Origin of the sequence: Streptomyces sp. 4N124 (genome assembly GCF_052245395.1) — a bacterium.
In the GTDB taxonomy this organism is placed as follows: domain Bacteria; phylum Actinomycetota; class Actinomycetes; order Streptomycetales; family Streptomycetaceae; genus Streptomyces.
This window is the reverse complement of record NZ_JBQQBS010000008.1, coordinates 170,520-255,434: the sequence shown is the minus strand read 5'-3', so window position 1 is coordinate 255,434 and position 84,915 is coordinate 170,520. Positions and strand designations below refer to the sequence as shown.

Annotated in this window: 75 protein-coding genes and 2 pseudogenes (1 of these 77 cut by a window edge); 33 read left to right on the top strand and 44 right to left on the bottom strand. The window is 70.4% G+C overall.

Features of this window, described 5'->3' with window-relative positions; translation table 11 throughout:
* Positions 1 to 148 precede the first annotated feature (148 nt).
* The 12 genes from ACTWQO_RS11415 to ACTWQO_RS11360 form a co-directional block, all read right to left on the bottom strand.
* Complete coding sequence (locus ACTWQO_RS11415) at positions 149 to 871, bottom strand: gamma-glutamyl-gamma-aminobutyrate hydrolase family protein (protein ID WP_443237103.1); 723 nt, start codon at positions 869 to 871, stop codon at positions 149 to 151.
* Complete coding sequence (locus ACTWQO_RS11410) at positions 868 to 2,358, bottom strand: aldehyde dehydrogenase (RefSeq protein ID WP_443237102.1); 1,491 nt, start codon at positions 2,356 to 2,358, stop codon at positions 868 to 870. The genes ACTWQO_RS11415 and ACTWQO_RS11410 overlap by 4 nt, the downstream gene beginning before the upstream one ends.
* A 118-nt stretch (positions 2,359 to 2,476) precedes the next feature.
* The gene (locus ACTWQO_RS11405) at positions 2,477 to 3,934 is read right to left on the bottom strand and encodes an APC family permease (protein WP_443237101.1); all 1,458 of its coding nucleotides are present in this window, start codon (positions 3,932 to 3,934) and stop codon (positions 2,477 to 2,479) included.
* A 121-nt stretch (positions 3,935 to 4,055) separates the two neighbouring features.
* Positions 4,056 to 4,979: a TIGR03619 family F420-dependent LLM class oxidoreductase gene (locus ACTWQO_RS11400; RefSeq protein ID WP_443237121.1), complete on the bottom strand. Its 924-nt coding sequence runs from the start codon at positions 4,977 to 4,979 to the stop codon at positions 4,056 to 4,058.
* Between the two features lie 136 nt (positions 4,980 to 5,115).
* Positions 5,116 to 6,312, bottom strand: coding sequence for a cytochrome P450 (locus ACTWQO_RS11395; RefSeq protein ID WP_443237100.1), 1,197 nt, complete (start codon positions 6,310 to 6,312; stop codon positions 5,116 to 5,118).
* Between the two features lie 230 nt (positions 6,313 to 6,542).
* Positions 6,543 to 7,145, bottom strand: a complete 603-nt coding sequence (locus ACTWQO_RS11390; RefSeq protein WP_443237099.1) for a TetR/AcrR family transcriptional regulator — start codon at positions 7,143 to 7,145, stop codon at positions 6,543 to 6,545.
* Between the two features lie 48 nt (positions 7,146 to 7,193).
* A complete protein-coding gene (locus ACTWQO_RS11385; RefSeq protein ID WP_443237098.1) occupies positions 7,194 to 8,039 on the bottom strand; it encodes a fumarylacetoacetate hydrolase family protein in 846 nt (281 codons plus the stop codon).
* Positions 8,032 to 8,952, bottom strand: a complete 921-nt coding sequence (locus ACTWQO_RS11380) for a 3,4-dihydroxyphenylacetate 2,3-dioxygenase (protein WP_443237097.1) — start codon at positions 8,950 to 8,952, stop codon at positions 8,032 to 8,034. The genes ACTWQO_RS11385 and ACTWQO_RS11380 overlap by 8 nt, the downstream gene beginning before the upstream one ends.
* Positions 8,945 to 10,408, bottom strand: a complete 1,464-nt coding sequence (locus ACTWQO_RS11375; protein ID WP_443237096.1) for an aldehyde dehydrogenase — start codon at positions 10,406 to 10,408, stop codon at positions 8,945 to 8,947. Before ACTWQO_RS11375 ends, ACTWQO_RS11380 begins: the two co-directional genes overlap by 8 nt.
* A gap of 35 nt (positions 10,409 to 10,443) precedes the next feature.
* Positions 10,444 to 11,250 carry an acetoacetate decarboxylase family protein gene (locus tag ACTWQO_RS11370; RefSeq protein ID WP_443237095.1) on the bottom strand — a complete coding sequence of 269 codons (807 nt, stop codon included), beginning with the start codon at positions 11,248 to 11,250 and terminating at the stop codon, positions 10,444 to 10,446.
* Positions 11,251 to 11,252: 2 nt separating this feature from the next.
* Positions 11,253 to 12,482: an NAD(P)/FAD-dependent oxidoreductase gene (locus ACTWQO_RS11365; protein WP_443237094.1), complete on the bottom strand. Its 1,230-nt coding sequence runs from the start codon at positions 12,480 to 12,482 to the stop codon at positions 11,253 to 11,255.
* 2 nt (positions 12,483 to 12,484) lie between these two features.
* Positions 12,485 to 12,673, bottom strand: coding sequence for a ferredoxin (locus ACTWQO_RS11360; protein ID WP_443237093.1), 189 nt, complete (start codon positions 12,671 to 12,673; stop codon positions 12,485 to 12,487).
* Positions 12,674 to 13,019: 346 nt separating this feature from the next.
* Here ACTWQO_RS11360 and ACTWQO_RS11355 point away from each other — a divergent pair, with 346 nt between their 5' ends.
* The 3 genes from ACTWQO_RS11355 to ACTWQO_RS11345 all read left to right on the top strand — a co-directional run bounded on the left by ACTWQO_RS11355 (position 13,020) and on the right by ACTWQO_RS11345 (position 16,391).
* Positions 13,020 to 14,348, top strand: coding sequence for a glutamine synthetase family protein (locus ACTWQO_RS11355; protein WP_443237120.1), 1,329 nt, complete (start codon positions 13,020 to 13,022; stop codon positions 14,346 to 14,348).
* Between the two features lie 17 nt (positions 14,349 to 14,365).
* Positions 14,366 to 15,652: a cytochrome P450 gene (locus ACTWQO_RS11350; protein WP_443237092.1), complete on the top strand. Its 1,287-nt coding sequence runs from the start codon at positions 14,366 to 14,368 to the stop codon at positions 15,650 to 15,652.
* A 154-nt stretch (positions 15,653 to 15,806) separates the two neighbouring features.
* Positions 15,807 to 16,391: a GNAT family N-acetyltransferase gene (locus ACTWQO_RS11345; protein WP_443237091.1), complete on the top strand. Its 585-nt coding sequence runs from the start codon at positions 15,807 to 15,809 to the stop codon at positions 16,389 to 16,391.
* An 89-nt stretch (positions 16,392 to 16,480) separates the two neighbouring features.
* Here the strand turns inward: ACTWQO_RS11345 and ACTWQO_RS11340 are convergent, their stop codons facing one another.
* Positions 16,481 to 16,876, bottom strand: coding sequence for a DUF6223 family protein (locus tag ACTWQO_RS11340; protein ID WP_443237090.1), 396 nt, complete (start codon positions 16,874 to 16,876; stop codon positions 16,481 to 16,483).
* Positions 16,877 to 17,140: 264 nt separating this feature from the next.
* On the opposite strand from ACTWQO_RS11340, the gene ACTWQO_RS11335 reads away from it, so the two are divergent.
* Together ACTWQO_RS11335 and ACTWQO_RS11330 are read left to right on the top strand one after the other, a co-directional pair.
* Complete coding sequence (locus tag ACTWQO_RS11335) at positions 17,141 to 18,268, top strand: sensor histidine kinase (protein ID WP_443237089.1); 1,128 nt, start codon at positions 17,141 to 17,143, stop codon at positions 18,266 to 18,268.
* Positions 18,265 to 18,924 (top strand): response regulator, encoded by a 660-nt coding sequence (locus tag ACTWQO_RS11330; protein ID WP_443237088.1) that lies wholly within the window; start codon positions 18,265 to 18,267, stop codon positions 18,922 to 18,924. The genes ACTWQO_RS11335 and ACTWQO_RS11330 overlap by 4 nt, the downstream gene beginning before the upstream one ends.
* Positions 18,925 to 18,980: 56 nt before the next feature.
* Here the strand turns inward: ACTWQO_RS11330 and ACTWQO_RS11325 are convergent, their stop codons facing one another.
* Both ACTWQO_RS11325 and ACTWQO_RS11320 read right to left on the bottom strand, forming a co-directional pair.
* Entirely contained in the window at positions 18,981 to 19,871 is an 891-nt protein-coding gene (locus ACTWQO_RS11325; RefSeq protein WP_443237087.1) for a glycoside hydrolase family 19 protein, read from the bottom strand.
* 271 nt (positions 19,872 to 20,142) lie between these two features.
* On the bottom strand, positions 20,143 to 20,583 hold the full coding sequence (locus tag ACTWQO_RS11320) for a MarR family winged helix-turn-helix transcriptional regulator (RefSeq protein ID WP_443237086.1): 441 nt from the start codon (positions 20,581 to 20,583) through the stop codon (positions 20,143 to 20,145).
* Positions 20,584 to 20,666: 83 nt separating this feature from the next.
* Here ACTWQO_RS11320 and ACTWQO_RS11315 point away from each other — a divergent pair, with 83 nt between their 5' ends.
* From ACTWQO_RS11315 to urtE, 6 genes are all read left to right on the top strand, one after another.
* The gene (locus ACTWQO_RS11315) at positions 20,667 to 21,779 is read left to right on the top strand and encodes a substrate-binding domain-containing protein (RefSeq protein ID WP_443237085.1); all 1,113 of its coding nucleotides are present in this window, start codon (positions 20,667 to 20,669) and stop codon (positions 21,777 to 21,779) included.
* Between the two features lie 211 nt (positions 21,780 to 21,990).
* Complete coding sequence (gene urtA, locus ACTWQO_RS11310; protein ID WP_443237084.1) at positions 21,991 to 23,247, top strand: urea ABC transporter substrate-binding protein; 1,257 nt, start codon at positions 21,991 to 21,993, stop codon at positions 23,245 to 23,247.
* A 61-nt stretch (positions 23,248 to 23,308) separates the two neighbouring features.
* Entirely contained in the window at positions 23,309 to 24,205 is an 897-nt protein-coding gene (urtB, locus tag ACTWQO_RS11305) for an urea ABC transporter permease subunit UrtB (RefSeq protein WP_443237083.1), read from the top strand.
* Positions 24,202 to 25,284, top strand: a complete 1,083-nt coding sequence (gene urtC, locus ACTWQO_RS11300) for an urea ABC transporter permease subunit UrtC (protein WP_443237082.1) — start codon at positions 24,202 to 24,204, stop codon at positions 25,282 to 25,284. Before urtB ends, urtC begins: the two co-directional genes overlap by 4 nt.
* Positions 25,281 to 26,051, top strand: a complete 771-nt coding sequence (gene urtD / locus ACTWQO_RS11295; protein ID WP_443237081.1) for an urea ABC transporter ATP-binding protein UrtD — start codon at positions 25,281 to 25,283, stop codon at positions 26,049 to 26,051. The genes urtC and urtD overlap by 4 nt, the downstream gene beginning before the upstream one ends.
* Positions 26,051 to 26,743, top strand: a complete 693-nt coding sequence (gene urtE / locus ACTWQO_RS11290) for an urea ABC transporter ATP-binding subunit UrtE (protein ID WP_443237080.1) — start codon at positions 26,051 to 26,053, stop codon at positions 26,741 to 26,743. The genes urtD and urtE overlap by 1 nt, the downstream gene beginning before the upstream one ends.
* On the opposite strand, the gene ACTWQO_RS11285 is transcribed toward urtE, so the two are convergent.
* Positions 26,744 to 27,925 (bottom strand): RNA polymerase sigma factor, encoded by a 1,182-nt coding sequence (locus ACTWQO_RS11285; protein WP_443237079.1) that lies wholly within the window; start codon positions 27,923 to 27,925, stop codon positions 26,744 to 26,746.
* Positions 27,925 to 28,278 (bottom strand): YciI family protein, encoded by a 354-nt coding sequence (locus tag ACTWQO_RS11280; RefSeq protein ID WP_443237119.1) that lies wholly within the window; start codon positions 28,276 to 28,278, stop codon positions 27,925 to 27,927. The genes ACTWQO_RS11285 and ACTWQO_RS11280 overlap by 1 nt, the downstream gene beginning before the upstream one ends.
* Positions 28,279 to 28,376: 98 nt before the next feature.
* Here ACTWQO_RS11280 and ACTWQO_RS11275 point away from each other — a divergent pair, with 98 nt between their 5' ends.
* On the top strand, positions 28,377 to 29,423 hold the full coding sequence (locus ACTWQO_RS11275; protein ID WP_443237078.1) for an acyl-CoA dehydrogenase family protein: 1,047 nt from the start codon (positions 28,377 to 28,379) through the stop codon (positions 29,421 to 29,423).
* A gap of 19 nt (positions 29,424 to 29,442) precedes the next feature.
* On the opposite strand, the gene ACTWQO_RS11270 is transcribed toward ACTWQO_RS11275, so the two are convergent.
* The gene (locus ACTWQO_RS11270; RefSeq protein ID WP_443237077.1) at positions 29,443 to 30,585 is read right to left on the bottom strand and encodes an LLM class flavin-dependent oxidoreductase; all 1,143 of its coding nucleotides are present in this window, start codon (positions 30,583 to 30,585) and stop codon (positions 29,443 to 29,445) included.
* A gap of 172 nt (positions 30,586 to 30,757) precedes the next feature.
* On the bottom strand, positions 30,758 to 30,835 hold the full coding sequence (locus tag ACTWQO_RS11265) for a putative leader peptide (protein ID WP_350786652.1): 78 nt from the start codon (positions 30,833 to 30,835) through the stop codon (positions 30,758 to 30,760).
* 199 nt (positions 30,836 to 31,034) lie between these two features.
* Between ACTWQO_RS11265 and ACTWQO_RS11260 the strand changes: the two genes are divergently transcribed.
* Positions 31,035 to 31,475, top strand: coding sequence for an SPW repeat protein (locus tag ACTWQO_RS11260; protein ID WP_443237076.1), 441 nt, complete (start codon positions 31,035 to 31,037; stop codon positions 31,473 to 31,475).
* Between the two features lie 66 nt (positions 31,476 to 31,541).
* Here ACTWQO_RS11260 and ACTWQO_RS11255 read toward each other — a convergent pair whose 3' ends face one another.
* A complete protein-coding gene (locus tag ACTWQO_RS11255; protein WP_443237075.1) occupies positions 31,542 to 32,312 on the bottom strand; it encodes an ArsR/SmtB family transcription factor in 771 nt (256 codons plus the stop codon).
* A gap of 260 nt (positions 32,313 to 32,572) precedes the next feature.
* On the opposite strand from ACTWQO_RS11255, the gene ACTWQO_RS11250 reads away from it, so the two are divergent.
* Together ACTWQO_RS11250 and ACTWQO_RS11245 are read left to right on the top strand one after the other, a co-directional pair.
* Positions 32,573 to 33,238, top strand: a complete 666-nt coding sequence (locus tag ACTWQO_RS11250) for a hypothetical protein (protein ID WP_443237074.1) — start codon at positions 32,573 to 32,575, stop codon at positions 33,236 to 33,238.
* A 73-nt stretch (positions 33,239 to 33,311) separates the two neighbouring features.
* On the top strand, positions 33,312 to 33,575 hold the full coding sequence (locus tag ACTWQO_RS11245; RefSeq protein WP_443237073.1) for a GlsB/YeaQ/YmgE family stress response membrane protein: 264 nt from the start codon (positions 33,312 to 33,314) through the stop codon (positions 33,573 to 33,575).
* 134 nt (positions 33,576 to 33,709) lie between these two features.
* On the opposite strand, the gene ACTWQO_RS11240 is transcribed toward ACTWQO_RS11245, so the two are convergent.
* Positions 33,710 to 34,666, bottom strand: coding sequence for an NAD-dependent epimerase/dehydratase family protein (locus ACTWQO_RS11240; RefSeq protein WP_443237072.1), 957 nt, complete (start codon positions 34,664 to 34,666; stop codon positions 33,710 to 33,712).
* Between the two features lie 131 nt (positions 34,667 to 34,797).
* Between ACTWQO_RS11240 and ACTWQO_RS11235 the strand changes: the two genes are divergently transcribed.
* Positions 34,798 to 35,505, top strand: a complete 708-nt coding sequence (locus ACTWQO_RS11235) for a TetR/AcrR family transcriptional regulator (RefSeq protein ID WP_443237071.1) — start codon at positions 34,798 to 34,800, stop codon at positions 35,503 to 35,505.
* Positions 35,506 to 35,531: 26 nt separating this feature from the next.
* Here ACTWQO_RS11235 and ACTWQO_RS11230 read toward each other — a convergent pair whose 3' ends face one another.
* Together ACTWQO_RS11230 and ACTWQO_RS11225 are read right to left on the bottom strand one after the other, a co-directional pair.
* Complete coding sequence (locus tag ACTWQO_RS11230; RefSeq protein WP_443237070.1) at positions 35,532 to 36,308, bottom strand: GNAT family N-acetyltransferase; 777 nt, start codon at positions 36,306 to 36,308, stop codon at positions 35,532 to 35,534.
* 40 nt (positions 36,309 to 36,348) lie between these two features.
* The gene (locus tag ACTWQO_RS11225) at positions 36,349 to 36,732 is read right to left on the bottom strand and encodes a MerR family transcriptional regulator (RefSeq protein ID WP_443237069.1); all 384 of its coding nucleotides are present in this window, start codon (positions 36,730 to 36,732) and stop codon (positions 36,349 to 36,351) included.
* 60 nt (positions 36,733 to 36,792) lie between these two features.
* Here ACTWQO_RS11225 and ACTWQO_RS11220 point away from each other — a divergent pair, with 60 nt between their 5' ends.
* Both ACTWQO_RS11220 and ACTWQO_RS11215 read left to right on the top strand, forming a co-directional pair.
* Positions 36,793 to 37,992, top strand: a complete 1,200-nt coding sequence (locus ACTWQO_RS11220; RefSeq protein WP_443237068.1) for an MFS transporter — start codon at positions 36,793 to 36,795, stop codon at positions 37,990 to 37,992.
* Between the two features lie 39 nt (positions 37,993 to 38,031).
* The gene (locus tag ACTWQO_RS11215; RefSeq protein WP_443237118.1) at positions 38,032 to 38,517 is read left to right on the top strand and encodes a nucleoside deaminase; all 486 of its coding nucleotides are present in this window, start codon (positions 38,032 to 38,034) and stop codon (positions 38,515 to 38,517) included.
* 57 nt (positions 38,518 to 38,574) lie between these two features.
* Here ACTWQO_RS11215 and ACTWQO_RS11210 read toward each other — a convergent pair whose 3' ends face one another.
* Positions 38,575 to 39,219, bottom strand: coding sequence for a chaplin (locus ACTWQO_RS11210; protein ID WP_443237067.1), 645 nt, complete (start codon positions 39,217 to 39,219; stop codon positions 38,575 to 38,577).
* 269 nt (positions 39,220 to 39,488) lie between these two features.
* Between ACTWQO_RS11210 and ACTWQO_RS11205 the strand changes: the two genes are divergently transcribed.
* The 3 genes from ACTWQO_RS11205 (at position 39,489) to ACTWQO_RS11195 (ending at position 43,330) form a co-directional block, all read left to right on the top strand.
* On the top strand, positions 39,489 to 41,060 hold the full coding sequence (locus tag ACTWQO_RS11205) for an alpha/beta hydrolase (RefSeq protein ID WP_443237066.1): 1,572 nt from the start codon (positions 39,489 to 39,491) through the stop codon (positions 41,058 to 41,060).
* A gap of 93 nt (positions 41,061 to 41,153) precedes the next feature.
* The gene (locus ACTWQO_RS11200; RefSeq protein WP_443237065.1) at positions 41,154 to 42,248 is read left to right on the top strand and encodes a baeRF3 domain-containing protein; all 1,095 of its coding nucleotides are present in this window, start codon (positions 41,154 to 41,156) and stop codon (positions 42,246 to 42,248) included.
* Between the two features lie 62 nt (positions 42,249 to 42,310).
* On the top strand, positions 42,311 to 43,330 hold the full coding sequence (locus ACTWQO_RS11195; protein ID WP_443237064.1) for a Gfo/Idh/MocA family protein: 1,020 nt from the start codon (positions 42,311 to 42,313) through the stop codon (positions 43,328 to 43,330).
* A 5-nt stretch (positions 43,331 to 43,335) separates the two neighbouring features.
* Here ACTWQO_RS11195 and ACTWQO_RS11190 read toward each other — a convergent pair whose 3' ends face one another.
* Complete coding sequence (locus tag ACTWQO_RS11190) at positions 43,336 to 43,749, bottom strand: SsgA family sporulation/cell division regulator (protein ID WP_443237063.1); 414 nt, start codon at positions 43,747 to 43,749, stop codon at positions 43,336 to 43,338.
* Between the two features lie 403 nt (positions 43,750 to 44,152).
* Between ACTWQO_RS11190 and ACTWQO_RS11185 the strand changes: the two genes are divergently transcribed.
* Positions 44,153 to 45,583 carry a PP2C family protein-serine/threonine phosphatase gene (locus ACTWQO_RS11185; protein ID WP_443237062.1) on the top strand — a complete coding sequence of 477 codons (1,431 nt, stop codon included), beginning with the start codon at positions 44,153 to 44,155 and terminating at the stop codon, positions 45,581 to 45,583.
* A 39-nt stretch (positions 45,584 to 45,622) separates the two neighbouring features.
* Here the strand turns inward: ACTWQO_RS11185 and ACTWQO_RS11180 are convergent, their stop codons facing one another.
* Positions 45,623 to 47,110, bottom strand: coding sequence for a DNA-binding protein NsdB (locus ACTWQO_RS11180; RefSeq protein WP_443237061.1), 1,488 nt, complete (start codon positions 47,108 to 47,110; stop codon positions 45,623 to 45,625).
* Positions 47,111 to 47,343: 233 nt separating this feature from the next.
* Here ACTWQO_RS11180 and ACTWQO_RS11175 point away from each other — a divergent pair, with 233 nt between their 5' ends.
* Both ACTWQO_RS11175 and ACTWQO_RS11170 read left to right on the top strand, forming a co-directional pair.
* Positions 47,344 to 48,483 carry an aminoglycoside phosphotransferase family protein gene (locus tag ACTWQO_RS11175; protein ID WP_301977499.1) on the top strand — a complete coding sequence of 380 codons (1,140 nt, stop codon included), beginning with the start codon at positions 47,344 to 47,346 and terminating at the stop codon, positions 48,481 to 48,483.
* A 244-nt stretch (positions 48,484 to 48,727) separates the two neighbouring features.
* Positions 48,728 to 50,677 carry an N-acetylmuramoyl-L-alanine amidase gene (locus ACTWQO_RS11170; protein WP_443237060.1) on the top strand — a complete coding sequence of 650 codons (1,950 nt, stop codon included), beginning with the start codon at positions 48,728 to 48,730 and terminating at the stop codon, positions 50,675 to 50,677.
* Positions 50,678 to 50,681: 4 nt separating this feature from the next.
* Here the strand turns inward: ACTWQO_RS11170 and ACTWQO_RS11165 are convergent, their stop codons facing one another.
* The 9 genes and pseudogenes from ACTWQO_RS11165 to ACTWQO_RS11125 all read right to left on the bottom strand — a co-directional run bounded on the left by ACTWQO_RS11165 (position 50,682) and on the right by ACTWQO_RS11125 (position 57,340).
* Positions 50,682 to 51,179: a hypothetical protein gene (locus ACTWQO_RS11165; RefSeq protein WP_301977501.1), complete on the bottom strand. Its 498-nt coding sequence runs from the start codon at positions 51,177 to 51,179 to the stop codon at positions 50,682 to 50,684.
* Positions 51,180 to 51,450: 271 nt separating this feature from the next.
* Positions 51,451 to 51,651 (bottom strand): CGNR zinc finger domain-containing protein, encoded by a 201-nt coding sequence (locus ACTWQO_RS11160; protein ID WP_443237117.1) that lies wholly within the window; start codon positions 51,649 to 51,651, stop codon positions 51,451 to 51,453.
* Positions 51,628 to 51,792: pseudogene (locus ACTWQO_RS11155) on the bottom strand (hypothetical protein); the annotation flags it as partial. The gene ACTWQO_RS11160 and the pseudogene ACTWQO_RS11155, both read right to left, overlap by 24 nt.
* Before the next feature lie 120 nt (positions 51,793 to 51,912).
* Positions 51,913 to 52,806: a universal stress protein gene (locus ACTWQO_RS11150; RefSeq protein WP_443237059.1), complete on the bottom strand. Its 894-nt coding sequence runs from the start codon at positions 52,804 to 52,806 to the stop codon at positions 51,913 to 51,915.
* Between the two features lie 136 nt (positions 52,807 to 52,942).
* The gene (locus ACTWQO_RS11145) at positions 52,943 to 53,185 is read right to left on the bottom strand and encodes a DUF397 domain-containing protein (RefSeq protein ID WP_155059979.1); all 243 of its coding nucleotides are present in this window, start codon (positions 53,183 to 53,185) and stop codon (positions 52,943 to 52,945) included.
* An 83-nt stretch (positions 53,186 to 53,268) separates the two neighbouring features.
* Positions 53,269 to 54,435, bottom strand: a complete 1,167-nt coding sequence (locus ACTWQO_RS11140; protein WP_443237058.1) for a thiolase domain-containing protein — start codon at positions 54,433 to 54,435, stop codon at positions 53,269 to 53,271.
* Entirely contained in the window at positions 54,432 to 55,478 is a 1,047-nt protein-coding gene (locus ACTWQO_RS11135; RefSeq protein ID WP_443237057.1) for a thiolase domain-containing protein, read from the bottom strand. The genes ACTWQO_RS11140 and ACTWQO_RS11135 overlap by 4 nt, the downstream gene beginning before the upstream one ends.
* Positions 55,478 to 56,422, bottom strand: a complete 945-nt coding sequence (locus ACTWQO_RS11130) for a Zn-ribbon domain-containing OB-fold protein (protein ID WP_443237056.1) — start codon at positions 56,420 to 56,422, stop codon at positions 55,478 to 55,480. The genes ACTWQO_RS11135 and ACTWQO_RS11130 overlap by 1 nt, the downstream gene beginning before the upstream one ends.
* Before the next feature lie 117 nt (positions 56,423 to 56,539).
* On the bottom strand, positions 56,540 to 57,340 hold the full coding sequence (locus tag ACTWQO_RS11125; RefSeq protein WP_443237055.1) for a crotonase/enoyl-CoA hydratase family protein: 801 nt from the start codon (positions 57,338 to 57,340) through the stop codon (positions 56,540 to 56,542).
* Positions 57,341 to 57,506: 166 nt separating this feature from the next.
* On the opposite strand from ACTWQO_RS11125, the gene ACTWQO_RS11120 reads away from it, so the two are divergent.
* Positions 57,507 to 59,111 (top strand): acyl-CoA synthetase, encoded by a 1,605-nt coding sequence (locus tag ACTWQO_RS11120; protein ID WP_443237054.1) that lies wholly within the window; start codon positions 57,507 to 57,509, stop codon positions 59,109 to 59,111.
* A 143-nt stretch (positions 59,112 to 59,254) separates the two neighbouring features.
* Complete coding sequence (locus ACTWQO_RS11115) at positions 59,255 to 61,036, top strand: sulfatase (RefSeq protein WP_443237053.1); 1,782 nt, start codon at positions 59,255 to 59,257, stop codon at positions 61,034 to 61,036.
* Here ACTWQO_RS11115 and ACTWQO_RS11110 read toward each other — a convergent pair.
* On the bottom strand, positions 61,002 to 61,751 hold the full coding sequence (locus ACTWQO_RS11110) for an alpha/beta fold hydrolase (protein WP_443237052.1): 750 nt from the start codon (positions 61,749 to 61,751) through the stop codon (positions 61,002 to 61,004). The two genes, ACTWQO_RS11115 and ACTWQO_RS11110, sit on opposite strands and share 35 nt — an antisense overlap.
* 197 nt (positions 61,752 to 61,948) lie before the next feature.
* Between ACTWQO_RS11110 and paaK the strand changes: the two genes are divergently transcribed.
* The 4 genes and pseudogenes from paaK to ACTWQO_RS11090 form a co-directional block, all read left to right on the top strand.
* A complete protein-coding gene (gene paaK / locus ACTWQO_RS11105) occupies positions 61,949 to 63,247 on the top strand; it encodes a phenylacetate--CoA ligase PaaK (RefSeq protein WP_443237051.1) in 1,299 nt (432 codons plus the stop codon).
* Between the two features lie 140 nt (positions 63,248 to 63,387).
* Positions 63,388 to 64,881, top strand: coding sequence for a glycoside hydrolase family 76 protein (locus ACTWQO_RS11100; protein ID WP_443237050.1), 1,494 nt, complete (start codon positions 63,388 to 63,390; stop codon positions 64,879 to 64,881).
* Positions 64,882 to 65,031: 150 nt separating this feature from the next.
* Positions 65,032 to 67,311, top strand: coding sequence for an AbfB domain-containing protein (locus tag ACTWQO_RS11095; protein WP_443237116.1), 2,280 nt, complete (start codon positions 65,032 to 65,034; stop codon positions 67,309 to 67,311).
* Between the two features lie 23 nt (positions 67,312 to 67,334).
* Positions 67,335 to 69,173 (top strand): annotated as a pseudogene (locus tag ACTWQO_RS11090) (glycoside hydrolase family 76 protein); the annotation flags it as partial.
* Positions 69,174 to 69,187: 14 nt separating this feature from the next.
* Here ACTWQO_RS11090 and ACTWQO_RS11085 read toward each other — a convergent pair.
* A complete protein-coding gene (locus tag ACTWQO_RS11085; RefSeq protein WP_443237049.1) occupies positions 69,188 to 70,693 on the bottom strand; it encodes an acyl-CoA synthetase in 1,506 nt (501 codons plus the stop codon).
* 95 nt (positions 70,694 to 70,788) lie between these two features.
* On the opposite strand from ACTWQO_RS11085, the gene ACTWQO_RS11080 reads away from it, so the two are divergent.
* Entirely contained in the window at positions 70,789 to 73,203 is a 2,415-nt protein-coding gene (locus ACTWQO_RS11080; RefSeq protein ID WP_443237048.1) for a penicillin acylase family protein, read from the top strand.
* A gap of 90 nt (positions 73,204 to 73,293) precedes the next feature.
* On the opposite strand, the gene ACTWQO_RS11075 is transcribed toward ACTWQO_RS11080, so the two are convergent.
* Both ACTWQO_RS11075 and ACTWQO_RS11070 read right to left on the bottom strand, forming a co-directional pair.
* Positions 73,294 to 74,835 (bottom strand): acyl-CoA synthetase, encoded by a 1,542-nt coding sequence (locus tag ACTWQO_RS11075; protein WP_443237047.1) that lies wholly within the window; start codon positions 74,833 to 74,835, stop codon positions 73,294 to 73,296.
* Entirely contained in the window at positions 74,832 to 75,944 is a 1,113-nt protein-coding gene (locus ACTWQO_RS11070; RefSeq protein ID WP_443237046.1) for an NAD(P)H-dependent flavin oxidoreductase, read from the bottom strand. Before ACTWQO_RS11070 ends, ACTWQO_RS11075 begins: the two co-directional genes overlap by 4 nt.
* Positions 75,945 to 76,113: 169 nt before the next feature.
* Here ACTWQO_RS11070 and ACTWQO_RS11065 point away from each other — a divergent pair, with 169 nt between their 5' ends.
* Positions 76,114 to 77,901: a serine hydrolase gene (locus tag ACTWQO_RS11065; protein WP_443237045.1), complete on the top strand. Its 1,788-nt coding sequence runs from the start codon at positions 76,114 to 76,116 to the stop codon at positions 77,899 to 77,901.
* Between the two features lie 6 nt (positions 77,902 to 77,907).
* On the opposite strand, the gene ACTWQO_RS11060 is transcribed toward ACTWQO_RS11065, so the two are convergent.
* Positions 77,908 to 78,759 carry a helix-turn-helix transcriptional regulator gene (locus ACTWQO_RS11060; RefSeq protein ID WP_443237044.1) on the bottom strand — a complete coding sequence of 284 codons (852 nt, stop codon included), beginning with the start codon at positions 78,757 to 78,759 and terminating at the stop codon, positions 77,908 to 77,910.
* Between the two features lie 87 nt (positions 78,760 to 78,846).
* Here ACTWQO_RS11060 and ACTWQO_RS11055 point away from each other — a divergent pair, with 87 nt between their 5' ends.
* Positions 78,847 to 79,641 (top strand): SDR family NAD(P)-dependent oxidoreductase, encoded by a 795-nt coding sequence (locus tag ACTWQO_RS11055; RefSeq protein ID WP_443237043.1) that lies wholly within the window; start codon positions 78,847 to 78,849, stop codon positions 79,639 to 79,641.
* 4 nt (positions 79,642 to 79,645) lie between these two features.
* Here the strand turns inward: ACTWQO_RS11055 and ACTWQO_RS11050 are convergent, their stop codons facing one another.
* From ACTWQO_RS11050 to ACTWQO_RS11035, 4 genes are all read right to left on the bottom strand, one after another.
* Complete coding sequence (locus tag ACTWQO_RS11050) at positions 79,646 to 81,199, bottom strand: phytoene desaturase family protein (RefSeq protein WP_443237042.1); 1,554 nt, start codon at positions 81,197 to 81,199, stop codon at positions 79,646 to 79,648.
* Positions 81,200 to 81,253: 54 nt separating this feature from the next.
* On the bottom strand, positions 81,254 to 83,497 hold the full coding sequence (locus ACTWQO_RS11045) for a tetratricopeptide repeat protein (RefSeq protein ID WP_443237041.1): 2,244 nt from the start codon (positions 83,495 to 83,497) through the stop codon (positions 81,254 to 81,256).
* A 113-nt stretch (positions 83,498 to 83,610) separates the two neighbouring features.
* On the bottom strand, positions 83,611 to 84,456 hold the full coding sequence (locus ACTWQO_RS11040) for an oxygenase MpaB family protein (RefSeq protein ID WP_443237040.1): 846 nt from the start codon (positions 84,454 to 84,456) through the stop codon (positions 83,611 to 83,613).
* A 9-nt stretch (positions 84,457 to 84,465) separates the two neighbouring features.
* Positions 84,466 to 84,915: the end of an acyl-CoA dehydrogenase family protein gene (locus ACTWQO_RS11035; RefSeq protein ID WP_443237039.1), read on the bottom strand. It continues 729 nt past the right edge of the window; 450 of the gene's 1,179 nt are visible here — the last part of the coding sequence; its start codon lies off the right edge, out of view; it ends in the stop codon at positions 84,466 to 84,468.

Sequence of the window (84,915 nt, the reverse complement as noted above, 5' to 3'; positions counted from 1 at the left end):
CCGCCCCACCTGGGCGATGGCGAGGTCCTGCGGTCCGGGGCCGCGGGCGGCGGCGATGCCTCTCAGTACCCGGCCCAGCGGAACGTCGTCGAGTTCGGGGGCGAGGCGGGGAGCCTGCCGCTTGCGGCCGAAGAGAGCCATGCCTGTGTCAGCGTCTGTTGTGGGCGGCCTGGACCAGCGCGTCGAACAGACCCTGCTGGGCCGGGTCCTGGTCCGCGGTGTCCTCGGGGTGCCACTGCACCGCCGTGAACCACCCCGCGTGTCCGGGCAGTTCGAGCCCCTCCACCGTGCCGTCGGCGGCCCGCGCGGTGACCGTGAGCCCGACACCGATCCGGTCGACTCGCTGATGGTGGTAGCAGGAAGCCTCCGTCTTCTCGGCGCCGGTGGCCTGTTCGAGCAGGGTGCCGCGCTGGATCGCGACCGGGTGCACGACGTGCCGGTGTTCGCGGTCCGCGCCGCCCATGTCCTGTTCCAGGCTGCCGCCGAGGGCGACGTTCGCCGCCTGCAGCCCACGGCAGATCGCCAGCAGGGGCAGTCCCAAGTCCAGTGTCTGGCAGGCGACTTCGAGGTCGAACTCGTCCTGGAGGTCGTCGACGTCATAGACGCTGTCATGGGTGTCGGCGGCTCCGTAGCGATGCGGGGCCAAGTCTCCGCCGCCCGGGAGCAACACGCCGTCGAAGCGGGCGAGCCGCTCGGCCACGTCGGCTCCGGCCGGGTCTGCGGGGTGGATGCTCACCGGCTCGCCCCCGGCCCGCCACACGGCCTCGACCAGTGCGCGGGCGCTGACCTCGGCGGCGTAGCGGAGCGCGGACGTGGTGGCGGCGAACCGGGCCGGAATCGCGATCAGGGGTCGCGGGTGCGTACGGGTCACAGCTGGATCCAGGTGGTCTTCAGTTCGGTGTACTTCTCGATGGCGTGGGCGGACTTGTCGCGGCCGTTGCCCGATTGCTTCATGCCGCCGAAGGGGACGGTCAGGTCGCCCTCCTCGTAGCAGTTGACCCAGACCGTCCCTGCCTTCAGTGCGCGCGAGACCTTGTGTGCGGTGGACAGATCGGAGGTCCACAGGCCGGCGGCGAGACCGTACTCGGTGGCATTGGCCAGCCGTACCGCCTCGTCCAGGTCGTCGAAGGAAACGACGGACAGGACGGGGCCGAAGATCTCCTCTCGGGCCAGCCGCATGCCGGGGTCGACCCGGTCGAACACGGTGGGCCGCAGGTAGCTGCCGCCGGTCTCGGCCAGGGCCCGGTCCCCGCCCACGCGCAGCCGGGCGCCCTCGTCCAGGCCGGACGCGACATGCTCCAGGACCCGGCCGAGGTGGCTGTCGCCGACCAGTGCGCCCATCTCGGTGGCCGGATCGAGCGGGTCGCCCACTCGCAGCTCGCGCGCACGCGCCACGACTGCTTCCGTGACCTGTTCGGCGATGGACGAGTGGACCAGCAGCCGGGAGGGTGCGGTGCACATCTCACCCTGGTTGAAGAAGATGCCCCAGGCCGCGGTCGCCGCCGCCTTCTCCAGGTCCGGGGCGTCGGGCAGCACGATGTTCGGTGACTTGCCGCCGAGTTCGAGCCAGACGCGCTTGAGGTTGGAGTCGGCGGCGTAGCGCAGGAAGTGGCGGCCGACGGCGGTGGATCCGGTGAAGGCCAGGACGTCGACGTCGGGGTGGAGACCGAGCGCCCGGCCGGCCACCGGCCCGTCACCGGTGACGACGTTGAGGACGCCCGGCGGTAGTCCGGCGTCGGTGGCGACGCGGCCGAGCAGGAGGGCGGACAGCGGTGAGGACTCCGACGGCTTCAGGACGACGGTGCAGCCGGCGGCGAGGGCGGGAGCGACTTTCCAACTCGCCAACGTGAGCGGGAAGTTCCACGGCACGACGGCGCCGACGACACCTGTCGGCTCCCGGGTGACCAGGGCCAGCGAGTCCGGTGCGGTGTGGGGAGACTCGTCGGTGAGTTTGTCGGCGAGCTGCCCGTACCAGCGGAAGGTGTTGATCGCGGCGCGCAGCTCGATGGCGTACGCGTCCGTGATCGGTTTGCCCATCTCCAGGCTCACGGTCAGCGCCAGTTCCTCGCGCCGCTCCTCCAGCAACTCGGCGATCCGCAGCAGGACCCGGCCGCGCTCGGCGGGCGCCAGGTGCGGCCACGGCCCTGTGTCGAAGGCGCGGCGCGCCGCCGCGACGGCGAGATCGACCTCCTCCTCCCGCGCGTCGGCGACCTGGACCAGGGTCTGACCGTCGCGAGGGGAGATCACGGCGAACGATCCAGCGTCACCGGCTTCGTCCTTGCCGTCGATGTGGTGCTGCGTGGGCAGGTCGAGTCCCTTGGCGCGGCGCAGCAGTTCCTCGTGGGTGGCGTTCAGCACGCGCTCTCCATCTCCGTTTCATCCGTTTCGTTCGGTCACAAACGACTCACGCCGTTCGACAAAGGCCCGATACGGCCGGGGCGCGGGCTCCGGCCGTATCGGTGAGGGATCGCGGTGTTCAGCCGGTGGTCTCTGCCCTGGACCGCGTCAGCCGGGCGGCGACGACGCCGAGGATCAGCACCACCGGAACGGTGGCCTGGAGCCATAGGGCCGTGGTCCGGTCGCCGCCGATGAGCGTCGTGAAGTTGGCGATGATGAGCCAGATGGCACCGGCGATACCGAGCGCGCCCAGGACGGGGGCGATCAGGGTGTTCCAGGGGCGGGTGTCGGCGCCGGAGCGGCGGAAGAACACGATGACCGAGACCGAGGTCAGGAAGTACAGCAGCATGATGCCGAGGACGGCGACCCCGCTGAACCAGGAGAAGAGGGTCAGCACCGGGTCCTTGCCCAGGACCGCGAAGGGCACTACGAGCAGCACCGCGATCGCGGTCTGCACGGTGCCCGCCACCCAGGGCGAGTGACGCCGGTTGAGGGCGGTCAGTCCGTGCGGCAGGAGCCCTTCGCGGCCGAGAGAGAACAGGTAGCGGTTGGCGGAGTTGTGGAAAGCCAGGAGGCCGGCGAAGAGGGAGGTGGCCAGCAGGATCGGCAGCACGTCGTTGACCCAGCCGCCGAACTGGGTGGCGATAGGCGCGAAGACGAAGGCCGTGGCGTCGCCGCTCTCCAAGGCCTTGCCCGCCTCGGCCGTGGCCTGGGACGCACCGTGCGCGGAGACCAGCATCCAGGTGGCGAAGGCGAAGAAGCCGGTGATCACCGCGACGGACAGGTAGGTGGCCCGGGGAACGGTCTTGCGGGGTTCACGGGCCTCCTCGCCGTAGATGGCGGTGGCTTCGAAGCCGAACATCGACGCTACGGCGAACATCAGCGCCACGCCGGGAGCGCCCTGGAGCGCGGCGGACGGCGAGAAGCTGTCCGTGAGGCCGAGTCCCTCGGGTCCGCCGCCCTTGAAGAGGGTCACGAGGGCGAAGACGATCAGGATGCTGAACTCGGCCAGCACGAAGACGGCGAGGATCTTGGCGCCCATCTCGATGCCGGAGGCGCCGAGAATCTGCACGATCACCATGGTGACCAACGCCCAGACCCACCACGCGACATGGGCACCGGTGTGGTGCTCGACAAGGCCGCTCATGATACTTCCGTACAGCCCGTACATACACGCTTGGACGGCGCAGTAGGCGAAGAGCGCGACGGCGGCGCTGCCGGAGCCGGTCGAGCGGCCGAGCCCTTTGCCGATGTACGTGTAGAAGGCGCCGGCGTCCACGACGTGGCGGCCCATGGCGACGAAGCCAACCGAGAACAGCAGGATGATGACTCCGGCCGCGAGATAGGTGGCCGGAGCGCCGGCTCCGTTGCCGATGGCGATGGCGATCGGCACGGCCCCGGCGATGCCGGTCAGCGGTGCCTGGGCGGAGAGAACGAAGAAGAGGATGCCGAGGACACCGAGAGAGTTGGGCTTGAGCCTGCCTGCCATGGATGCGTCATGAGCGGTCTGTGTGGCGACCGCGGTCTGACTGTCCACTCGAATCACCTGCCGGGGACGGGAAGGGGCGGAGTTTGTTTTAGGCCAAACGAGTTGCCCCATGGTGGGCCGGAACTATCCGTTTGACAAGGGGCTGCGGGGAGATCCTTTGTGCGGCGGGCTACGCGGTCATCGTCTCCACGCGCCGCATGACGTCCCGGCAGAAGGGTCCGATGCCGTTGGGGTCGTCGATGAACTGGTTCGGCTTGATGCAGAAGGTGGTGAAGCCGAGCTCCATCTGCTCGGGAATGGAGGCAAGGGCGGCGCCGAGGTCGGCCGGTGAGTGGTCGTCGGGGAACACGGCCTGGGTGCCGCCGATCATCTCCAGGTCGGCGATGTCGCGTCCGGCTCCGGCCATGGCGTCCCCGAGCTCCCGCATGTCTTCGGGTGCGGGCCGTCCGAGCGGGTGGAAGCCGTGGCCGCACCGCACGAGCCGCCGCAGCAGCGGGCCGTGTACGCCCTGTCCGCCGAACCACAGCCGCGGGCCGTCAGGGCGGTACGCCTTGGGCTCGAAGTAGACGTCACGGAAGGGGTAGTGCTCGCCGTCGTGGGAGATCGGGGACGGTCCCCATGCCTTCGCCCAGACCTGAAGGTGCTCGTCCAGCAGCCGCCCGCGCCTGCCGAACGGCACGCCCAGAGCCGCGTACTCGTCCCTGCTCCAGCTCACCGTGGGCTGCACCACGAGGCGGCCCTCGCTGAGCAGGTCCAGGGTGCCGAGTTCGCGGGCGAGCAGCAGGGGGTGGCGCAGCGGTGCGACGACGGCCGCTGCGGCCAGCCGGAGGCGAGAGGTGACGGAGGCGATGGCGGCGAGCAGCAGCAGGGAGTTCGGCCAGGGAGTGTACGGGTCCTGGTTGCCCGGGAGGGCGTAGTCGCGGGGGTTTCCCATGACACCGGCGGCCCCGGCATCCGGTCCGAGCACGATGTGTTCGCTGACCATGATCGCGTCGAAGCCGGCGTCCTCGGCCTCGCGGGCCCACCGTACGGCGGTGGGCAGGTCCGCCCGGTCACCGGTCAGCGTCCAGTTCTCGCTCAGGACGAGCAGCATGCGGGGAGGGGTGGGTGCGGGCACGGGTGGGTGTCCTTCACTCGTGGGGATTGGGTCGAGGGCTGTGCCGCGTTTCCCTGTCGTCCAGCGCGAGCTGGTCGGGGGCGGCGTAGGCGCACTGGCCGTGGTGGGGAAATCAGAGGAAACGGACGGGGAGATGGGTGATCGTGCGCAGGAACTCGGTGTGCGCATAGGCGGGTTCGCCCGCCGGCTCGACACCGGAGAACCGGTTGACGATCGAGCTGAAGACGATGTCGGCCTCGGCGCGGGCCAGGACCTGGCCGGCGCAGCCGTGCATGCCGGAGCCGAAGGCGAGGTGCTGGCCGGCGGCGACCGGGCGGGTGTGGTCGAAGGTGTCGGGGTCGGCGAACACCTCGGGGTCGCGGTTGGCGGAGGCGATGAGCAGGGCCAGCGCCTCACCGGCCGGTACCGTGGTGTCGCCGATGACCGTGTCCTGCGTGGTCAGGCGCACCACCATCGACTCGGGCGTATCGATCCGCAGGATCTCGTTGATGATGCCCGGCCGTGCCTCCGGCTCGTCCCGGTAGGCGGCGAACAGCTCGGGCTGCTGCGTCATCAGCCAGATGCCGTGGTTGATCAGGTGCTTGACGTCGAGGTGGCCCACGGCGAAGAACAGGAAGATGGTGTAGACGACTTCTTCCTCGGTCATCCTGCCCTCGCCCTGCGCGGCGATGAAGGCGTCGATCAGGCCCTCGCCGGGATGGGCGCGCTTGTCGGCCACCAGCCGCCGGATGTGCTCGGCGAACCAGGCGAACGCCTCCCTGGTGGCGCGGGCCTCCTCGTCGTTGCCGCCGGGGCCGAGGCTCAGCCCGATCTCGTAGGTCTTGCGCTGGATGGTGTCCATCTCGGTCGGCTCGATGCCGAAGATGTGACAGGTCGTGTCGAAGGTGCACTTCAGGGCGAGGCCGTCGGCCGCGTCCAGGAAACCGTCGCCCTTCTCGACCTCGTCGAGCACGGCCTCCACGCCGGCACGCATCACCTTGGACCACTCCTCGACCGCCTTGGGTGTGAACCAGCGGTTGGTGATCCGCCGCAGCCTCGTGTGGTCGGGGGCGTCCCTGCCGAGCATGGTGTGGTGGATCGGGGTGGCCGGCCCGAAGTCGAGCTGCTGCACGCTCAGGGTGGGGTTGCGGATCAGCCGGGCGACGTCCTCGTAGCGGGAGACGACGTACAGGCCGACCGGATGCCTGTAGACAGGGTGCGCCTGCCGCAGCCGCGCGTAGTACGGGTACGGGTCCGCACGGAAGCCGGGGTCACGGAAGGGCAGCAGATCCTCGGTGCCGGACGCGGGTCCGGCGGTGGTGACGGTCATGTCGTGACACTCCTCGTATCGGGCGCGAGGCGGCGGGGAGCTGGGGAGTGGCAGAGGGAGGGCGGCCATTGGCCCTACATCGCCGAGAATTATCCACCCGGATAATTTCGTCAACACTTCGAGCGCAGGTAATCGACTCTTTACGCCGCGGGAAACCGGCGAGTCCCCGTCGCTGGGCGACGGGGACTCGTCCTGACCTGCCGTTACGACAGCGACTACCACATGGCCGACTACTCAGCGCCTCCACGCTGCCGCGTCAGCAGTGACCGCAGTTCCTTCAGCGCGGCCTCGGTGACGTCCGGCTCGTCGAGGACCAGCTGGTGCAGTACGAGGCCCTCCAGAGCGGCGAAGACGAGCCGGGTCAGGGCAGGGCTGGTGCCTTCGGGCAGGCTGCGGGACAACTCCCGCTCCGTGGCCTCGAAGTACTCGTCGTACAGCGCGCGGATCTGCGGCAACAGCTCGGGCCTGCGCCGGGACTCGAGCATGAGCTCGTACTGGAACGTCTGCATGGCCGGGTCGCGGGTGACCATGTCCGCCAGTCCCGCCGCGAAGTCCGCGATGTCGCCCGTACCGGGTTCGAGGGAACTCGTACTCGCGCTGGTGCGTACCGCGTGTTCGAGCGCTGCCTCGATCAGCGCGTCCCGCGAACCGAAGTGGTGCACCACGAGCCCGTGCGTGACACCCGCCTCCTCCGCGACGGAGCGATAGGTGAGCTTCCGCAGCCCTCCCCGGGCCACGACGCGCACAGCGGCCTTGAGCAGGGCCTCGCGGCCGGTCCCGTAGTCCACGCGCTTGCGAGGCCTGGCGGGGGGCTTCTGGGAGGAATCGCTCATGAGCGCGACCCTACCCGCACCTCCGGACCGGCCGACCGCCGCAGGGCGTCAGCGCTTCGGCGGACGGATGCCGCGGAACTCCCAGTCGCCGCCGAGCGCGGTGGACAGCACCTCCTCCGACTCGGTGGGCTGGGCGCCGACGTCGGTGCGGATGGAGGCGGGGCCGGTGACGATGTGGTTGGTCAGCCGGCCGAGGCCCTCGACCTCGACCTCGACGATGTCGCCCGGCTGGACGGGGCGGGAGTTGGCGGGGGTGCCGGACAGGAGGACGTCTCCGGGGTAGAGGGTGATGGTGCGGGCGATGTCGGCGACGAGGTAGTGCATGTCCCACTTCATCTCGTCGGTCGTACCGTCCTGGACCACCTTTCCATTGACGTAGGTGCGCAGGCTCTTGCGGTGGAAGTCCCAGTCGGTGACCAGGCCGGGGCCGAGCGGGCAGAGGGTGTCGGAGCCCTTGACCCGGAGCATGGAGCCGGCGTCGGTGTCGCGGAAGTCGTGGAGGCCGTAGTCGTTGGCGATCGTGTAGCCGGCGATGTACTCGCCCGCTTCGGCCGGGGAGATGTTGCGCGCGGTCTTCCCGATGACGATGGCCACCTCGCCCTCGTAGTTGAGCCACTTGCAGCCCTCGGGGCGGACGATGGCGCCCTGGTGGGAGTTGAGGGCCGAGGTCGGCTTGTGGAAGTAGGTGGGAGTGTCAGGGAGGTCGATCCCGAACTCGTCGACACGGCTGCGGTGGTTGAGGTGGACCGCGATGACCTTGGAGGGCACGACCGGGGGGAGGTGCTGGGCGTCCTCGGTCTTGACGCGGCGGCCGTCCCCGGCGACGAGTTCGTCCCCGTCGACGGTGACCTGGATGGCGGCGCCGTCCAAGAGGATGCGGCGGTAGTCAGGCATGGGCGGACTCCTGTACGGGGGTGTGGGATGCGGTCCAGCCGTCGGCGGGCCGGTCGAACCAGAGGTGCACCTGGCCGGTGCCGATCGAGTTCTCGTACTCGCCGTACTGGCGGGCCTTCGCCACGCAGGCCTGTTCGCCGAGGGCGCCGGCCATCATCAGGTAGTGGAAGAACTTCGCCTCCGGCTTGTGCTTCCAGAATTCGTCCATGGTGTCGAGGACCTTGTCGTGGCGGCCTTCCTTGAACCAGGCGATGCGCTCGTGGTCGGCGGCACGGGCCTCGGGCGTGAAGATGTGCACCGGGTCGCTGGCCTCGTGGTCGCGCAGCTCGCGCAACGGCCAGAAGGTGTGCGAGAGGGCGCCGGAGGCGATCAGCAGGACCCGCCGCCCCGGGGTGGCGGCGATGCCGTCGGCCAGGGCGCGGCCCAGGCGCAGATGGTCCTCCATGTCCCCGGTCTGGCACACGCCGATGGTCACCCACCGCTTGTCCGGCAGGCCCTCGCCGAGGAACTTCCAGAGGTTGATGGTGGCGTAGTAGATCGGCAGGTACTCGTCGTCGATCGCGGTGATCCAGGTGCCGTGCTTATCGGCGAACTTCTCGATGTTGTGGGCGAGTTCGGGATCCCCGGGGAAGTCGTACGGCATCCGGCACATGCCGCGCGGTAGTTCCTCGGAGGTGAACAGCCCGGCCCGGCGTTGCTGGGCGGTGACGACGAACTCGACGGTGGTGGCCCAGTGGGAGTCGAGGACGACGACGGTGTCGTAGTCGTCGCGCGCGAAGACATCCTCGCGGAGCTGGTTCAGGCCGGTGACGAGGGTGATCTCCTTGCCCTCGTTGAGCTCCAGCCGGTCCTCCTCGGGCAGCACGATGGTGGGGACGTGGGCGAGGAGGCCCGCCCCGACGATCTCACCCATGGTTTGTCCATCCGTTCGGTGCGGTCACGGTGTTCTTGAGGTCGCAGTAGAAGTCGAAGCTCCAGGTGCCGCCCTCCCGGCCGACGCCGGAGAGCCGGGAGCCGCCGAAGGGCGCCTGAAGGTCGCGGACGAAGAAGCAGTTGACCCAGACCGTGCCCGCGACGAGCTGCCCGGTGACGCGTTCCGCACGCTCGGGGTCGCCGGTGGCGAGGGTGGCGGCCAGCCCGAAGCGGGTGCCGTTGGCGAGGCGTACGGCCTCGTCCTCGGCGGCGAAGGTCTGCAGCGTCAGGACCGGACCGAAGACCTCCTCCTGCACGATCTCCGAGTCCTGGGCGACATCGGTGAGCAGGGTGGGCGCGTAGTACTGCCCGTCGTTGCGGTGGCCGCCGATGACCGCGCGGGCCCCGGCCGCCACGGCCCGCTGCACGATGCCGTCGATCTTCTCCAGCTGGCGGGGGTGGATGTTGGGCCCGATGTCGGTGGCCTCGTCGCGCGGATCACCCTGCTTCAGCACGCTCGCCTTCTCGACGAACCGGCGCGTGAACTCCTCGGCGACCGACTCCTCGACCAGCAGCCGGGTGCCCGCCAGGCACACCTGGCCGGCGTTGTCGTACTGCTCCACCGCCAGGTCGACAGCAAGGTCCAGGTCCGCGTCGGCGAACACCAACAGCGGTGACTTGCCCCCCAGTTCGAGACTCAGGGGCGTGAGGTTCGCGGCCGCCGATGCTGCGATGCGCTGGGCCGTGGGCACCGAGCCGGTGAAGCTGATCCGGCGCACGTCGGGATGTGAGGTCAGCGCGTCGCCGATCTCGGAGCCGTAACCCTGGACGATGTTGAGGACACCTGCCGGGAGCCCGGCCTCGGCGGCGATGTCGGCCAGCAGGGAAGCGGTCAGCGGCGACCACTCGGCGGGCTTGAGGACGACGGTGTTGCCCGCGGCGAGGGCCGGCGCGACCTTCCAGGTGGCCAGCATGAGCGGGGCGTTCCACGGGGTGATCAGCACACAGGGGCCCGCCGGGTCCCAGCTGACGTGGTTGGTGTGGCCACGAGTGTCGAAGTCCTCGTGCTCCAGCTGCAGCAGCCAGTCGGCGAAGAAGCGGAAGTTGTGCGCCACGCGCGGCATCACTCCGCGGCGGTGGGAGCGCAGCAGGGCTCCGTTGTCGGTGGTCTCGACGATGGCGAGCTCTTCGATCCGCTTGTCGACCCCGTCGGCGATGGCGTGCAGGATGCGGGCGCGTTCCGCGCGGGACGTGGCGGCCCAGGCGGGGAACGCGGCCTTCGCGGCGGCCACGGCGGCGGCTGCCTCCGTGGCCGTACCTCGGGAGATGCCGCCGATCGTGCTGCCGTCGATGGGCGAGATGTCAGGGAACGTGTGTGTCGAGGCGACGCGCTCGCCGCCGATCCAGTGCCGGGTGTCGACGGCGACCCCGGCAACGGTGATGGTGTGTTCGCTCATGCTCTGCTCCTGGCGGTCTCACGGGGTGGCGGGGTCTACTCGGCGCCGGAGGTGCCGGATTCCAGCAGTCGGCCGCCGTCCCAGACGACGCCGACCTGGCGGTAGTAGGCGGCGATCGGCTCGCGGATCTCCAGGCGGGCCAGTTCTTCGGTGGGCGCCTCGAACAGCTCCAGCTCGGCGTCGCCGCGCCAGGCCTGTCCCGCCTCGAAGGATGCGGCGCCCGATTCGATCAGCTCGTCCAGAGCGAGTCCCTTGCCCTTCTCGATGGACGGCAGCCAGCGGTGGTGGGCCATCGGGTGGGCGTTGACGAAGCCATTCGTCTCCGACGGCTCGCGCAGGGTGACCACGGTGTGGGCCAGGCGCCGGTCGGCGGCGGCGAGCGTGGCGCCGAAACGGGCCCCCGCCTCGATGCGCGGCGCGGGGCCGTACGGGTGCGGGCGGGTCTGGTGGATCGAGCCGAGCTTCTTCGGGTAGCCCTGGTGCAGCCCGCGCGCGATGGCGAAGTCCTTGTCGACCCAGATGTAGACGCATCGCGAGTAGGTCTGTCCCCGGTACTGGCAGCGGACGACCGCGAAGGCCTCCTTGTACTGGGAGAGCACGGGATCGAGCAACTCCTCGCCGGACGCCGAACAGGACTGCCAGTCGGCCCAGATCAGCGCCACCGCGCCCGGATCCTCGTCGGCCAACTCCAATGGCTCGGGCAGCAGTTCACGCACTCGTGAGGGGTCTGTGCGGTACTCGACGGTGAGCAGGTCACCGGAGTACCGCCAGGGCGGTGAGGGGATCAGCGACGAGGCTCCGCTCGCCGTCTTGGGGAAGAAGAATCCACGGACGGTGGTCATGGTCAGCAAAGTCCTTGGGCGGTGAGGGCGGGCTGCTTGAGCAGTTCGGCGCGGTAGCGGGAGGCGGCGGCCGTCGCGGCCTGACCGCCGAGGGCGACGACACCGGCCAGCCGGCCGCCGGCGTGGTAGCCGACGACGACGTCACCGTCGAGGTCGCCTTCGAGTACGCGCACGTCCTCCTTGCCGAGTACCGGTGCGCCGAAGGACTGCAGGCGGAAGTCGTGCTGGTCGCTCCAGAAGGTGGGCAGCGGCGCGAACGGGGACAGGTCGTGGCCGGTGCCGGTCAACTGGGCGACGAGGGTCTTCGCGGCATGCTTGGCGGTGTCCGTGGGGATGCACCAGTGCTCCACACGGCGCGGTACGCCGTCGTAGCGGGCGTTGGGGAAGCGGGCGACGTCGCCGACGGCCACCACGTCGGGCCGTCCGCCGACGCGCAGGTGCTCGTCGGTGAGCACGCCGTCGCTCAGGTCGAGGCCGTTGCCGTCCAGCCACTCGGTGTTGGCGACCGAGCCGACCGACTCGACCACCACGTCGGCGGGCAGGACCGTGCCGTCGCCGAGGGCGACGCCGGTGACGTGGTCGTCGCCGGTGAAGCCGGTCACGCCCGCGCCGAGGGCGAAACGCACGCCGCGCTCTTCGTGGCGCTTCAGCAGGCCCCTGGCGAGGAGTTCCCCCAGGAGGCCGACCATCGGCAGGGGCAGCGGGTCGACGACGGTCACCTCGCGGGCCCCCAGAGCGACGGCGGTGGCAGCAACCTCGCAGCCGATGAAGCCGCCCCCGACGACGACCACGCGGGTTCCGGGCCTGGTCAAGGCCTGCCGCAGGCCCTGCGCGTCGTCGATGGTGCGGACCGTGTGCCGGCCCGCGAACGGGCCGGGGCAGCGCAGGCGCCGGGGCCGCATTCCGGTGGCGACGACCAGTCCGTCGTACGAGAGTGCCTCGCCGTCGTCGAACTCGACGATGTTCTCCGCGAGCCGCGCGGCGACGACCTTGGTGCCCAGCCGCCATTCCGCGTCGGCCACGCTCGCCCGTGGGCGGAAGGAGAGCGACTCGAAGGCGGCCTTGCCGGCCAGGACCTCCTTGGACAGGGGCGGCCGGTTGTAAGGCATGTGCGGCTCGTCACCGACGAGCGTGATGGCTCCGGTCCAGCCGGCGGCCCGCAGTTGCTCGGCCGCGCGCAGGCCGGCCATGGAGGCGCCGGCCACGACGATGCGTGCACTCCTCGACGTCATGGTCAGGCCTCGATATGGATGGCCTGGAGCGGACACACGTCGGCGGCTTCCTCGACCTCGTCGCGCAGCGCGTCGTCGGGGTCGGGGACGTAGGCCAGGTGGCCGTTGTCGTCCATGGAGAAGACATCGGGCGCTGCGAAGACGCACTGGCCGTGGTCCTGGCACTTGTTCATGTCGACGACGACCTTCATGGCCGGTCCTCCTGAAAGTGAGGTCGGGGGGTCGAGGGGAGGAAGAGGGGCCCGACCGCCGTCGAATCGCCGTCGGCCGGGCCCCGGCCAAGGGCCCGGTAACTGACCGGGCCCTTACTCATTTGGCTTCAAACAACATAGGAAGCTGCCTACCCCTGGTCAATACCTATCCATGCGGATAATTTTTTTCCACTCCCTCTTGCGGGGCGCTCGCAGCCCTCTTACCGTTTGGCATCAAACAATCCGGTCCCACCTGCACCGGCCCTCTGACTCCCCGCCACCCACATTCCCAGCGCCCGAGGAGACATCGGTGAGCGCAGACCCAACACCCAGCCTCCGTCAGCACATGCAGCGGCTCGCCGCCGAGGGCATCGACGTGGTGCGCGTGACCTATCCCGATCTCATCGGCACCGACCGCGCACGCGACATCCTGCTGGACCACCTGCCGTCGGCCTGCGACCACGGCCTGGCCTTCTGCCGGGCCGTCTACCACACCAGCCCTCAGGGCGACGTGGTCCCCGTCTCCGGCGGTCTCGACGCCGGCCTGCCCGACATCACCGTGCGACCGGACCTGGACACCCTGGTCTCCCTCCCCTGGGAACCCGGCGTCGCCTCCTGCCTCGCCGACGTCACCGACCCGGCCACCGGCCTGTCCGCGCCCGAGTCACCCCGCGATCTGCTGCGTACCGTCCTCGACCGGTGTGCCGAACACGGCCTGCGTCCGGTGGTCGGCCCCGAACTCGAGTACTTCCTCTGCGACGAGGACCCGGCCTCCCCGAGCGGCTGGAAGCGTTACTCGGGCGCCACCGGTGTCGTCTACACCGCCGGTCTGCGCGCCGACGGCGACAACCACCTGCTCCGCACGCTGCGCCTGCTGCGGGACATGGACATCGGCGTCACCAGCGGAAACCACGAGTTCGACGGCGGCCAGTTCGAGATCAACCTCACCCACTCCGACGCCCTGTCCGCCGCGGACCGCGCCTTCCGCTTCAAGTCCGCGATCAAGGAACTGGCCCGGAAGGAGGGGAAACTCGCCACCTTCATGGCCAAGCCGTTCAACGACGCCGGAGGCTCCGGTTTCCACCTCCATCTGTCATGCGACAGCTCCGACGAGGAAGGCTCCGGTAACGCCTTCGACGATCCCGCCGGGCCGTACGGGCTGTCCGCCACCGCACGCCACGCCGTCGCCGGCGTCCTCGCCCACGCCCCGGCCCTGACCGCACTGGCCAACCCGACCGTGAACTCCTACAAGCGTTTCGGCCCGGACACCCTCGCCCCCTGGCTGATCGACTGGGGTCTGGACAACCGCAGCGCCATGGTCCGCATCCCGCCCGAGCGCGGCTCCGGCGCCCGATTCGAACTGCGCCTGGGTGACGCCAGCGCCAACCCGCACCTGCTGATCGCGGCCACGATCGCCGCCGCGCTGCTCGGGGTTCTGACCGGCGAGGAGCCCCCCGCCCCACTGGAGGGGTACGGCTACGACACCGCCAGGGCGGCCGTGCTGCCCATGAGCCTGCCGGCCGCGCTGGACGCCCTGGAAGCGGACACGGAGCTGGCCGACGTCCTCGGCAAGGACTTCACCGCCTCCTTCCTCTCCTACAAGCGCAACGAGATCGAACGCTTCCAACGGCACGTCACCGACTGGGAGTTCACCGAGTACGCCTACCACCTGTGACGACTGGGAGCCATGCGATGACGACCGAGACCCCGACCGCCGCCGTGAACGAACCGATGCCACTGGCGGACGTCAACCTCGCCGACCTGGACAACTTCACCGACGGCAGCACCCCATGGCGCATGTTCCACACCCTGCGCCACCAGGACCCGGTGCACTGGCAGCCCGAGGAGGCCCCCAACTCCGGCTTCTGGGCCGTGACCCGCCACGCCGACATCGCCCGCGTCGACCGTGACGCCGAGACCTTCACCTCCACGAAGTTCGTCAACCTCGAAGAAGTCGACGACGACCAGATCAAGACCCGCGCCTCCATCCTGGAGCTGGACGGTGTCCGTCACCGGGCGCTGCGCAGTCTGCTCCAGCGCCAGTTCGGCGCGAGCGTCATCAACAGCTACACCGACTTCCTGCGCGGCCTGACCGCCACCACGCTGGACGCGGCGCTGGCTAAGGGGACCTTCGACTTCGTCAAGGAAGTCTCCGCCGACTTCCCCATCAACGTCCTCGCCCGCCTCCTCGACGTTCCGCCGGAGGACAACCAGCAGCTCATCGACTGGGGCAACCGCATCATCGGCAACACCGACCCCGACTACGCCGATGTCCTGCTGGACAGCGCGGAGAGCGAGCAGTACCGACACCTGCCCTTCCGCTCGCCCGCCTCGCTGGAGGTCTTCGAATACGGCCGTGAGCTGGCCCGGCAGCGGCGCGGCGGCCACGGCACCGACCTGGTGTCGAGGCTGGTGAACACCACCCCGAAGGACGGTGTGCCGCTCTCGCCACAGGACTTCGACAACTACTTCCTGCTCCTCGTCGTGGCCGGCAACGAGACCACCCGCCACACCATCACCCACTCCATGCTGGCCCTCCTCCAGCACCCCGACCAACTGGCCCGCCTCAAGGACGACCCGTCCCTGATCCCCGTCGCGGTGGAGGAGTTCCTGCGCTGGGCCTCCCCCGTCTACCACTTCCGCCGCACCGCCACCCGGGACGTCGAACTCGGCGGCAAGCGGATCAAGGAGGGCGACAAGGTCGTCATGTGGTACGCCTCCGGCAACCGCGACGAGGCGGCCTTCGGCAACCCGTACGACTTCGACGTCACCCGCGCCGACAACGACCACGTCACCTTCGGCAAGGGCAGCCCTCACCTCTGCCTGGGCAACCTGCTCGCCCGCACCGAGATCCGCATCATGTTCGAGGAGCTGATCCCCCGCCTCGCCGACATCCGCCTCGCCGGCGATGTCCCACGCGTCCGCTCCAACTTCGTCAACGGCATCAAGAAACTGCCGGTCGAGGTGACCCTCGCCTGAACAACACCCGGGGCGGGCCCGGGCGGCGCGGCACCGGTGCCCCGGCAGAAGAACTCCTATCCGTTCTCTCGCATCGCAGGGAGTTCCGGCGTGCCTTGCAGTCGAACCCGGCGCATGGTTGACGTGCGCGGTCGGTGTCGGGCGATCATGATTCATGACTCGCGCTCTGTCGACACCGCCCGTCATCGCCTCCGGCTTGCTCGCCAATTCTCCCCAACCCGTGCTCCCCGCCATCGGAGGATTACAGCTGCGCCCCTGGGAGAAATCCGACGCACCCGCTTTCCTGTCTGCCTACCAAGACGGTGAGATCCGCCGCTGGCACACGCGTCGCCCCTCTTCCCAGGCCCAGGTGCGGCAATGGTTCGACGCGTACCGCCAGGACTGGAAACGGGAGAAGGGCGGCCACTGGGCGATCACCCGTGACAGCGGCGAGGTGCTCGGCCGGATCGCGCTGCGGGGCCTGGACTTCGACGACGGCATCGCAGGCGTGGCCTACTGGGTGCTCCCGGCCGCCCGCGGCGCCGGTGTGGCCTCGCATGCCCTGGTGGCGCTCACCGCCTGGGCACTGAACGAGATCGGCTTCCACCGGCTGGAACTGGACCACTCGACCCGCAACCATCCCTCATGCAGGGTCGCCATCAAGTCCGGCTACCTCCTGGAAGGCACCAAACGCAGCGCCGCCGTGCACGACGACGGCCGGCACGACATGCATCTGCATGCACGGGTCCGCGGCGACTGAGCCTGCCCCATCAGCCAGGAGGTTGCCGACCTGGACCCTCGTCTGCTTGGCGACGCTGCGCCGCCCGTCGGCCGAGTAGGCGGTACTCATCAGGCGGACCCGAACTCCCGCTCGTGTTCGAAGCGGTCGGCGGTCTGCTCCGCGCGTCGGGAGCGGGTGAGGGCGCGTCGGCCGAGGGCCAGGGCGATCAGTCCCAGTGGGATGGCCCCGATGGCTCCCACCATCCCGTTGCCGGTGCCGGGACCGCCGCTGGAGGTGGCCAGATGCAGCACCGCGAGCGCGGTGCCGACCAGCCCCACCGCCATGGCCGACACGGCGCCGGTGCGTGCGTTGCCGGTGCTGATACGGCCGGCGACGCGGCCGAGGGACAGCCAGCCGAGGGCCACGCCGATCAGGCCCACCCCGAGGGCCAGGTTGGCCCCGGTCCGTCCGTCGCCGATGACTCCGCCCTCGGCGGCCACCATCAGGGCATCTGCTGCGCTCATGCCGCTCTCCTCCTTCTTGCGTGCCTGCTGAGTGCTTCCTGCGCGCTTCTTGCGTGGCGAAGTGCGAGGTTTCGCTGTGACCTGAGCGTGCCTGCAGACCTGGCCGCCGGTCGTCCGGCAGGTGCGGTCTCTTCGGACTGCCGTCGACGTGGCAGTCGCCTGCCGCGGATGCGGCAGGCGGCGGGCGGATACCGCGGGTGCGGTAACCGACCGCTCGTCCGCGGGCTGGACTCGCTCGCTGCGGCGTCCGGCTAGGGTGCGCGCATGGACACAGGGCGTTTTCGTGTCCCGGCCGGTGCCATGGACTGGGCGATCGCCGTCAGCGTGGCGGCACTGCTGCTGGGCACCGGGTTGTCCGGGCAGCACCCGACCGGGGACCGCGAGCTGCTCGGCTCCGTGCTGCTGGCGGCCGGTGGTCTGGCGCTGGCCGCGCGTCGCAGGGCTCCGATTGCCGTGCTGGCTGTCACCGGCCTGTGCGCGGTGGGCTACGAGGCGGCGGGCTTTGAGGTGCTGGCTGTCTCTTACCTGGTCGCGGTGTACGGCGCCGTACGGGCCGGGCACCGGGCCCTGACGCTGGCGACATCCGTGGCCCTGCTCGTCGTCCTCCCCCTCACGGCCCTGGTCTTCCGCGACGGACCCGCGCGCGAGGCGTTCTCACAGGCCCGGAACGTACTCGAAATCGCCTGGCTCATCGCCGCCTTTGCCGCCGGTGAGGCGCTGCGGCAGGCCGAGCGGCGGGCGGACGAAGCCGAGCGCACCCGGGAGGAGACCGCACGGCGCCGCGCCGACGAGGAGCGGCTGCACATCGCGCGGGAACTGCACGATTCGCTCACCCACCAGATCTCGATCATCAAGGTGCAGTCCGAGGTCGCCGTCCACGTGGCCCGCAGACGGGGCGAAGAAGTGCCGGAGACCCTGCTGGCGATCCAGGCGGCCGGCCGTGAGGCGACCCGGGAACTGCGCGCGACTCTGGAGGCCCTGCGCGACGACGACACCACCCCGCCGCAGGGCCTCGACCACGTACCGGAACTGGTGGAGCGCGCCCGTTCGATGGGCCTCGACGCGACGCTGACGATCGAAGGTCAGCGGCACGACGTGCCGGCCGCGGTGGGCCGTACCGCCTACCGCATCGTCCAGGAGGCGCTGACCAACACCGCCCGGCACGCCAGTGCGACGACCGCGGCGGTCCGGATCGCATATCGGCCCGACGCCCTTGCCGTCCAGGTGGACGACGACGGCAAGGCCACCCCCGATGACGCCCCGGCCCCGGGCCTCGGACTGCTCGGCATGCGCGAACGCGTCAACGCCCTCGGGGGCCGGCTGCGCGCCGAACCACTCACCGAGCACGGCTTCACCGTCCAGGCCGAACTCCCCGTGGAACGAGGATCATGATCCGTGTCCTGCTGGTCGACGACCAGCCGCTCATCCGCAGCGGTTTCCGCGCACTGCTCGACCTCGAGGACGACATCGAGGTGGTGGCCGAGGCCGCCGACGGCACGGAGGGCTTGGCACTCGTCAGGGAGCAGTTGCCCGATGTCGCGCTCATCGACATCCAGATGCCGGTCATGGACGGCATCGAGGCGACCCGACGCATCGCCGCGGACCCCGCCCTGGCCGGTGTGCACGTCGTCATGCTGACCAACTACGGCATGGACGAGTACGTCTTCGAAGCGCTGCGCGCCGGCGCCGCCGGGTTCCTGGTCAAGGACATCGTGCCGGAGGACCTTCTGCACGCCGTACGGGTCGCCGCCCGCGGCGACGCCCTGCTCGCCCCGTCCATCACCCGCAAGCTGATCCACCGGTACGTCACCCAGCCCCTCCCCACCACCGGCGCCGCACTCACGGAGCTGACCGGCCGGGAACGCGAAGCGGTCGCCCTGGTCGCACAGGGCCTGTCCAATGACCAGATCGCCGACCGCATGGTGATCAGCCCGATGACCGCGAAGACCCACATCAACCGGGCGATGACCAAACTCCACACCCGCGACCGTGCCCAACTCGTCGTCCTCGCCTACGAGTCCGGCCTGGTCACCCCGCGCAACCACTGACCTCCGCGCACGTCCCAGTACCTGGACCCTCCAAAAAAGAGGGTCCAGGCGTGGCGTCAGCAGTAGAGGTTGCCGCCGGGTGAGACGCCGAGGATCGAGGTGAAGCGGTTGTAGTTGTCGACGCGGCTCTGCACCTGGGCCGGGTTCTTGCCGTCACACTCCAGGGAGCCGTTGATGGAGCGGATGGTCTGGCCGAAGCCGGCCTGGTTGACCATGGCGTTGTGCGGGGTCATGGTGCCGGGACCGGACTGGGTGTTCCAGTACCACAGGCCCGTCTTCCAGGCCACGGCCGCGTCGTTCTGCACCAGCCAGGGGTTGCCCAGCAGATCGAGGCCGAGCGCGTCGCCCGCTGCCTTGTAGTTGAAGTTCCAGGACAGCTGGATCGGGCCGCGCCCGTAGTAGGCGGCCTGGCCCGCCGGGCAGCCGTAGGGCTGGCTCCAGTCGCAGTAGTGCGGGTAGTTGGCCTGGTTCTGCTCGACGATGTGGACCAGCCCGCCGGTCTCGTGGCTGACGTTGGCGAGGAAGGCGGCGGCCTCCTGCTTCTTCACCGTGTCGCCGCCGGTGTTGGCGAAGCCGGGGTAGGCGCTCAGCGCGGCGGTCAGGCCGCTGTACGTGTAGAACGAATTCCGGTTCGGGAACATCTGCTTGAACTGCGCCTCGCTCACCACGAAGGTGGCGGCGGGCGTGTCGGAGCCGCTGTCGCAGGCGTACGGCTCCCAGTACCAGGTGCTGATGATCGGGTCGTAGCCCGGGTTGGCGTGTTCGGCGATGTACGCCTTGCCGTCGGTGTAGCGGACGATGTCTCCGGCGTTGTACGACCGTCCGGCCGTCCAACTCGGGTAGCTGGAGCAGGCGGCAGCGGACGCCTCGGCGGCCGGGAGGAACACCGGCACGCTGCCGGCAAGGGCGAGAGCGGTCAGTACGGCGGAGATGCGGCGCCTCGACACAGGATCAACTCCTTTGCGAAGCACGGCCGACCCCGACAAGGCAGGGCGAAGCAGAGCCTTGTGCGCACGCGCCGGCGGGGCCGGCCACAGCGTGGGGGGCGGCCGTGGTGGGGGGTGTGGAGGCACACTCAATCGCATTGGTCTGTACCAGTCAAGGGTGTAGACCAGTCAAGGCTGAACGTCTCGATGGAGTAGTGGCCGTGGCAGTTGCCCATGCCCTCTCCCCCACGCCGCCGAACGGCAGGTCAGAAGACAACTGGAGAGGGTCCCGTCACACGTGGGCGGAGGCGTCGAGCGTCGCCGCCAGTCGCTCCAGCAGCGCCCGCAGCAGCTCGCCGTCCCCCTCGTCGAGGAGGGCCGGCCAGTCGGCGCGGACCGCCCGGTCGACGCGCCGCCAGTACTCCAGACCGCGCGGGGTGAGGTGGGCGAGGATGCGCCGGCGGTCGAGCGGGTCGACCCGCCGGTGGACGAGGTTCTGGTCGACGAGCTGGTCGACCAGCTTGGTCAGCGTCGGCGGCGGCAGGAACGCGGCCTCCGCGAGCGCCGTCATGTGATGCCCCTGCCCGTCCGCGAGCAGCGCCAGCACCCGCCAGCCGTCCAGCGAGCAGCCCTCCTTCTCCAGGACGGTCTGCAGCCGCCGCGCGGCCAGCCGCTCGGCCCGCGTCAGCAGCTGCATCAGGTCATGAGGCTGACGTGCAGCAGAGGTAGGCATCGTGCTCCTAGGGCCTGTCACGGGGTGCGTACATCGTATGAGACGGACTGGAGTTCACCAGGGCGACCCGGAATCATGACGCCATGTTCCGGCACGATCCCCCAGCGCCCGACTGGTTCACCGCCGACGACTCCACACTCGGCGTGGCCCTGGTCTTTCCGTTGCAGGGGCCGGCCGGGATGTTCGGGCCGACGTGTGAGCTGTGCGCGCAGCTGGCCGCGGAGGAGGTCAACCGGGCGGGCGGGGTGCTCGGCAGGGAGCTCAAGTTGCTGCCGGTCGACGGGGGCGCGGCGCCGCGCGAGATCGCCGACCACCTCGAAGCACTGGTGGACCTGGGCGTCGTACAGGGCGTCACGGGCTGGCACATCTCCTCGGTGCGGCAGGCGCTGGCGCCGAGAATCGCCCATCGGGTGCCGTACGTCTACACCGCGCTCTACGAGGGCGGCGAGCACACCTCCGGTGTCTTCTTGACGAGTGAGACGCCGCGCGACCAACTGCGGCCCGCGATGGGCCTGTTGGCGCACGAGCGGCGGGTGCGGCGCTGGTTCGTCGTCGGCAACGACTACGTGTGGCCCAGGCGTACGGCACGGGCGGCCCGTGCGTATGCGCGGGACTGCGGCTCAAGCGTCGACGGTGAGGTCTATCTCCCGCTCGGCACCCACGACTTCGAGCCGGTGCTGCGCCGCATCGAGCGCTCGGATGCGGACGGCGTCCTGATGCTGCTGGTCGGCAGCGACGCGGTGCGCTTCAACCGGGCGTTCGCGGCCTACGGTCTCGACGCCCGCTGTCTGCGGCTGAGCACGCTGATGGACGAGAACATGCTGATGGCGAGCGGCCCTTCGGCCACCGCCGACCTCTACAGCACGGCCGGGTTCTTCGCCTCGCTGGCCAACCAGGACACGCTCGACTTCCACGGGCGGTACGCGGGCCGGTACGGCGTCGAGGCGCCCACGCTCGGCAGTCTCGGCGAATCCTGTTACGAGGGCGTGCTGTTGCTCGCCGCGCTGCTCAAGCAGGCCGGGACACTGGACGTGTCCGCGATCGGAGCGGCCGCCGACTCCGTGTCGTACGAGGGCCCGCGCGGGCTGCTGCATCTGCGCGGCAGCCATGTGCGGCAGCGGATCTACCTGGCGCGGGCGGACGGGCTCGACTTCGACGTACTCACGGAGCTGGATCTTCACGGTTCCCGCCCTTGACATGTCCGCACCCCGCCAAGATACTTCCCACGGAAACTAATTAGAATGCCTCGGGCGAATTGTGAATTCGGTTTCTCAATGCCGGTCACGTCCCCTCGGGGCGTTTTTTGTTGCCTCGGGGAAAGTCCGGCGAAACACCTTGGAAACAGGGTGACTTGAGGCTGTGGACCGCTTCGGGAGGTTGCCTCCCGCCATCCCCGAGGGGGTTCATTTGTCCACGGTTTCACTTGTTCTCCGACGTCGTCTCATCGCCGGCGGCGCCGCGCTCGCGGCGGTCGTGACGCTTTCCGCGTGCGGTGCGAAGACCGACGCGGCCGGTTCCTCCGACGAGGCCGCGAAGGCCGACGTCAGCGGTGACACGGTCAAGGTCGGTCTGCTCAACTCGCTCTCCGGCACCATGGCGATCAGCGAGGTGACCGTACGCGACTCGCTGAAGCTGGCGATCGACGAGATCAACGCCTCCGGCGGTGTGCTCGGCAAGAAGGTCCAGCCGATCAGCGAGGACGGCGCCTCCGACTGGCCCACCTTCGCCGAGAAGGCGCAGAAGCTGATCAGGGAGGACCGGGTCGCCGCCACCTTCGGCTGCTGGACCTCCGCCAGCCGCAAGGCGGTCAAGCCGGTCTTCGAGAAGAACAAGTCCCTGCTGTTCTACCCGGTGCAGTACGAGGGCCTTGAGGAGTCCCCGTACATCTTCTACACGGGCGCGACCACCAACCAGCAGATCGTGCCGGGGCTCGACTACTTGAAGAGCAAGGGCCTCAAGAAGATCTACCTGGTCGGCAGCGACTACGTCTTCCCGCGCACCGCCAACAAGGAGATCACGGCGTACGCGAAGGCCAACGGCATGACGATTCTCGGCGAGGACTACGCGCCGCTGGGCTCCACGGAGTTCAGCACGATCGCCAACAAGGTGAAGGCGTCGAAGGCCGACGCGGTCTTCAACACCCTGAACGGCGACTCGAACGTGGCCTTCTTCAAGGAGTACAAGTCGGCCGGTCTGACCGCGAAATCCATGCCGGTCGTGTCGGTGTCGATCGCCGAGGAAGAGGTCAAGTCGATCGGCGCCCAGTACCTGGCGGGCCAGCTGACGGCGTGGAACTACTACCAGACCACCGCCGGCGCGGCGAACACGAAGTTCGTGAAGGCGTACAAGGCCAAGTACGGCCAGGACAAGCCGACCAGCGACCCGATGGAGGCCGCGTACACCTCGGTCTATCTGTGGAAGGCGATGGTCGAGAAGGCGAAGTCCTTCGACCCGGAGAAGGTGAAGGCCGCCTCCGACGGCATCACCTTCGACGCGCCCGAGGGCAAGGTCACCGTCGACGGCGCCAGCCAGCACATCTACAAGACCGCCCGCATCGGCGAGATCGGCACCGACGGACTGATCAAGGAGGTGTGGAACTCCGGCAAGCCCATCAAGCCGGACCCGTACCTCAAGGGCTACTCCTGGGCCTCCGGCCTGTCCTGACCGTCCGTCACCGTCCGTGGGCCCTCCGGGGCCCACGGCCGCCGTCTCCCGGAGCCGCCGTATGACCGTGATCCTCGGTCAGACCTTCACCGGCATCAGCATCGGTGCCGTCCTGCTGCTCATCGCGCTCGGCCTGTCGCTCACCTTCGGCCAGATGAACGTCATCAACATGGCCCACGGCGAGTTCATCATGGCGGGCGCCTACACCACGTATGTCCTGCAGAAGTCCATTTCCAGTGCGGGTATTTCGCTGCTGGTCGCGCTGCCCGTCGCATTTCTCGTCTCGGGAGCGCTCGGTGCCCTGCTGGAATGGCTGCTGATACGCCGCCTGTATCTGCGGCCACTTGACACGCTTCTCGTCACCTGGGGTGTCTCGCTGATGCTTCAGCAGCTCGCCCGTGACATTTTCGGCGCGCCGAATGTGCAGACCCGTGCGCCGGACTGGCTGACCGGCAACATCACGGTCATCGGCGGCGACGATCCGCTCACCTTCGCCAACAGCCGCCTGTTCATTCTGGCGTTGGCGATCGCGGCGGTGGTCGCGCTGTCGCTGACGTTGCGGCTGACGCCGCTGGGCCGCCGGATCAGGGCCGTCGTGCAGAACCGGGACCTCGCGGAGGTGTCCGGCATCTCGACGTCCCGCGTCGACCGCACGGCCTTCTTCATCGGCTCCGGGCTCGCGGGTGTCGCCGGGGTGGCGCTGACGCTGGTCGGTCCGATCGGGCCGACGATGGGCACCAACATCATCATCGACGCCTTCCTGGTGATCGTGGTCGGCGGCATCGGACAGCTCAAGGGCAGCGTGATCGTCGCCTTCGTGCTGGGCGCGCTGCAGTCGGCGCTGGAGTACTCCACCACCGTGAGCGTCGCCAAGGTGCTGGTGCTCGTCGCCATCGTCGCGTTCCTCCAGTGGCGGCCCCAGGGGCTGTACACACTGCGGACGAGGAGTCTCGTATGACCGTTCTCAACGGGCGCGCCCGTACATGGGCCGGATTCGCGGGCGCGGCCCTGCTGCTCTTCGCCGTCGCCCCGCTCGCCCTCTCCGACTTCCGGCTCGACCTGCTCGCCAAATACCTGTGCACGGCGATGGTCGCCGTCGGCATCTGCCTGGCCTGGGGCCGCGGCGGCCTGCTCACGCTCGGCCAGGGTGTCTTCTTCGGACTCGGCGGCTACGCCATGGCGATGCATCTGAAGATCGCCGACGCCGGGCCGGGCAACCTGCCCGACTTCATGGCGCTGTACGGCACCGCGACCGAACTGCCCTGGTGGTGGCAGCCGTTCGCGAACCCCGTCTTCGCGCTCGCCGCGACCGTGCTGCTGCCGATGGCCGTCGCGGCGATCCTGGGCCTGTTCATCTTCCGCCGCCGGGTGAAGGGCGCCTACTTCGCGATCCTCAGCCAGGCCCTCGCCGCCGCCTTCGCCATCTGGCTGATCGGCCAGCAGGCCACGACCGGCGGCACCAACGGACTCACCGACATCCAGGGCTTCTTCGGCTACGACCTCGACGACCCGCTCAACCAGCGGACCGTGTACTTCATCATCGCCGCCTGTCTGCTCGCCCTGATCGCGATCGCCCGCCAGCTGATCCACAGCCGGTACGGCGAACTCCTCGTCGCCGTACGCGACTCGGAGGAGCGGGTGCGCTTCCTCGGGTACAACCCGGCGAACGTGAAGCTCGTCGCGTACGTCGTCGCGGCCGGAATGGCGGGCCTCGCGGGCGCCCTGTTCGTCCCAGCCGTCGGCATCATCTCGCCCGCGATGATCGGCATCGTCCCGTCCATCGAGTTCGTGATCGGCGCGGCGGTGGGCGGCCGGGCCAGTCTGGTCGGCGCGGTGCTCGGCGCGGTCGGTGTGGCCTGGGCCAAGACGGCGCTGTCGGAGGAGTTCCCGGCGGCCTGGACCTACTTCCAGGGGCTGCTGTTCATCGTGGCGCTGGCGTTCCTGCCGGGCGGTCTCGCCTCACTGGCGGGCATCGTGCGACGGCGCCGCAGAGCTGTCCAGCAGACGCCCGCCCTTCCTGTGGGAGAAACAGCATGAGCGAGCTGTCAGGACTTGAGATACGTCAACTGCGGGTGTCCTTCGACGGGTTCACCGCCGTGGACGGCGTGGACCTGGACGTGCGGCCGGGCGATCTGCGGTTTCTCATCGGGCCGAACGGCGCGGGCAAGACGACACTCGTCGACGCCGTCACCGGACTGGTGAGGGCAGAGGGCTCGGTGCTCTTCGGCGGCCAGGAACTGCTGGGACGGAGCGTGCACAGGATCGCCCGGTCGGGCATCGGCCGTACGTTTCAGACGGCCACCGTCTTCGAGGAGTTGACGGTGCTGCAGAACCTGGACATCGCGGCGGGCGCGGGCCGCAGCGTGTGGACCATGCTGCGCCGCCGCAAGGACGTACCGGAGTCCGTCGCGCGGGCACTGGAGACGGTCGGGCTCGCCGACCTCGCGGACTCCCCCGCCGGGACGCTCGCACACGGGCAGAAGCAGTGGCTGGAGATCGGCATGCTGCTCGTGCAGAACGTACGCCTACTGCTGCTGGACGAGCCGGTCGCCGGGATGAGTCACGACGAACGGCAGGCCACCGGCGAGCTGTTGGAGCAGATCAGCGAGGAGCGGACCGTCGTCGTCATCGAGCACGACATGGACTTCATGCGGTCCTTCGCGCGCAGCGTGAGCGTGCTGCACGCCGGCAAGGTGCTCAGCGAGGGCACGGTGGCCGAAGTGCAGGCCGATCCCAAGGTGCAGGAGGTGTACCTCGGGCACAAGGCGACCGAGGACGCCGCCGCCGTCGTACAGGAGGCGTGATGCTCGAGATCGACGACGTCCGCGTCGGCTACCACCGCAGCACCGTCCTGCACGGCGTCTCCGTGCAGGTCCCGAAGGACGGTGTGGCCGCCGTGCTCGGGCACAACGGCGCGGGCAAGAGCACGCTGCTGCGTACGGCGGTCGGACTGCTGACCCCCGTCAGCGGCACGGTCCGGCTCGACGGCGAGGACATCACGCGCCGCAAGCCGCACGAGCGGGTCGCGCGCGGGATGGCGTACGTCCCGCAGGGCCAGCAGGCGTTCCCGCATCTGACGACCGCGGAGAACCTCCAGTTGGTCGCGGACGGACGCAAGCGCGGGAAGGCAGCGGTTGCCGAGGCGCTGGATCTGTTCCCGGCACTGCGCACCCTGTCGAACCGTCGCGCGGGTCTGCTGTCGGGCGGTCAGCGGCAGCAACTGGCCATCGCTCGCGCCCTGGTGACGGAGCCTCGGATCCTGCTCCTCGACGAGCCGACCGAGGGCATCCAGCCGTCGGTGGTCGCGGAGATCGAGGAGACGATCCTGGCGCTGGCTGCTCGGGGCGGGCTGTCGGTGCTGCTGGTCGAGCAGCACGTCGGCTTCGCGATGCGGGCGGCGCAGCGGTACTACGTCCTGGAGGCGGGGCGTGTCACCTCGTCCGGCGAGGGCGGCAAGGAGGCGGAGGCGTCGGTGCGGGAGGCGTTGAGCGTGTGATCACAGGGCCCGCCGGACGCGTTCCAGGTAGGCGCGTTCGGCCGGGTTCTCGCTGAGCGCGATCGCCGCTTCGTACGCGGCGAGCGCTTCGGCGGTGCGGTCCAGGCGGCGCAGCAGGTCGGCGCGTACGGCGTGGAAGACGCGGTAGCGCTCCAGGTCAAGGGTGTCGACGAGGGCGAGTGCCGCCGCGGGGCCGGTCACCTCGGCGACCGCGACGGCTCGGTTGAGGGCCACGACCGGGCTGGGGGCCAGCGCCATCAGCTGGTCGTAGAGCTGCAGGATCTGGCTCCAGTCGGTGCCGTCGGCGGTGGGCGCGTCGCTGTGCACGGCCTGGATGGCGGCCTGGATCTGGTAAGGACCCGGCTGGTTCCGGCGCAGACAGCGGCGGACAAGTGCCTGTCCCTCCGTGATCAGGTCACGGTCCCAGCGTGTGTGGTCCTGCTCGGGCAGCGGCACCAGCGCACCGGCTTCGTCCTGCCGGGCGGCCCGGCGCGACTCGATCAGCAGCATCAGGGCGAGCAGGCCGGTGACCTCGGGCTCGTCCGGCATCAGCTCGGTCAGCAGCCGGCCCAGACGTACGGCCTCGGCGCACAGCTCGGGTGAACCCTCGTAGCCCTCGTTGAAGATCAGGTAGACGACGGCCAGAACGCCCTTCAGGCGATCGGGAAGGTCGGCGTCGCGGGGCACTCGGTACGGGATCCGGGCGTCCCGGATCTTCGCCTTGGCGCGGACCAGGCGCTGGGCCATGGTCGGCTCGGGGACGAGGAAGGCGCGGGCGATCCGGTCGGTGCTGAGCCCACCGAGCAGCCGGAGCGTGAGGGCGACCTGCGCCGGGAGCGCCAGCGCCGGGTGGCAGCAGGTGAAGATGAGGCGGAGCCGGTCATCGCGCACGGGTCCCTCCTCGGCCGGTGTGTCGGGGGCATGCAGCAGGGCGGCCTCGGCGTGGCGGACATCCCTGGAGGACTCGCGGCGCAGCCGGTCGATCGCCCGGTTGCGGGCGGTGGTGATGATCCACCCGGCGGGGCTGGGCGGGACGCCCGCCTCCGGCCAGCGCTGTACGGCCGTGGTGAACGCGTCCTGGACCGCTTCCTCGGCGAGGTCGATGTCGCCGAGGAAGCGGACGAGGACGGAGACCGCGCGGCCGTACTCCGCGCGGAAGACGGCCTCTACGTCAGGAGCCATCAGGCCTCGGCTTCGTGCATGAAGGGGCGCACCTCGATCGGCAGCGTGGTCGCCAGCGCCGCCTTGCGCCCCCATTCCAGCGCCACATCCAGGTCGGGCGCCTTGATCAGACAGATGCCGCCGAGCATCTCCTTGCCCTCGGCGTACGGCCCGTCGGTGACCAGGACGTCGCCGTCGCGGGGCCGCAGCACGGTGGAGGACTCCGGGCCGTGCAGTCCCCCGGCGAACACCCAGGCGCCCGCCTCGTGCAGCTCCTGGTGGAAGACATCGAGCCTCTTGCCGATCTCGGCGAGGATCTCCGGGGCGGGCGGCTCCCCGACGGGCTGCATCACGCTGAGCAGGTAGTACTTCATGACGGCCTCCCAGGCGTCGTCGCGTTCTCTCACCTCCTACACGAACGGAAGCGCCCCCGATCGACACCCCGCGCCACGACACCGGAAGAATCTTGTCCATGACCACCACACCCCACCCGCTCGTCGCCCGTGCCCGACAGCTCGCCGCCGAGGTCCTGGCGCCTCAGGCGGAGCGCGTCGACCGGGAGGGCGTGCCGGTGAGCCACATCGAGGCGGTCAGGCGGTCCGGGCTGCTCGGGGTGAGCGCGCCCGAGCAGTACGGCGGCTCGGCCGCGCCCGCCGCGGTGGCCCGGGAGACCGCGGAGATCCTGGCCGGGGCGTGCTGCTCGACCTGGTTCGTGCAGACCCAGCACTACACGCCGGTGAAGCTCCTGGCCGACTCCCGACTGCCCGTCCGGGAGCGGCTGCTCAGCCCACTGGCGACCGGTGAGCTGCTCGCCGGGATCGCCTACGCGCACGTCCGCGCCTTCCCGCGGATCCCGGTACGGGCGACCGCCGAGCGCGGCGGCTGGCGCTTCGACGGCACCGTGCCCTGGTACACCGGTTGGGGTCTCAACGACGTGATGCTGCTCGCCGGTGTCACGGACGCGGGCGACGTGGTGTTCGCGTTCACCGAGGCACGCGAGCAGCCGGGGCTGCGCCCGTCGGAGCCGATGCGGCTCGCGGCACTCACCGCCGCCCGCACCGTGTCGTTGCGGCTGACCGGGCTGTGGCTGCCCGACGAGGCGGTGGTACTGCGCACGCCGCACGAGAAGTTCGCGCGGATCGACCTGCCCCGCGCCACCAACACCAACCCGGCCGTCTTCGGAATCGCGTACGCGGCGCTCGCCCTGCTCGACGCGGATACGGAGGCGAAGGAGACGGCGTCATCCCTGCGCGCCCACCTCGACGAGGTCCGTGCCCAGGCGTACGCCCTCGCCGACCACCCCGTGCCCCACGAGCACATCGAGGAACGGCTGGCCCTCAAGACACGGGCGTACGACCTGATGCGCGCCGCGACGACCGCCGCGATCGTCGCCGGAGGCGGACGCGCCATGGACCTGCGCAGCCCGGCCCAACGGCTCGCGCGCGAGGGGATGTTCCTGCTGGTGCAGGGGCAGACGGCCGGGGTGCGCAGAGCGCACCTCGACCGGCTGTCCGGCTGAGATTCGGCCCGGCTGAGGTTCAGCTCGCGAACGGAACCTGCGCCGAGGAGTCCGCCTGCTCTCCGTACGGATGCCGCCACAGCCCCCGCCCGGCGAGCCGGGGCAGGACGCCCTCGCCGAACCAGTACGCCTCCTCCAGGTGCGGATAGCCGGAGAGGACGAACTCGTCGATGCCGAGGGCGTGGTACTCCTCGATGCGCGCGGCGACCTCGTCGTGGCTGCCGACCAAGGCGGTACCCGCGCCGCCGCGCACGAGCCCGATCCCGGCCCACAGGTTGGGGTGGATCTCCAGACCGTCCCGGCTGCCGCCGTGCAGGGCGAGCATCCGCTGCTGCCCTTCGGACTCGCTGCGGCCCAGCCCGGCCTGGACGGCCCGTACGGTGTCCGCGTCGAAGCCCTCCAAAAGCCGGTTCGCCTCCGCCCACGCCTGCGTGGAGGTGTCACGGGTGATGACGTGCAGCCGGATACCGAAGCGCAGTGTGCGTCCCTGCTCGGCGGCCAGTCCCCTGATCCAGGCGATCTTCTCGGCGACCTGGGCGGGCGGCTCGCCCCAGGTGAGGTACACGTCGGCGTGCCGGGCCGCGATCTCGCCGGCGATGGGTGAGGAGCCGCCGAAGTACACCTCGGGAACGGGATCCGGCACGCGAGCCAGCGTGGCGTCCTCGACCCGAAGGAACTCGCCGTTCAGGTCGACGGTCTTGCCGTCCCACAACTCCCGTACGATCTGCAGGAATTCACCCGTACGGCGATAACGGGCGTCCTTGTCGAGGAAGTCGCCGTAGGCCCGCTGCTCCTGACTCTCGCCGCCGGTGACGACGTTGAGGAGCAGCCGTCCGCCGCTCTGCCGCTGGAAGGTGGACGCCATCTGCGCGGCGAGCGTGGGCGAGACGAAGCCGGGCCGGAAGGCCACCAGGAATTTCAGGCGCTCGGTGTTCTGGCTGACCATCGCGGTGGTCAGCCAGGCGTCCTCGCACCAGGCGCCGGTCGGCGTGAGCGCACCCACGAAGCCCAAGTCCTCGGCGGCGCGGGCGATCTGGCTCAGATAGCCGACGGTCGGCGGCCGGTCCCGTCCGGATGCGGTGGCGGGAGAGCCGTGGCCGCCGCCGACGACATGCCGGCTGTCGCCGTTGGTGGGCAGGAACCAGTGGAAGGTGAGGGGCACCGGGGATCTCCGATCAGCGGTGAAAATTGAGGGAGTTGGGGGCGGAACCAGGTTCCGGCGACGGGGAACTCCGGTTGCGGAATGCTTTCGGGCACACCTAATTCAATGAGTGCACGGAAACGGAGAATTCAGGCGAGAAAGGGAGAAAGCGCGGCGGATCGCGGAGAGCTGATCAGGCGGCGGCGCAACAGGAGGCGCTGGAGACGCGCGCGAGGTCGACATGGCGCCGCCGCGTGAGGTCCAGTCGCATCATCATGCCCTCGATCGTGGCAGCCGCTCGTCGACGTCGTCAAGGTAAGCCCGACGGGTCTCGTATCGCGGACCATGGACGCGGCCACAGCCCGGACCACTACACATAAAGAAGAAATAAGCGCAGAATGGATGCACGCGACGCTTACCGCACACCGCACCAGACGCGGTCAGGCCTGCGAAGTCAAAGGAGACGAGTCATGGCCAACGTCTCGCCCACCAGAGGTGACATAACCAGCCACCCTGATGCATCCGAAATGCGGGATCGCTACGCCCGTATGCTCGGCGGTCGCGATGTGGCGCTCGTGGACGGACCGGTGTTCCTGCTCGGTCTGTACTGCGCTGTATCCCCCTGGATAGTCCACTACACGAACAGCCAGCCCGATCTCGTGCCCCACAACCTCGTCATCGGCATCGCGATCGGCCTGCTGGCCCTCGGATTCACCCGCGCTCCGGAGCGCATGTACGGCCTGAGCTGGGCCTTCTGCGCGCTCGGCGCGTGGATGATCATCTCACCGTGGATCGTCGGCGACAGCCCCGATGCCGGCGTCGTGTGGAACAACATCATCATCGGCGCCCTGGCCGTGATCCTAGGGCTGATGTGCGCCGGTACGGCGGCGAGGAGCGCCCCAAGGCCGTAGACACCGCAAGGAAGGAACGAGTATCCGGCCGGTCCGCGTCACGCGGACCGGCCCTCCGCTGCCCTTTCAGCGACCGCCGGGCACCGACCAGGGCTCCTGCGGCAGCGGGCTGCCGGTCTCCAGGAGCGACTTGAGGTTGGACAGGACCGCCGGCCAGCCGGAGGACACGTCGGCCAGCTCGCCCTCGTCGGCGAGGTCCTCGTGGGTGACGGTGAGCTTGACGATGTCCGCGTGCGGCTGGATGTCGAAGGTGACCCGGGAGTAGGTGTCCTCCTGCCCCTCCTTCTCGGGATCGCCCCAGCTGGTGATCAGGCGGCGCGGGCGGTCGCTCTCGACGACCTTGCCGACGACGTCGGCGATGCCCGAGCCATCGGTGCGGACATGGGCCCAGCGGGAGCCGGGCTGCCAGTCGGACTCGTTACGGTGGCCCCAGTAGGCGCCGGTCAGGTCGGCGTCGGTGAGGGCGTCCCAGACCTTCTCGGGCGTGCTTTCGATGTAGATGACGTACACATAGCTGGGCTTGTCGGTCATGGCTTCCTCGGCTCGTCGCTTCAGGGCGCCCAGCGCACGCAGGCGCGGGCGCTCGAACTTGTCGATCCACCGCTCCTGGATCTCATGGAGCGGGACCGGATTGAGGTAGTGCAGCTTCTCCCGCCCCCGCCGCACCGTGCTGATCAGGTTCGCGGCCTCCAGGACGGCCAGATGCTGGGTCACCGACTGACGCCGCATGTCGATGCGCTCGCACAGTTCGCCGAGCGTGAGCCCGTTGTCCTCGTGCAGCCGGTCCAGCAGCCGCCTGCGCGTGTCGTCGGCCAGCGCCTTGAAAACCCGGTCCATCGCGGGGTCGCTCTCTGATCGCACACTCAAAGTTATGCAGCCAAGTGCCTGCATGTCAACGGTCGGCCGAACAGCGGGCTGAATCTTGCGGCCAGTGGACCGTTGAGCAGCAAATTATCCGGCATTTCTCCCGTTGTACGCCGGATGACTGTTACACGACGTATGGGGTGCCTTGATGCACGGTCCGTAACGTCGAACAGGTCGTCGCCCCCATGCGGCGCCACTTCCCGGATGACCGACCACCGAAGGACAGCTCTCTGATGCGTGCTCCCCGCACCCCGCGCACCGCCCTCATCGCCGCCGGCGTCACCGCCGCACTGGGCCTCCCGGCCGCGGGCGCCGTCGCCCTCCCCGCGTCACCGACCGGGAACATCGCGTCCTCCGCGCATGCGACCGACCACGGCAGGACGAAGCGCGTCCCGGTGAAGACGGTGAAGCTCGCGGACAAGGTCTCCCGGGCGAAGGTCTTCACCACCGGCAAGCACCGCTACGAAGCGGAGATCTGGGCCAAGGGCGTCAAGTACGGAACTCTGTACACCAACGGCAAGGCCGCCCCGCCCGCCCACGCCCAGCACAACGGCCTGCACGTCACGCTCCACCCGAACGGCAAGGTCACCTCCTGGGTCGAGCGGGCCGAACCGAATCCCAAGCCGGTCGTCAAGCGCGTCCTGGTCGCCAACGCGACGCTGGCGGACGGGACTTCCACGGCGAAGGTCTACCAGCTCTCGCCCGGCCACTACGAGGCCGAGATATTCGCCGACGGCACGAAGATCGACACCCTCGTCACCAAGGGACGCGCCGCGTACGGCCAGAACAACGGCCTGTATGTCGCTCTGCAGCCGGACGGTCAGCTGACGTCGTGGGTCGACCAGACCCCGGCACCGGACCCGACGCCGACCCCGGACACCACGCCCCAGGCTTCGTGACGCCAACCCGGACTGTCTCCGCCTCCAGCGGGCACTTGGTCAGCAACGGGGGTCCCGACAAAGAGGGGCGGAAATGGAGATCTCGGGCATCATCAGTGCCATTGTCATCGGCATCATCATTGGTGTCCTGGGGCGGCTGGTCGTCCCGGGTCGCCAGCGCATAGGAATCCTGTGGACGATCCTCGTCGGCATCGCGGCCGCACTGATCGGTTCGGCGATCGCGAACGCGTTCGACGTGGCCGACACGGACGGCGTCGACTGGATCGAGTGGCTCATCCAGATCGGTCTGGCAGCGGTCGGCGTGGCCGCCCTGGACCGGTCGAAGGTCCGCCGCTGAGGGCCGGACCCGGGCAGGGAGAACAGTGTCGGGACGCGGCTGCTTCTTGAGGCTGCCGTAGCCGCGTCCCACGCAACGACGCGCTCTTGTACGTCCGCGGCGGAGGACGAACACGGCCGTCGGCGACTCGCGTCTCACTGGCTCGCGAGCCACTCCCGGTACCAGGTCACCGTGGCATCCACCGTCTCCTCGATCGGCGCAGGAGCCGCACCGAAGGCCTGCTCGAAGGCGGAGGAGTCCATGATCTGGGGCTCGGTGTGCTGGTAGAACATCTCCGCGTACTCGGCCATGAACTCCTCGTCGAACGGGCCGAAGGGTCGGGGCTCGTCGACCGTCACGATGTTCAGCGGGTGGCCCACCCGCTGCTCGATCATGGTGAGGATCTCGCGGGTGCTGACGGCGGGCGCCGTGGGCAGATGCCAGGCACGGCCGTCTCCCTCGGGGTGCTCGCCCAGGGTCGCGAGGCCCGCGGCGACGTCGGCGATGCTCGTGTAACTGTGCGGCAAGTCGATGTCCCCGAGCCCGGGAACCTCACCGCCGTTGAGCGCCGCGGGGAACACCGCTCCACCGAGGGAGGAGCCGATCACACCAGGTCCGACGAAGTCGGCGGATCGCCCGAGAACCACCCTGGCCCGGCCCTCGCGGTGCGCGGCGAGGTACTTCTCGTCGAGTTCGGCACGCATCCGGCCCTTACGGGTCGTCGCCTTCCACGGGGTGTCCTCGGTCATCACCGCTCCCCCGGTCTCGCCGTACGGATACAGCGTGTCGAGTACGACCAGCCGCGCACCGGAGGCTTCGACGGCACCGAGGACGGCGTCCTGGACGCGGGGCATGACCTCGACCTGGAGGTGGTAGCCGACATTGACGCAGTGGTACACGACAGCGGCACCGGCGATCGCCTCGCGCGCTCCGTCGGCCGTGCTGACGTCGGCGGCGTACCGCTCGACCCCTTCGATCGCGGGTCCGTCGCCCTTGCGGTCGACGAGACGCACGGAGTGGCCGCGGCGTACCAGCTCGCGGGCGAGCGCGGTTCCGGCGGGGCCGGAGCCGAGGACTGCGTGCAGGGTGCGGGACTCCTGAGTACCGGACATGATTGACCTCTTCTCTTCGTAACTCACCATCACTTCTGTTAGAGACTATAACTCTTACGAGAGTCCATCACAAGCGTGGGACACTCGGCCCTTCGTTAAGGTGTGTCGCGACATCGAGAAGGGAGTCGGCCATGGCCGGGAGCACACAGAGCCCGAGGGCGCGTTATCGCGAGCAGACGCGGGCGGAGATCAAGGAGATCGCGCTCCGGCAGCTGGCCGACGGCGGTACGGGGGCCGTTGCGCTGACGCGGATCGCCAAGGAGGTGGGGCTGTCGGGACCGGCCCTCTACCGCTACTTCGACAGCCGGGACGCGCTGCTCACCGACCTGATCCGGGACGCGTACGCCGATCTGGCCGCCGCCGTCACCGAGGCCGCGGACGCACTGCCCGCGACCACCTCAGCGCGGGCGCGGCTACGGGCTCTCGCGACCGCATGCCGGAACTGGGCGGTCGCGCAGCCGCACCGCTATCTGCTGATCCAGGGCACGCCCGTCCCTGGATACACCGCGCCCCCGGAGACGCTCGACAGCGCGCGGGCGGTGCTCGGGCCGTTCCTGCCCGCCTTCGACGGGGCCGAACCGTCGTCGGCCGTACGACCCGTGGTGACGCAGATGAAAGCCTGGGCCGACAGGGACACACCGGTTTCGGAATGGGTACGCCTGAATGCGCCCGCCGTCGACCAGGGGACCGCGCTGGCCGGTGCCATGCTCGCCTGGTCGCACATGCACGGGGTGGTCGGCCTGGAGGTGTCAGGTCAGTTCGACGGCATGGGGCACGACGGAGGCACCCTGCTCACGGCCCAAATGGACTCGCTGGCGGACACGTTCGGCCTGACCTGACCGCCTGACGTGACCCACGAGGCGCGCTACGGCACGTAGACGTACGGCGTCGTGGTGCTCAGCGGCTGGAAGCCCAGCCGTTCGAGGATCGGGCGGCTCTGACTCATGGCGTCGACCTGGAGATACCGGTAGCCACGCTCCACGGCGGCCCGCGCCCGGTGCGCGACCAGCGCGCGGTAGATGCCACGGCCGCGCCACTCCTCGACGGTGCCGCCGCCCCACAGCCCGGCGAACCGGTTGCCCGGCACCATCTCCATCCGGGCCGCGCTCACCGGCGTGTCACCGGCGAGGGCGACCACGGCGACGACCGAATCGGGGTCGTCGGTGAGCCGGGCGAGCAACTGGTGCCGCATCCGGGAGCCGTCCGTGCCGAAGGCCTTCTCATGCACGTCCGCCACGAGGTCGACGCCGGCCCGGTCGGTCACGGGAAGGATGCGGATGCCCTCGGGCGGTTCGGCGTCGAGGGTCAGATCGGCGACCTCGCCGATCATGAGTGTCTCCTCCGGCTGGGCCGTGAACCCGGCGTCCCTGAGCCGCTGTCCGAGGTCGACGGGCAGGTCGTGGCCGTAGAGCTTCCACTCGAACTCGCGGCCGAGGCCGGAGAAGTAGGCGATCTGGTCGGCGATCGCCGCGTCCGCGCTCGCCTCGTCCAGGTCGGACCACACGACGCCGTTCCAGCCCTGCGGCGAGGACACCTGGCGCACCACGCGTCCGGCGCGCTCGATCCGGGCGTCGGGAGTGTCCGGCTGGGCACCTTCACGCATGTCCCGGTCGAACAGGGCGAGCACACCAACATGATCCATGTGTTCACTCCAGCACCGGGGTGCCCTCGTGGCAACAGCTTTAGCGCTTCGATACGGCCGACATCCCGTTCACCGCGTCCAGATACGCGCTCAGCCGGTCACGGTTGCGGGCCAGGCAGTCGATCCGGGCCTGGATGCGGTCGATGTGGCCGCGCAGCAGCGCGGCGGTCTCGGGGGTGAGACAGGCGGAGGGCAGCAGGATCTCGTCGGGTCCGGAGAGGTACGGCAGGATCGCGCGGATCATCTCCGTGGTCAGGCCTGAGTCCAGCAGCCCGCGGATCTGCTGGACGTCCTGGACGGCCGGTTCGCCGTAGTCGCGGTAACCGTTCTCGGTGCGCTCGGGGTGCAGGAGGTCTTGTTCCTCGTAGTACCGCAGCAGTCGGGTGGGGACGCCGGTGCGGCGGGACAGCTCTCCGATCCTCATTGGCTCTCTCCAGAGACCGCCCTTGCCTTCACACTGATGTGAAGGTCCGAGCATGGTCGCATGTCCACCGCATCCCTGGTCAAGGGCACAGCCGTGCCCGCGTCCCTGCCCTGGTCCGGGCTGCTCGCCCTGTCCACGGCCGCCTTCACCGCCGTCCTGACCGAACTGCTCCCGGCGGGGCTGCTCCCCCGTATGGCACCGGCGCTGGGAGTCACCGAGGCACGCGTCGGATACCTCGTCACCGCCTACGCGCTCGCCTCCTTCGCCGCCGCCATCCCACTCACCACGCTGTTGCGCGGGCTCCCGCGACGGCCGGTGCTCATGGGCGCGCTCCTCGGCTTCGCGTGCGGCAACGCCGTGGTGGCGCTGTCGTCGTCGTACGCCCTTACGTTCGCGGCACGGCTCGTGGCCGGGGTGATGGGCGGCACCCTGTGGGCGATGCTCGTCGGGTACGCGGCCCGGATGGTGCCGGCCGAGCGGCGTGGGCGGGCGATCGCGATCGTGCTCGCCGGGATCACGCTCGCGCTGTCGCTCGGCGTCCCCGCCGGGACGGCGATGGCCGAGGCGCTCGGCTGGCGCACGGCGTTCGGAGCGCTGGCCGGGATCGCGCTGCTGCTGGCGGGGTGGGTGCGGTGGCGGGTGCCCGACTTCCCGGGTGAGGCGCCGGGCACCCGGCTGCCGCTCGGGCGGGTAGCGGTGCTGCCGGGCATTCCGGCGATCTTGACTGTGACCTTGTGCCTGCTGCTGGGGCACCAGGTGATGTACACGTACGTCGCCCCGTTCGCGGCGTACGCCGGGTTCGGCCGGACCGGGCTGGTGCTGCTGGTGTTCGGGGCGGCCACGGTCGCCGGGATCTATGTCACCGGGCTGCTCGTCGACCGGCATCTGCGGCCCACGCTGCTGGGCGCGCTCGCCCTGTGCGCGGCCGTGATGCTCGCGCTGGGTCTGGCGGCCGGCGCCCCTGCCGTGCTGCTGGTTACCGTCACCTTGTGGGGTGCCGCGTTCGGCGGGGCGCCGACGCTGATCCAGACCGCGCTGGTCGACGCCTCGGGTCCGGCCCGGGCTGACGTGGCGACCGCACTGCAGACGACGGTCTACAACGCGGGCATCGCGGCGGGTTCGCTCACCGGCGGTGTCGTCCTGGAGAACGCGGGCGCCCGGTCCCTGCCCTGGACCGCGCTGCCGCTGATGGTGGCCGCCCTCGCCACGGTGGCGCTCGGCCGACGGCACTCCTTCCCGGCCGCGCGCCGCCAAACATAGGCTTCGGTGAAGATCACGTCACGGGAGAGGTCGTACACCATGGTCGTGAAGGACACCGAGCTGCTGTATCTGCGCCGTTGTGTGGAGTTGGCGGCCGAGGCACTGGAGGCCGGCGACGAGCCGTTCGGCTCGGTCCTGGTGGACGCGGGCGGTGCGGTGCTCGCTGAGGACCACAACCGGGTGGCCTCCGGCGACCGCACACGGCACCCCGAGTTCGAGCTGGCGCGCTGGTCCGCGGCGCACATGAGCCCTCAGGAGCGGGCCGCCGCCACCGTGTACACCTCCGGCGAGCACTGCCCGATGTGCGCGGCCGCGCACGCCTGGGTGGGCCTCGGCCGCATCGTGTACGTCGCCTCGTCCGAGCAACTCGCCTCATGGCTGGCCGAGTTGGACGTCCCCGCGCCCCCGGTGCGGACGCTGCCGGTCAACGAGGTGGCGCCCGGCGTGGCGGTGGCCGGCCCCGTCCCCGAACTGGCCGAGGAGGTACGGGAGTTGCACCGGCGGTTCCACCGCGGGCGTGGCTGACACGGGGCCCCACCGATCACGGGCCCGGTGGGGCCGTCCGTCACCGGGACGTCCCGGTCAGTGAGCCGCCTTGGCGCGGAAACGCCGGTACAGGACGGCTCCGCCCAGCATCAGTGCGGCGCTGCCCGCGACCGCGGGGAGCATCCCGTCGGATCCCGTGTCGGCGAGGGCCGCCACGGGGGCCCGTGGAGCGGGCGGGACCGCCTTGGGTGGGGTGTCCGGCACGGCCGGCCTGGGAGCCGGGCGCGTCGAGGGGCGGTCGGGCCGGCCGCCGGAGGTGTTCACGGACTCGTTGCCGGTGGCCGAGTTGCCGGCGCCGACCACGCTCACGGTGTTGCCGCTGACGTTCACCGGCACGTGCACCGGGAGCTGCACACCGTTGCCGGACAGCACACCCGGCGAATCCTTTCCGCGGCTCTCCGCGACCGCTCCGCCGGGCTTGCCGCCCCGCTTCCCGCCCCCGCTCTCGTTGGCGCACTCGTTGCCCGCCGCCGGATTGAGGAGCCCCACCACGTTCACGGTGTTCCCGCACACGTTCACCGGCACGTGCACCGGGAGCTGGATGGTGTTGCCGGAGATCAACCCGGGTGAACCGGCCGCGGCACCGTCGGCCGCGGAGTCGGCGTACGCGGGCACTGTCACTGCCATCGCGCCGGACGCGGCGGCGACGGCGATCACACCGTTTCGGGTAACCCGTCTCATAGGTTCCCTGCCTTCCAGACATGGTCGCGGGCACTCGCCCGCACCGGATAAAACGCAGGCGAACCATCCGAGTTATGGCTTATCGGCCTTTCACCCCATCGAGCGGCCCTCTTATCGAACTTGCGGCAAAGCCGCACTATGCGTCGAGAGCCGCCCAGGGTAGGGCACTCCATACGATCCCGCTCGCCCGGAGGCGTCGGTTCCGGGGGCCGCCTATCGTGAGCGGAGGCGCCAATTCCGGTCCCCGGCGAGCGCTTCTGGAGGCATGGATGCTGGCCAAGCTGACGACGCGCCTCAAACTCCGGCGCTCCACGCTCACCGGCGCGGTCGGGCTGGCCGTGCTGGCGGCGGGGCTGCCGGCGGTGGCCGTACGCGACAGCGAGTCCGACCTGACGCGGTTCTACCGGCAGAAGGTCGTGTGGACGAAGTGCGCGAGCAAGTCGATGCCGAAGGACCTCCAGTGCGGCAAGGTCACCGTCCCCCTCGACTATGCGAAGCCGAAGTCGGGCACGCTCGACCTGGCTCTCGCCCGCTACCGGGCCACCGGCAAGCCGCGCGGCTCGGTGGTGCTGAACTTCGGCGGCCCCGGCGGCCCCGGGGTCCCCGAACTCGCCTTCGGCGGCGACGACTTCATGGAGCTGACCGACGGCTACGACGTGGTCTCCTTCGACCCGCGCGGCGTCGGCAGATCCTCCCCGGTCAGCTGCGGCGACGGCTCCGACGAGGCCTCGGAGGCGATGGGCACGGGCACGGATCTCACCGACGATCCGCGGGCCGTCCTCAGGCAGTTGAGGCAGGCGGCCGCCCAGTGCGCGAAGCACTCCGGCCCCGTGCTCCCCCACATAGGAACGGTGAACGCCTCCCGCGACCTGGACGTCATACGCCAGGCCGTCGGCGACAAGAAGCTCAACTACCTCGGCTTCTCGTACGGCACACGGCTCGGCGCCGTGTACGCGGCGCAGTTCCCGGACAAGGTCGGCCGGCTGGTGCTCGACGGCGTGGACACGCTCACGGAGCCGCTGACCGAGCAGGCGATCGTGGGCGCGGAGGGGCAGCAGACCGCCCTGGACGCCTTCGTCGCATGGTGCGCCGAGGACGACGTCGCCTGTCCGCTCGGGACCGACTCCCGCACGGCCCGGGAACACGTCGTGACCCTCGTCGAGTCGCTCGACGAGGATCCGGTGCCGACCGACTTCGGCGACTCCTTCACCGGGCAGGACCTCGTCGCCGCCCTCAGCCAGGCCCTCTACAGCAGGGACATGTGGCCCACGCTGGAACGTGCCATCGCCTCGCTCGTCGAGGACGGCGACGCCCGGGGCCTCCTCGCCCTCACGGGCGGCGGCATGGCCCGGGACGGCGACGGCGGCCTCGCGGACGAGGAGGACGTCCCCTTCGACAACCTGCCGGCCGCGTTGATGGCGATCAACTGCGCCGACGATCCCGACCGCCCGACGGCCGACTGGATCACGAAGAACCTCGACCGGCTGCGCACCGAGTACGAGGAGGCTTCTCCCGTCTTCGGCGAGTACCGCCTCACGGAGGTACTCATGTGTTACGGCCGCCCCAAGGGCACCGACTACATCCGCAAGAAGGTGCGGGACGTCGACACCCCGAAGATGCTCCTGGTGGGCACCCGCGGCGACCCGGCGACGCCGTACCGCTGGACCACGGAGACGGCGAAACGGCTGGGCTCCTCTGCCGTGGTGCTCGACAACAGGGGCGAGGGCCACACCGGATACGCCTCCTCCAAGTGCGTGCACAAGAAGGTCGACGACTTCCTGCTCTACGGCTCCCTGCCCGCGAGCGGCAGCTCCTGCGGCTCGGATGACGACGACGGCTGAAGCCGACTCAGAGCGCCAACGGCGAATCAACCCCTGATGTCCGGCTGAGTTACCCCAAGTGCCCAATCGGTGAATCGGGCCTATCGTGCTGATATGGAGCACGCACTCAGCCCCGCGACCCTCACCGAGCTGCGCCGTCCGCGCCCTTATCCGGCAGTGTCCGTGCTGACGCCGACGCACCGCCGTGAGCCGGAGAAGGCCCAGGACCCGGTACGGCTGCGCAATGTCGTGGCCGCGGCCAAGAAGCAGCTGGAGTCCGATCCCGCGGTCAGCCGGGACCGGCGTACCGACGTCGAACGACAGCTCGACCAGGCCCTCGCCGAGGTCGACCTCACGCATGCCGAGGACGGACTGGTGATCTTCGCCGCGCCGGGTGAGCACCAGGTGTGGTCGCTCGCCCGTCCGGTGCCCGAGCGGGTGGTGCTGTCCGACACCTTCCTGACCCGGAACCTCGTCTCGGCGCAGGCGGCCGAGCGGCCGTTCTGGGTGCTGTCGGTCTCCGCCGACCGCGTCACGTTGTGGAGCGGCGGCACGGACCGGGTCACCGAGGTCCGCGCCGGCGGTTTCCCGCTGACCCGGTCCTTCGACAACTTCGACGCCGAGCGGCAGGAGCGGATCGGCGATCTGCCGAGCACCTTCCGCGACGAGGGCACCCGCCACTTCCTGCGCGACGCCGACACCGCGATGAACGCGGTCCTCAAGGACGACGCCCGCCCGCTGTACATCACCGGCGAGCAGGCAGCACTGTCCGCGCTGGACGAGATCGGAACGGTCACCAAGGACGCGGTGCACATCCCGCACGGCGGCCTCGCACACGGCACGCACGAAGCCGTCTGGCAGGCGGTCCGGCCGATCGTCGCCGCCCAGGACCGCAAGAGCACCGACGAAGTCGCGCGGGAACTCGAATCGGCGCGCGGGCGGCGGGCGTTCGCGGCCGGCCTCGACGAGGTCTGGCAGAACGCCCGCGAGGCACGGGTGAGGCTGCTCGCCGTCGAGGAGAACTACCGGGCGACGGTCCGCGACGACGGCGATCACCTGATCCCGGCCGAGAGCGGCGACCTCGACGCCCGCGAGGACATCGTGGACGAGATCGTCGAGCAGTGCCTGGAGACCGGCGCCGAGGTCCGCTTCGTACCGGACGGCACGCTGCGGGACGCCCACGGGATCGCGGGCGTACTGCGCTACTGACGCTCCGGCGCCTCCCGCGTCTACCCTTCGCCGGGGACAGTCGGCGACAAGGGAGTACGCACGTGGGTGACCTGTTGGGCGTGGCGGTACTGGGTGCCGGGCACATGGGGGCCGACCACATACGTCGGCTCGAGTACGTGGTGAGCGGCGCGCGTGTCGCCGCCGTGGCCGACCCCGACACCTCGCGGGCCAAGGAGGCGGTGGCCGGGATCGACGGGGTCGCGGTGCATGCCGAGACGGCGGCCGCGCTCGATGCGCCCGGCGTCGACGCCGTACTGATCGCCTCGCCGGGCCCGGCGCACGAGGAGGCGCTGCTCGCGGCGTTCGCGCGCGGCCTTCCGGTGCTGTGCGAGAAGCCCATGGTGCCGGACTCCAGGGGTGCGCTCCGTGTCGTGGAGGCGGAGGCGCGACTCGGGCGGCGGCTGGCACAGATCGGGTTCATGCGGCGGTACGACACCGAGTACCGGCAGCTCAAGTCGCTGCTGGACGGCGGGCGGTTGGGGCGTCCACTGATGCTGCACTGCACCCACCGCAACGTGTCCTCCCCGCCCGGCTTCACCTCCGCGATGCTGATCAACAGCTCTGTCTCGCACGAGATAGACGCCGCCCGCTGGCTGCTCGGCCAGGAGCTGACCGCGGTGACCGCGCTGCGTCCGCGGTCTTCCGCGGACGCCCCCGAGGGGCTGCTGGATCCGCAGTTCGTGCTCTTCGAGACCGAGCACGGCGCCCTCGTCGACGTGGAGGTCTTCGTCAACTGCGGCTTCGGCTACCAGGTGCGCTGCGAGGCCGTCTGCGAGCGGGGCAGTGCCCGGATCGGCGAGGGGCACACCATGCTCGTCACCGCCGACGGCGGGGCCCGCGAAGAGGTCCCGCAGGACTACCTCGTACGGTTCGCCGACGCCTATGACCGCGAAGTGCAGACCTGGGTCGACGCCACCCGGCAGGGCCGGGTCACCGGTCCCGCCGCCTGGGACGGCTACGCGGCCTCGGTGGTCGCCGAGGCCGGGGTCCGGTCCCTGGAGACCGGCGACCGGGCGACCGTGGCTCTCGCCCCACGTCCGGACCTGTACGCCGGCCATTGAGGCTGTCAGACACTCCCGAACAGCGCGCTCAGTCCGCGGTCCACGGCCGCGCCGACGTCCTCCTGCCCCGACGGGACCACGGCGTACGTCCGCAGCAGGAAGCGACGCAGGGCGGGCGTGCGGAACTGGAGCAGCGCCAGTCCGTGCGGCGAGTGGAACTCCATGATCGTCCGGTCCCGGCCGCACGGCCAGATGTGCACGTCGCCGCTGCCCGCCGGGCCACGCAGACCGGCCTCCAGCAGGGCCCGCCCGAAGGTCCAGGTGACGCCCTCACCGTCGAGTGCGGCCTCGGGCGGGAAGTCGATATGCACGGCCAGCGGGTCCGCGGCGGTGTAGCGAAGCGTGGCGGCGACAGGAAGTTCCTCCTCCTCGGCGGTGATCAGGAGGGCGCGTGCGGGCTGCGCGAGGCTGATGTCCATGGTCGGTCTCCACTGCGGGTGAGAGGGCGGCCCGTTGTGCCGGTGTCTCTTACGACCCCGCAGACGCCGTTTGCATTACGGGAAATCCGGAATCAATGGTGTGACCTGCGTCACGTCCACATGATCGGCCTCATCCATAGAACAAACGCACGTCGAACACGTAGCTGAACGTCGACCGGAACCCGCCGGCGATCGGTCAAGTCACGTACGTCGTCTACGACTTGCACCCTTCGGCGATGTACTCCATTCGCACCGCACACGCAGGCCGTGAAGACTGTGGCATATGCCAGGAGCACCACCGTATCGTGTGTTGCCAAATCCCTTACAGCGCGTCGCGGCCTGTGCAACAGTCGTAACGGTCCCTCCGTCCGCCTTGGTCGTACCGTCCCCCTCGGAGTGCCTGATGCCGTCCCATCTCTCCGCGGACCGCCCAGCCGCCCAGCCGCCCGGACGCGGCTCGGTCGACGCGCTCATATCGCAGACGCGACGGCTCAAGGGCGACGTGGACGCCGTACGGCGGGACGCGCAGAGCGAGGGATCGGATCCGCAGGACCGTTGGCAGCGCGCTCTGTACGACCTGGCACTGCATCAACTCAACGACCTGGACGCCCACTTGGCGCAGCTGCGGGAAGGCCCGCCGCCCGTGCCGATGGCGCCGGAACCGGTGTCCGCAGTCCGTGCCGTGCCGCCCCCTCCTCGGCGCGGCTCACTGCTCAGCCGGGTCGGCAGCGCCGAGTGGAACCTGCTGACGGACGAGGCCAGTTGGTCCGGTGAGCTCTTCCAGATCCTGGGCCGCGACCCCGCCGCTCCCCCGCTCACCCTCGACGAGCTCCCGTCCCTGGTGTTCGACGAGGACCGGCCGAAGCTGACGGCGATGGTCACCGACTGCCTCGTCGACGCGAAGCCGATCGACGGGGAGTTCCGCGTCGTACGCCCGGACGGCGACGTACGGACCGTGCACATGATGGGCGAGCCCGTGCTCGATGCCGACGGCAGCACCGCCTCGATGTGGGCCGTGCTGCGTGACGTCAGCGAACTGCGGCGCAGCCAGCGGGCGGTGAGCGAGACCCGTGACTCGCTGCAACGCCACCGGCAGCATGCGCAGACCGAGCACCGGCTGGCGGTCGAGTTGCAGGAGGCCGTGCTGCCGCCGTGGCGCGGTTCCCTGCGACTCCCGCACCAGGGCGCCGAGAGCCTGGACCTCGCGGCGCACTACCTCCCCTCGTCGACGAGCGCGCTGATCGGCGGCGACTGGTACGACGCGATCCAACTGGCCGACGGCGACACGCTGTTGAGCGTGGGCGACCTGACGGGACACGGCGTCGCCGTGACGTCCGGCATGGCGATGCTGCTCGGCGCGCTGCGCGGGATGGCGATGGCGGGCACCGAGCCCGGCCGGCTGATGTCCTTGCTCAACCAGTTGCTCGACGCCACCGTGCAGCCGGCCCTGGGCAGCGCCGTCTGCTGCCGCTACCGTCCCGCGACCCGCACGCTGTCGTGGGCGCAGGCAGGACACCCCGCCCCGCTGCTGTTCCGCAACGGGACGGGGCGCTCACTGGACGCACCGGACGGCGTCCTGCTCGGTGCGACCTCGGGCGCCGCCTACGAGCAGGCCGAAGTGACCCTCGAGGCGGACGACCTGCTGGTGCTGTACACCGACGGGCTGGTGCCCAGGCGCAGCCGCGAGGAGGCGGTGCATCGGCTCCTCGACCTGGCTCCCCGCTTCCGCGAGGCGCGCACCGCACAGGACTGCGTACGGACGGTCGTGGAGGAACTGGGCGAGTTCGAGCGAGAGGACGACGCCTGCGTGCTCATCGCCCGGGTGGCCGACTGAAGCCGAACGCCGACTGAACCGAACAGCGGCACGGACCCCCTATGCCCGTGCGCTGTTGCCGCCCTTCGGCTTCGGCAGCGCGAGCTTGATCTCCTCTCGCAGTTCGCTGATCCTCGGATAGCTGGAGTACTCGGCGGTGAGCCGGTACATCTGGCGCAGCCGGTCCCAGGTGCGATGGGAGGAGTTGGTGCCCATCGACATCAGGGCCAACCGCGCGTACCTGTCGGCCTGTTCGGGGTCGTCGGAGATGAAGCAGGCGGAGGCCATGGACAGATAGTCGAAGATCTTCGACCGCTGCCGCCCGTCGACCCGCAGGGCCAGGGCCTTCTCCGCATAGTGCTGCGCGTGCACGGCCGCGCCCGGCTCGTGCTCGGCCAGCGTGCGGTAGGCCAGGGCCTGCATGCCGTACAGGTCCTCCTCCTTGAACATCTGCATCCAACTCGGCGGCGGCACGTCGCCCCGGTCGGAGACGAAGAGATCCTCCGCCTGTCCGAGGGTGCGGCGCATCGCCTGCCCCTTGCCCATCGACGCCTGTGCCCAGGCCTCGATGGTGTGCAGCATCGCCCGGGTGCGCGGCAGCACCTCTTCGCCGGAGCCGGACTGGGCGAGCTTCATCAGGTCGAGTGCGTCGTCGGGCCGGCCCAGGTGCACCATCTGGCGAGCCGCTCGGGAGAGCGCCTCCCCGGCGCGGGGCCGGTCGCCGCCCTCACGGGCCGCATGGGCGGCGATGACGAAGTACTTCTGGGCCGTGGGCTCCAGGCCGACGTCGTGCGACATCCAGCCCGCGAGAACGGCGAGGTTGGCGGCGACGCCCCACAGGCGCCGCTGGAGGTGATCGGGGTGACGGTAGGCGAGCATGCCGCCCACCTCGTTGAGTTGACCCACGACGGCCTTGCGTTGCAGCCCGCCGCCGCGGGCCGCGTCCCAGGCTCGGAACACCTCGACCGAGCGCTCCAGTTCCTCGATCTCCTGCGACCCGATGGGGGCGGCCTCATAGCGGTCGAACCCAGCAGGGTCGGCGTGCAGGGGATTGTCGAGGTCGGGAGCGTCGGCCGAGAGGGTCGGATCGGTGTGCAGCCAGTCGTGCATGGCGCTGCTGAGTGCTGATCCCGCGGCGAGCGCGGCACCCGCGCCCACCAAGCCGCGTCGGTTGAGCATGAGGTCCATTCCCGTGAATTCGGTGAGGACCGCGGCAGTCCGTTCGGGCGCCCACGGCACACCGTCGGGATGTTCCACACTCCCGCCGCTCTGCCGTTTCCCCGTACGCCCGTGCCGGACCAGACCGAGGTCCTCGATGGTCACGACACGGCCGAGACGCTCTGTGAACAGGGCCGCCAACACCCGCGGCACGGGATCGCGCGGGATCTCTCCCATGTCGATCCACCGCCGCACCCGGGAGGTGTCGGTCGACAGCTGGGGGTGGCCCATGGCCGCCGCCTGCCGGTTGACCAGCCTCGCGAGTTCACCTTTGGACCAGCCGGCCAGGCCGAACAGGTCCGACAGTCGGGTGTTGGGTTCTCCGCTCACGTCAAGCCCCCAGGTTCTCGGCTGAGTTGACAGTAGCCCGGTGAGAGTTGCCGGGCGACTATTCGCCAGGGTTCGCCAGGGTGCGCCAGATGGTGTGCCACTGGGCGACGGGTGTCAGGTAGGAACGCGCCACCCCGACCCGGTTGCCGAGGGGCATTCCCCAGGGTGCACCCGAGGGGCCGGGCCGGGTAGCGCATTGTCGTCGCAGGCACACGAAGGGATCTGTTTCGCCCATGTACGCAGCATCGTCCTCCGTGTCCGCCCCGCCCCGGTCGCTGCGCCCCCGCCCTGCGGGCAGCGGCCCCTACCTCGACCCCGCGCGTCCCGCGCCTCCCCGGCTCGGAGCGGGCCGGCCGCCGCGCGCCGCGGGGGTCGGCACCCAACCGCTCAGCGGGAGACTCGACTTGTCCGGCCCTCAGGGCACGCAGCTGCGTACGGCGGTCGCGTCGGTGCATCGCATCTGCCCGGAGTTCGCTCCGGTCCAGGTCCTGCGCCGCAGCGGGCGATCCGTCCTCCTGGTGGGGACGACGGGGCGCAGCACGGCCGTCGCGAAGTGTTTACTGGACCACTCCCCAGCGTGGGCCGAGCGCATCCGTCACGAAATAGCTGCATACCGCTCGTTCGTCCGGCACCGCCCGCCCGTCCGGGTGCCCCGGCTGATCGCGGCGGACCCGGACAGCTGCACGCTCGTGATCGAGCGGATGCCGGGGCGGGTGGCGGCTCTCCAGCGGCACCCGGCCGAAGCCCCGCCGCGTGCGGACATCAGGGCGGCACTCGGCGCGATCTGCCGGCTGAACGCCTGGCGGCCACCGGCGGGCACCTTCGACGCGCCGCTGGACTACGCGGCGCGCATCGCCCGGTACCACGAGCTGGGTCTGCTCACCGACCGGGACATGGGCGATCTGCAGAAACTGGTGCACGGCATCGCGCACACAGCGGGACGGCAGGGCATGGGCCAGTTCTGCCACGGCGACGCACTGCTGTCGAACATCCTCCTGTCACCGGCCGGTCCAGTGCTGGTGGACTGGGAGCACGCGGGCTGGTATCTGCCCGGGTACGACCTGGCGACGCTGTGGTCGGTCCTCGGGGACGCACCGGTGGCCCGGCGGCAGATCAGCCAGATCGCGCAGTCGGCGGGACCGGCCTCCCGGGACGCCTTCCTGGTGAACCTGATGCTCGTCCTGACGCGTGAGATCCGTACCTATGAGACGGCCGTGCAGCGTTCGATGCACGACACGACCCCGGCGGCACCGGGAGTGGCCCACCCGGGTGCTGCGCCGTCCGGCGAGGAACAGCGGCTGCTGCTCAGGCGGCTGCACGACGACTGCCAGCTGGCCCGACGGGCCGTGCGCGCGGCGGTCGGCACTCGCTGACGGGGACGGCGATCCGCGGTGCGCCCGGACAGCGGCGTACCGCGGATCTTCGTATGGGCGAGATCGCTGTACGACGGAGCGCGTGCCCTTGCACTCCACCGCCACGAAACTCCCTACACCCTATGATTACACGATAAAACGCCTCTCTCTGGGCATGATTGACGGATCGTCGGCAGGCCGGTAGCACAGACGCACAACCCGGTCCCGCACGGCTCATCGCACTCGTCCGTCCCAGGAGGCTGTTTTGCGAGGATCCGCCACCGCTCCCGACCGAGGCCGTCGCAGAGCCGCCCAGGCAGTCGCAGCCGCGGCCCTCATCCTGCCGCTCCTCGGCGCGGCACCGTCCGAGACGTCGGCAGACGGGCTGCAGCAGGCGTTCGCCGCAGCTTCCACCGAGTACCAGGTGCCGCAGAGCGTGCTCCTCGGCGTCTCCTATCTCCAGTCCCGCTGGGACGCGCACGGCGGGGCACCGAGCGTGGCCGGCGGCTACGGCCCGATGCACCTCACCGACGCCCGCACCGCGCTGGCCAAGGTCCCGCACCACAGCGAGGGCACCGAGGACGCCCGCGGCGACAGCGCCCGCACTCCCCTGCTGCCCAAGACCGAGGTGCCGACAAGCACCGAACTCCCGGCCCGCCTCACGACGTTGACGAAGGCGGCCGAGCTGACCGGCCTGCCGGCCGAGGAACTGCGCACGGACCCGGCGGCCAACGTGGCGGGCGGTGCGGCACTCCTGGCCGCCGCCCAGAAGGACCTGGGCGAGCCGCTCAGCGACGATCCGGCGGACTGGTACGGGGCGGTGGCCCGTTTCTCGGCAGCCGACGACAGGGCAACGGCGGCGGTGTACGCGAACGATGTGTACGACGTGCTCCGCACCGGCGAACAGCGCACCACGGACACGGGGCAGCAGATCACCCTCCCCGCCCGGCCGGGCCTGGCCCCGGAGACCGGCCAGTTGGACCGGGCCGACCTGCGGAACGCTTCGGCCGCGGAGACCGAGTGCCCCACGACGGTGTCCTGCGAGTGGATCCCGGCGCCGTACGAGCAGTTCGGCGAGGGCGACTACGGCAACCACGACGTCGGCGACCGGCCCGCGTCCCAGAGCATCGACTACATCGTCATCCACGACACGGAGGGCGCCTGGGAGGGTGTCCTCAACCTGGTCCAGGACCCGACCTATGTGTCGTGGAACTACAGCCTGCGCTCCACCGACGGCCATATCGCCCAGCACCTCAAGGCCAAGGACGTCGGCTGGCACGCCGGGAACTGGTACATCAACTCCAAGTCGATCGGCCTGGAGCACGAGGGCTTCCTGGCGAACCCGGACGCCTGGTACACGGAGGCGATGTACCGGACGTCGGCCCGTCTGGTGAAGTACCTCGCCGCCAAGTACGGCATCCCGCTGGACCGGCAGCACATCCTCGGCCACGACACCGTGCCCGGCCCGACCACGTCGACGATCCCCGGCATGCACACCGACCCCGGCCCCTACTGGGACTGGCAGCACTACTTCACCCTGCTGGGCCGCCCGTTCGGCACCACCGCGCGAGCGGGCGCGGGCCTGGTGACGATCCTCCCCGACTACGCCGACCACCGGCCCGCCTTCACGGGCTGCACGGCGCAGGGCAAGGCCTGCCCGGCCCACGGCTCCAGCGCGGTCCGGCTGTACTCCCAGCCGGACGAGAACTCCGCTCTGATCAAGGACATCGGTCTGCGCCCGTCGGGGGACGCCTCGACGATCGACGTCAACGACATCGGTTCGCGGGTCTCCACCGGCCAGCAGTACGCGGTCGCGGGCCGGCAGGGCGACTGGACGGCGATCTGGTACCTGGGTCAGAAGGCCTGGTTCAAGAACCCGAAGAAGCAGCCGACGGCGGTGAACGCCTCCGGTGCGGTCGTCACCCCCAGGGCGGGGCTGGCGCAGATTCCCGTGTACGGGCGCGCCTACCCGGAGGCGGGGGCGTATCCGGCGGATGTGCCCGCGCAGGCCGTGTCGCCGCTGCCGTACAAACTGCTCGCGGGGCAGAAGTACGTGGTGGGTGACAAGGTGCCGGGCGAGTACTACTACGCGGTCACCTTCACGACGGACTCGCACAAGGTGATCGTCGGGAAGGATCTCTACTACGAGATCCAGTTCGGCCACCGGGTGGCGTACGTGCGGGCCGCCGACGTGCGCGAAGAGCCGTCCCGGTAGGTCGTCAGCCCTGCTGGAACAGCTCCGCGGGCAGCGGTTTCAGCAGGGCGTACAGGTCGTCGGTGATGGGGCGGTCCCAGGCGGCGATGGTGACCAGGACCTTGTCGCTGCGGTCGAACTGCACGCAGGAGATCCGGCTCTCGGAGAGCTTGAGACGGCGCACGATCAGCAGGTTGTCGCCCTGCATGACGGGCACGTCCTCGGCGCCGACGACGGTGACGTCCTCCTCGTTCTCCAGCGCGAGCAGCAGCTGGGCCACCTCGAAGGGGATCTCGTCCTCGGCGACCTCGCGGGCCGGGGAGCCCTCCGGCAGATTGCCGATGATCATCGCCGGGCCGCGGCCGCCGAACAGGTCGTAGCGCAGGAAGACGCCCTGGCAGGTGCCGTCGGGAGCGGGCAGCAGGCCCGCGCCCAGGTTTCCGGGCCAGTCACCCGGATCCATGGCCAGTACGTCGAAGTCGGGCCCGGCGGGCGTGGCGCTGCGGCGGCGGAGGAACGACATGCGGCCAATGGTACGTGGCCGAGCGGCCGCATATCGATACAGCCCCGCGCCCCTTACGTGGGTCGACGATCACGTCGGCCTCAGCGCTGCTGCCAGTCCAGTGATGTCCGTGCCCATCTTTCTGCCCATCTTTCGGCAGTCCGCCGACAGCAGGCGCCGCCGGCGAAGGCGAGCGGGGCGCCGCGTGGCCGGTTGAGTGGTTCAGTGCCGTCCGCACGCGGACCGGCGTGTTCGGCCAACGTCTCGTCGACGGCGGCGAGTTGTCCGACCATTACTGACCGACCCTGTCCGCGTCCTTCTTGTGCCGTTCGTGATGGCGGGCCACGCGGACCCGGTTGCCGCAGGACGGCCGGCACCACTCCTGCCGTGGATGCTCCTTGAGGAAGTACCGCAGACAGCGGGGTGCCTGGCAGGCCCGCAGCCGCTCCCAGCCGGATCCGGCGAGGAACGCGATCGCGGCCTGCGCGAGCACGGCCACCGGCTCGCCCTCCCCGTCCACTGCCTGCCGGTGTACGACGGGCTCGGCGCCCTCGGCCCAGCGCAGCACCGGGATGGCCGGCATCCGCGCGGCTGCCGCGTTGAGGCGCTGGACGGCCTCCGGTACCGGTCGTCGGCGACTGAGCCGTTTGCGTCGTGCCGGACGGTGAGGACGAGATCCAGGGCGAGCCTGCTGAGCGAGCCCCGCATCGGGCTGATGATGGGCGGGCCCTTACCCATTGATCCCGACGGAGACTCACTCCTCGCCCGGCGTCGGTGGCACCACCGCGATAGGGCTCGCCGCGTGCAGCAGGACGGCCTGGGTGACGGAGCCCATCATGCGGGCGGGGGCGAGCAGACGGCGTCGGTGGCGGCCGACGACGACCAGCTCGGCGTCCTGGGACGAGGCGACGAGGTGGCCGGCCGCGTCGCCCGGCGCCACATATGGCTCGGCGTGGACGTCCGGGTGCCGTTTACGGTGCGGGGCGAGGAAGCCCTCGGCGAGGACGCGGGTCTCGTTCTCGACGGCGTCCTGGTCGATCACGGGCGGGACCAGTTCGCCGGGGGTCGCCCAGGTCTGCAAGGGCCACGGATAGGCGGCGATGACCTGGAGGCGGGCGCCGCGCAGGGCGGCCTCGGTGAAGGCGAAGGCGAGTGTCGCCTCGTCGGGGCTGTCGACGTGCAGGCCGACGACGACACGCGGGCCCGGTCCGGCGGGTGCGCCGTCATGGACCTCGCGCCCGGGCCGGGGCACCACGACGACCGGGCATTCGGCGTCGCGGGCGGCGGCCATGCCGTTGGAGCCGAGCAGCAGACTGGCGAAGCCGCCGCGGCCACGGGAGCCGAGCACCAACAGCTGGGCGGCGGAACCCAGTTCGGGCAACACCGCACTCGCGGCGCCCTCCAGCGCCACGTACTCGGCAGGGGTCCGGTCGGCGACATACGCACGGACCTGGTCGAGCACGGGGTCGACATCCGGATCCGGCGGCCCGGCCGCCAGGACGTCGGGCTGGGTCCACGCGGCGTACTGCCGCACATGGACCACCCGCAGCGGTGCCTCGCGGCGCCGGGCGGCGTCCAGGGCCCAGTCCAGGGCGCGCAGACTGTCGTCCGAGCCGTCGACCGCGGCGATGACCGGCAGGGTGCTCATGGTTCCTCACCTCCGGAGTGCGACCTGCACGTCCTGGGACCCAGCCTCGCTCAGGCATCGGCCCCGGGGAGTGCTCAGCGTCGCGTGTCCGGAAAAACGGGCGGAACACCCACGGCTCGGTCCCGCCCGCTCCGGCTCAGGTGAGGTCGAACTCGCCCTCCCGCGCACCCGACACGAACGCGCCCCACTCCGCCGGCGTGAAGATCAGGGAAGGGCTCTCCGGGCGACCGCTGTTGCGCATGGCGATGAAACCCTCGACAAAGGCGATCTGTACGTCCCCCAGCCCTCGGCTGCTGGAGTGCCACTCGGCGTTGCTGAGGTCCAGCTCCGGCTTGTCCCAGCCCGTGAGCGGGTGGTCCTGGATGGTGCTCTCGGCCACGTCCGTGCTCCTCCCGATTCGTCGTCCGCGGGCCAGCCTAGCGATCGGTACCGAGTGCCAACAGGCCACGTGAGGGGGACCTTTCAGGAGTCGGGCGGCCGCGACCCCACGAGCCACATGGAGAAGAACTGGGATCCGCCGCCGTAGGCGTGCCCGAGCACCCTGCGAGCCCCCTCCACCTGGTGCTCACCGGCCTGTCCGCGCACCTGAAGGGCCGCCTCCGCGAAGCGGATCATGCCGGAGGCGCCGATGGGATTGGTCGACAGGACGCCGCCCGACATATTGACCGGAAGATCCCCGTCCAGTTCGGTCACCCCGGACTCGGTGAGCTTCCAGCCCTCGCCCTCGGCGGCGAAGCCGAGGTTCTCCAGCCACATGGGCTCGTACCAGGAGAACGGCACATACATCTCGACGGCGTCGATGTCCCGGCGCGGGTCGGCGATGCCGGCCTGCCGGTAGACATCGGCCGCGCAGTCCTTGCCGGCCTGCGGCGACACCGCGTCCTTGCCCGCGAAAAGCGTCGGCTCGCTGCGCATGGCGCCGCCGTGCATCCAGGCGGGCGGCCGGGGCGCGCGGGCCGCGCCCGCGCGGTCGGTGAGGATCATGGCGCAGGCGCCGTCCGAGGACGGGCAGGTCTCCGAGTAGCGGATCGGGTCCCACAGCATGGGCGAGGCCTGGACCTTCTCCAGGGTGATGTCGTGCTCGTGCAGATGCGCGTACGGGTTCTTCAGCGCGTTGCGCCGGTCCTTGTACGCCACGAGCGAGCCGACGGTGTCGGGCGCGCCGCTGCGCCGCATGTAAGCGCGCACGTGCGGCGCGAAGAACCCGCCCGCGCCGGCCAGCAGCGGCTGCTGGAAGGGGATGGGCAGCGACAGGCCCCACATGGCGTTCGACTCGGACTGCTTCTCGAAGGCCAGGGTCAGGACGGTGCCGTGCACACGGGCGGCGACGAGGTTGGCCGCGACCAGCGCCGTGGACCCGCCGACCGAACCCGCGGTGTGCACGCGCAGCATGGGCTTGCCCACGGCGCCGAGCGCGTCGGCGAGGTACAGCTCCGGCATCATGACGCCCTCGAAGAAGTCGGGCGCCTTGCCGATCACGACGGCGTCGAAGTCGGCCCACCGCAGCTCCGCGTCGTCGAGCGCCCGCTGCGCCGCCTCCCGCACGAGCCCCGCGATCGACACGTCCCGGCGCGCCGCCACGTGCTTGGTCTGGCCGATGCCTACGACGGCCACGGGCTCCTTGCTCATCGGGGATCCCCTTCGAGTACGGCGACCAGGTTCTGTTGCAGACAGGGGCCGGACGTGGCGTGGGCGAGGGCCCGGTCGGACTCCCCGCGGTGGACGCGGGCCGCGGCCTCACCGATCCGGATCAACCCGGCGGCCATGATCGGGTTGGCGGCCAGGGCGCCGCCGGACGGGTTCACGCGGACGCTGTCGTCGAGGCGGAGCGCCCTGCGCAGGACGACCTCCTGCGAGGTGAAGGGTGCGTGCAGCTCGGCGGTGTCGACGGGGCGTTCGAAGGCGCCCGCCTTCTCGGCGGCCAGGCGGGTGGACGGGGAGTCGGTCAGGTCGCGGACGCCGAGTCCGTGTGCCTCGATGCGGTGGTCGATGCCGCGGATCCAGGCGGGCCTCTCACACAGCTCCCGGGCCCGGTCCCCGGCCGCGAGGATCACGGCGGCGGCGCCGTCGCCGATGGGCGGGCAGTCGCCGGTGCGCAGGGGCCGTACGAGATAGTCCCCGTGCGGCACCGAACCCCTCAGCTGCGCATGGGAGTTGTCGGCGGCGTCCCCTCGGCTGCGGGCGGCGACGCCGGCCAGCGCGGGCTCGTCGGTGTGGCCCGCGTCGATGAGCGCCTGCGCCTGGAGCGCGGCCAGGGTGACGGAGTCGGGCCACAGGGGCGCGACGTAGTACGGGTCGAGTTGCCGGGTCAGGACGTCGCGGACGGAGCCGGGCGAGGACTTGCCGTAAGCGTAGACGAGCGCGGTGTCCGCGTCCCCGGTGAGGAGTTTCGTCCAGGCCTCGTACAGCGCCCAGGCGCCGTCCATTTCGACGTGCGACTCGGAGATCGGCGGCCAGGCGCCGACGCCGTCGAGGGCGAGGGTGAAGGAGAAGGCCCGGCCGGCGAGGTAGTCGCTGGATCCGGAGCAGGTGAAGCCGATGTCGGCGGTCTTCAGGCCGGTCCGGTCGAGCACCTGATGCAGGACCGGCATGAGCATCTCCACCTCGGAGTGCTCGTCGCTGGTGCGCCGGTGGTCGGTCTGGGCGAAGGCGACCAGTGCTATGTCACGCATCACAGGAGCTCCCTGTAGGTGTCGTAGTCCGCGTCGGCTTCCCCGGTCGGCCGGTAGTGATCGGGGAAGCGGGACCCTTCGGTCCACACCGGTTCCACCCGCAGGCCCATGCGCACCTGGTCGTAGGGGATGCCACCGATCCGGCCGTGCAGCGCGAGGTCGGCGCCGTCGAGGGCGATGTGGGCATAGACGTACGGCACTTCGATGTCGAGGTTCTTGGCCTTGATGTTGACGATGCAGAACGTGGTCACTGTGCCGCCCGGACCCACCTCGACCTGTTCCAATGTGGCCACACCACATGTGGGGCACGCACCCCTCGGCGGTACGTACACCTTGCGGCAGCTCGGGCAGCGCTCGCCGACGTTGCGGTGTTCGGACAGGGCGCTGATGTAGGCGGACTGGGCGCGGCCGGGTGAGTAGGTGTAGTCGAGGCGGGCGTGGGCGACGATGCCGGTGACCATGTCCTCGAACTCGCCGCCACATCCCGCCAGTTCGACCGGATCGTCGCCGTCGTACGGCTCGAAGCAGGCGATGTCGGTGATGGCGCCGGTACGTTCCTCCGCCCAGCGGACCCGGACGCGCATACCGGTGTGCACCGCGTCGGGGCCGGGGGCGTCGAGAGCGTGCAGCAGGGCCGTGTCCGCGCCGTCGAGGCGCACGAGGGCCCAGGCGAAGGGGGTGCCGAGGGGCTGGCCGCGGCGGGGGGCGTGGTTCCAGGCCCAGGTGGTGACCGTGCCGGTGGGGGCGACCTCGACCAGGTCGCGAATCTCCTCGGCGGTGACGGGATCGTACTCGACGGGCGGTACGAGGGTCCGGCCGTCGAACGTCTTCACGCCGAGGACAACGCGTTCGCGCAGCCCGGTGAGAAAGGCGCTCTGGACGGGGCCGAGGGACCGGGTGAAGGGGAATTCAACAGTCAGCGGAGCCTTGAGAACTTCGGGCATCGGGGGAGGGCCTCCTTCGGAGGTCGGTGCGTGGAGCGCCCCGAAAGGGGCGCGGGGAACTGCGCGACCAGCCAGAGCCGACCCGCAGCTTCAAGCCGGCCCAAGCCAGCGCAGCGCCTAGGCCCGCTTGTAGACAGGCGGTCGCTTCTCCGCGAAGGCGCGGGCGCCCTCCTTGGCGTCGGCGGTGTCGAAGATCGGCCAGCCGCGCTTGAGTTCGGCGGCGAGCCCGTCGGCCTCGGTCATCTCGGCGGTCTCGTACACCGACGCCTTGACGGCCTCGACGGCCAGCGGGCCGCAGGCGTTGATCTGTTCGGCGATCGCCAGGGCCTTGGTGATGGCTGTGCCGTCCGGTACGACGTGCCCGATCAGACCGATACCGGCGGCCTCCCGGGCGCTGTAGGGGCGGCCGGTGAGCAGCATCTCCAGGGCGTGCGTGCGCGGGATCTGGCGTTGCAGCCGGACCGTCGACCCACCGATCGGGAACAGCCCGCGTTTGACCTCGAAGAGCCCGAAGGTCGCCGACTCGCCCGCGACGCGGATGTCGGTGCCCTGGAGAATCTCGGTGCCGCCCGCGACGCAGTGCCCCTCCACGGCGGCGATCACCGGTTTGCGGGGGCGGTGATGCCGCAGCATCGCCTTCCAGTGCAGGTCGGGGTCGGCCTTCAGCCGGTCCCGGTACTGCTGCCCCTCCATTCCTTTCCCGGCCAGGGCCTTGAGGTCCATGCCGGCGCAGAACGCGCCGCCCGCGCCGGTCAGCACGATCGAGCGGACCTCGTCGTCCTCGTCGGCCGCGATCCAGCCGTCGTACAGCCCGACGAGCATCGGCAGCGAGAGCGCGTTCTTGGCCTCGGGCCTGTTGAGCGTGAGCACCAGTGTGGCGCCTTCCCGCCGTACGGCGAGGTGTTCCGTCCCACCCATCGACCGTCTCCCCTCTCACAGAACGAGAACAGGTTGCAGGAGGCGGGGAAGCACTTCAAGAGTTTTCTGACAGTCAGTCAGATTTATTGTGCGCGGGCCCTTCACAGTTGTGCCGCCCTTTGCTCTGATGACCGGCAGCCGGTGGAGGGCGAGGTCAGGAGGAGCGGTGGAGTACAACCTTGCCGACCTGTTCGAGTCGGTCGTCGACGTGGTGCCGGACCGTGAGGCGCTGGTGTACATAGACCAGCCCGGCACGGGGGCGGAACGTCGGCTGACGTATGCCCAGTTGGACGCGGCAGCCAATCGCATCGGGCACCATCTGCTCGACAGCGGGATACGTCCCGGCGAGCACCTCGGACTCCATCTCTACAACGGCGTCGAGTATCTGCAGACGGTACTCGGCTGCCTCAAGGCGCGGATCGTGCCGGTCAACGTCAACTACCGCTATGTGGAAGAGGAGTTGGTCTACCTCTACCGGGACGCCGACCTGGTGGCTCTCGTCTTCGACGTCGAGTTCACCGACCGGGTGACGGCGGCGCTGCCGCGGGCGGAGAAGGTCCGGCATCTGGTGCGGGTGGGAGCCGGGAGTACGCCGGGTGTGCCCTTCGGCGAGGCCGAGGCCGCCGGCTCCGCGGAGCGCGGGTTCGCCAAGCGCTCGGGCGACGACCAGTTCATCATCTACACCGGCGGTACGACCGGGATGCCCAAGGGCGTGATGTGGCGCCAGGAGGACCTGTTCTTCTCCGGGCTCGGCGGCGGCGCGCCGACCGGTGAGCCGGTCAAGAGGCCGGAGGAGCTGGCCGAGCGGGTCGCGGCGGGCGGCGACGGGATCACCTTCTTCCCCACTCCCCCGCTGATGCACGGCACGTCCACGCTGACGGCGTTCATCGGCTTCAACTTCGGCCAACGGGTCGTACTGCACCGCAAGTTCGCGCCCGAGGAGGTGCTGCGCACCATCGAGCGGGAGAAGGTCACCAGCGTGTCGCTGGTCGGCGACGCGATGTTGCGGCCACTGATCGACGCCCTGAACGGCCCCATGAAGGGCACCGACTGCTCGTCGATGTTCAGCGTGTCGTCGTCCGGAGCGATCATGTCGGACACGGTGCGGCGGCAGTTCCAGGCGCTCGTCCCGAATGTGATGCTGCTCAACAACTTCGGCTCCTCCGAATCCGGCTTCAACGGCACGGCGACGGAGGACTCAGGCCCCGAACGCGGCTTCCGCATCCGCGTCAACTCCCGTACCCAGGTGGTCGATCCGGCCACCCATGAGCCGGTGGCCGTCGGCGAGGTCGGCCGCGTCGCCCAGTGCGGCCACGTCCCACTCGGCTACTACAACGACCCGGCGAAAACCGCCGAGACCTTCTTCGAGAAGGACGGCGGGCGATGGGTGCTGCTCGGCGACATGGCCACCGTCGACGAGGAGGGCGTCGTCACGGTCCTCGGCCGCGGCTCGCAGTGCATCAACACCGGGGGCGAGAAGGTGTACCCGGAGGAGGTCGAGCAGGCGCTCAAGTCCCATCCGGATGTGTACGACGCGCTGGTCGCCGGGGTGCCGGACGTGAAGTGGGGTCATCACGTGGCGGCGGTGGTGCAGCTGCGCGAGGGTGCGCGCGCGCCGTCGCTCGACGACATCCAGACGCACTGCCGTTCCCATCTGGCCGGCTACAAGATCCCTCGCCAGCTGGTGCTCACGGATGCGATCCGGCGGTCACCGAGCGGCAAGGCGGACTACCGGTGGGCGCGGGAGGTGGCGGTGGCGGCAGACCGGTGATCCGGTGCGGGCGGAACCTGCGATTGTGCGGGTTGCTCGATTGAACAGCAGATGACGTGCGACCGTATGGATGGTGGCGGAACGGGTTCCGGCCGGATCCGGTCCGCCGCACCATCGCCGGGGTTTCGCACGGAAGGACCTTTGTGTCACAGCACGTCACTCGTTCTCGTCAGCTGCCGGACGCCGAAGACGGGACGGCTGAGACCGAGACGACGGACGCTCCCTCTGATACGACGGACGCCCCTGTTGAGGGGAAGGCTGAGGGGAAGGGTGGCTGGTTCGGCTGGCGCCGTAAGTACCCCCGTACGGCCCAAGGTGTGACCGTGGGCATCACGGTCCTGGCCGGTGTCCTCGTCCTCTTCGCCCTCCTCATGCCCAACCGGCTCGAACGCCTGAACCCCAGCGCGTTCCTGCGCATCCCCGCCGAGGGCGTCCTGCTCGCCGGGCTGCTGCTGGCGCTGCCGCCCAGGCCCCGGCGGATCATGGCGGTCGCCTCAGGCGTGTTCCTGGGTCTGCTCACCATCCTGAAGTTCGTCGACATGGGCTTCTACCAGGTGCTGGCCCGCCCCTTCGACCTGGTTCTGGACTGGATCCTGCTCGACGACGCGACCGACTTCCTGCGCGAGTCGTTCGGCCGTACCGGACAGGTGCTCGCCGTGGTCGCGGTGATCGTCCTGTTCGCCGCCGTGCTGGTGCTGACCACGCTCGCGACGGTACGGCTGACGAACCTCATGGTCCGCCACCGTCCCGCCGCCGCCCGTACGACCCTGGTCCTCGGCACCGCGTGGATCACCTGCGTCACCCTGAGCGTGCAGGTCGCCGGCACCCAGGTCGCCACCAAGGGCAACGCCGAGTTCCTCGGCAACCGGGTGGAACAGGTGCGCGCGGGCCTGCGGGACGCCCGGGTCTTCCAGCAGCAGGCCGCCGTCGACGCGTTCGCGAAGACCCCGCCGGACCAACTGCTCACCGGTCTGCGCGGCAAGGACGTCCTGTTCACGTTCATCGAGAGCTACGGCCGGGTCGCCATCGACGACCCGGCGATGGCACCGCAGATCGACGCGGTCCTCAAGGAAGGCACCCGCACCCTCGACGCGGCCGGGTTCGCGTCGCGCAGCGCCTGGCTCAAGTCACCCGTCACCGGGGCCGGCAGCTGGCTGGCCCACTCGACCTTCCTTTCCGGACTGTGGATCAAGAACCAGCAGCGCTACCGGAGCCTGACCACCAGCGACCGCATGACCCTCACCAACTACTTCGGCAAGACCGGCGCCTGGCGCACGGTCGGCGTCGTGCCCGGGGTGCGGCGGGCCTGGCCGGAGGGGAAGTTCTTCGGCCTCGACCACATCTACGACTCCGAGCACCTCGGCTACCACGGCCCCTACTTCAGCTGGACACCCGTGCCGGACCAGTTCAGCCTGGAGGCCTTCGAACGCCTGGAGCACGGCCGGAAGGACCGGCAGCCGATCATGGCGGAGATCATCCTGGCCTCCAGCCACAATCCCTGGGCCCCCGTCGCCCGCATGATCGACTGGAACGACCTCGGCGACGGCTCGGTCTTCCACGAGATCAAGAAGGACGGCAAGGACCCCAAGGAGGTCTGGAAGAACCCGGAGAGCGTACGCACCGAGTACCGGCGCGCCATCGAGTACTCCCTGCGCAGCACGACCGAATGGGTCGAGCGCTACGGCGACGAGAACACGGTCCTCGTCTTCCTCGGCGACCACCAGCCCGTCCCGACGGTCACCGCGGGCGACCGGAGCAAGGACGTGCCGATCACCATCGTCGCCCGTGACAAGAAGGTGCTCGACAGGATCTCGGACTGGGGCTGGACGGACGGACTCAAGCCCGCTCCGGACGGGCCGCGCTGGGGGATGGACGCCTTCCGCGACCGCTTCATGACGGCGTACGGACCTCAGAACTCCGGGTGAAGACGTCCTCAGCATCGAGGAACGCCTCCACCTCCGCGAGGAACTCCGCCGGCCGCGTCTCATGCACCAGATGTCCCGCATCGATGGTTACGAGCCGGGCGTCGGGGATCAGTCCGGCGAGCGCGGCGATCTGCTCCTGCGGTATCAGGCTGGTGGGGCCACCCCCGATGAGCAGCGTGGGCATGGTGATCCGCCCCATGTGGTCCCACCACACAGGATCGGGCGCGTTGCGCTGTTCGTCGGTGGCCCGCACCATGGCCCAGTCGAACGGCAGCTCCCCGTCGGGCTGGTCGGCGGGCGGCCGGGGCGGGTCGAGCGGGATCGGCGCGGGCACGTCCTCCAGGACGAGCCGCCGTACGACGTCGGGTTCCGTCTGCGCCAGCAGGTAGGCGACGGCACCACCGAGCGAATGGCCCACCACATCGACGCGGTCGATGCCGAGAGCCGCAAGAAGACCACGTATGTCGTCCCGCATCTTCGCGTAGGCATACACGTCCGCGCCCACCCCCGGCCAGTCACTGCGCCCGTGCCCCCGCAGATCCGGCGCGTACACCCGGCGCGGACCGGCCGCGAGGCGCTCGGCGACCGGCGCCCAGTCCGCCCCGTCGGCACCACGGCAGTGCAGCAGCAGAACGGGCGGCGCCTGCTCGGGACCCCAGACGCGGTAGGCGAGGGTGATGCCGTTGGCTTTGACGGTGTGCAGCTCGATGTCCATGCCGGCACGCTAACCGGCGGAGCACCGCCCTCTCCCCCTGCTCTGCCCACAGCCGAGCCGCATCGGGCGACGCCTTCCAGGAGAAATCGGCGGCACAGCTCTTGCCTGAGGTCAGGTGGCCTGGGTTACTGATCCAGAGCAGCTCGACCGAATGATCGGTCGCCCGGATTGATGCGGTTGTGTGAGGGAGTGCGCACATGGCGGATGCGGCGGAGGACCTGCTGGACTCGGGCGAACGGCTCGACGCGGAGGCGCTGCGGGCGCTGCAGTTGGAGCGGCTGCGCACCTCGCTGCGGCATGCCTACGCCCACGTGCCCTTCTACCGGGAGTCCTTCGACAAGGCGGGCGTCCATCCGGACGACTGCCGTTCCCTCGCCGATCTGGCGCACTTCCCCTTCACCACCAAGGCGGACTTGCGGGAGAACTACCCGTACGGGATGTTCGCCGTGCCCCGGGACCGTGTCCGCCGCATCCACGCCTCCAGCGGCACCACCGGACGCCCCACGGTGGTCGGCTACACGGACAACGACCTGTCCCTGTGGTCCGACATGGTGGCCAGGTCGATCCGGGCGGCGGGCGGGCGGCCCGGCGACATCGCACATGTGGCGTACGGCTATGGCCTGTTCACGGGCGGGCTCGGCGCCCACTATGGCGCCGAGCGACTCGGCTGTACGGTCATCCCCGCGTCCGGCGGCATGACGGCCCGCCAGGTCCAGCTGATCCAGGATCTCCAGCCCGGGATCATCATGGTGACGCCGTCGTACATGCTCACGATCCTCGACGAGTTCGAGCGGCAGGGCGTGGATCCGCGCGGCACCTCCCTGCGCGTGGGCATCTTCGGTGCCGAGCCCTGGACCGAGCAGATGCGCCGGGAGATCGAGGAGCGGTTCGCGATCGACGCGGTCGACATATACGGGCTGTCCGAGGTGATCGGGCCGGGTGTGGCCCAGGAATGCGTGGAGACGAAGGACGGGCTGCACATCTGGGAGGACCACTTCTTCCCCGAGGTCGTGGATCCGGTCACCGGCGAGGTGCTGCCGGAGGGCGCGGAAGGTGAGCTGGTCTTCACCTCGCTGACCAAGGAGGCCATGCCCGTCGTCCGGTACCGGACCCGGGACCTGACCCGGTTGCTGCCGGGGACCGCCCGCGTGTTCCGGCGGATGGAGAAGATCACGGGCCGTAGCGACGACATGGTGATCCTGCGCGGCGTCAATCTCTTCCCGACGCAGATCGAGGAGATCGTGCTGCGCACGCCGGGTGTCGCGCCCCATTTCCAGCTCCGTCTCACCCGCGAGGGCCGTCTCGACGCCCTCACGGTGCGCGCGGAGGCACGCGCCGACGCCTCCCCCGAGACCCGGGAGGCCGCAGCGCAGGCCATCGCGGCGGCCGTCAAGGACGGCATCGGAGTCTCGGTCGCCGTCGAGATCGTCGACCCGGAGTCGCTGGAGCGCTCCGTGGGCAAGATCCGGCGGATCGTGGACCTGCGCGCCAAGTAGGCCGGTTCACCGGCGACGCGTGAACCCCGCGCCCTGTCTTCAACTCTCGTACACGCCAGCCCCGTTGACGCTCCGTCTGCCCGTCACTAACTTCTGAGAGCGCTCTCACATCCACCACCGCTTCCTTGCAGGGAGACCCCATGACTCCCGTACGAAGACTCCGGACACCGAGACCCCGCCCCCTCAGACGCCCGGCCGCGGCACTCACCCTGACTCTGCTCGCGGCTCTCGCCCCGCAGTCGGCGTCAGCGTCCGCCGCGGACCCCGCCGTAACCGCGACCATCTGCAACAAGTACTGCGACGCCCGCGACCCCGCCCTCTCCCCCGGCGACCGGACCCCGGTCACGGCCAGCATCCACGGGCGGTCGATCGCCCTCCACTTCGACGACGCCGACGCGATGGGCTGGGCGTCCGTCGACAACGGCAACCCGGGCGACGAGGTGTGGCTGGACCGCTCCTTCGACGGCGGCCGCACCTGGAGCTCAGGAAGCAAACTCGGCAACACCGCCGTCCCCGCGGGCCAGCGAGGCTGGCGCACGCTCATGTACAACGTGGACGACTGGAACAACCATGGCGTCGGCGCCCTGCGTGCCTGCGGCAAGGCCGGGGACCGCGCCGAGATCGCCTGCACCCCATGGGCCCGCACCACATGGAACGCCGGCAACCGGCGCGCTGCGGCGGCCACCGGCCTGATGACGTTCTACAACTACTCGACCGGCCTCTTCGACACCACCGGCTGGTGGAACTCGGCCAACGCGCTGAACGCCGTGATCGACAACATCCGCGTGTCGGGCATGGGCAGTTACTCGTACGCGATCTCCCGCACCTACGACCTCAACCTCAACGCCCAAGGCGGACAGTTCCGCAACGATTACATCGACGACACCGGCTGGTGGGGACTCGCCTGGATCGCCGCGTACGACCTGACCGGCGACAGCCGCTACCTCAACACGGCCCGCGCGGACGCCGATCACATGGCGGCGTACTGGGACGGCACCTGCGGTGGCGGGGTGTGGTGGAGCACGGCGCGGACGTACAAGAACGCCATCGCCAACTCCCTCTACATCCAGCTCAGCGCCGCCCTGCACAACCGCATCCCGGGCGACACGACGTACCTGAACCGGGCACGCGCCGGCTGGTCCTGGTTCCAGGGCACCGGAATGATCAACGGCTCGAACCTGGTGAACGACGGCATCGACCTGTCCACCTGCCGCAACAACGGCCAGCCCGTCTGGTCGTACAACCAGGGCGTCCTGCTCGGCGCCCTCACCGAACTGCACCGGGCCACGGGCGACGGCGCGCTGCTCACCCGGGCACGGCAGATCGCCGACGCCGCGACCACGGCCTCCTCGCTCCACACCGCCGACGGAATCCTGCGTGACCCGTGCGAGGGCGGCGACTGCGGCGGCGACGGGCCGTCGTTCAAGGGCGCGCACGTGCGCGGTCTGGGCAAGCTCAACGCGGCGCTGCCGGACCGTCCCTACACGGCCTATCTGCAACGCCAGGCGGACCGCGCCCACGCGAGCGACCGCAACGCCCTCGACCAGTACGGGCTGCGCTGGTACGGGCCGGTCGACAAGCTGGACGCGGCGCGGCAGCAGAGCGCCCTCGACCTGCTCAACGCGGCGCCTTGATGCGGGCGTTCAGCTGATGCCCGACAACGTTGTCCGCGCGGAGTCCGGCCCCTGCGCGGGCGGCGTTCCTCCCTGCGTCACCAAGACCCTGGAGCGATCACCGTGCTGAGACTCATACCGCCCTGGCGGCACATCACAACGGCCGCAGCGATGCTGGCACTCACCGTCACCAGCCTCTTCGCCTCCGGCGCGGCCCCCGCCGACGCCGCCCCGGCGGCCTGGACCCCCAAGCCCGCCCCCATGACAACACCGTGGACCGACCAGGTCCCGGTCGACAACCCGCTGCCGGAGTATCCGCGCCCGCAGCTCACCCGGCCCGACTGGGCCAACCTCAACGGCATCTGGGACTTCGCCGTCACCTCCCGCGACGCCGGACAGCCCGCCACGTTCAGCGAACAGATCCGGGTGCCGTTCGCGCCGGAGTCCGCGCTCTCCGGCATCCAGCGGAAGATCACCCAGAACGACAAGCTCTGGTACAAGCGCACCTTCACGGTCCCGTCCGACTGGAGCGGCCGCCGCGTCCAGCTCAACTTCGGCGCCTCCGACTGGGAGACCACGGTCTGGGTCAACGGGCAGCAGGCGGGCGCTGTCCATCGCGGCGGCTATGACGCGTTCTCGTACGACATCACCTCTCTGTTGAACGGGGGCACCAACACGATCGTCGTCTCCACGTACGACCCGACGGAGACCGGCGGTCAGGCCGTCGGCAAGCAGCGCATCCAGGACGTCACCCCGCACGCCGGGCGCAGCATCTTCTACACCGGCGCGTCCGGGATCTGGCAGACAGTGTGGCTGGAGCCCATGGCTGCCGCACACATCACCCGGCTCGACATGGTCCCGAACCTGCAGAACAGCACCCTGCGGGTGACGGTGCGCGCGGCCGGGGCGGACGGCGCGAGCGTCCGGGTCACGGTCGCGGGCGGGGGGAGTGCCGTGGGCACGGTGGGCACCGAGTTCTCCGTGCCGGTGCCGAACGCCCGCCTGTGGACTCCGGAGGACCCCTACCTCTACGACGTCACGGCCGAGCTCACCGGCAGCGCGGGCGCCGACAGGGTCGGCTCGTACGCGGGTATGCGCTCGATCTCGGTGCAGAACGTCAACGGCGTCCAACGTCCGGTCCTGAACGGGCAGTTCGTGTTCCAGACCGGCACCCTGGACCAGGGTTACTGGCCGGACGGCATCTACACCGCGCCCACCGACGCGGCCCTCAGACACGACCTGCAGAAGCACAAGGACATGGGCTTCAACATGGTGCGCAAGCACATCAAGGTGGAGCCGCAGCGGTGGTTCTACTGGGCGGACCGGCTGGGGTTGCTGGTGTGGCAGGACATGCCCTCCATGGACACCGGCAAGACCCCGTCCGCCCAGGCCCGTCCGCAGTGGGAGAGCGAGTTCCGCGCCCTCATCGACCAGCACCGCAGCTCCCCTTCGCTGATCATGTGGGTCGACCAGAACGAGGGCTGGGGCCAGTACGACCAGGCCCGCATCGCGGACATGGTCAAGGCGTACGACCCCTCGCGCCTCGTCAACAACATGAGCGGCGTGAACTGCTGCGGCTCCCAGGACGGCGGCAACGGCGACGTGATCGACAACCACAACTACGTCGGCCCGGGGAACACCCCGACGGAACCGGTGCGCGCCTCCGTGCTCGGCGAGTACGGCGGCCTCGGTTTCCGGGTGGCCGGACACGAGTGGTACCCGGGCGGCGGATTCTCCTACGAGGACCAGCCCAGCCTGCCGGCGCTCAACGACCGGTTCGTCGGGCTGCTCGACGGCATCCGCGAGAACACCATGCCCGCGGGCGGTCTGTCGGCGGCCGTCTACACGCAGATCACCGACGTCGAGAACGAGGCCAATGGGCTCCTGACCTACGACCGTCAGGTGGTCAAGGTCGACGAGGCCCGCGTCCGCGCCGCCAACCAGGCGCTCATCGCGGCGTCCCGCACGGTCGGACCGACGGTGAAGCTGCCGCTGGAGCAGTATGTGTCGCCCCGGGTCACCACGCCCGGCTACACCGACCGCTACATCCGCCACCAGGACGGGCTCGGCTCCACCGAGGTGGTGAACTCGGGCAGCACGGACCTGCTGAAGGCGGATGCCACCTGGAAGGTGAAGCCGGGGCTCGCCAACCGGCTCTGCTACTCCTTCGAGTCCCGCAACTACCCCGGCGAGTATCTGCGCCACCGCGAATACCGCGTCCGGCGCGACGCGAACGACAACTCGGCGCTGTACAAGGAGGACGCCACCTGGTGCCCGGTGCAGGGCAGCGGCGGCATCCGGCTGTCGGCGGCCAACTTCCCGCGCCAGTACCTGCGGCACATCAACGCCGAGCTGTGGCTGGCCCAACTGGGCGGCACCCACAGCTGGGACAACCCGGCGGCCTTCACCGAGGACACCACCTGGGCGATCGCAGCGCCCTGGGCTCCCTGACCGTTCGGAAAGGCGGATACGTCATGTCAGCGCGCAGACATCGCCTGTGGACCGGCCTCCTGGCCCTGGCCCTCGCCGTGGCCGGCCTGATCGCCCTGCCCACGCCCTCCCGCGCCGCGACGGCGGTCTGCGCGCTGGCGTGCGACACGCTGGACCCCTCGCGGGCACAGCGGGACACCTTCCCGGTCCCGGACCGGACCATCAACGGCCGCATCCTGCGGCTGCACGTCTCCGACCCGGACAACATGGCCTGGGCGAGCATCGACAACGGCGTGACCGGCGACTCGGTCTGGCTGGACCGGTCCTGGGACCGGGGCGCCACCTGGGAGCCCCTGCTCGGCAAGGCGAGCATCCCCGGCTCCTGGACCGGCACCCGCACGCTGATGTTCAACATCACCGACCCGGTGGGGCACCGGCGTGGCTGGATCCGCGCGTGTGGCGACGCCGCCGCCGTCACCTGCACCGACTGGGTGTACCCAACCGTGTGCGACGGAACGTCCTGCGACGGCGCCGACCCCGCCACCGCGTCCGGCGACGACACCCCCGTACCGTCGACGACCCTCTTCGGCCGCACCATCAGCCTGCACGTCGACCAGCACAACGGCATGGCCTGGGGCGTCATCGAAGACGGCGGCGCGGGCGACGAGATCTGGCTCGACCGCTCCTGGGACGAGGGCGCGAGCCACCCCGAGGGCTCGTCCCTCGGCCGTGCGAGTGTGCCGTCCGGGTCCGCTTCGACCCGCACCGTCATGGTCGCCACCCGGGACCCGCGCGGCCTGCTGTACGGCGGTGCGGTCCGTGCCTGCGGACGCGAGGCTTCCCACCAGGAGGGCAGTTGCACGGCCTGGGTGAGGCCCGCGCCGACCCGGGCGCGCGCGGCGGCCGACGGGCTCATGGCGTCGTACCACACCCATGAGGGCTGGTGGCACAGGAGTTGGTGGAACTCGGCCGTCGCGCTCACCTCGCTGATCAATGTCGCCGAGCGCACCGGGCGGCACGACTACGACTGGGTGATCGCCCGCACCTTCGAGCAGAACCGTGGCGTCTTCCCGGCGGGCGCGCGCAGTTCGGACCCGATCGAGGGCCACTTCATCAGCCGCGCCGTCGATGACGCGGCCTGGTGGGCGGCGGCCTGGATCACGGCGTACGACTACACGGGCGACCGGCGCTACCTGGACGAGGCGGTCACCATCACCGACTACGTCCACCGGTTCTGGGATCCGAGCACCTGTGGTGGCGGCGTGTGGTGGGACCGTGAGCGGACGTACAAGAACGCCGTGACCAACGGGCTGTATCTGTGGCTGACCACCTCGCTGCACCAGCGGATCGGCGGCGACACGGTGTGGGACAGCCGCGCGGCCACGGCGGCGGACTGGTTTCTCGCCAGCGGGATGATCAACTCCTCGGGGCTGGTCAACGACGGGCTGACCGCAAGCTGCGGCAACAACGGCCAGACGGTGTGGAGTTACAACCAGGGCCTGGCCATCGGCGCCTTCACTCAGCTGTGGCGGTCCACCGGGGACGGGCGATACCTGGACACGGCGAGGCGCCTGGCCGATGCCGCGATCTCCTCGCCGGCGCTGACCCGCGACGGGGTGCTGACCGAGTCCTGCGACATCGGCACGAACTCCTGCGACGACAACCAGAAGCAGTTCAAGGGCATCTTCATGCGGCACTTCGCCGACCTGGCGGATGCCACCGGGTCCGCCGCCTACCGGGCGTACGCCCAAAGACAGGCCGATGCGATCTGGGCCAACGACCGGGACTCCCTCAACCGTCTCGGTCAGCGCTGGTCCGGCGCCGGCCCCAACCCGGTGGACTGGCGCACGCAGGCCGGCGCGCTGGAAGCCTTGACGGCCGCGGCGCGACTCTGGAGTCAGACCGCGGTTCCGCCGAACCGGTCCCTCAGCTCCCGTTTCAGGATCTTCCCGCTCGCGTTCCGCGGCAGCTCGTCCACGAACAGGACCCGCTTGGGTGCCTTGAAGTGGGCGAGCTTGTCGCGGGCGTGCGCGATCAGGTCCTCCTCCGTGGTCTCACCGCGGCGGACGACGACGGCCGTCACGGCCTCGATCCAGCGCTCGTCGGGCAGACCGATCACCGCCACCTCGGCGACCGCCTCATGGGTGTAGAGCGCGTCCTCGACCTGCCGTGAAGCGACCAGCACGCCGCCGGAGTTGATGACGTCCTTCACCCGGTCGACGATGGTGAAGTAGCCGTGGGCGTCCCGCACGGCGAGGTCGCCGGAGTGGAACCAGCCGTCGCGGAAGGCGTCGGCGGTCTCCTCGGGCTTGTCCCAGTAGCCCTCGCACAACTGCGGGGAGCGGTAGACGATTTCGCCGGGCGTTCCGTCGGGGACGTCCTTGCCGTCCTCGCCGACCACCCGGGCGTCGACGAACAGTACGGGTCGGCCGCAGGAGTCCATCCGGCCCTTGTGCTCGCCGGGTCCGAGGACGGTGGCCAGGGGGCCGATCTCGCTCTGCCCGAAGCAGTTGTAGAACGCCAGCTTCGGCAGCCGCTCACGCAGCCGTTCCAGCACGGGCACCGGCATGATCGACGCCCCGTAGTACGCCTTCCGCAGCCCGCCGAGCTCGCGTCGGTCGAAGTCCGGGCGGTTGGCGAGGCCGATCCACACGGTGGGCGGCGCGAACAGGCTGTCCACGCGGCCCGCTTCGATCAGGTCGAACAGCCGGTCGCCGTCGGGCGCGTCGAGGATGATGTTCGTGGCCCCGACCGCGAGGTACGGCAGCAGGAAGACATGCATCTGCGCCGAGTGGTACAGCGGCAGCGAGTGCACGGGGCGGTCGCCGGCGCTGAGGTCGAGGGCGGTGATCGCGCTGAGGTACTCGTGCACCAGCGCCCGGTGCGTCATCATCGCGCCCTTGGGCAGGGCCGTGGTGCCCGACGTGTAGAGCAGCTGCACCAGGTCCTCGGAGCGCGGCTCCGGGCCGTCGTAGGCGGGGGCCTGTGCCAGCCGCGCGAGCAGCGAGTCGTCGGCGTCGCGCAGGGGCACCGTACGGACGCCGTCGGGGAGCCGGTCCGACAGGTCGGGGTCGGCGAGGACCAGCGTGCTGCCGGACTGGCTCACGATGTACGCGAGATCGCCGCCGGTCAGGTTCTGGTTGACCGGTACGTGCACCAGGCCCCCGCGGGCGCAGGCCAGGAAGCCGATGAGGTAGGCATCGGAGTTGTGGCCGTAGGCGCCGACCCGGTCGCCGGGGGCGAGGCCCTGGTCGCGCAGGACGCTCGCGGCCCGGGAGACGGCCTCGTCGAGTTCCTCGTACGTCCAGGATCGGTCGCCGTACTCGACCGCGACGCGCGCCGGAGTGCGGCGGGCGCTGCGCCGCAGGATCGCGTCAACCGTACTGCCGTGTCCAGGCGTCATGACACTTGATCCTGGTTGTGCCGCTGACGGAGGTCAAGGCACATACCCGTTGGTACGCTCAACCGCTCCTTCCCTCAATGACGTTGGGAGGCACGATGCGCACCCGCTTGAGACGGCTCCTCGTCGCGGCCGTCGCTCTGCTCACCGCGACCGCCGCCCTGCCGGCGGCCGCGGCAGACCGGCAGAGCCCACAGCAGCATCCCTCGCACGGCGGTCTGTCCGCCGTGATCCGCTACACGGAGTACGGCATTCCGCACATTGTCGCGAAGGATTACGCGAACCTCGGCTTCGGCACCGGCTGGGCGCAGGCCGCCGACCAGGTGTGCGTGCTCGCCGACGGGTTCGTCACAGTGCGCGGCGACCGCTCGCGCTTCTTCGGGCCCGACGCGGCCACCGACTTCTCGCTATCCGACGCCTCCGACAACCTCTCCAGCGATCTGTACTTCCGCGGCGTGCGGGAGACACGCACGGTCGAGCGACTGCTCGCCCAGCCCGCGCCGCAGGGCCCGAGCCGTGCGGTCCGGGATCTGATGAAGGGATGGGCGGCCGGATACAACGCATGGCTGAAGCAGCAGCGGATCACGGACCCCGCGTGCGCGGGCGCCGCTTGGGTGCGTCCCATCACCACACTTGATGTCGCCACGCGCGCGTACGCGCTGTCCGTTCTCGGCGGTCAGGGCGGACTCGTCGACGCGATCACGGCCGCGGGGCCACCGACCGGTTCCGCCGCCGGCGCCGAGGCCCGCGTCCCTAATGCCCGGACGGCCACCAAGGGCGCGCGCGAACTGTTCGGCATCACCGACATGGGCTCGAACGCCGTCGCGTTCAACGGCAGTACGACGGCCAATGGGCGCGGTCTGCTGCTGGGCAACCCGCACTACCCGTGGCAGGGCGGACGCCGGTTCTGGCAGGCGCAGCAGACGATCCCGGGTGAACTGAACGTCGCCGGGGGCTCGTTGCTCGGCTCGCCGACGATCTCCATCGGCTACAACGCACATGTGGCGTGGAGCCACACCGTGTCGACCGGCATTCCGCTGAACCTTCATCAGCTGAAACTGGACTCGGCCGACCCCACGACCTATCTGGTGGACGGCAAGCCGGAGCGAATGACCCGGCGGACCGTGACCGTCCCGGTGCGGGACGGAGCCCCGGTGACCCGCACCCAGTGGTGGACCCGGTACGGCCCCGTCGTCGTGTCCCCCGGCGGCGACCTCCCGCTGCCCTGGACCACGACGACCGCGTACGCGCTCAACGACCCGAACGCGCTGAACATGCGCTTCTTCGACACCTCGCTCGGCTTCGGCAAGGCGCGCGACACGGGCGACGTGGCCGAGTCCCTCGCCCGGAGCCAGGGCATCCCCTGGGTGAACACCATCGCCGCCGACTCCTCGGGGCACTCCCTGTTCACCCAGTCGCAGGTCCTCCCGCGGATCACGGACGAGCTCGCCGCGCGCTGTTCGACGGCGCTCGGCAAGGTCACCTATCCGGCGGCGGGCATCGCGGTACTCGACGGCTCGCGGGCCGACTGCGCGCTCGGCGACGACCCCGACGCCGTGCAGCCCGGCATCTTCGGGCCCTCGCGGATGCCGACGCTGAAGGACACGCCGTATGTCGAGAACTCCAATGACAGCGCCTGGCTGACCAACCTCGACCAGCAGATCACCGGCTACGAGCGGGTCTTCGGGCCGGTCCGTACGGCCGCTTCGGTGCGGACCCGTGGTGCCGTCGCCGATGTCGCGGACCTGGCGGAGAAGGGCGGGCTCACGGTCCGGGATCTCCAGCGGCAGCAGTTCGCGAACCGCTCGACCGCGGGTGAGCTGGCCGCGGCCGACGCGGCGCGGGCGTGCGCGGCGCTTCCGGACGGGCTCGCAACGGGCAGCGGAGGCACCGCAATTGACGTGAGCGGGGCCTGTGGCGTGCTGAAGTCCTGGGACCGCACCATGAACAGCGACAGCCGGGGTGCGCTGCTCTTCGACCGGTTCTGGCGCAAGCTGCGCGCCGCCGTGCCGTCCGCGCAACTCTGGAAGGTCCCGTTCTCACCGGCCGACCCGGTCGGCACCCCGAACACGCTCAACACCGACGCACCGGGCTTCACCACCGCCCTCGCCGACACGGTGGCGGAGCTGCGCGCGGCGGGCATCCCGCTCGACGCGCGGCTCGGGGACCACCAGTACGTCGTGCGGAAGGGGCAGCGCCTGCCCGTGGGCGGTGGCACCGAGTCCCTGGGTGTGTGGAACAAGATCGAGCCTGTCTGGGATGCGGCGAAGGGCGGCTACCGGGACGTCTCCTTCGGCTCCAGCCACATCCAGGCCGTGGGCTGGGACGGCAGCCGCTGTCCGGTGGCCCGCACGCTTCTGACGTACTCCCAGTCCTCGAACCCGAACTCGCCCCACTTCAGCGACCAGACCCGGTTGTTCTCGGGTGAGAAGTGGGTGACCGCGCGATTCTGCGAGAAGGACATCCTGTCCTCGCCCGCCCTGCGGGTGACGCGGGTGACCGAACACCGGTGACGGCGATGTGGGTCCGTCCCCCATGGGGCGGGCCCACATGGCGCGGGGCCACACATCCCGTCACGCGTGCGTGTGTGGGTGCACGTCCCCTCACACCGGCCGCGTACGTCCCTCCCAGTACGGATCCCGCAACCTCCGCTTGTACAGCTTCCCGTTGGGATCCCGCGGCATCTCCGCGATGAAGTCGACGCTCTTGGGCCGCTTGTAGCCCGCGAGGTGCTCGGCACAGTGGTCGAGGATCGCGGCGGCGAGGCCGGGGCCGGGTTCATGGCCGGGGGCCGGTTCGACGACGGCCTTGACCTCCTCGCCCCAGTCGTCATGCGGGATACCGAAGGCGGCGGCGTCGGCGACGGCGGGGTGGGCGAGCAGGGCGGACTCGATCTCGGCGGGGTAGATGTTGACCCCGCCCGAGATGATCATGTCGATCTTGCGGTCGCGGAGGAAGAGATAGCCGTCCTCGTCGAGGAGGCCGAGGTCGCCGACGGTGAAGAAGTCGCCGATGCGATTCCGGCGGGTCTTGCTCTCGTCCTTGTGGTAGGCGAAGCCGCCCGTGGTCATCTTCATGTAGACGGTGCCGAGTTCGCCGGGCGGCAGCCTGGTGCCGTCGTCGTCGAAGATCGCGAGTTCGCTGATGGGCCAGGCCTTGCCGACCGTGCCGGGCTTCTTGAGCCAGTCCTCGGCGGTCGCGAAGGCACCGCCCCCCTCGCTGGCGGCGTAATACTCCTCGACACAGTCGCCCCACCAGTCGATCATGGATCGCTTGACGTGGTCGGGGCAGGGGGCGGCGCCGTGGATGGCGTGCCGCATGGACGACACGTCGTACGACCGCCTTGTATGGTCCGGCAATGCGAGCAGCCGGTGGAACTGTGTCGGGACCATATGGGTGTGCGTGCACCGGTGGGTGTCGATCAGGCGGAGCATCTCCTCGGGCGTCCACTTGTCCATCAGGACGAGACGGTGGCCGATGTGCAGGGACGCGCCCGCGAATTGGAGTACGGCGGTGTGGTAGAGCGGCGAGCAGACGAGGTGCACGTTGTCGTCGAACGGCTGGATGCCGAAGATGCCGAGGAAGCCGCCGAGGTAGGACTCTTCCGGGAGCTTGCCGGGCAGGGGGCGGCGGATGCCGCGGGGTCGGCCGGTGGTGCCCGAGGTGTAGTTCATGACCCAGCCGAGGGTGCGGTCCGCGGGCGCCGACTCCGGTTGTCCGTCGAGGAGTTCGGCGTACGGCCGGAAACTCTCGACCGTGCCGACGGCGTACCGGTGGGAGGGCGGGAGGCCGGCCTCCTCGGCGGCCTGACGCGCGGGGCCGGCGAACCGTTCGTGGGCGAGGAGCACCTTGGCGCCGGAGTCGGCGACGATCCAGGCGATCTCGGGGGCGACGAAGTGGTGGTTGATGGGGACGAGGTAGAACCCGGCCTGAGTGGCGGCCAGATAGGCGGTGAAGAACTCGGGCCCGTTGGGCAGGACGACCGCGAAGGCGTCGCCGCGTTCCAGTCCGGCCGCGCGCAGGCCGTGCACCAGCTGGTTGGCTGCGGTGTGGAGGCGGCCCGCGGTCCATGGTTCGCCGTCCGGCGCGATGAGCACCGTACGGCTGGGGTCTTCGGCGGCCTGGGCCCAGAATCCGGTGGTCACGACTGTCCGCTCCTTCCGGCGATGCGGTTGATGCGGTCGACGGCCTGCTCGAAGCCTCGGGTGAGTTCGTCGAAGACGGCCTGGACGCTGCGTTCGCTGGTCATCCGGCCGACGATCTGCCCGACGGGCGTGCCCAGCAGCGGTTCGACCTCGTGCTTCTGGATGCGTGAGACGGCGTCCGCGACGAGCAGCCCCTGCAAGGGCATGGGCAGGGTGCCGGGCCCGTCCGGGTCGTCCCAGGCGTCGGTCCAGTCGGTGCGCAACTGGCGCGCGGGTTTCCCGGTCAGGGCGCGGGAGCGGACGGTGTCACCGGAACCGGCGGCGAGCAGTTTGCGGGTGAGGGCGGCCGAGTGCATGTCGGCCTCTGTGGTGGTAAGCCATATGGAGCCCAGCCACACGCCCTGCGCCCCGAGCGCCAGGGCCGCCGCCACCTGCTGTCCGCTGCCGATGCCGCCCGCGGCCAGCACCGGCAGCGGGTCGACGGCCTCGACGACCTCGGGTGTGAGGACCATGGAGGCGATCTCGCCGGTGTGGCCGCCCGCTTCGTAGCCCTGCGCCACAACGATGTCGATGCCCCCCTCCTGGTGCTTTCTGGCGTGGCGGGCACTGCCCGCGAGCGCGGCGACGAGGACGTCCCGGTCGTGGGCGCGGGCCACCACGTCGGCGGGCGGGGAACCGAGGGCGTTGGCGAGCAGCTTGATCGGATAGTCGAAGGCGACATCGAGTTGAGTGCGGGCGACCTGCTCCATCCAGCCGGTGATGCGCCAGCCGGACGCCTCACCCTCGGCCAGCTCCGGCACCCCGTACTTGGCGAGGGTGTCCTGCACGAACTGCCGGTGCGTGTCGGGGATCATCGCCTCGACGTCGGCTTCGGTGACGCCCTCGACCTTCTTGGCGGGCATGACGACGTCGAGGCCGTACGGCATGCCGTCGACGTGTGCCTCGATCCAGTCGAGGTCGCGTTTGAGGTCGTCGGGGGCCGTATAGCGGACCGCGCCGAGCACTCCGAAGCCGCCGGCCCGGCTGATGGCCGCGGCGACGGCGGGGAACGGCGTGAAGCCGAAGATGGCGTGCTCGACTCCCAGTTTCTTGCTCAGCTCCGTCTGCATGGGCGCAGGATGCCGCAGTCCTCCGGACGACGGAAGGCCTTTTCTGACGTTCCGTCAGATCTTTTCTGGCCGCCGCCCCGTTGACACCCGACACGCCTGACACAAAAGTTTCACTGCGCAAGGGCAATCCGGAAAGATACTTTCAGGTGGCTCAGCGGGAGGTTGGTCGATGACCGAAGAGGCAGTGCCGGGCAGACGAGGTGGACTGACCCGCCGTCAACTGGCCCGACGGACACTCGCGGTGGGCGGGGCGCTGGCCATCGCCCCGTTCCCCGCCGGTCCCGCCGAAGCCGCCGTACCCCATGGCCGCCGTCCCACCCTGCGGCACGGCTCCCCCGAACGCGCCGGTCTGCTCCCCGCCCACCTGCGTCAACTCGTCACCGACGCGGAGACCTTCCTCGGCCCCTCCCCCAAGTACCCCTGGTACGCGGGCGCCGTGCTGCTCGCCGGGCGTGGCGGCACGGTGGCCCTGCACGAGCCGATCGGCATGGCGGTGCGCTACTCGGCGTACGACGAGAAGACGGACACCGGCGTCGAGTTCCCGGCCGGACAGCAGCTCCCCATGACCGAGGACACCGTCTTCGACCTGGCCTCCGTCTCCAAGCTGTTCACCTCGATCCTCGCCGTGCAGCAGATCGAACGGGGCGCCCTGGAGCTGGAGGCGAAGGTCGCCTCGTACCTCCCGGAGTTCGGCGCCGCGGGCAAGCAGGACATCACCCTTCGCCAACTCCTCACCCACACCTCGGGGTTCCGCCCCTGGATCCCGCTCTACAGCGCACCGACGTACGAGGAGAAGCTCCGACTCATCTGGAACGAGGCGCCCCTCAACCCGCCGGGCAGCACCTACCTCTACTCGGATCTCAACCTGATCTCACTCCAGCTGGTCCTGGAGCACGTCACCGGCCGCACCCTCGACACCCTGCTCCGCGAGGAGATCACCGCCCCGCTCGGCATGCACCGCACCCGCTACAACCCGCCCGCCTCCTGGAAGCCGAAGATCGCGGCGACGGAGGACGCGCGCAAGCCCTGGTCGGGGCTGGAGCGAGGGCTGGTGTGGGGTGAGGTGCACGACGAGAACGCCTTCAGCCTCGGCGGAGTCGCGGGCCACGCCGGAGTGTTCTCGAACGCCTGGGATCTCGCGGTCCTCGGCCGGACGCTGCTCAACGGCGGCACCTACGGCCGGGCCCGCATCCTCGAACCGGAGTCGGTGGAGCTGATGTTCACCGACTTCAACACCGCCTTCCCGGGCGACGAGCACGGCCTCGGCTTCGAGCTCTACCAGCACTGGTACATGGGCGCGATGGCCACTCCGCGCACCGCGGGCCACACCGGCTTCACCGGCACCTCGCTCGTCCTCGACCCGACCACCGACTCCTTCCTCGTGGTACTCGGCAACTCCGTGCATCCCGTGCGCAGTTGGCGATCCGGCTCCGCACCCCGGGTCGCCGCCGCGAACAACCTGGCACGCGCCGTGCCGGTCCGCCCGGTGCGCGGACGTACCGCCTGGTTCTCGGGCATGGCGAACAACACGGCCGCGACACTCGCACTCCCCGCCCTGGACACCACCACGGGCGCCGCACGACTCGGCTGCGCCCTGTGGTGGGACACCGAACCCCGTTCGGACGTTCTCATCCTGGAGTCCACGACGGACGGCGGAGCCACCTGGCAGCCCCTCCCCTTCACCACGACGCGCCACACCGAGGAGCCCCAGCAGCACCCGGCAGGTTCCGTCACCGGCTGGTCGGGCCGCGTCTGGCGCCGCCTCACGGCCGACCTCCCGCCCGCACGGCAGCTCTCGCTCCGCTGGCGCTACACCACCGACCGGCTGTACGTCGGCCGTGGGGCGTACGTCGACGGACTGTGCGTGCGGACAGCCCACGACGTCCTCTTCGACGACGCACGCCCGGCGGACGCGGCCCGCATCGAGGCGACGGGCTGGACCAGGTCCGTCGACTGACGCCGCTCAGCCCGGCACGTCCAGGCGCTGCGTGCCCACGACCGACAGCAGCCGCAGCGCCTCCTCGGACCGCGAGCCGGGCGTGGCGGTGTAGATGACGACCCGCTGGTCCAGGTCGGTGATGTCCAGGAGATCGCAGTTGACGGTGACGGGACCGACCAGCGGGTGGTCGAAGGTCTTGACCAGCGTGGGCCGGGCGTTCACACAGTGCTCGGCCCAGAGCTGGGCGAACTTCTCACTGCCGGCCAGGAGTTCGTCGACCAGCCCGGTCACTTCGGGATCGTCGGGGTAGCGGGCCGCGGCGGCACGCAGATCGTTGGCCGCGGCACTGGCGAACTCGTCCGCGTCGGACACGCCGTACAACGACCGACCGTCACGGTATGAGCCGAGGAAGCAGCGCCGGATCAGGTTCCGGTCGCGCCGGGACAGCGCGGAGAAGTCCTCCATCAAGGCGGCCGCCAGGTCGTTCCAGGCAATGACCTCGTACGTCGCCGAGATCACGAACGCCGCGGCCTGCGGTAGCCGGTGCAGCAGGTCGACGATGCTCTGCCGCACCTCCCGCGAGGGACCGGGCCGTGGCGCGGGCGGGGTTCCGGCGAGGTGGTGGAGGTGGTCGCGCTCGGGGTCCGACAGGCGCAGGGCGCGGGCGATCTGGGCCAGCACCTCGTGGGAGGGGCGCGGCCCGCGCGCCTGCTCCAGCCGCGTGTAGTACTCGGTCGAGATGTACGCCAGCTGCGCCACCTCCTCGCGGCGCAGCCCCGGGGTCCGGCGGCGCGTCCCGGCGGGCAGGCCCACGTCGGCGGGGGTGATGCGCTCGCGCCGGCTGCGCAGGAAGTCGGCCAGTTCTCGTCGGTCCACGTCTCCAGTGTGCGCGGGAGTCCGGGTGCTCATCCAGGTACCGCCGGTGCCTGGATGCGCTCGGCAGCCGGACGCAGGCTCGACACCATGGACAACACACAGACCAGCACCACCCTCACGACCTCGGGCCTGCTCGCCGACAAGGTCGCCTTCGTCACCGGAGCGGGCCGTGGCATCGGCGCCGCCGCGGCCCGGCTGTTCGCCCGCGAGGGCGCCCGGGTCCTGCTCGCGGCCCGCACCGAGTCCCAGCTCAAGGCGGTCACGGAGGAGATCCGTGCGGCCGGCGGCACCGCGGACTACGTCCTGTGCGACCTCGCCGACGCGGCGAGTGTCCGGGCCGCCGTGGACCGGGCCGTGGAGTTGTACGGCCGTCTCGACGTGGCCTTCAACAACGGCGCGACCGGGCAGCAGCCCGGGCCGATGGATCAGCTGTCGGAGGACGACTTCGACCTGGTCAGCGCGGTCAACTTCAAGGGGCCGTGGCTGTCGATGACAGCCGAGATCGCCGCCATCCGCGCCACCGCCGGACGCGGGGCCATCGTCAACAACTCCAGCGTCGGCAGCCTCATGGGCAACCCCTGGCTGCCTATCTATGGCGCGGCGAAGCGGGCGGTGAACAGCCTCACCGCGTCGGCCGCCATGACGTACGGGCCGGAGGGCATCCGCGTCAACGCGATCGCTCCCGGCACCACGCTCACCGAGATGATGTACGAGTGGGACGAGCGCTCCCCTGGCATCATCGACCAGCTCGTCGAGCGCACCCCGCTGGGCCGTGCCGCCGACCCGGAAGAGGTCGCGCAGGCCGCGGCCTGGCTGCTGAGCGACCGCGCCTCCTTCGTCACCGGCACGGTCCTGCGCGTCGACGGCGGCAGCCGCTCCTGACCGGTCAGCCGCCCGGGCTCTCCAGCACCGCCATCGCCGCGTTGTGCCCGGGCACCCCGCTCACCCCTCCTCCGCGCACCGCGCCCGCCCCGCACAGCAGCACATTGGCGTGCGGGGTCTCCACGCCCCAGCGTCCGGTGCCCTCCTGGGCGTACGGCCAGGCGAGGTCGCGGTGGAAGATGTTGCCTCCGGGCAGCCGCAGGTCCCGCTCCAGGTCGAGCGGGGTCTTGGCCTCGATGCAGGGCCGCCCGTCCTCGTCCGTCGCCAGACAGTCGGCGAGCGGTTCGGCCAGGTGGGCGTCCAGCTGGGCCACGGTCGACTTCAGCAGTTCGTCGCGTACGGCGTCGTTGTCCCGTGTGAAGAGCCGGGCGGGCGTGTGCAGCCCGAACAAGGTGAGCGTCTGGTAGCCACGGTCGACCAGGTCCGGCCCGAGGATGGTCGGGTCGGTGAGCGAGTGGCAGTAGATCTCGGAGGGTGGGGCGGCGGGCAGCTCACCGGCGGCGGCCTGGGCATGCGCGGCGGCCAGTTGCTCGTAGCCCTCGGCGATGTGGAAGGTGCCGGAGAACGCCTCTCGCGGGTCGACGGAGCTGTCGCGCAGCTTCGGCAGCCTCTTCAGCAGCATGTTCACCTTGAGCTGGGCGCCCTCGGCGGGGGCGGGCGGCTCGTCGCCGGTGAGGGCGGCGAGCGCTTGCGGTGAGGCGTTCACCAGGACGTGCCGGGCGGCGGCGACGCCTTCGCCGTCGGCCGTCCGGTAGGTGATCTCGGCGGTACGGCCGTCCGTGGCGATCCGTTCCACCTCGTGGCCCGTGGCGATGACGGCGCCCGCGTGCCGTGCCGTGGCGGCCAGGGCGTCGGTGAGGGCGCCCATGCCGCCGACGGGTACGTCCCAGGCGCCGATCACGTGGTAGAGGAAGCAGCGGTTCTGCCGCAGCGAGGGGTCGTGGGCGTCGGCGAAGGTCCCGATCAGGGCGTCGGTGAGGACGACGCCCCGGACCAGGTCGTCGGTGAAGCGGTCCTCGACGGCGACGCCGAGGGGCTCCTCGAAGAGGGTGCGCCAGGTCTCCTCGTCGTCGACGCGCCGGCGCAGTTCGTCGCGGGTGGGCAGCGGTTCGGTGAGGATCGGGAAGACCCGCTCGGCGACGCGGCCGGTCATGCCGTAGAACCGCTGCCAGGCCTGGTACTCGGTCTCGCCGCCGGTGAGCCGGGCGAAGGCCTCCCTGGTGCGCCGCTCGCCGCCGCCGACGAGAAGCCCCGTGGGCCTGCCGTCCCGCTCCACGGGTGTGTACGACGAGATGGTGCGCCCGCGTACCCGGAAGTCCAGCCCCAGATCCCGCACGATCTTCTTCGGCAACAGGCTGACCAGGTACGAATAGCGCGACAGCCGGGCGTCGACGCCCGCGAACGGGCGCGTGGACACGGCGGCGCCCCCGGTGTGGTCCAGCCGCTCCAGCACCAGCACGGAGCGTCCGGCGCGGGCCAGGTAGGCGGCGGCGACGAGGCCGTTGTGGCCACCGCCGACGATGACGGCGTCGTAGGTGCGTCCCTCGTGTGCAGGCATGGTTCTTCGTAACACGTGATGATCTAGGTCGGCCAGAGGCGTGCCGCGCCGGGGTCAGGGTCCGCCGGACGCCCGCTGCTGCCGGAGCACCGCGACCCTGCGGTACAGCTCGACCGCCTCCGCGCCCCGCCCGAGCTGTTCCAGGCAGTGGGCCTCGTCGTTGCGGCTGGCGAGGGTGTCGGGGTGGTCGGCGCCGAAGACGCGCTCGCGGGCGGCGGCCACCCGGCCGTACTCGGTGAGGGCGTCGGCCCAGCGGCCCAGCCAGCCGAGGCCGACGGCGACCTCGCGGCGGCTGACGAGGGTGTCGGGATGGTCGGGGCCCAGGACCCGCTCGCGGATCGCGCACACGTCACGGGACTCGGCGAGGGCTTCCTCCCAGCGGCCGAGGCGGCCGAGATTGACGCCGAGGCCGTGGCGGGCGCGCAGGGTCTCGGGGTGGGCGGGGCCGTGGACGCGCGTGCGGTCGTCGATCAGCTCCCGGTACAGCTTGAGGGCGTCTGCGCTGCGCCCGAGGCGGCCGAGGCTGATGCCGACCTCGTAGCGGGCGGCCAGGGTGTCGGCGTGGTCGGCGCCGAGGGCCTGGGCACGGGCTTCGGCGACCTCGACGTAGGTCTGCAGGGCTTCCGGCCAGCGGCCCAACTGGCCGAGCGCGTAGGCGACTTCGTAGCGCGTGACGAGGGTGTCGGGGTGGTTCGGGCCGAGTACCCGGGCGCGCGCGGCGGCCACGTCGCAGGCCATGCGGTACGAGTCCTCCAGGCGCCCGAGCCGGCTGAGGTTGAAGGCGAGGTTGTGGCGGCAGCGCAGGGTGTCGGGATGGTCGGCGCCCATGGTGCGCTCCCGGGCGGCCAGCACCGATGTATAGACCTGGTGGGCGTCGAAGTGCCGCCCCAACTGGCCCAGGACGTACGCCATTTCCTGCCGCACGGCGAGCGAGTCGGGGTGGTCGGCGCCGAGCACCCGGGTGCGGGCCGCGGCGACGTGCTTGTACTCGCGCAGGGCGTCGGCGGCGCGGCCGGTGCGGCTGAGGGTGAAGGCGACCTCGTAGCGGCTGGCGAGGGTGTCGGGGTGGTCGGGGCCGAGGAGGTGCTCGCGCTCGGCGGCGACGGCGCGGTGCACCTCGCCCGCCTCGGCCCAGCGCCCCAGCCGCCCGAGGCTGAGGCCCGCGTTGTGCCGGCCGGCCAGCGCGAGGAGGGTCTGCGCGGAAGGGGCGGGCAGCTCGTCCGGCACCGGCTCCTCGACCCGGCCGGTGACCGGGCGCGCGATCCACTCGCCGGTGAAGCCTGCTCCGGCGTCCGGGGGTGTGGTGACGATGCCCGCGCCGGTGGCCTTGTGGCCGGTGGTCATGCCGCGGGTCCAGGACGGCAGCCGGGTCTCACGGGGCGCGCGCTCGGGCTCGGGTGGGCGGAGTTCCGGCTGCGGCGTCACGACCGTCGGCACATACGTCGGTGTGGTGCGGCCCGCGTCGATCCTGCGGACCAACTCGCGGGCGTCGTGCGGGCGTTGATCGGGCCGTTTGGCCAGCAGGTCCAGGATGACCTTCTCGAAGTACTCGGGCAGCTCGGCGCGGTGGCTGCGGGGCGGCTGCGGCGGGGTGTCCCGGTGGCCGATGAGGATCGCCCAGGCGTCGTCGAGGTCGAACGGCGGTGCCCCGGTGGCGATCTCGTACAGCACGCAGCCCAGCGAGTACAGGTCGCTGCGCCGGTCGACCTCCGTTCCGCTGATCTGCTCCGGTGACATGTAGTGCGGGGTGCCCATGGCGATGCCGGTGCCGGTCAGCCGTGAGGTGAAGCCGATGTCGTGGCCCAGGCGCGCTATGCCGAAGTCGCAGATCTTCACCGTGCCGTCGGTGAGCCGCACGATGTTCGCGGGTTTCAGGTCCCGGTGCACGATGCCCTGTTGATGCGTGTAGGCGAGCGCAGCGGCGACCTGGTCGGCGATCTCGACGACGTCCGGGACGGGCAGCGGATGGTGCTTGTTGTCCTCCAGGAGCTGACTGAGGTTGCGGCCCTCCAGGAGCTCCATGACGAGGTAGAGGATGCCCTCGTGCTCGCCGAAGTCGTGGACGACGGTGACGCCGCGGTGCTGGAGCGCGGCGGCCACCCGGGCCTCGCGGCGGAACCGTTCGCGCAGGACGCGGGTGAAGGACTGGTCGTGGGAGTGCCCCAGCGGCTTGAGGCACTTCACGGCCACCAGCCGGCCGAGCGATTCGTCGCGCGCCCGCCACACCTCGCCCATGCCCCCGCGCCCGATCAGGTCGAGCAGCCGGTACCGGCCCTGGATCAGCCTGGTCTCCGCCATCTCGTGCCGTCGCCCCCGTCGATGGTCGCCCCGCCCTCTGTGGCACGGATCCCCGCCGACGATCGTCGGCCCCCTCCGTGACACTCCCCTCGTTGCCCGTCCAGTATGGCGACCTATCGTCCGAGTTTGTACGGTGCCGGGCGCGAGCCGGGGCCGAGGCGGGCCATCGCCCGGAGGATGTGTTTGGGCGGGAGTTGCCAGCGCACACGTGCGGGAACACAGCGCAGCAGGTTGCCCGTGGCACGCAACTGCCGGGTGACGACGGCGGGTTGCGGGGCCGGCCTGCCGTACAGCTCATGGGCGTACGGCGGCAGGGCGGCGTACGCCAGTTGTGCCACACGCCGCCACAGCACCTCCCGCGCCGGTATGAGCAGGGGGTGCGTCGGCGGGCGGAGGAGGAAGTCGTCCACGGCGCGTGCTTCGGGTCCGGTGGCGAGTTCGGGGCGCACCTTCTCGAAGTAGGCGTCCATCTCCGCCCGGTTCGCGGGTACGGCGTCCGGGGCGAGGCCCACCAGGCGGGCGCTGACCCGCTGTTCGCTGATGTACCGGTCCGCCTGGGCGTCGGTGAGGCGGAAGCCGGAGCGGCGCCCGACGTGCAGGTAGGAGTCTATTTCGGCGCAGTGCACCCACAGCAGCAGCTCGGGTTCGTCGACGCCGTACCGCTCGCCGGTGTCCGGGTCGGTCGCCCCGAGCATGCTGTGGATCTTCCGCACCCGGGCGCCCGCCCGCTCGGCCGCCTCGGTGGTGCCGTAGCTGATGGTGCCGACGAAGTTGGCGGTCCGCATCAGCCGGCCCCAGGCGTCGTTGCGGAAGTCGGAGTTCTGCATGACGCCGCGCACCGCGCGTGGGTGCAGTGCCTGGAGGTAGAGCGCGCGGACTCCGGCGACCCACATCATCGGGTCGCCGTGCATCTGCCAGGTCACGGAACCTGGGCCGAACAGACCCGGATCGCCCGTCATGCCCGCAGACTAACGCCGTACCCGCGGCATCCCCAGACCGATCCACGAGATGATCTCCCGCTGGATCTCGTTGTTGCCGCCGCCGAAGGTGAAGATCACAGCGGAGCGGTAGCCGCGTTCCAGCTCGCCGTGCAGGACAGCGCCCGCGGAACCCTCCTTCAGGGCGCCCGCCGCTGCCACGATCTCCATGAGCCAGGCGTAGGCGTCGCGGCGGGCCTCGGAGCCGTACACCTTGACCGCGGAGGCGTCCTGCGGAGTGAGCGTGCCTTCCTGGACGGCGCTCACCATCTGCCAGTTGAGGAGCTTCATCGCGTCCAGCCGGGTGTGGGTGCGGGCGAGGAGGCGGCGCACCCAGGGGAGGTCGACGACGCGGCGGCCGTCGGCGAGCTTGGTCTCCGTCGCCCAGCGCTGGACGTCGTGCAGGGCGCGGATCGCCATCGTGCCGTGCGCGGCGAGGGT

Coding starts and splice junctions, on each gene's coding strand:
- ACTWQO_RS11365 (WP_443237094.1), bottom strand. CDS start 12,482: ATGACGTCGAGGAGTGCACGCATCGTCGTGGCCGGCGCCTCCATGGCC.
- ACTWQO_RS11335 (WP_443237089.1), top strand. CDS start 17,141: ATGGACACAGGGCGTTTTCGTGTCCCGGCCGGTGCCATGGACTGGGCG.
- ACTWQO_RS11275 (WP_443237078.1), top strand. CDS start 28,377: ATGACCACCACACCCCACCCGCTCGTCGCCCGTGCCCGACAGCTCGCC.
- ACTWQO_RS11040 (WP_443237040.1), bottom strand. CDS start 84,456: ATGACGGGCGATCCGGGTCTGTTCGGCCCAGGTTCCGTGACCTGGCAG.
- ACTWQO_RS11175 (WP_301977499.1), top strand. CDS start 47,344: ATGTACGCAGCATCGTCCTCCGTGTCCGCCCCGCCCCGGTCGCTGCGC.
- ACTWQO_RS11070 (WP_443237046.1), bottom strand. CDS start 75,944: ATGCAGACGGAGCTGAGCAAGAAACTGGGAGTCGAGCACGCCATCTTC.
- ACTWQO_RS11265 (WP_350786652.1), bottom strand. CDS start 30,835: ATGCGACTGGACCTCACGCGGCGGCGCCATGTCGACCTCGCGCGCGTC.
- ACTWQO_RS11255 (WP_443237075.1), bottom strand. CDS start 32,312: ATGGACCGGGTTTTCAAGGCGCTGGCCGACGACACGCGCAGGCGGCTG.
- ACTWQO_RS11235 (WP_443237071.1), top strand. CDS start 34,798: ATGGCCGGGAGCACACAGAGCCCGAGGGCGCGTTATCGCGAGCAGACG.
- ACTWQO_RS11375 (WP_443237096.1), bottom strand. CDS start 10,408: ATGAGCGAACACACCATCACCGTTGCCGGGGTCGCCGTCGACACCCGG.
- ACTWQO_RS11095 (WP_443237116.1), top strand. CDS start 65,032: ATGCTGGCACTCACCGTCACCAGCCTCTTCGCCTCCGGCGCGGCCCCC.
- ACTWQO_RS11190 (WP_443237063.1), bottom strand. CDS start 43,749: ATGGACATCAGCCTCGCGCAGCCCGCACGCGCCCTCCTGATCACCGCC.
- ACTWQO_RS11230 (WP_443237070.1), bottom strand. CDS start 36,308: ATGGATCATGTTGGTGTGCTCGCCCTGTTCGACCGGGACATGCGTGAA.
- ACTWQO_RS11240 (WP_443237072.1), bottom strand. CDS start 34,666: ATGTCCGGTACTCAGGAGTCCCGCACCCTGCACGCAGTCCTCGGCTCC.
- ACTWQO_RS11185 (WP_443237062.1), top strand. CDS start 44,153: ATGCCGTCCCATCTCTCCGCGGACCGCCCAGCCGCCCAGCCGCCCGGA.
- ACTWQO_RS11320 (WP_443237086.1), bottom strand. CDS start 20,583: ATGCCTACCTCTGCTGCACGTCAGCCTCATGACCTGATGCAGCTGCTG.
- ACTWQO_RS11215 (WP_443237118.1), top strand. CDS start 38,032: ATGGTCGTGAAGGACACCGAGCTGCTGTATCTGCGCCGTTGTGTGGAG.
- ACTWQO_RS11315 (WP_443237085.1), top strand. CDS start 20,667: ATGTTCCGGCACGATCCCCCAGCGCCCGACTGGTTCACCGCCGACGAC.
- ACTWQO_RS11340 (WP_443237090.1), bottom strand. CDS start 16,876: ATGAGCGCAGCAGATGCCCTGATGGTGGCCGCCGAGGGCGGAGTCATC.
- ACTWQO_RS11165 (WP_301977501.1), bottom strand. CDS start 51,179: ATGTCGTTCCTCCGCCGCCGCAGCGCCACGCCCGCCGGGCCCGACTTC.
- ACTWQO_RS11150 (WP_443237059.1), bottom strand. CDS start 52,806: ATGAGCACCCTGCCGGTCATCGCCGCGGTCGACGGCTCGGACGACAGT.
- ACTWQO_RS11245 (WP_443237073.1), top strand. CDS start 33,312: ATGGAGATCTCGGGCATCATCAGTGCCATTGTCATCGGCATCATCATT.
- ACTWQO_RS11205 (WP_443237066.1), top strand. CDS start 39,489: ATGCTGGCCAAGCTGACGACGCGCCTCAAACTCCGGCGCTCCACGCTC.
- ACTWQO_RS11045 (WP_443237041.1), bottom strand. CDS start 83,497: ATGGCGGAGACCAGGCTGATCCAGGGCCGGTACCGGCTGCTCGACCTG.
- ACTWQO_RS11125 (WP_443237055.1), bottom strand. CDS start 57,340: ATGGGTGGGACGGAACACCTCGCCGTACGGCGGGAAGGCGCCACACTG.
- ACTWQO_RS11050 (WP_443237042.1), bottom strand. CDS start 81,199: ATGCCTGCACACGAGGGACGCACCTACGACGCCGTCATCGTCGGCGGT.
- ACTWQO_RS11130 (WP_443237056.1), bottom strand. CDS start 56,422: ATGCCCGAAGTTCTCAAGGCTCCGCTGACTGTTGAATTCCCCTTCACC.
- ACTWQO_RS11285 (WP_443237079.1), bottom strand. CDS start 27,925: ATGGCTCCTGACGTAGAGGCCGTCTTCCGCGCGGAGTACGGCCGCGCG.
- ACTWQO_RS11360 (WP_443237093.1), bottom strand. CDS start 12,673: ATGAAGGTCGTCGTCGACATGAACAAGTGCCAGGACCACGGCCAGTGC.
- ACTWQO_RS11100 (WP_443237050.1), top strand. CDS start 63,388: ATGACTCCCGTACGAAGACTCCGGACACCGAGACCCCGCCCCCTCAGA.
- ACTWQO_RS11140 (WP_443237058.1), bottom strand. CDS start 54,435: ATGAGCAAGGAGCCCGTGGCCGTCGTAGGCATCGGCCAGACCAAGCAC.
- ACTWQO_RS11395 (WP_443237100.1), bottom strand. CDS start 6,312: ATGACCGTCACCACCGCCGGACCCGCGTCCGGCACCGAGGATCTGCTG.
- ACTWQO_RS11055 (WP_443237043.1), top strand. CDS start 78,847: ATGGACAACACACAGACCAGCACCACCCTCACGACCTCGGGCCTGCTC.
- urtC (WP_443237082.1), top strand. CDS start 24,202: ATGACCGTTCTCAACGGGCGCGCCCGTACATGGGCCGGATTCGCGGGC.
- ACTWQO_RS11390 (WP_443237099.1), bottom strand. CDS start 7,145: ATGAGCGATTCCTCCCAGAAGCCCCCCGCCAGGCCTCGCAAGCGCGTG.
- ACTWQO_RS11220 (WP_443237068.1), top strand. CDS start 36,793: ATGTCCACCGCATCCCTGGTCAAGGGCACAGCCGTGCCCGCGTCCCTG.
- paaK (WP_443237051.1), top strand. CDS start 61,949: ATGGCGGATGCGGCGGAGGACCTGCTGGACTCGGGCGAACGGCTCGAC.
- urtD (WP_443237081.1), top strand. CDS start 25,281: ATGAGCGAGCTGTCAGGACTTGAGATACGTCAACTGCGGGTGTCCTTC.
- ACTWQO_RS11065 (WP_443237045.1), top strand. CDS start 76,114: ATGACCGAAGAGGCAGTGCCGGGCAGACGAGGTGGACTGACCCGCCGT.
- ACTWQO_RS11345 (WP_443237091.1), top strand. CDS start 15,807: ATGACTCGCGCTCTGTCGACACCGCCCGTCATCGCCTCCGGCTTGCTC.
- ACTWQO_RS11085 (WP_443237049.1), bottom strand. CDS start 70,693: ATGACGCCTGGACACGGCAGTACGGTTGACGCGATCCTGCGGCGCAGC.
- ACTWQO_RS11370 (WP_443237095.1), bottom strand. CDS start 11,250: ATGACCACCGTCCGTGGATTCTTCTTCCCCAAGACGGCGAGCGGAGCC.
- ACTWQO_RS11260 (WP_443237076.1), top strand. CDS start 31,035: ATGGCCAACGTCTCGCCCACCAGAGGTGACATAACCAGCCACCCTGAT.
- ACTWQO_RS11400 (WP_443237121.1), bottom strand. CDS start 4,979: ATGCTGCTCGTCCTGAGCGAGAACTGGACGCTGACCGGTGACCGGGCG.
- ACTWQO_RS11380 (WP_443237097.1), bottom strand. CDS start 8,952: ATGGGTGAGATCGTCGGGGCGGGCCTCCTCGCCCACGTCCCCACCATC.
- ACTWQO_RS11355 (WP_443237120.1), top strand. CDS start 13,020: ATGCAGCGGCTCGCCGCCGAGGGCATCGACGTGGTGCGCGTGACCTAT.
- ACTWQO_RS11110 (WP_443237052.1), bottom strand. CDS start 61,751: ATGGACATCGAGCTGCACACCGTCAAAGCCAACGGCATCACCCTCGCC.
- ACTWQO_RS11135 (WP_443237057.1), bottom strand. CDS start 55,478: ATGCGTGACATAGCACTGGTCGCCTTCGCCCAGACCGACCACCGGCGC.
- ACTWQO_RS11350 (WP_443237092.1), top strand. CDS start 14,366: ATGACGACCGAGACCCCGACCGCCGCCGTGAACGAACCGATGCCACTG.
- ACTWQO_RS11330 (WP_443237088.1), top strand. CDS start 18,265: ATGATCCGTGTCCTGCTGGTCGACGACCAGCCGCTCATCCGCAGCGGT.
- ACTWQO_RS11385 (WP_443237098.1), bottom strand. CDS start 8,039: ATGCCTGACTACCGCCGCATCCTCTTGGACGGCGCCGCCATCCAGGTC.
- ACTWQO_RS11080 (WP_443237048.1), top strand. CDS start 70,789: ATGCGCACCCGCTTGAGACGGCTCCTCGTCGCGGCCGTCGCTCTGCTC.
- urtB (WP_443237083.1), top strand. CDS start 23,309: ATGACCGTGATCCTCGGTCAGACCTTCACCGGCATCAGCATCGGTGCC.
- ACTWQO_RS11250 (WP_443237074.1), top strand. CDS start 32,573: ATGCGTGCTCCCCGCACCCCGCGCACCGCCCTCATCGCCGCCGGCGTC.
- ACTWQO_RS11280 (WP_443237119.1), bottom strand. CDS start 28,278: ATGAAGTACTACCTGCTCAGCGTGATGCAGCCCGTCGGGGAGCCGCCC.
- ACTWQO_RS11210 (WP_443237067.1), bottom strand. CDS start 39,219: ATGAGACGGGTTACCCGAAACGGTGTGATCGCCGTCGCCGCCGCGTCC.
- ACTWQO_RS11200 (WP_443237065.1), top strand. CDS start 41,154: ATGGAGCACGCACTCAGCCCCGCGACCCTCACCGAGCTGCGCCGTCCG.
- ACTWQO_RS11225 (WP_443237069.1), bottom strand. CDS start 36,732: ATGAGGATCGGAGAGCTGTCCCGCCGCACCGGCGTCCCCACCCGACTG.
- urtE (WP_443237080.1), top strand. CDS start 26,051: ATGCTCGAGATCGACGACGTCCGCGTCGGCTACCACCGCAGCACCGTC.